Raw genomic sequence first — 111,403 nt, forward strand, 5'->3', positions numbered from 1 at the left:
TCCAACTTTGTCAAAAAACAATTAGGTTTCTTTGTATATTAACTGCGGTTTAAGAGTTGAATATTAGAATATTGATTTGCCACACGAAAGGATTCGTGCGGCAGCGGGGGATTCGTTCGGCAGCGGGGGGGATGAGTGCGCAGGAAAGTGATGGGTGGATTGTTAAAAACAATACTGCTGAAGCTTCATATGACGCTAAGTACGATGGAACGAATACTCCTGAAGGGCATTATTATGGGACAGCTTTTGAGTTAGAAGGGACTGTTTATAATGCTGATGGTACTACGGAATCAGCAGGTGGAGGAATGGGACTTTCTGATATTAGTGATATAAATGGATATTTTGGTTTTGGAGCTTTAGCGTTAGAAAATAGTCCAGGGTCATTTAGGGCGTCAACTACAAAACAAGGATTTAGCCCTAAATATTATGGTAATTCATGGGCTGGAAATCAGTATACAAAGACTTTTAATATTGGGAAAATAGGCAAGGGATTAGGACAAGTTGGATTTGGTGCTGGATTAGTTTTTGATGGAATTGGTATAGCAAATTATTATGACCCATCTATAGATCCTACTAGTCAAAATTCAGTTTCTCCAGTAAAAGCTGGAGTTAATGCAGGAATGGGGGCTTGGGGGCTTTTGGGAGGTCCATATGGGGTTGTAGTTAGTGGAGCTTATAGTGCAATAGAATTGATGTATCCAGGAGGATTGAAAGGTTATGTTGATGATGGCGTTAAGTTTCAAAATGAAATTAATAAGGTTAATGATGCAGGACCTAATAAAATATATTTAATACCAAGAGGACCTAAGTAAAATTTTTAAAATGATTTATTACTATATATATTATATTTTTTATCGAATTGCAAAAAACAATAATTCGGTGTTTCCAAATGAATTTGTTGCTGGGATTTGTGTTTTAGCTTTGAATCTGTGGTTGTTAATGTCTCTGGTAAATGAATTTTATTTTTTCACTAATATTAGATTGATGCCTAAAAGTTTAATTAGTCCTTTTTCAATTATAGTATTGGTATTATTAATTGTAATTAACTGGTTTCTGTTTGAAAATAAACAGCGTTGGAATCAGATTATAAAAAAAATTGAAAATAGTCCTAGTAAAGCAAGAAATGTTTTTATTGCCTGGTGTATAGTCATATTTGTAATTTTAAATTACTGGATAATTTCGTTATATTTATTATCTATAAAGAGCTAATAGTTAAGTAACTCTCCCCGCTACCGCACGAAATGCAATTCGACGAAGTCAATCCCTTCGTGTGGTACGAATAAACAAAGAATCCCCGCTACCGCACGAATCCCTTGGTGTGGTACGAATAATACAAAAATCCCAACCTTAAAAGTTGGGATTTTTGTATTTATACCTATTTAGAATATGCTTTTCGGGTTTTGGCATCTCTGACTAATCCGTCTATAGCATAGAGTATATGTGCTTTATCTTCTTCAGGTAAATCGTCAATTTCATTGAGTCGATGTAGCATCTCGGGATTTTTGAGGATGTTAATTTGAGCGGTTTCTCCAAGTAAGTATCCTACGGTAGTACCTAATTCATCGACCAATCTTTTAACTACATCAATGGATGGTTTTGCTCTCCCGATAACTATCGTTTTCACTGCGTACACTACTTTTGAATTTCGCACAATCTTTTCGACCTTATAAAAAATCCGTTAAGAAATCGCTGCAACGCAGCCGAAAAAAGATTTTGTGTTTGACCGCAGGGAGTTAAAATCTTTTAGGCGGAGTCAAGTGATTTTAGGAATTTTTTATAGCGTCTTGACTTTTTGCTTCGTTTTGTGTCAAGACAAAATGAAGAGAATAATCTTTCTTCGTATATTACGGACAATTTCGGAAAACCGACTCATTATTACGAATACCTGCCTTTTGGAGAGCTTATGGTAGAGCAAAACCAAAGTACGTACTATAACAACGGTTATAAGTTTAATGCCAAGGAATTGGATGCCGCTACCGGTATGTATTATTATGGTGCGCGTTATTACGACCCGAGTACCAGTATATTTTGAGCGTAGACCCGTTAGCGGAACAGTTCCCAGGATGGACTCCATACCACTATGTACACAACAATCCAATCAATTTGATTGACCCGACGGGGATGGCTGCACAGGAAAATGATGACCATTGGCAGTTAAATCAAGCAGGGAAATTAGAAATGATAAAGAAAACTGATGATGATTTCAATGTCTTTTTTAATAAGGATGGAGAGAAATTATTTCAGACAAACAAAACTGCTGAAGTTGAATATAAACAGGCATCTAGGGATAATAAAGCAGGTGAGTATGAGAATGATATGAAAAGTGTTTTTATCCAAGTAGCGCAAGATAGAGAAGCTTATAATACTATGGATTTAAGGAGTAAAGAAACTGGGTTCGATAGTAGTTTAATGTCTTTATCGGATATGAAAAAAGCAGGAGAATCTTATCTTAAAAAAGCGCCATTTGAAGCCGTTTTAAACTTTATACCGACTGCTATAGAATGGGGTTCTGGTGCAGGATATCTTAGAGCAGTACCAGATGGTATTCAAGATTTATATGATGTGGGAAGTAGTGTTTATAGAGGTAAATATGGTACGGATTTAAAAATGGATGCGGGTACGCTATGGCATAACTTTAAACAAAATACAAAGGAAACTTATAATAGTATGAAATATGAATTCAATAGGGGGGTTAATCAGTTACGTAATATGCCCGTTAATGTGCGTTAGCCTTTTCACTAAGTGCGGAACGAATAATCCTAATCGAGATTGTAAAATCGAATATAATGGAAATAATATCGATAAAATATCAAATATAGGTTGTGGTAAGTATGAAATAAATTTTCATAATAATAAGGAAAATAAAATTTATTCTTTTGGATATTATAAAAATGATAGTATTCCCGATGGGATAATAGTTCTTTTTTATGAGAATGGAAACTTAAATAATTTGTTCCATACTGAGGATGGAAAAAGGAAAGGGAGTTCAATTTTTTGTGATAAAGAAGGAGAGGTCTTGTCGCTAGATAATTTTAAGAATGACCTAAAAGATGGACTTCAATATACAAAGCTTGATAGTATTACTTATGTAATTAGTTTTTTTGACAAAGGAGTTTTAGTTAGTAAGGATACTTTACGGGCTAAAAAGTAATTTTGTAAAATTCTGCACTTGCGCCAGTATCTTGCTGGTGACAATTAATAAAAAATCCCAACCGTAAGTTGGGATTTTGTTATTTAAGAATAGCTTGTAATTTATTTTTGGCAAGAAACGCATCTAGCATAGCGAAAACGTGTTCTTTGTCTGTGGGGTCTAGTTTTTCTATATCGAGTAAACGGGTTACGGTTTTCTTATCGAATTTGCTGTTTACGCCTTCTCCCACAAGATAATCCAAGCCTACACCAAAAGCCCCGCTACCGCACGAATCCTTTCGTGTGGTAGGGATTATTAAAAGTATTCGTCTACGCTACCGCGCGAGTCCTCCCCGCTAGTGCACGAAGGATAAAATCTTCGCTATCGCGCGAGCACGTCATTAAGTTAATATATTAAACATTTGATTTACATGTGTTTATGCTTGTTTTTTTAATAGTGATTTCGTGTGTTTACTTGACAACCAAGTAGTCTCCCCCGCTGTTACGCGTGTATTAAAAATGTCCGGCTACGCTACCGCGCGAGTCCTCTCGCGTGGTCTATGTCAAATAAAAAACGCTCAATTATATTGGGCGTTTTGTGTTTACTAAGGTAGTTTAGATAAAAGGATGTCTTCCAACTTTGTCAAAAAACAATTAGGTTTCTTTGTATATTAACTGCGGTTTAAGAGTTGAATATTAGAATATTTATTTGCCACACGAAAGGATTCGTTCGGCAGCGGGGGATTCGTTCGGCAGCGGGGGTTTAAGAGTTGAATATTAGAATATTGATTTGCCACACGAAAGGATTCGTGCGGCAGCGGGGTTATCAAGAAAAGTATTTTAATTTAAATGAAGTTAAAGGTAAAATACCAAGAATTATCTAAGTATGTCTTCTGCTGCTAATCCCGCCCCCGCTGGTGCGCGAGTATTAAAAATATCCGGCTAGGCTACCTCGCGAGTCCTCTCGCGTAGTCTATAGAAAAGACAAAAACTCTCAATTATGTTGGGAGTTTTGTGTTTAAAAAGGCAGTTTATCTATAAAAGTATATGGTTTAACTTTGTCAAAATAGAATAAGACTTCTTCGTATATTACTCCTATTTTGATGAAAATAGATTAATATAGTTAGTTTTGCCACATGAAGGGATTGATTTCGTCGAATTTCATTTCGTGCGGTAGCGGTGGGTAGCGGTGATATGATTACATACGAACTTTAGATAGTTTTAATTCAAACTTTAGTAAAATATTTAAAAGTATAATAACATGAAATTCGTTGTTTTAATATTGTACTTAGCAGTGCTTACATCATGTTCTGATAAAAAATGTGATTGTGAAGTTGATAAAATAAGTTTAATTCAAGAGTACAAAACAACAAATAAAACTATAACGCTCAATAAAATAGAACAAGGAGCTTTTGGAGAAACTATTAACCTTAGAATATGTGACGGGAATAATAGTTTAATTGAAGAAATACATATAAGAGGAGAGGATTCTAAACCTAAATTAGACAGTGTGTTTGGAAAAAATCTGTATATAAGCTATATATACCCTAGCTCAATACATGAAGAGGGAGAAATTTTTGAAATTCCTTTTAATAATGTCGTATTAGGGGATGGCTTATTTAATAAAGATGTTCTGAAATTTAAATATTTTTTTTCTGGCAGATATATTAAAGAAATGTAATCTTAGTTATGTTTTTGTTCAAAAAGAAACCCTGCTGTCGTCAGCATCTTACTGTTGACAACAACAAAAAACCCAACTTTTAAAGTTGGGATTTTTGTATTTGTAACTATTTAGAATATGATTTTCGGGTTTTGGCATCTCTGACTAATCCGTCTATAGCATAGAGTATATGTGCGTTAACTTCTTCTGGTAAGTCGTCAATTTCATTGAGTCGATGTAGCATCTCGGGATTTTTGAGGATGTTAATTTGAGCGCTTTCTCCAAGTAAGTATCCTACGGTAGTACCTAATTCATCGACCAATCTTTTAACTACATCAATGGATGGTTTTACTCTCCCGATAACTATCGTTTTCACTGCGTACACTAATTTTGAATTTTGCAGAATCCTTTCGACCTTATAAAAAATCCGTTAAGAAATCGCTGCAACGCAGCCGAAAAAAGATTTTGTGTCTGACCGCAGGGAGTTAAAATCTTTTAGGCGGAGTCAAGTGATTTTAGGAATTTTTTATAGCGTCTTGACTTTTTGCTTCGTTTTGTGTCAAGACAAAATGAAGAGAATTTTAGTACACTCAATCTTTGAAAACAAAATTTTGCTCGAACGTACCCCGCTACCGCACGAAATGAAATTCGACGAACTCAATCCCTTCGTGTGGTATGAATAAATAAAAAATCCTAACCTTAAAAGTTGGGATTTTTGTGTTTATATAGACAGTTGTTTTTTGCTCTCTGTAGTTGCACGAATTTTTAAATAATTACAGCGATAGACATAACCATAGTTTTAACGTTGTACTATACTTTTGAATTTTACAGAATCTTTTCGACCTTGTAAAAAATCCGTTAGGAAATCACTGCAATGCAGCCGAAAAAAGATCTTGTTTTTGACCGTAGGGAGTTAAAATCTTTTAGGGGAGTCAAGTGATTTTAGGAATTTTTTATTTTAACGTCTTGACTTTTTGCTTTGTTAGTTGGATGCCCGCATCGGGCTCAAGACAAAATGAAGAGAATTCCTCCCTAGAAACGTCGATTTTGGAGAAATTTGGATATGTGGTCAGGTGTTTTATTTATGTAGAACTCATAATTTTTATTTTCCATGGTTTAACAGCTTAGCTATTTTAGGTTTTTTTAGCAGCCTTTTGCATCGTTTTTTATCAAATATCTCGGGTTTAAAAAAATGAAAACCAACTGTAGAAAAGGTTAAAAAAAAACTGATTTACATGATAAAAATCATAATAAAGGACATTAACGTCTTTTATTTTTGTATGTATAAAATGTACTAACAGCAAAATTAAATCGCATGAGAAAGAAATCGGTAAATCGGAAATTAAGTCAATGGTGTTTGGTAATAGTGGGCGTTTTCCTTATCGCTAATTTATCTTCCTGTAAAGATACCGCTACAAGCCGTGTCTCTGAAAACGGAGAACACATAATAACAAAAGGTCAGATGGTCGCTGAATTGACTGCGCCGCCGTTTGTTCCAGCTCCCGTTGGCAATCGAAAAGCCATGAAATTAGTAGTTAATATGGAAATTATTGAAAAGGAGAGTGAAATGGTAGACGGTGTAAACTATGTATATTGGACTTTTGGAGGGAGTGTACCTGGTAGTTTTATCAGAACTCGAGTGGGAGACGAGGTGGAGTTTCACTTAAAAAATCATCCGGATAATAAACTTCCTCATAACATTGATTTACATGCTGTAACGGGACCTGGAGGAGGAGCTGAATCTTCTTTAGTGGCTCCTGGCCATGAAAAAACCTTTTCGTTTAAAACGTTAAATCCGGGACTTTATGTTTATCACTGTGCTACAGCACCAGTGGGTATGCATATCGCCAATGGGATGTATGGCTTAATCTTAGTAGAACCAGAAGGTGGATTGCCGCCTGTTGATAAGGAGTATTATGTGATGCAAGGAGATTTTTATACGGTAGGTGGTTATGGCGAGCGCGGTACCCAGCCTTTTGATATGACCAAAGCTATAAGTGAAAGCCCAGATTACGTGGTTTTTAACGGTAAGGTAGGCGCCTTAATTGGCGACAATGCACTAACGGCAAAAGTTGGAGAAACCGTGCGCTTGTTTGTTGGAAATGGAGGGCCAAATTTGGTGTCTTCGTTCCATGTTATCGGGGAGATTTTCGACAAGGTACACTTCGAAGGTGGGAGTCAGATTAATGAAAATGTTCAGACGACTTTAATCCCTGCGGGAGGAGCAGCTATAGTCGATTTTAAAGTAGATGTACCGGGTAGTTTTGTCCTGGTTGATCACTCCATTTTTAGAGCGTTTAACAAGGGAGCATTGGGGATTTTAAAAGTGACCGGTGAAAATAATGATAAGATTTATTCTGGAACGATTCAAGAGGGAATTTATCTGCCTGAAGGAGGTACGGTTCAAAGTATGCCTGCAGTAGCTGAGAGTAAAAAACCTGCTGTCGCGAAGACTTTAAGCGAACAATTGGTTCAGGGTAAAAACGTATATATGAGAACGTGTTTTGCTTGTCATCAAGCTGAGGGACAAGGGATACCAAGTGCTTTTCCACCATTGGCAAAGTCAGACTATCTAAACAAAGATGTTAACAGAGCTATTCGTACCGTTATTCATGGGCTAAGTGGAGAGCTTGTTGTTAATGGAGAGAAATACAATAGTGTGATGACCAGTCAGAATCTATCGGATGAAGAGATTTCCAATGTATTGACTTATATCTATGATAATTGGGGGAACAACAAAACCCGAGTTACTGTAGATATGGTTAAAGCCATGAGAAATAAATAAAGCTTTTGTTATGATAGTTCGCGATAATTTAAAATTTTTATTGGGTTTGTTTTGCACGGTTGTTTTTACAACGGCCTGGGGACAACAATCCAAGATGGCAGCTGTAAAGGAAGGGAGTTATATACCGCTTTACGGTGCTGATGTCGATGGGTCTCGAGTGGCAGTAGCTGCTTTTCTTATGGACGTGTATCCAGTGACCAACGAACAGTATTTAAGCTTTTTAAAGGACCATCCAGAATGGCGGCGCTCCAGTATAAAAAAACTATTTGCTGATGGAAATTATCTTGTCGATTGGGAAGGTGATTTGAATTATGGGAAATCGCATTTACCCAATGCTGCCGTTACTAATGTATCTTGGTTTGCGGCTAAAAAATATTGTGAATGCCAAGGAAAGCGCTTGCCTAGTCTCGATGAATGGGAATATGCCGCCATGGCCGATGAAAAATTGGCCGATGCACGTTCTAAGGAAGCATACAACAATTATATACTCTCCTGGTATGAACGGGCAAAGACTCAAAACAATCCAGTTGGAAGTACTTTTAAAAACTACTGGGGCATTTATGACCTGCACGGCTTAGTTTGGGAATGGACTTCCGATTTTAACTCCGTCTTCGTTTCAGGTGAATCGAGAAAAGCGATGCAAGGCGATTCCAATTTGTTTTGTGGAAGCAGTTCTGTAGGTGCGTCAGATTTGATGAATTATGCCGCTTTTATGCGGTATGCGTTTCGCGGTAGTGTTAAAGCGAATTACAATATTAAAAATTTGGGTTTTCGATGTGTGAAAAATGAACGATAACTGCTTAAATGTTATTTAAAAAAACAGAAAAAATTGATCGTAAACACTTAAAAAAATAAAAATGAAAAAATATCTAATGCTCATGGGTTTATTACTTGTAATGTCGGGTTGTAATACCAAAACAAAACAAAAAGAAATGGAATTAAAACCGAGCGATACGAGCATTACGGAATTGTCTATTTACAATCTTCCGTCAAAATGGACCAATCAAAATGGACGGGATTTAGAACTCAAAGAATTTCGTGGCGATGTATTGGTCATGGTCATGATTTACACTTCTTGTCAAGCAGCTTGTCCACGATTGGTTGCGGATATGAGGCATATCGAACAGAATTTATCAGATAAAACGAAACCACATGTGAAATTTTTACTGGTGAGTATTGATCCAGAAGTAGATACACCAGAGCGTTTAAAAGTGTTTTCCATTGAAAATAAAATGGATGGAAATCAATGGGTATTCCTGCGGTCTACGGAGGATAATACCCGTGAATTTGCTGCTGTTTTAGCGGTGAATTACAAAAAAATATCACCTATTGATTTTTCGCATTCCAACATTATTAGTGTGTTTAATTCCGAGGGCGAACTGTATTTCCAGCAAGAGGGGCTTGGCGTTAGTTATGATAAAACGATAGAAAAAATCACCGAAGCGGTCAATGATAATTAAAGAGAACAAAGGATGAGCTAGACAAAAGTTATGGGACGGTGGTTTTGACTATGACATATGTTGCGGTATGCGCTCAGCAGCTCGATGTTGATTTGCAATTAAGAACTCTTTTTTTTGGCACCAATCACGCCTTTAACTATCGTTAGTATTCACTGTATGAAAGCCCGATTTCCGTTGCGTTGAAAGTATGTTTATTGAATTCTGACAAATAGAGCATTTGAAATTAAATACCTCCAAACCGCATGCTGGAGCCTACGACTAACATGCTGAGGCCAATCAAGGTAATCAACACGATGTGAATAGCCATTTCATTCAGGTTTTTAGAACTGAGTTTGGGTATAATAAATAATCGCGCATGTACCGCTAAAACAACTGTTAGCAGTAATAAAGTCAGTTTTATCGAGACTACGCGTTCAATGGGGTTCGAAAAAGAAAACCACGAATGCATAGTGACTCCGTATTTGTAAGCCATGAAAACACCGGTTAAAAGCAGTATTAACAACGCAGGTAAGCCTATGGGTTCAAATTTTTTTTCGTACTTGGAAATGATGCTACTATCCCTGTCTCGTAAAGCCTGTGGCAAATAACGACACAATAACAGTAGATGACCGCCTACCCATATAGCGGCGGCAACGAGATGCAGTATTAGTAGTAAGTGATGACTCATGATGTTTTTTTTTAAGATTTAATCAGAGATAAAATTAGCAGAGCTAATGCCAGTGGTAGTCCAATACTCGCAAGTAGAAGTAAGAGGTGGTAGTGAGAAAAAATACCCCGTTCAAAATAAGTCAATGCCCCTTGTGTAAACAGTAGGATTTCTGTTGTTGCAAAACAAATCAAGAAAAGCAGTAAGGCAGCTTTTGATAAATTAGTTTGAAATGCGAGAGTATCGCTGACAAAGGCTAGTAAGAATCCCGTTATCACGCCCAAAGAAGTGAGGTGTGTAAACCCAATCACAAAATTTCGAATTTCATGAGAAACGGCACTTATATCTGGAAATAACGTAAGGGATTGAATAGTTATTTTTAGAGCAAGAGAAATTAAAGCAAAGGCATATAGATAAGTAGTTGTTTTAGAAAATAAAGTAATTAAGCTAGAATAGTGAGGTCGGATTAGTCTGTAAAAGGCATAGATGCTAAAACCTTGTAAGACAAGTCCCAAACCATTAATCCACGGTAATATGGTGAAGGGAAAATACCAACTTAATGGCAGTGAAAAGGTCAATAAAGTAGCAAAAATAAGCAGATATAGAAACCATTTAAATGCGATAGGGTTCAGGTTACAATTGTTAACTCGCAGTTTTTTTATCAAAATAGCCAATACGCCAAATATAAACCAACCATTGAACTGAAAGTGTATAAAGAACTGGATAACAGATTGATAAAAGGCACTTCCTTTCGCTCCACTAGCGGCAACAGGCCCTAAGCACCAAACTCCCAAAGTGGAAAATAACATAAAGAAAAGCGCTGTACATAACAGCTTTTTTTCAGGAGTATAAATCGATTTATCGCCTTGCCACACTAGATATAAAAAGAAATAACTGCAGAAAATATGTAGGGTAGAAAAGCCTATGGAAACCAAGGCGTATCCCTGTAGCGGAAAACTGAATATCATACCTATAATGGAAAACTGAGTAATCCAAAACAGGCGGTTGTAACGCTTTATACTAGCAGGTGTTTTAGGAATAAATTCGTAAAATATCAAAGAATACAACATCAGGTAAACCCAACCCAACATCGCTGTATGCGAGTGACCATGTAGTAGAAATGTATAGTTGATTTCTATGGGAAGCACATAGGCATATCGCAATAAAACCCCCATCATTGCGGCAAGGAAAAAATTGATTAGACAACATATTAGCCAACTTTTTTTCATATTCAATTACGATTTATTCTTCAATAGGACAGCTGCTTTTATCGTGAATTTCTTGGTGATAGTCCGCAGTCAATACCAGGTCAATATCGACCTCAAGCTTAAAGCGCGAACATTAGAATCCGGGATATGGTTCGCGCTATTTTTACTTAAAGTTAAGCCATCCGCTTTTCCAATTCGATGGATTGAGGAAATAAAATATTATTTTCTAAGTGGATATGCTTGTGTAAATCGGATTCAAACTCTTCCAACATGGCATACGTAATCTTGTAGGTATTACAGGCATCTGAAGGAGGTGTGTAATTATTGGTGATATCTGCAATTTTTCTAAAACGTTCTCCTTCGTGATCGTGATCTTCCATCATCATGGCAACTGGATTTTCGACGCTGCCAAAATGTGCGGCTTGTACCTTTTCATTTACGAGTTGTGCACCGACCATCTTCCGAACAAAGGGAAACAGTATCAGTTCCTCTTTTTTTAGGTGTACCGCGAGTTCCTGAGCAGATTCTTTAAATAATTGTTCGACTTCTAAAAGTTCTGGGTGATTTTTTCCATGTACACGGCTTAATTTATTGAGAAATTGTAATAATACGGGTGTTTTTTCCTCGATATAGCGATGGTGTGTTTTTTCGACATAGTCGGTCAACAAGTCCAAAGGCCATGTTTTATAATCGATGGATGAACTTGTTTGATGTGTCAATACTTCATCCAGCACTTCGAGTAGGCGATTGCTGTCAAGCGATTTACTTTCACAAACTTCTTTAATAGTGCGGTGACCCTTGCAGCAAAAGTCGATGCCGTGTTTGGAAAAAATAGCAGCAGTTCTATAATCCTGAGCTACAATTTCTCCGATAGTCATATTTACGGTTGTTTTCATAATATAATTGCTAATTGTGTTTAAAATATTTTTAATGTGTTAAGCGAAATTCGATTTGGCATTCATCCTGTTTTGGATAACAGGTGATTTTTATTATTACTAAATTACAACTCCTTTCGCAATAAAGGACTTTTTCATCCTTTATTATTTTAAAAAAAAGCCATAAGAAATAGCATTGTGCTGTAGGTTTACGTTGAAGTGATTTGACCTTTTGTCAACACAGCAGTGGCTATCCAATAGATTAAAAATCATCTGATTGACGGGCTTATTAATTTTTTTATTTTTTCTATCATAGAGTTTACTGAATTTTTAAATAAGTGGAACCGCTTTTTATTCCTAATGCTAATTCCTCCAAGGTAGTAGTGCAAAGCATCAGTTTTAATTCTTCGCGTATATTTTTAAATTTGTTGTGAACCGGACAGGGATGCAATTCGGAACATTGCTTCAATCCAATAGCGCAACCGTTATATATGGCATCTCCGTCGATAGCCGAAACTATTTGTGCAAGCTTGATTTGCGCGATTAAATCTTTGGGAATATCAAAACCCCCAGTAGGTCCTTTGGTTGAATTAATTACATTATGTTTAACTAATGTTTGTAATATCTTAGCGGTAAAAGCTTCAGGCGAGTCAATTTTTATAGCGATGTCTTTCAGTCCAACTCGTTGGTCTTTATAAGATTCAGCGGCTATAAATATCGCTGCTCGGATAGCGTATTCACAAGTTTTTGAAAACATAATTTGTAGCGTTTAAAAGACAAAGATACGAATATTTACAATATAGGATAATTTTGTCCGAATTTATTTTATAGACTAAGTATTTGGTTTAGAGTAGGGCTATGGCATTATGTTAAGCGTTTTTTTTTTACTATACAGGTCCCTGCTTTCGGAAGGGAGAGGTGGAAAACGGAACCCATTGTGTAGAAGTACTAAGGAGGTATGGTAGTGCTCGTGTAAAACGAAAAACAGCCACTTCAATAAATTGAGGCAGCTGTTTTTATCAAATTAGATAGGGACAATTACAATTATTTTTTAAGGCTAAATCCGTAGGCAATCCGTAGGCCAAATTGATCGGTATGATAGTCGTTATATCGTTCGTAATGAAGGTTGATATCAATATATTTATTGGCAAAACCAATGGCGGGAGACCAAATAAAGGTATTGCCCATTTCGCGATGGGTACCGAATCCGGCACCTACTTCCCCTTGTAGGTAAAAGTTTTTATCTAAAAAGGATTTAAACCCTAATTTCGCTGGTACCAATCCCAAATCTCCATCCGAATTAAATAGGTGTGTATAGCCCGAAGTTGCAGTCAAGGATGTTTTTTGAGTTAAATCGTATTGCAAACGCGCATCCACGCCAACGGCAGCATCATAATCAGCATCTGTTGGTAAGCCAGTGCTGATTCCAAATCCTGCTCGAAATCCTTTGGGATAGGTGTTTTTAGTTTGTGCATTAACGGTAGGAGCAACGAACAAGCCTGATACAAATAGGCAAAAAAGAATCTTTTTCATAAATGAGATTGTTTTAGATTAAGGTCTATAGTATAACTTTCCTTTAAAGTGGTTATGACAAACTCTTTTTCGGATAGCATTTTATAGGATAAGCCTTTTATTGTTTTTGGATATTTCTTATTTTACGAACAATTACAGTGTTGTACTGTGGCTTGTAGCGCAATTTTAAAGAGATATCTACAGGAGAGTAAAGGCAAAAAATAAGCCATTTACGAGCCTTTATAAAAGCCAAGTGTTAATATTTTTACAGCAATCAGCTAATCAATTACTTAAAGCTGGATAAAAAAAGCGTAAAAAGGGATACTTTTCGATGAAGTCTGTATCTTTGTAAAAGGAAAAAAAGTCACTTAAGGATTTATTTCTTTCCAAATATAATGTAATTGCTTAGTTATAAGTGGTTTAATGCTGTAAATAGAGGCTGGAATTGCATAATTTGGACGGGTTTATTTTCCCCGATTTGTGGATTGTTGAGCCAAGTATTTCTCGATAGAATTGAATGGCCTTGTAGATATATAACAGTTAAGTAGTTAAGATTTTTAAAGTAGTATAAACTAAAACCTGGTGTTTTAAAAAACGTATAAACATGGAATTACCAAAATTTGTCTTAGCAGACAACACGGATTATGCCGAAGATATCTTTATAGTGCATTTAGATTTTCCTAGATTCATTATTAATCTAAATACGGATGATGTAGAATTTTTAGAATCTATTGAAGAGTCTGAGGAATCTGAAATTGAGGCAGAAATGGAAATATTAATCGAAGAAGCTGGAGCTTTTTACGATCGTGAAATGCTTCGTTATGGCGAAGGAGAACTGGAATAGTTTAGGATTTAAAATACAAATCCAAAATGGACTGAGCAGCTGCAAAAGGTGAAATTTCATTGTTTTGCACTGCTTTTTTGTTTTGTATAATCAAGTCAGCAATAGCGGGATGGTTGTAAAAGTGTAGTAAAACATTTTCATTGATGGTTTCCATCATCCAATATTGACTTTGTTCGCGACGTTGTTTGTCAAAATAACCGTTGGATTGGGTAAGTTCTAGATAATTTAAAATCATTTGCCAAATATCCTGAATACCAGAGTGTTCAATCGCACTACAAGTACTGACTTTCGGATTCCAATCGGAAGCTTTTTTTGGAAAGAGATGTAAGGCTCTGTTGTATTCCACTTTGGCCATTTGTGCTTTGCGAATATTTTCACCATCGGCTTTATTGATGACTACAGCGTCTGCCATTTCCATAATACCTCGTTTTATTCCTTGTAGTTCGTCACCAGCACCGGCTAAATTAAGTAATAAGAAAAAATCGACCATACTGTGAACCGCCGTTTCGCTTTGTCCAACACCTACGGTCTCTACCAGTATGGTGTCAAAACCACAAGCCTCGCATAAAATAATGGTTTCACGTGTTTTACGAGCAACTCCGCCTAAGCTCTCTCCAGAAGCAGAGGGGCGAATATAGGCGTTTTCGTCTTTGACCAATTCTTCCATCCGTGTTTTATCGCCTAATATACTCCCTCGAGTTAAAGTACTGCTTGGGTCTATCGCCAAAACAGCTACTTTTTTGCCCAAACTCGTTAACAATTTGCCGAAAGATTCTATAAAAGTACTTTTTCCAACACCGGGTACTCCGGTAATTCCTATACGAATCGATTGGTTGGCATAAGGCAAACAGCCTTGGATAACGGTGTTGGCCCTTTCGTGATGTGCTGGATTGATACTTTCAACCAAGGTAATAGCCCGGCTCAATGCGACCTTATCGCCGATGATAATTTTCTTTATCAGCGTTTCAGGGGTGTCTTGTTGGGAGCGCCTCTGTTGAAAGGCAGCAATTCTAGAGCTGTTGATTATTTCAGGAGCTTGAATTCCAGCGTTTTCCTTTAAAGCAGAATTATGAGGTAAATTTTTACTCACGAGAATAAGGGTTTAATCGTAAAAGTACTAAAAATCTTTAGACAAATCAATGCATAATTGCTGTTAAGGACAAACAGCCGAACCCTGACACTAGTCTATAAATAAACCGCTTTGCAAATAAACCTCTCGACTTACTTTCATATCTTTGTCGCAGCAATAAATGCATACTTCTATGTTTCGATTTTCTAAAAAAACACCTACTTCTTTCGATACGGTTATAGCGACGAAAAACACTTCAAAAACCGTTTACCCAATCTTATTTGCGATCAGTTTAGCCCATTTGCTTAACGATTTATTACAAGCGGTGATTCCGGCAGTATATCCATTGCTAAAAACCAACTACGACTTGAATTTCGCACAAATAGGTATGATTACTTTTTGTTTTCAAGTATCATCATCCCTATTACAACCTTTAGTTGGTGCTTATACAGACAAACACCCCAAACCCTTCTCTCAAATAGCGGGTATGGTATTTACCTTTTTAGGTATTATTACCTTGGCCTATGCATCGAGTTATTATTGGGTGCTTTTGGCTGTGGTTTTAGTTGGGGTAGGTTCGTCCATTTTTCATCCCGAATCGTCTCGTGTATCTTTTATGGCATCAGGAGGGAAACGCAGTTTGGCACAATCCATTTTTCAAATTGGAGGAAATACAGGAAGTGCTTTAGCACCTTTATTGGTGGCTTGGATTGTTATTCCAAACGGGCAAAGACATATATTGTGGTTTGTTGCTTTTGCTCTCTTGGCTAAAGTGGTTTTGTTTTACATAGGTTCTTGGTATCAAAATATTCTTCAGGTATCCAAAAACATTAAGAAAAAACAATTGATGTTGCCCGATTTATCTCCAACGCGTATCGTTTTTTCGGTTTCGATATTATTACTATTGATTTTTTCGAAGTTTTTTTATGTAGCGAGTATCACGAGTTATTTTCAGTTTTATACAATGGATAAATTTGGAATTAGCGAAGTTCAAGCACAGGTATATCTGTTTTATTTCCTAATATCTGTGGCACTCGGAACCTTAGTAGGTGGTTTCTTTGGTGATCGGGTAGGGCGCAAATACATCATTTGGTTTTCGGTTTTGGGAGTTACTCCTTTTACTTTAGCATTGCCCTATGTATCGTTGGAATGGACTGGGTTCTTAGTGGTAATTATTGGCTTTATATTGTCTTCCGCATTTCCATCTATTTTGGTCTATGCACAAGAGCTGCTGCCTAAGAAATTAGGAATGGTATCAGGACTTTTTTACGGTTTTGCTTTTGGTATGGGAGGATTAGGATCTGCAGTACTTGGATGGTGGGCAGATAAAACTTCAATCGAACATATTTATACCATCTGTTCTTATCTACCGTTAATTGGAATTATTGCGTGTTTTTTGCCCAATATGAAAAATGTAAAATTTAAAGAAGATACCGATGCAATCAAATAAATATAAATCCGTAGATCGGAGTATCATTCAACAGTTAGAAATGCAATTTGGTACAGCTAGGGTAATCGTTGAAAAAGCAGCCTTAGAGGAATACGGTCGCGATCATACTGAAGATTTGGTTTTTCCACCAGCTGTGGTTTTAAAACCAGTTTCTACAGTAGAGGTATCGTGGATACTGAAATTTGCATTCGATAACAACATTCCCGTAGTTCCTGTCGGAGCAAGAACGGGATTGAGTGGAGGAATTTTAAATATATATAGTGGTATTGCATTGTCATTGGAGAAGATGAATCAAATTGTTTCCATCGACGAGCAAAATTTACAAGTTATCGTAGAACCGGGAGTAATTACTCAGACTTTGCAAGAAGCCGTAGCTGCTAAAGGCCTGTTTTATCCGGTGGACCCCTCGAGTAGAGGAAGTTGTTTCATAGGGGGAAATATAGCTGAAAATGCCGGTGGCGCCCGTGCGGTAAAATATGGTGTAACCAAGGATTACGTTTTAAATTTAGAAGTGGTTTTAGCCAATGGTGATATCATTTGGACCGCTGCCAATACCCTAAAAAATGCCACAGGTTATAATCTTACTCAAGTGATTGTAGGTAGTGAGGGGACTTTAGGGGTGGTGACTAAAATTGTATTGCGTTTATTACCAGCTCATACAAATGAAATACTGATGTTGGTGCCTTTTTATAGAATGGAAGAAGCGGCTGAAGCGGTTTCTGCTATTTTTAGAGCCGGTGTTATACCCAGTGCTTTAGAGTTTATGGAGCGGGATGCTATTGATTGGTCGTTGCGCTATATCGATGACCATAGTCTCCAAATCAATAAGGATATACAAGCCCATCTTCTGATTGAGGTCGATGGAAATTATCCTGATGTGTTGTTTGCTGAGGCAGAAAAAATAGCTGAGGTGTTAACCGCATTTAAAACAGATGAAATCCTGTTTGCCGATACAGTAGATCAAAAGAATGCGCTTTGGAAGTTAAGGCGAAATGTTGCAGAAGCTGTGAAATCCCAATCGGTTTATAAAGAAGAAGATACGGTAGTGCCTCGATTTGAATTGCCAACTTTATTAAAAGGTATTAAGGCAATTGGAGATAAATACGGATTTCGAAGCATTTGTTATGGACATGCTGGCGATGGAAATCTACATGTTAATATTATCAAGGAACAGCTTAGCGATTTGCATTGGCAGTCAGAAATTCCCAAAGGCATACGCGAAATTTTTGAATTGACAGTCGCTTTAAAAGGAACCATTTCCGGAGAGCACGGCATCGGTTATGTGCAGAAAAACTATATGGATATACCGTTTAGTAATATCGAATTGGAATTAATGAAAGGCATTAAGAAGGTTTTTGACCCGAGCGGCATTTTAAATCCAGGAAAAATATTCCCGGATTCTTAGAGTCTTCTCCTATTTTCGCAATTCAAATGAAAGGCCGACTTTTTAAGTCGGCCTTTCATTTGAATTATAATAGTTTTCCAGAAAGGAAAAAGGCGGCAATGGTAAAGTAAATGATTAATCCAGATACGTCCACCAGTGTGGCTACAAAAGGAGCCGAAGCGGTCGCGGGGTCCATTTTAAACTTGCGCAATACAAAGGGAATAATTGATCCCGATATAGTTCCCCATAACACGATTAGTAATAAAGAACAAGAAACGCTAAGGGCTACATAAAGCCAAAATTCACCATAATCGTAAATACCAGCTTCCTGCCAAATCATGATTCTAATAAATCCAATAGCACCTAAAATTCCACCCAACATCAAGCCCGAGGCAATTTCTTTTTTCATTACATACCACCAATCGCTGAGTTTTAAATCGCCCAATGCCATAGCTCTAATAATTAATGAAGCTGCTTGCGAACCGGAGTTTCCACCGCTAGAAATAATCAACGGAACAAATAGAGCTAAGACTACGGCTTTTTCAATCTCCCCGTCATAATGACTCATCGCAGATGCGGTTAACATTTCTCCTAGAAATAAAACAACCAGCCAACCGGCTCGTTTTTTAACCAATTCCAAGAGGGGGGTTTTGGTGTAAGACATATTTAATTCTTCCAGTCCTCCGAATTTTTGTATGTCTTCAGTATCGCGATCCTTGATTCGATCTAAAATATCGTCAAAAGTTACGATGCCTACCAATACGCCGTTTTCAGTGATGATAGGTAAGGCAGAACGGTCGTATTTTTCAAAGATGTCAAAGGCTTCCTCCATTGGAGTGGTGGTGATAATCGCTGCAAAACTACGGTCAATTAATTCTGAAATCTTCGTTTCGGGTTCAGCCATTAATAATTCTCCAATTTTTAAATCGTCGATCAACACATTGTTGTCGTTAATCACATAAATATAATTGAGCGTTTCTGCTTTTTTACCGTATTTTTTGATGTGTTGTAATACTTCGGCAACGGTTTTGTTTTCCTTGGTTTGTATATATAACGGTGTCATCAATCGAGCAATACTGTCTTCTTTATAACCAATCAGGTCCAAGGCAATTTGCTTTTCCTTATCGTTAAGTAAATTGATGGAATACTTAATCAGTTCATCGGGAATATTTTCAAACAATTCCGTTCGATCATCCGGCTCTAAATTGTTTAATACTTCTGCGTAATCCTCTTGCGCCAAACTCTTGACGATCTGTGTTTGTATATCGAAATCCAAAAGCGAAAAAACGCTCGCTTTTTGTTCGCTATTAAGTTTTAAAAAGGCTAAATCCCGATCTCTTTTTTTTAAGTGAGAAAGCTTTTCGGCAATATCTGCAGGGTGTACATCGATAGAGTAGTTCATTGTAGCCGTTTTAAGAGATGAGTTTAAAAAAAAAGGATTCACTAAAAACCTCCTATTTGTAAGGAAGAATTAGAATTCCTTTTAAACTGCCGTAGAAGTTAAATGCTAGGCTTTTGAGTGCAAAGATATAAAATGCTTTCTTACTTTAACTCAATCGACGGAATCAATAGTGTTTTCCGATTGTCGTAAGAAGTTTTCAGGCAGTGATTTTTTGGTTTTGGCACCCATTTTTTTAAGCTTTTCGACAGAAGAAATCAGGTTTCCTCTTCCATCGACCAATTTGTTCATGGCAAGTTGGTAATCGATTTTAGCATCTTCCATTTTTTTACCAATTCGATTTAAATCACTTAGAAGTCCTTCAAATTTATCGTACAAAAGTCCCGCTTGTCGCGCAATTTCATAAGCATTTTCCTGTTGCTTTTGATGCTTCCACATACTGTCTATGGTTCGTAAAGTAGCTAAAAGGGTAGAGGGGGTTACGATGACGATGTTTTTGTCGTATGCCATGGTATAAAGCTGCGGTTCATAATTAAGTGCTTGTGAAAAAGCCGTTTCAATAGGGATAAACATCAGTACGAAATCCGGACTTTCTAGTTGATACAAATCCGAATAATTTTTGGATGATAATTGATCAATGTGTTTCTTAATGGAAAGCAGGTGTTCGTTTAAATAGCGCTTGCGCTCCATTTCTGTATCCTCATTGATAAAGCGCTCATAAGCCGTAAGGGAAACCTTGGAGTCGACAATCATCTTTTTATTGTCTGGCAAGTGGATAATAACGTCGGGATAAACCAAATTACCATCGCCGTTATAATGGCTTTTTTGCACTTCATATTCTCGGCCTTTCTCCAAACCCGATTTCTCCAAGACGCGTTCCAAAATCATTTCACCCCAATTTCCTTGCATTTTACTATCGCCTTTTAAAGCCTTGGTTAAATTTAGGGTTTCTTGACTCATTTGTAGGTGTAATTGTTGCAGACCTATAATTTGCTGGCGCAGGCTTGCATGGTGATCGATACTTTCTTTATGAGTGTTTTCTACCTTCTTTTCAAAATTTTGAATACGCTCTTGAAGTGGTGTCAATATGTTTTGAATGTTTTCCTTGTTTTGAGCGGTAAATTTCTGACTTTTCTCTTCGAGAATTTTAGTGGCTAAGTGCTCAAATTCCAAAGTAAATTGTTGACGCAATTGCTCGGTCTCTACTTTTTGGTTCTTTAGGCGTTCTAATGCATTGTGGTATTCGGTATCGCGTATGGCTACTCGTGCAATTAATTCTTGATTGTCTTGACTAATCAATTGTCGTTGTTCTTCCATAGCGATTTTCTCGAGTGCGTTATCTTGTTTGAGCTGTTGCGCATTTTGAGACGCTTGTTCGAGTTGTTGCGCTAAGAAACGGTTTTTTTCTTCCTCTCGAATTTGATTGTTTTTAGAGCTTTGTTTTTCTAAGTACCGCCCAAATATGAAGGTGGAAATTGGTAAGACAACTAGAAGTATATATAAATATAGGTTTGGATTCATCATGGATAATTTAGTAAATTGCGGTGAAGATACCTGCAAAAATACTAAATATTCACTTTATAAATAGATGCTCGGAACCGGATTAGGCTATAAATTTCCCTATCTTTGAAAACTTAATTTTAAATTCAAAAACTCATGAGTACTGCCCCTCTTGCAGCGCATAATGAATTAGAAAAGGCGCATCGTCATTTTCTGCTTTATAAACCTCATGGATATATAAGCCAATTTATTTACGAAAAAAAAAGAGCCAAAAAAAAACTCGGTGAATTATTTGATTTTCCGCAAGGTACTATGGCAATCGGACGTTTAGATGAAGACTCAGAAGGCTTGTTGATGTTGACGACGGATGGATTAGTCAGTGAGCAAGTTCGCAGCGCCCATTTTGAAAAGGAATATTATGTTCAAGTAGATGGATTGATTACGGAGGAAGCTATTTTAAAATTGCAAAAGGGTGTTGAGATAGGATTTAAGGGAATACGTTACTGGACAAAACCTTGTGAAGCATTTTTAATTGCGGATTTACCAGAATGGATTGGTGAGGGAAGAAGAGTTCGAGACGAACGGCACGGTCCCACGAGTTGGGTGGGGTTGGTGTTGACGGAAGGTAAGTTTCGCCAAGTTCGAAAAATGACCGCTGCTGCAGGTTTTCCAACTCTTAGATTGGTGCGTGTTCGCATAGGAAAAACCACTTTAAAAGGATTAAAAGTTGGTGAAGTAGAAGAATTAGAATGTATAACAATATGACGACGAATACTACCGCTAGAGAAAATTATCAGTTTCAAAAAATTGTTGCTTTTGTAGGAGTTACGTTATTTCTTATAAAAGTATTGGCTTGGTATTTGACCAATTCCGTAGCTATTTTAACGGATGCTTTGGAAAGTGTTATTAACGTTATCAGCGGTTTTGTAGGTTTGTACAGTTTGTATTTATCGGCCTTACCACGAGATAAAAATCACCCATACGGACACGGTAAAGTCGAATTTCTATCTGCTTCAGTGGAAGGGGCATTGATTATGTTGGCTGGGTTTATCATAATATATGAAGCGATTCGAAATTTAAAAGCACCCCAGCCCATTTCGCAGTTGGATTATGGTATTTTATTGGTAGGAATCACTGCAGTGGTCAACTATATATTAGGATGGTATGCCGTTAAAAAAGGTCAGAAAAATAAATCCTTAGCTTTGGTGGCTAGTGGGCGCCATCTTCAGTCTGATACTTATTCGACTATCGGGATTATCATCGGATTGGTGTTGATCTACTTTACCAATTACCTTTGGTTAGATAGCGTTGTCGCTTTTGTGTTTGCCTTAATCATCATCATTACTGGTTATAAGATTGTACGTGGAGCTATTTCTGGTATTATGGATGAAACCGACGAGGAATTATTAAAATCGGTTGTTGAAAATTTACAAGACATTCGACGGGAAAATTGGATTGACTTACACAATATGAGAATCATCAAATACGGTAGTGTACTGCATTTTGATTGCCACATGACTATTCCTTGGTATTTTAATATAGTTGAAGGGCATCGTGAAGTAGAAATGCTACAAGAAGAGGTGTGTAAAAATTTTGGCGATGAAGTAGAGTTATTTGTGCATATGGATGATTGCAAACCCTTTTCGTGTAAAATTTGTACCAAAACCGATTGTGCTGTGCGTCAACATCCGTTTGAAAAACAAATTGAATGGACCCGTGAAAACATTTCGTCAAACAAAAGGCATACGGTAGATACGGTTGCTAATGAGCATCCAGAATAAAACGTTTTTGTTCACGATTAAAGCGAATCGAAGGGTCGTTGAAAAAATGGTCCAAAGCACTACTTTCAACGATTTTATCTGTACTATCATGTAGAAGTCCTTCAGGGCGCATCAAGATTAATTCGTCACTTAATTGCAATGCTAAATCCATATCGTGGGTTGAAAAAAGGATGCATTTATTTTGGGTTTGACAAAGTTTTTTTAAGAGTCTAAACAAGGCTATTTTATTGTACAAATCCAAATGAGTTGAGGGTTCATCTAGAATGATAATAGGAGTGTCCTGAGCAATTGCGCGTGCTATGAGAGCCTTTTGTAGTTGACCGTCACTGATTTGATTGACTCTTTTATGACGTATTTCTAGAGTTTCTGTAGCGAGTAATGCTTGCTCAATCAGGGCTTTGTCGTGTTCGCTTAAACTTCCTATCCAATTGGTATAGGGAATTCTTCCTAAAGTAACCAGTTCATAAACTGTCAATTGATTGACGGGGATTTTATCGGTTAAAACGACACTTAATTGTGTTGCCAAGTCCGTTTTAGAATAACTATTAAGCGGTTTATTAGCTACTGAAATATGGCCTGCTAAAGGCGATTGAACGCCGCTTAAGGTTCGTAAAAGCGTGGATTTTCCAACTCCGTTTAAGCCTAATAAAGAAATCAACTTGTTGGGATAAAGCTGAAAATTAATTCCAGAGGCAACCGAGTGCATTGGATTCTTATCAGAATAACCGACGCTTAGATTTTGGACTTCTATTAGGGGTGTTGTGTCAGGCATAGTATGGAGTTCTCCACAAATATAGAAACAAAAAGTCAATGTTGCATTTAAGAAACGATACTTACATTTTTTTCATCACCCAATAGAAACCTATAGAAGCAATTACAATTAAAGCTGCAGTTGCTATCCAAAGGACATCAAATCCATATTTTTCAGCTATGGTAGTTCCAAATAAAGGCGAAAATACATGAGCTGCAGAAAAGGCTAATGCATTAATGGCCATGTAGGAACCCCGATTGGCGGCAGTAGAACGATTAACACCTACTGTTGACGAAAAGGGTAAAACCATAATTTCAGATACGCACAATAAAAACATAGCAAAATATAATATCGGTAAACCGCCTGGTAATAATAATGCTAAAAATGAAACCCCACAAATAGCTGTTCCAATGATAATGTTTTGACTAAGCGAGAATTTCTTTTCCGCTAGGTGTACGATAATCATCTCAAAACCGAAAACAATAATACCGCTAAAGGCAATTAGGAACCCAATATTGGTTTCATTGAGCAAATGACTTACCTTATAGAAAAGAGGTAGGGAGCTAAATAATTGATAGAAACAGGTGGCATAAATGGTGAGGAATATACTAAATAGCACGTATTTTTTATCGAAATATGCGGATTTTACCGTTGGGTTGGATGCTTCAAGCGCCTTGGATTGTAGGGCTAAATCGTTTCCTTTACGACCTCTAAAAAAGAAGAAAAAAACAATTCCTGCAAAGAAAACCATAACGGCATTGGTGTAGAACAAAATATTGTACGAATAGGCTGCTAAAAAGCCTCCCATAGCTGGACCAATGGAAAAACCTAAATTGAGGGCCATCCGATTTAAAGAAAAGGCACGGGTTAAGTTTTGAGGTTTTGCGTAATAAGAAACTGAAGCGCTATTGGCAGGTCTAAATACCTCTGTTATAAAACTCAATCCAATTACTGCAAAACAGAGTGATTCAAAGTCTCTAAAGTATGGTAATAGGATAAAAACGGGAACGGATAGAAATAAACTGATATTTTGAGTGGTGTAATGTCCGAGTTTGTCGGTCATCCATCCGCCAACCAAAGAACCCAGTATAGCACCTATTCCAAAACAGCTTAAGGCAAAGCCGACCTGTCTTAAGTCAAAACCCAATTCGGTACTCATATATACCCCAAGAAAGGGAATAACCATAGCGCCACTTCTATTGATTAACATCACTAAAGCTAAAATCCATGTAGCTTTAGATAGGCCTCTATACGAGTCGAGATACGATTGCCAAATGCGGTTCATAGGAAAGAATTTAAGGGGAGTAAGCTGTGTTTTTTGAGCCTGCAAAATTACTGTATTAAATAAGGATAGTTTAGTTAGATTCTTTAATGTTTTCTTAAAGTAGTGCTAAATTTTTAAACTACTGTTTTTAACCTAAAATTTTATGTCTTTACGATGATTATCAATTATAAGTGATGCAACTAAAATTGCTGTTTTGATGTTAATACCTAGGATAATCTGATTATATTTGCTTACTGAATCATTCTATAAAAAATATAAATGAAACCAAACACACAACAATTAATTGATTTAACTACACAAGTTAGAAGAGATATTCTTCGCATGGTGCATGCCGTGAATTCTGGACATCCTGGAGGGTCTTTGGGTTGCGCAGAGTTTTTAGTAGCCCTTTACCAGGAGGTTATGGAGCGCAAGGAGGCTTTTGATATGAACGGATTAAACGAAGACATTTTCTTCCTTTCAAACGGGCATATTTCACCGGTTTTTTATAGTGTTTTAGCGCGTAGCGGTTATTTTCCAGTAAGTGAATTAGCTTCTTTTAGAAAAATAAACACCCGTCTTCAAGGACATCCAACAACACATGATCATTTGCCGGGTATTCGAATGGCTTCAGGATCATTGGGACAGGGATTGTCCGTAGCATTAGGTGCTGCGCAAGCAAAAAAGTTAAATGGTGATAAGCATTTAGTATATGTTCTTTTGGGTGATGGTGAATTGCAGGAAGGACAAAATTGGGAAGCATTAATGTATGCTGCTGCTAAAAAGGTCGACAATGTTATTGCAACAGTTGATCTTAACGGTAAGCAAATTGATGGTTCTACAGATGAGGTTTTAAACATGGGATCAATCCGAGCGAAATTTGAAGCTTTTGGATGGGATGTTTTGGAAATCGAAAAGGGTAACGATATGGAACAAGTGGTAGAAGGAATGAAACAGGCCAAACTGCGTACAGGAAATGGAAAGCCGGTTGGAATTTTGTTGCATACGGAAATGGGGAATGGTGTAGATTTTATGATGAATACTCATGCATGGCATGGAAAAGCGCCTAATGATGCACAATTGGAGCAAGCCTTGACTCAAAACCCGGAAACCTTAGGAGATTATTAATCCCATTTAAATCGAAGAAACAACATGAAAAAATATACAAATACAGGAAGTAAAGACACGCGTTCAGGTTTTGGAGCGGGTTTGACGGAACTGGGACAAAAAAATGAGAATGTAGTAGCGTTATGTGCTGATTTAATTGGGTCGTTAAAAATGGATGATTTTAAGAAAAATCACCCAGAGCGTTTTTTTCAAATCGGAATTGCAGAGGCTAATATGATTGGAATCGCTGCGGGTTTAACTATCGGTGGTAAGATTCCCTTTACAGGAACTTTTGCGAATTTTTCTACAGGACGTGTTTATGATCAAATTAGACAATCTGTAGCCTATTCGGAAAAAAATGTAAAAATTTGTGCTTCTCACGCCGGATTAACTTTAGGTGAAGACGGTGCTACGCATCAAATTTTGGAAGATATTGGATTGATGAAGATGTTGCCGGGAATGACGGTAATCAATACTTGCGATTACAATCAAACCAAAGCAGCTACTTTGGCTATAGCGGAATATGAAGGTCCGGTTTATTTGAGATTTGGACGTCCAGTAGTGCCAAATTTTACAGCGGAAGATCAAAAATTCGAAATAGGTAAGGCTGTATTGTTATCCGAAGGTACCGATGTGACTATTATTGCAACTGGACATTTGGTTTGGGAAGCTTTAGAAGCGGCAAACATCTTAGAGCAAAAAGGAATTTCCGCAGAGGTCATAAATATACATACCATCAAACCGTTGGATGAAGAGGCTATTTTGAAATCGGTTCGCAAAACCGGTTGCGTAGTAACGGCTGAAGAACATAATTTCCTAGGCGGTTTAGGTGAAAGTGTGGCTCGAGTGTTGAGTTTGAATCATCCACTAGCACAAGAATTTGTTGCAGTTAGCGATACCTTTGGCGAGTCAGGAACTCCTGAACAATTGATGGATAAATACGGTTTAAATTCAAGTGTTATCGTTGAAAAAGCCGAAAAGGTAATTAAACGTAAATAGCATTTAATAATAAAAGTCTTTAAATACTTTTTTTATATTAAAAACAGGTTGTCTTATATGGCAGCCTGTTTTTTTAAGTCTATCATTGGAAGAATACCGCTGTTTTTGCTAGGGAATTTTCCGTAAATAAAATAGGGTTTTTGATTATAAAAACCCTTCGTAATAATGGAGTAACGTCTGTTGTTGATTCGGTTACTAACGTTTGTAGTTGGTGTGAATAGGGCAGTAGTAAGTAAGGAATTGACGTAAAGCAAAAATCCCATCTAGCGCACTAGATGGGATTTTTACTAACATATTATACGGTGTCTTAGTGACATCTATTGTCTAAGTGTTTTTTAACACTTCCTCCTGGACAAGAGGGGATAGCGCTAAACTCATAAAGTTTTTTGACAGTAACGCCGTTTTCTATAACTTCATAAGTAATCTCATCACGAGTTAAAAATCCATCTGCGTCATCATCGACATCCATAAAGTTTGGAATACCATCTCCATCGGTATCGTCGTCAAAATAGTCGCCGTTTCCGTTGAGGTCTTCATATATAGAAGGAATACCGTCTCTGTCGTGGTCTCTGCTCAATTTGCTAATTAAGGTGATGTCAAAAATAAGATTAGCATAAGCTTCTCCTGTTGTTGGAGAATTAAAATACATTAATCCAGAAGGGATGAAAGCAATGATTCGACCTGCGTTTTCGAAATTAAAGGTTCCGTCAGGATTTTGGGTGATGCTCGTCGCTTCTTTCATCAAGGCTGTGGCTAATCTATAACCAGATTTTGTTTGTCCCGCAACTGCTGGCATTAATCCAGGAATTGGTGCTGGATAAGTAGTCCACATACCTGTTTTATTTACGTCGAATACCCTGTTTTTTAAAGTATATCCTTTGTAGCTAGTGTAGGTAGAGTCAATCGTAATTGCTTGTTCACCACCACCTTCATTTAGTACCAAGTAATACAAAGTGTATTCTACCGCGTCGGCTGTTTTGGCATATTTTACAATATTGGAACCAGTTGTGTAAAGTGCGTATTCATCGTTTTTGATTTTCACAGACTTTAGTTCAAACTGTTTTTGATCCCAAATAGAAATCTGTGTATTCTTATCTGTAATAGAATCTAAAGTAATATCCTCACCATCTATTTTGAGATAGTTGTTCTTTAAGTAATTTTCTATTTTTACGATATCTTCGCTATATACTTCCGCACGGTCTCTAATCGGCACTGTTTTAATGTCGTCGTCACTTTTTTTACAGTTTGCAGCAGCTATGGCTAAGCCTATAAGTGCAAAAAGTTTGAAAAATCTATTCATTTGAAATAATTTAGTGCCGCAAGATACAATTTTCCTTTATTTTTGTAAGGTTAATAAATGAATTTTATTTGAGAACATGAGAATTGATAAGTATTTGTGGAGTGTGCGTTACTATAAAACCAGAAGCATTGCAACAGAGGCATGTAAGAAAGGACATATTACCGTTAATGGGCAGGCAGCTAAGGCATCTAGAGATGTTTTTCCGGGTGACCAGATTACTTTAAGGAAGGATCAGATTGTTTATAAAATGAATGTTTTAGACGTGCCTTTAAATCGGCTAGGAGCTAAACTTGTAGATATGTACCGAAAAGATACGACACCTCCAGAGGCTTTTGAGCATTTGGAATTGTTAAAGTTGTCGAAAGAGCATTATCGTGCGCACGGTACGGGTAGACCAACTAAAAAAGACCGTAGAGATATTGATGGATATGTAAGTGGTGATAGCGATGGAGAAGAAAGTGTTGAATAACAGTTATTGGTCTGAACAATATCAGGCTAATAATACCTATTGGAATGCGGGTTCAATTACCGCCCCTTTAAAGGAATACTTTGACGGTATTGAGGATAAAAATATTAAAATATTAATCCCAGGCGTTGGACACGGGCACGAACTGCTGTATCTTTATCGCAATGGTTTTACTAATGTAACGGCTATTGATATCGCTGCCGAGGCGTTGGAACACATTAGAATCGAGGCGGCAGATTTTCCTCTTGACCATTTGATTCTAGGAGATTTTTTTGAGCATCAAGGAGCTTATGATTTGATAGTTGAACAGACTTTCTTTTGTTCGTTACAGCCCGAATTAAGAGTGAATTACGTAGAGAAGATGAGTCAGTTGCTCGCGGATAAAGGCAGGCTAGTCGGTTTGTTGTTTGATGATTGTTTCAAAACCGAGGGGCCTCCATTTGGTGGTTCACTTGTGGAGTATCAGCAACTCTTTGAGCCGCGAATGCATATTCAAAAGTTAGAAACGGCATACAATTCGATTAAACCTAGAGCAGGACGTGAATTATTTATTATAATAGAAAGAAAAAATGACTAAAAATATTATTTTAACCAAAGAAGAGATTTATCACAAATCGAAGAGAATTGCTTACCAAATATATGAAACCTTTGTAGAAGAGGAGGAGATTGTATTGGCTGGAATAGCGAGTAACGGCTATGTATTTGCACAGAAAATCGCCGAGCAATTAGCGCAGATTGCCGACTTTAAAGTGATTTTATGTGAAGTCAAAATAGACAAACAGAATGCCTTATTACCCATTACCACTTCCATCAGCTCAGATCAATATCAAAATAAAAGCGTAGTGTTAATCGACGATGTGCTCAATTCGGGTACCACCTTGATATATGGTGTTAAGCACTTTTTGGAAGTGCCTTTAAAGAAATTTAAAACGGCTGTTTTAGTCGACCGAAACCATAAAAAATATCCCGTAAAAGCCGATTTTAAAGGCTTGTCTTTATCTACGTCACTTTTAGAGCATATCCAAGTGGTTTTTGAAGGGGATGATGAATATGCTTATTTATGCTAATAGTGAAATAATTTCCTCTGTAATTGTTGCGACATCTTTTTGATCAACTTTGATGGTGTGTTGCGCATGATGATAAAAATAACTGCGTTCGAAGAGCTGTTTGGCAATAAATGATTCCAGCGGCTCTTCGGTGTTTTGAGCCAGTATAGGACGATTATTACTGTCGTTTGCAAGTCGGCTTAATAAAGTCGGTATACTTGCCTTTAAATAGACGGAAACGAGTTGTTCTTGATTTAGTAATAAGTGGTTGTTCGCATAACAAGGAGTTCCGCCGCCGAGACTCAACACAAAGGACTCGGGAGCTTGTAGTAGTTTTTGAAATATCTCCTGTTCTTTTTTTCTAAAAAAGATTTCACCACGTTCTAAAAAGATATTAGAAATGGAAGATTGGCATTCGGCTTCGATTAATTGGTCCAAATCATAAGTCGGAAGCAGTAGGGCTTTTCCCAGTGTTTTGGCGGTTGTTGATTTTCCAGACCCCATGTATCCTAATAGAATGATTTTTTTCATAAAAATAAATAGTTGTTAGATAAGACGTTAGGAAAAAAGACTTGTGAAAAAGCAAATTTAAGATAAATATCCCTTGGATTTTAAAATAATCATTCTATATTTGCACCCGCATTCAGGGAATGAATTTGCAGACTCGATAGCTCAGTTGGTAGAGCACAACACTTTTAATGTTGGGGTCCTGGGTTCGAGCCCCAGTCGGGTCACTAAGACCTATTATTCATTCCTTGTTTACGACTCGATAGCTCAGTTGGTAGAGCACAACACTTTTAATGTTGGGGTCCTGGGTTCGAGCCCCAGTCGGGTCACTAGCCAATAAGAAACTCGTTTTTTTATTTCGGCCACGTGGAGAAATTGGTAGACTCGCCATCTTGAGGGGGTGGTGTCGCAAGACGTGTCAGTTCGAATCTGATCGTGGTCACTTTTAAGTTTAAAAGTGCTTGAAATTAGAGATATAAGAGTTTCTTCTCTTTTTTTCCAATAGAATTGATTTACTAGATTATATAATGACTCGATAGCTCAGTTGGTAGAGCACAACACTTTTAATGTTGGGGTCCTGGGTTCGAGCCCCAGTCGGGTCACAAACGCAGATGCAGCACTGCGTATTTTTAAATCTTCAGATTTTAAATAAAAAAAAGCTGTAATATAATGGATAATGACTCGATAGCTCAGTTGGTAGAGCACAACACTTTTAATGTTGGGGTCCTGGGTTCGAGCCCCAGTCGGGTCACAAACAAAAAAGCAACTTCAAAAGAGTTGCTTTTTTTTGTTTGCGCTGTATTGAACAAAAGGCTAAGGATGGGGCTATCCTAAAAGTAGTGTTTATGCAAAAATAGTGGCTAATCTATGCTAGAAAAATTCTATATTCGTTTAATCATACCTAAAAAATTAATGCTGTAGTTGAAGATTGTAATATATTTGACTTCAAAAAGGGGGCTGTTAGTTGCATTTAAAGCTATGAGTAATGTTTATCTGTAGATTTGTCAATTTCTATAATAGGTTTTTTGTTGCACATATAATGCAATAAATGTATTTTTGCACTATATATGCAACATTGTGGTTTATGCATGTATAGTGCAACGAAAATACTTAGTTATATAAAATTATGAAATACCCAATACTAATGGCTGATATTGTCGACAGCAGGAAGGCAGATCAGATTTTACTGATTAACGAGTTTAAAAGGATAGTGAATTACATCAATAATAGATGGGAAATGTCGATTTTGTCTCCATTAACTATAACCTTAGGTGATGAATTTCAAGGTGTAATAAAGGATATGGAGTCCTGCTACAAATTGGTGTTCGATATGGAGGAGTTTATCATAGAGCACTCTTTAAGTATTAAATTAAGATATGTGATGAACTATGGCATCATCGAGACTCCAATTAATAGAGATATTGCGTATGAAATGTTAGGTGATGGACTAACTCAAGCACGAGAGCAACTTAATAAATTGAAAGCAAGTTCTAATAGATTTATGATTCTTTCCGATAAAAATGAAATGAATTCTGCTGTAATAAGCGATTTGTTTTTGTTGTATGGAAGTTACATCGACTCTTGGAAGTTGAATGAATATCAAATGGTATCTGAATTCTTAAAAGATAAAGACTACAAGGTGGTAGCTAAGAATTTAGGTATGAATAAATCGAGTACTTGGAGACGATATAAAAGTTTACACATAGAAGAATACAAAACAACTAAAGATCTTATTTTAACGTTAAACAGAATTTTATGATATGTAAATATGTGGTATTTATGTTAATCTTTTTAATAGGTGAGATATTGATTAATGTTACCTGGTTCAAGTATCTAAAGGCGAAGTTTACTGAAGAGAATCTAAAGGCGAAGATTTCTGATACGGAAACAAAAGATTCTAGTAAAACTCTATTGAGGTTGAACATTTCAACTTTCAAGGGGGTTATGGAAAGACTTATTATTGCAATATGTCTAGCAATCGGGGTAGCTCCTATCCTTATTGTATTCGGAGCACTGAAAATCGGAACAAGATTAAAGTCTCCAGATGATAAGATCCAGAACGACTATTTTTTGATAGGTAATCTAAGTTCCATATTTATATCGGTAATGTATGTGTATATTTTTCAAAAAACAATGCACCTTTTCTGAAAACACTCTAAAAAACCTTCAAAATAAAAACTGTAAATATTGATGTCAAGCATAATCTAGTATTTTTTAAATGCTCATAATTGAAAGTGATTCGTACAATAGCAGTGGAATCAAAAGACGTTATGTGTAAAAGGATTAATCCTAAATGTTGTGTTTATGCAAAAATAGTGGCTAATCTATGCTAGAAAAATTAGTTATCGTTCAAACTCTAAATGGAGTTATAATAAGTGTACTATTTGCAAAAAAAAAGTGCTAAAGAACCATTTTGGAAAAACCAATGAAGTTCTTTAGCACGAATCTATATATTTAAAAAATACACTTATACTTTTTTCGGAGGTAGATCAAAGGCGATGGCTTCATGCTCAAAATGACCGTTGTGAGCCCCATCGCAAAAAGGCTTGTTTTTAGAAAGCCCACATCGACAAATAGAAAGTACAGTTCTACCCTGTAATCCATAAGTGTCTCCATTTCTATCTACGATTTCAAAATCACCCTCGATTTTTACCGAACCGTTGTTGTTTATAGTAAGTTTTGTTTTTGACATATTGTTTGAGTTTACTTTGTTTGCAACAAAAATAGACTAATAAAGTCAGTACTGCTTCATGTTATTTCTATTTAGAAACGTTCCTTTTAACGGCAACAAAAAACGATGGTTTGGGAATTCTAACTCAGTGCTGTTGCTATTAGCGCAGTTAAAAACAATTAGTCTCGTGTATCTTATGGATAGTACTTTGTGTTAAGCTTGCTTTTTGGTGCTTGTATAGCAGCGTGGAACTACCGTAAAAAGACTATTTGTAAGTTCCAAAAAGTCGATCCCAAATCGAGGTGTAAAAACCAAAATTGCGGCTTTCGTACTGATGATGTTGGTTGTGGAATTTGGTGGTTCCCAAAAAACTATAGTCAGCCCATTTGGGAAAGAACTCCCGATTCAAATGACCTAGGGTTCCCCAAATGAGATTGATGATGATGTATAGAGACAGCGCGTAAACAGAGAAGCTATAGCTGGAAAAAACCACAATCATCATAAGACCAAAACCGACCGTTTCAAACGGATGTAGTACAAACAGACTTAAATAGTTAGTACTGTTGTGTTCGTGGTGTTTTCGATGCAATAGTTTGTAGATTATAGGCGTATGCGCAACATAATGGAAAACATACATCAAAAAATCCATGATAAAGATTATAGCCAGCGTTTCTAAGCTAGTTGTAATAACGGAATGATGGGTTTTCCAGTTTAAAAAACCTTGTTTCCAGAGGTAAACAGCTAGCAACATCAGCAGACAATTGAGAGATACGGTTAATATGCTCAGGTAGATGTCGGAGCGGTTGATAGGGTGGTCCAGTGGCTGCAATTTGTTTTTGCGACAGCTTTTGTCGATAAATACATATAAGGAGATAGATAGTAAAAAAAGAAATACATTGGAAATCAGACTAAAAATGATCCATGTTTTAGTGGAAAAATTTTCGATGATAGCAATCAAATTCATCTTCTGGGCATTTGGCATTAATGCACAAAAATACGAAATTCACAACCCCGCCCAACACAAAGATTTTACAATGGATGTCCAACATTTCCCGATTAAAGGTTTACTAATTTATTTTTTTAATAGTTAATCGCTTGTAATAATTTTTGTTTTTTATAACAACTTAGTTAGTTTTAGAAGTATTTAACTAAAAGTGTGGTTTCCATTTGTAACTCACCGTTAATTATAGGTATATTTACTATTATAATAACAAAACACATTCCTTATGAAAAAATTATCACTTTTGTCGCTGTTTTTGTGCTTTATAGTTGCTGGATTTTGGTCCGCTGCTGAAGCTTGTACCCGTGTTGTCTATAAAGGACCTAACGGAACGGTAATTACTGCGCGTTCGATGGATTGGAAAGACGATATACAAGCCAATTTGTGGGTGTTTCCGAAAGGTATGCAACGCAGTGGGGAAGTTGGACCCAATTCTGTTAACTGGCAATCTAAATACGGCAGTGTTATTAGTACAGCTTGGGATATTGCTACAGCAGACGGTATGAATGAAAAGGGTTTGGTGGCCAATATTTTGTGGTTGGTTGAATCGGAATATCCTAAATTCGATGGAAAAGGCAATAAAAAGGGGATTTCGATTGCTACATGGGCACAATATGTCTTAGATAATTTTGCAACGGTGGATGAAGCTGTAAAGCATTTGGAAAAAGAACCTTTTGTAGTGGTTAGTGATTATATACCCGGAACTCAAAAATTTACGACATTGCATTTATCTATTTCTGATGCGAAAGGCGATAATGCCATTTTCGAATACATCAATGGAAAATTGATGATACATCACGATCCATCTTATACGGTAATGACCAATTCTCCTGTATTTAACGAGCAATTGGCTTTGAATAGTTATTGGAAGGGAATTCCGGGCACCATTATGTTACCGGGCACCAATCGTGCAGCAGACCGTTTTGTAAGAGCTTCTTATTACATCAACGCCATTCCTCAAACAGATCATGTGCGCAATGCGATAGCCAGTGTGTTTAGTGTGATTCGAAATTGTTCGGTGCCGTTTGGAATTTCGTCTGAACAAGAGCCTAATATTTCTTCAACGCGTTGGCGTTCGGTTTCCGATCAAAAGAATTTGGTGTACTATTTTGAAACTGTACAAACGCCAAATACTTTTTGGGTAGATCTTAAAGATTTTGATTTAAGTACAAAAGGGAAGGTAATGAAATTGAGTTTAGATGATTATAAAACCTATAATGGAAAAACCAATAAGGACTTTAAAGTAGCGGAAGCATTTAAGTTTTTGGGAATTTAAAGTACTTTTTTACTAAATGGTTAGACAAAGAAAACAGCAAGGGATTCTGATATTTGGAATCCCTTGCTGTTTTTTTATATAATACATAAGGAAGTTACGGTTGTTAAAGGAAAAAAAGTAAACCATGTGAAACCGCTAAAAATAAACACAAAGGACTAAAGTACTTACTGTCCATCTGGGCAAAGTAAGATTCTTTAAATCGTTTGCTAAATCCAACATACCGAAAATCTCCACAGCAGCGTAAAGCAAATATTACAGCGATAAAAAAGATGGCATATTTTAAGTATGCTACGTCTAGTTCCATAGAAACCCACCCTGTATATGTTAGGTTAATCCACCCGAATAACCACAAGCCTACAGCGACGACTAAAGTTCCCAACTTACTCGGTTGAAATGTTTTTATACCCTTTTCATTAGTGGGTACTGCAGCATTCATTCCCCATATACCTCCAAGTACCCAATAGATATGGATACCGCCCAATAGAGCGAATACCAAAGCATTAAAAAGTGCTAAAATCGACATCGTTTTTTGTTTTGCTATCAAAGTTAACGAATATAGGACGTTTTAAAAGTTTTTTCAGTCAATATTTAAAAGTTAAATAAGCTTGTAAAAACCGAAGTTTAAGATAGGTCTAGGGCAAATTCGATATAGGCTTTTGCGCTTTTTTGTACAACTTCTGGAGTGGGGTGGTATTCTACGTCGTACCAAGTAAAAATATCGATTAATTCGGCTTCTATGTATTGAGCGGTAACCTTAAAAGGCAAGCAAAGTTGTTCGATGGTTACGCCATACAAACCGTCTTCGCGATAATCTTCTTCTTTGATTCCAGCAGAAATAGCTAAAGCCAATTTTTTACCCCTCATTTTGTCTCCAGTAGAACCGTAGGCCCAACCGTGTAGCAATACTTCATCGAGCCATTGCTTTAGTAAAGGAGGACAGTTAAACCAATACAAGGGAAATTGAAATATAATAATATCATGTGCTTCAACGAGTTTTTGCTCGTATTTGATGTCTATTACGCCATCGGGATACTTCTCATATAAGGGGTGAACCGTAAACTGTTTGGGGTGTTTTTTCAACTCCCTCATCCAGAGGTTGTTTACTAAGGATTTCTCCATATTAGGATGAGTAATAATAACCAGTTTTTTCATAAGCATTTTATTTAGACTACAAAGTTAAGAGCATTTGATAGGATAGGCAATAAGAGGTAAAATTCTATCTAAGTGATAAAATTAGCACCGTGAATATTTTATATATGCTAGGCATAAGTACGTAGGACCTTGTTTTATTATTTGTATTTTTAACAAAATTAGAGTTATATGTATCAAAGGAAAATACCCTTGGATTTCGACTGTGGAACAGGTATCGCTATCGAAGTAATTATTTCTAAATGGAAGTTTTGTATTTTACAAGAAATCAATAAGGGAATCAGTAGACCAAAAGACTTGATGGAAGCTATTCCGGATATTACTAAACGGGTGTTACACGAGCAATTAAAACAATTGGAATTTCACGGTATCGTTTCTAAACATATTTATCCGGAAGTACCGCCAAAAGTAGAATATTCGATTACCGAAATAGGTATGCAGGCATTACCCATTGTTCAGGCAGTTAATCAATGGGGGTTAGATTTTGCACCTCGTTTAAAAACGATTTTAAACAGCGAGAACGAGGCGTAAAAAAAAACTCCCTAAGTGGGAGTTCGTTTTTTATTGGTTTGAAGCCTTTTTCAAAGCAGAGCCGCCGGGAAGATTCATTTTATCTGTAATAGCCGATATTTCATTAAGGCTAAAATTACCAGTTAACATTAATATAATAGTCTCTGCTTGTCCAGTTCCATCAGAAAACATCAATAATTGCTTGATGCTATTGGCTGTTGCTCCTGGATTGACATATATTTTAACCTTAGCACCTTGATCGGTTATGGTCATCAAGTTATCAAAGGTTTTTGATTGCACAAAATTATCGGTAGCCAACTTCATGTCGGCGCTTAAGGCACTGTTTTTTGTAGAGTAAACCTTCAGCGTTTCCAGTTTTTTAATCAGGCTTAAATAGGCTTGATTTTCTTTGTTTGACGTATCCATCTTTACGTTAGCCATCATGTCAAACATCTTTTTGTTGACATTGATGGTACTCACTTTATCGTTGTCGTCAAATTTATTAAATTCCGCTTGAGCAAAAGCGGTTAAGCTCATTAAAGAGAAACTCACAACGCTTATGATATTTTTGTAATTATTTTTCATGATTGTTTTTTTTAATAGAATCCAGACCTTTGTTTACTTGTGTCGATAGTAAATGTAATGCTTTTTCGGTTTCAACAATAGATTGAGAATCCGGCATAAGGGTCGTGTTTTCTAGTGTTTGTTCTTTTTTCTTCTTTATATTGATATAAGTCAATCCTATTGGTACTAGAAATAGCAAACCTAAGCCAATTATCAATAAGCTTTTTTTAGAAGGTGATGATGTTGTTTTTTGGGTATTCAAAATATTCGTTTTTTTTAAAAATTAAAGTTCTTAGCTACTCCTATAGTAATATAAGCAAATTCTTTGCCATAAAAAAATGCTTTTCACTACTGAAAAGCATTTTTTATGGTTTTTTCTAAAACGTTTAGTTTTTGTAGAAGTTATTGGTGTTAATTCCGCCATCAAAAGAGTTGATTTTTTTACCTTGTAAATCATATACCACTACAGCACTTTTTGATTTAAAGTCTAACGCATCGGCAGTGAATACACGTCCGTTAATCACGTCAAAAGCATAAAGGAAACCGTATCCTGATCCTTTAACGGTAAATAAAGGTTTGTAATCTACGGTAGTAGCTAAAGGTTTCCATGAAAATACGGTACCGTTAGATACATAATAAAGCATGTTTTGATCCACTCTTAATTTTTGACCGTTGGGAACTTTTGTAGAAGTAAAAGAAGTAATTACTTTATCGTTTTCAGTATTGATTTTATAATAATTAGTACGAGTATCAATACTGCTTATCGCATATACGAAACCGGTATTGGCAACGATATCTTGTAAGGCATCGGCTACTTTTATAGTAGAGGAGATTTCATCGGTAGCTGCATTGATAACAACGATTTCATTTCCAAAACCGAAAGCTGCCTTTTGAACGTAGATTTTATTGTTTTCGGAAACAACACGTTCTACAGGACCGTTTAATTTTATTTCTTTAATAAACTGATAATTTTCACTGTTGTAAATCGTAACGGATTTACTGCCTGCATTGGTTACATAAATTTTACCAGCTGCAAATGCAACAGAACGCGGTTGGTCGATATTTTCTTGTAGGGTAACAACTTTTTCAAAACTATAGCGATTAACAACTTCTACCTTGTTGGAGTTATTGACTACAATAAAAGCTTTATCGTTTAAGAACCCCATACTTTGAGCTACATCACCCAATACCGATTCGTCGTTGGTGTAGATATTGCGTTTTATGTCGGTAAGGCTATTACTAACAGCGTCAACGCTAGAGTTGGATGCACCAAAACCTCCTTCATTTAACATTAAAATGGTATTGCTGTAATTGTCCTTTATTGGATCGATTACGAAGGCATCATCCGATTTGCTACATGAAATAAAAAAGGAGACAGACAGTGCTAAAAGAATTATTTTTTTCATTTTAAAAATTGGTTTTGTGTTGAATCAATATTGGTATGCTAAATGCTAAATTTCGTTTTAACAAAATATAAACATTATTTTGCTTTTTCAAAATTATACTGAATTATTAAAATAACAAGTTTTCTGTGGTTTTTTTTACCGATAATCGTCAATTTTGTTTTTTTAACTTCAAAAACTAACCTTTTAAAGGGGTTTTTCGATTCTAAAGTTAAAATAAAGACCGATTTTACCTGCTATCAAGCTTGAATTCCAATATATTTTTTCGCAAAATAAGCCTACATTTGTAAAAATCATAGCCGATGAAAAAGTTTTTCCCTAGTATTTTTGTTTTATTTTTATTAGTTGCCGTTGGTTGTAAGCAGAAAGAAGCAACCGAAAAGACCATAACGGCGACCAACTCCATTCGTTATGCCGATGGATTTGAATTGTATGAATACAAAAATTTCTCGGTGCTTAAGGTCACACGACCTTGGCCTGGAGCAACTGAAAATCTGACTTATATATTAAAAAAGAATGCTGTTGCTATACCGGATTCCCTTTCTAAGTTTCCAACGATCTCGGTTCCAATAAAATCGGTTTTAGTAACTTCTACGACTCATTTACCGGCTTTGGAAATCTTAGATGAATTAACTGCTTTAAAGGGATTCCCTGGATTGGATTATATTTCTTCCGATTTGGTTCGCGCTAAGATAGAAGCGGGTAGTATTCGTGAAATCGGTAAAAACGAAACCTTAAATACGGAAATAGTACTAGATGTGGATCCGGATGTGCTAGTAGCCTTTGGAATGGACGGAAATAATCAGGTGCTAAACACTTTGGAAAAGTCTGGAATTCAAGTGGTTTATAATGGCGACTGGGCCGAGCAAACACCACTGGGTAAAGCGGAATGGATAAAGTTTTTTGGTGCCCTTTTTAATAAAGGTGATGTAGCAGAGCGAACTTTTACAACCATTGAGAACAACTATAAGGAAACCTTAGAAAAAATCAGTACAGCTAAAACCAAACCTACAGTGGTAAGTGGTGCTATGTATCAAGACGTTTGGTATTTGCCACAAGGTCAAAGTTGGGCTGCAGTTTTTTTTAACGATGCTCAAGCCGATTACCTGTGGAAATCAAGTGAGGGTACAGGGAGTTTGTCACTGTCTTTTGAAGCGGTTTACGACCGGGCAAAAAATGCAGATTTTTGGATTAATCCAGCTCAATTCGAAACCTTAGCGCAATTGAAAAAAGCCAATCCACATTATGCTAATTTTGAAGCTTTTAAAAACAAAGAAGTCTATTCTTTCGTTGGAAAAAAGGGAAAAACAGGAGGTGTGTTGTTTTATGAATTGGGACCGACCAGACCCGATTTAGTTTTAAAAGATTTAATCTCTATTATTCATCCCGAAATATTCCCCGATTATCAACGAACTTTTTATGAAAGACTCCAGTAAAAATAACGGCTCGTCTACATCTTTTTGGATTATAGTATTACTAATCGTTTTGTGTTTTTGCTTTATAGCCAATATTTGTATGGGAGCTATCTATATACCGTTTAAACAAGTTCTACTTTTGTTGATGGGGCAGGGCATAGAGCGCGAAAGTTGGGAATACATTATTTTAAATTATCGCTTTCCCAAAGCCATAATTGCGGTATTGGTCGGAATAGCCTTATCGGTCAGTGGGCTGATGATGCAAACTTTATTTCGAAATCCAATGGCCGACTCTTATGTGTTGGGACTGAGCTCAGGTGCTAGTTTAGGTGTGGCTATCGTTATTTTAGGTGCATCCTTTCTACCGGTTTATCTTCAAGGTTTTTTTATTTCTTCTGGAGGAATAGTAGCTGCTTCCATCTTGGGTAGTTTCTGTATTCTATTATTGATTTTATTAGTAGCTCGAAAAGTACAAGATTCGGTGACTTTATTGATTATTGGTTTGATGTTTGGTAGTTTTGCTAGCGCCGTAGTAGGTGTGTTAACCTATTTTAGTACAGCAGAACAACTTAAGCGATATACGTTTTGGGCCATGGGTAGTTTAGGGAATTTAGACTGGAATATTGTTTTCTTTTTTACTGTAGCCGTTTTAGTAGGACTAGCTTTTACTTTTATGTCTTTTAAAGCATTAGATTCTTTGTTGCTTGGAGAGCGGTATGCTGCCAGTTTGGGAATACACGTCAAACGTGCACGTATTTTAATTATTTTGGCAACGAGTATTTTATCTGGTGTTTCTACTGCTTTTGTCGGACCTATAGCTTTTGTCGGATTGGCTGTACCTCATATAGCAAGAATATTGTTTAAAACCAGTAGTCATAAAGTGTTGTGCCTGGCTTCTATGCTTTTGGGCGCTATACTTATGTTGATTTGTGATATGATTACTCAATATCCTGGGCAAGCTTTTGTATTGCCTATTAATGCCATAACTTCGATTCTTGGAGCTCCTGTTGTTATTTGGTTGATTTTGAAAAAAAATTAATTTATAAGTCGTAACTATAAATAAAGCGAGCTGCAATTAGCAATGGGCACCGCTTTGAAATAAATAACAATTAGAACATCTTATGCGCTGGAAAGTGAAGCTGTAACTAGACGAATGGAACACGAGAAGAATCTGCTTAAAAAAAACAGTAGATTGTGTAGATTTCAATTATCTTTGCGAATTGTAAAAAGGCATTATGACATTCGATTTATTACATACCGATCCGCAATCCAGAGCTAGGGCTGGAAAAATAACTACTGATCACGGGGTTATTGAAACGCCAATTTTTATGCCAGTGGGAACTGTTGCTACTGTAAAAGGAGTACACCAACGCGAGCTAAAAAACGACATCAAGCCGGATATTATTCTAGGAAATACATATCATTTATACTTACGACCGCAAACAGCTATTTTAGAAAAAGCAGGTGGTTTGCATAAATTCATGAACTGGGATAGTAATATCCTAACAGATAGTGGAGGGTTTCAAGTGTATTCTTTGTCTGCTAATAGAAAGATAAAAGAAGAAGGCGTGAAGTTTAAATCGCATATCGATGGGTCTTATCATTTCTTTTCTCCTGAAAATGTAATGGAAATTCAGCGTACTATCGGAGCCGATATTATTATGGCTTTTGACGAGTGTACACCTTATCCATGTGACTACCGTTATGCAAAACGCTCGATGCATATGACCCACCGTTGGTTGGATCGTTGTATATCACATTTGGAGAAAGTACCTGTGAAATATGGTTACGACCAAACCTTCTTTCCTATAGTTCAGGGTAGTACCTATAAAGATTTAAGAGCACAATCAGCAGAATACATTGCCAATGCAGGTGCTGCGGGTAATGCTATTGGTGGTTTGTCTGTTGGAGAGCCGGCAGAGGAAATGTATGCCATGACTGAAATTGTTACCGATATATTGCCTAAAGATAAACCTCGCTATTTGATGGGAGTAGGAACTCCAATTAATATCTTGGAAAATATCGCTTTGGGTATTGATATGTTTGACTGTGTGATGCCTACGCGTAATGCTAGAAATGGGATGTTATTTACGGCAAACGGAATCATAAATATCAAAAATAAAAAGTGGGAAGATGATTTTTCTCCTATAGATGAAATGGGACATACGTATGTGGATTTAGAGTATTCTAAGGCCTATTTGCGTCATTTGTTTGCTGCCAATGAGTATTTGGGTAAGCAAATTGCTACCATTCACAATTTGGGCTTTTATATGTGGTTGGTGCGTGAAGCACGTCGACAAATTTTAGCGGGTACCTTTGTACCATGGAAAGAAAAAATGGTAAAACAATTAGGCTATAGACTATAGTTTAAGAATTTTCAATTTTATATATTTAATACTTGCTGCAAGGTCAATTTCTGTCAATAGTTTTTTGGGTATTGACGGTGAAAAGTAAGCGGTATTTAACTTATAAAGTTTATAAGCTAAAAAATTGTTAGGTAGCGGTTTGCTGTAAGAACGAGTTAAAAGCAGAGCTGTCGTTTTTTTAATAAATAACTTTCTGTGAATTGGGCTAGATGCTTCGGTTTTTCTAATTAATAACCAGGGTGATAACCAATACCGCAGAATTGTAATATAAAAATATAATCTATCTATGAAAATAATCGATTGGTACATTCTAAAACGTTATTTAGGAACGTTTACCGTAATGTTACTGCTTTTTATTCCTATTGGAATAGTGGTGGATGTATCGGAAAAAATCAATCGAATATTAGAGAATAAAGTACCGTTGTCTAGTGTTTTGGCTTATTATTTAGATTTCACCATCTATTTTGCCAATATGTTGTTTCCGATATTGCTGTTTCTCTCTGTTATTTGGTTTACTTCTAAGTTGGCAAATAACACTGAAGTTATTGCTATTTTGAGTTCGGGTATTTCGTTTAATCGTTTTTTACGGCCTTATATAGTAGGAGCAACGTTGATTTCCTTATTTGCTTTATTAATGGGATTGATTTTGGTTCCTAAAGCTAGTGTGGGTTACAATGATTTTAAGTACAAATATCTTAAGCGAAATTCTGAGGTTCGAGAAACGCAAAATGTATATAAACAAATCAGTCCTGATGAGTTTATATATGTGAGTAATTTTAATTTCCAAAGCAAAACCGGTTTTAACTTTACGATGGAGAAGTTCAAGGACAATAAGTTGCTTTACAAAATCAGAGCCAGCAGAATTACTTGGAATCCTGAGCAAAAAAACTACACCCTTTCATCTTATTTTAAGCGATCTATTGGCCCGATGGGAGATCAATTGGAAAAAGCAGAAACAAAAGATTTGAAGTTGGATTTTGATATTGAAGATTTAACACCGGCTGTTTATGCGGCCGAAACAATGACCTTAGGTGAACTAAATAAATTTATTGAACGTGAAACCATGCGTGGATCGGCAAATATCAACGCTTATCTGGTGGTTAAATACAAAAAGTACAGTGTGCCCATCTCTACTTTTATCCTAACAATTATTGCTGTATCCGTATCTTCAATGAAGCGAAGAGGAGGTATGGGAGTTAATCTTGCCGTGGGAATATCGTTGGCTTTTACCTATATTTTCTTTGATAAAATTTTCGGGACCTTGGCGGAAGCTTCAACTATTCCACCGTTATTTGCAGTTTGGTTTTCCAATATTTCCTTCGGAATATTAGCTATAATTTTATTGAGAAATGCTAGGAGATAATTTCAAGAGCTACCTAAATTTACATTTCATTGTTTTTATTTGGGGTTTTACAGCCGTTTTAGGACAATTGATTTCTTTAGAAGCTTTGCCATTAGTATGGTATCGTATAGCCATTGCGGTTAGCTGTTTATTTGTTTATTTTTTGATTATGCGTCAGAAAATGACGGCGAGCAAAAAAAATATAAGCCTCTTTCTTTTGGCCGGAATTGTGATTGCCGTTCATTGGTTAACCTTTTTTGGCGCTATAAAAGCCTCTAATGTTTCCGTTACTTTGGCCTGTATATCTACAGGTGCCTTTTTTGCTTCTATTTTAGAACCTATTTTTTATAAGAGAAAAATAGTTTGGTATGAAGTGTTATTTGGATTAATGGTGGTTTTTGGATTGAGTATTATTTTTAGTGTAGAAACACAATATGTTACAGGTATCGTATTGGGATTGATTTCGGCCTTTTTATCGGCGGTTTTTTCTATTATAAATGGAAAATTTGCACAGAAACACGAGCCGAGTATCATCACTTTTTATGAGTTGGTTGGTGGATTGTTAATACTGTCGATTTATTTGGGAATTTCAGGAGGATTTAATCAGGAATTTTTTACGGTTAAATCGTCGGATTGGTTGTGGTTGATATTGTTAGGGTCTTTTTGCACGGCCTATGCTTTCTTGGCATCGGTAAAGGTTATGAAGTTTTTATCGCCATATACGGTGATGTTGACCATTAATTTAGAACCGGTTTACGGAATCTTATTAGCGGTTTTGATTTTTAAAGATAGCGAGAAAATGACCCCCGCTTTTTATATAGGTGCTTTGTTGATTTTGTCAACGGTAATTCTAAACGGAATCGTTAAGAATGTAAAAAAAAGCAAAGTAATTAAAAATTAGTCTTTGCAATGAGGAGGAAAACTTTATCTTTGTCGCTTAAACTGAACTAAAAATTTTTCTCTAAGAATGGAATATTTAGATTTTGAACTGCCAATAAAAGAACTTGAAGAGCAATTGGATAAATGCAATTTAATTGGTGAAGAGTCTGACGTTGACGTATCAACTACTTGCAAGCAGATTGAGAAAAAACTAGAAGAAACCAAAAAGAATATATATAAAAACTTAACCGCTTGGCAAAGAGTACAATTGTCAAGACATCCAAGTCGTCCTTATACGCTCGATTATATTCGCGCTTTATGTGGTTCTACTTTTTTAGAACTTTTCGGAGACAGAAATGTTAAAGACGACAAGGCTATGATTGGTGGTTTAGGTAAGATTGGAGATCAATCGTATATGTTTATTGGACAACAAAAAGGTTTTAATACCAAAACGCGTCAATTCCGTAATTTCGGTATGGCTAATCCAGAAGGATATCGTAAAGCTTTACGTTTAATGCGAATGGCTGAGAAATTTGGTATTCCTGTAGTTACCTTGATCGATACACCGGGTGCATACCCAGGACTTGAAGCAGAAGAACGCGGACAAGGAGAAGCTATTGCCAGAAACATCTTTGAGATGTTTAGACTTCAAGTGCCAATCATTACTGTTATTGTAGGAGAAGGTGCTTCGGGAGGTGCATTGGGAATAGGTGTTGGAGACCGTGTTTTTATGTTAGAAAACACTTGGTATTCTGTAATCTCACCAGAGTCTTGTTCTTCAATTTTGTGGAGAAGCTGGGAGTATAAGGAACAAGCTGCTGAAGCTTTGAAATTGACTTCTTTCGACATGAAGAAAAACAGAATGATTGATGATATCATTCCAGAACCTTTAGGTGGTGCTCATTACGACCGCGAAAAAACTTTTAAAACCGTTCAGGAATATATTGTGGAAACTTATGATGAACTGAAAAAGTTATCAACAGAAAAATTAATTAGTCAACGTATGGATAAATACGCCAATATGGGGGAATTTAAAGAGTAATTGATTAAAAATTATATTTAAAATCCGAAGCTTGCTTCGGATTTTTTTGTTGTGAACAATTGCAACAGAGTTTTCAACGTCCTTTTGTGAATATTTTCCATGGGATTAATAATGAAAAAAGCCTTACTTTCGTAATATGGAACAAGTCAAAAATTTTACGCAGTCTAAACCTGTCAATAAAAATGTTATTTCTCTGGAAAAGGGAAAAATACCTCCTCAAGCCGTCGAGTTAGAAGAAGCGGTTTTGGGAGCCATGATGATTGATAAAAAAGGTATCGATGAAGTAATTGACATTCTTCAACCGGAAGCTTTTTATAAAGAAGCACATCGTTATATCTTTGAAGCTATTGATCAATTGTTTGTCGGAAATCAACCGATAGATTTATTGACCGTGTCTACCCAATTGAGAAAAAATGCCCGATTAGAATTAGTTGGTGGCGATTATTATTTAATTGGATTAACTCAGAAAATCACCTCTTCTGCACATATTGAATTTCACTCCCGTATTATTTTACAGAAGTTTATTCAACGCAGTTTAATTAAGATTTCCAATGAAATCATTGAAGATTCCTATGATGAAACTACCGATGTTTTTGATCTTTTAGATAAGGCCGAATCTCGTTTGTATGAAGTGACGCAAGGGAATATTAAGAAAAGTTCCGAAACCGCACAGTCATTGGTTGCTCAGGCAAAGAAAAGGATTGAAGAAATCGGAAACAAAGAGGGTTTAAGTGGAATTGCCACTGGTTTTCACAAGTTGGATGAATTGACCTCAGGATGGCAACCCAGTGATTTAATTATTATTGCTGCACGTCCGGGTATGGGTAAAACTGCCTTCGTATTATCGATGGCTAGAAATATCGCTATCCAGTCGAACCACCCCGTAGCCTTGTTCTCTTTAGAGATGTCGTCGGTACAGTTAATTACCCGTTTGATTTCATCGGAGACTGGATTGTCCTCAGAGAAATTGAGGACCGGAAAATTGGAAAAACACGAATGGGAGCAATTAAATGTTAAAGTAAAAGATTTAGAGCGGGCCCCTTTGTTTATAGATGATTCCCCTTCGTTATCCATTTTTGATTTACGTGCCAAAGCACGACGTCTAACGTCGCAATACGGAATCAAATTAATTGTAATTGACTATTTGCAGTTGATGACTGCAGGAGGAAATGGAAAAGGAGGAGGAAACCGTGAGCAGGAGATTTCAACCATCTCACGTAACTTAAAAGCCTTGGCAAAAGAGTTGAGCGTGCCGGTGATTGCACTTTCGCAGTTGTCGCGTGCGGTGGAAACCCGTGGGACCTCTAAAAGACCGTTATTATCGGATTTAAGGGAGTCTGGAGCGATTGAGCAGGATGCGGATATTGTGTCGTTTATCTATCGACCAGAATACTATAAAATCGAAGAATGGGATGATGAAGAGCGCAGTCCTACAGATGGTCAAGCGGAATTTATCATTGCCAAACACAGAAATGGTGGATTGGAGAACATCCGACTTAAATTTATTGGAAAATTGGGTAAATTCGACAACTTGGAGGATAACTTTATGTCGTTTGACGAATTGCCATCACGAATGAATGCAGAAGACTCCAACAGTTTTACACAAGGATTACCTTCGAGTCAAGACGTTTTTGGTTCTGCACCTGATGACGACGATGTGCCTTTTTAATCGAATTCGCAATGACTAACAATTTTTAAACCCCGTAGGGGTGAAACGATTATTGATTTGGTTTTAAAACCTAGTAAACAATAGAGGCTGTCCAAAAGGACAGCCTCTATTGTTTACTAGGTTGCCGTTGTGGCATCCGGATTGGGCACTGCTGTTGCCGGTTTTGGTCGTGCAGCAGGCTTTTTGGGTACAGTTGTTTCTATGGTTTCCGTTGTCGGTACAACTTCTGCGGCTGGAGCAATTAATCGGCTCATTTCTGCCCAATTAATGTGTTCAACAAAGCGGTCGATATATTCCTTTTTATTGTTTTTATGTGTAGGGTAGTAGGCGTGCTCCCAAAGGTCTATCGCCAAAATTGGAATTCCAGCAACCTTGTACATGGGCATTAAGGGGTTGTCTTCGTTAGGAGTACTTAACAAAATGAGTTTGTCGTTGCTAAACATAACCCAAGCCCAACCGGACCCGATTTGTTGATTGGCCAATTGTTTAAACTTTTCTTTAAAGCCGTCTAATGATCCAAAATCTCGGTTAATCAATGTTAGTAGTTCTGCACTTGGTTTGCTGTCTGTTTCTTTACAGATGCTTTTCCAATAGATGTTGTGGTTGTAGTAACCACCGCTATAGCTCTTTAAAAGGGGGTGTTCGATATCTGTGCTGCCAAGAACAATCTCTATAGATCTCTTTTCTAAAGGCGTTCCGATAAGGGTTCTGTTTAAATTATGAGCATATCCCAAATGGTGTTTGGCATAATGCAAATAGATGTTTTCGGGATCTAAAAAATCTTTAAAATCTTCATACTGGTATTTTAGTCCTTCCATTTGAAAGGGACCTGTAGTGGTTTTAATTGTTTTTGGATTGGGAAATACGGACTTGGCCTCTTTTTGAAAGATGATAGCATCGGGAATTTGAACTTCCTGCAATTCTTTTTTTTCTTGACATGAAGTTGATAAAATCACAAAGGATGTTAATACGAAAACCGGAATTGCTTTTAGTTTCATTTTGATAAAATTGAATGGGCTAAATCGATATAGGCTTGTTTGGCTTCCTCTTTTGTCAAATGACTAATCTGAGACCAAGCATTGAATTTAAAAGCATTTCTTAAATCATTAGGTAAGGAATCAAATTGCACGTGATTTTTTCCTTCTGTAGCTTGTTTATAGTAAGCATAAATACTCAACATGGTGTCTGGAGGCAAGTCGGTAGCCTGTTCCGAAATTTTCTGATAAGCCAGTTGAAACTCTCTGTCTAAACTATTCATAAATTTATGGTGTTGAATTAAGAAGGCTTTTTTAAAAAACGTCCTTTACGATATATCGTAAAGGACGTGTAATCAGTTTTATTTTTGAGCGATTAATGTTTTAGCACCAATGGCTTTTTGATTTAATACGACTTGAATGTCAGTTCCCAACGGTAAATATAAGTCAACACGAGATCCGAATTTTATAAATCCAGCATCATCACCTTGTATAGCTTGAGAATCGACTTTGGCATAATTAACGATACGTTTGGCCAAAGCTCCTGCAATTTGACGGTACATTACTTCACCAAAAATGGGATTGTCAACTACCACCGTTGTACGCTCATTTTCTAAACTAGCTTTTGGGTGCCAAGCTACCAGATATTTACCTGGATGGTACTTGCTGTATTTGATAATTCCACTTAAGGCATAACGGGTTACGTGTACGTTGATAGGAGACATAAATATAGAAACCATCAATCGTTTGTCTTTAAAATATTCCGGTTCGTAAACTTCTTCAATTACAACAACTTTACCATCAACTGGTGCTAAGATGCTATGGTCAGTAACCGCAACTGGGCGGGATGGATTTCTGAAAAATTGTAAAACCAGAAGTAATAAAATTAAAATAATAACTTGTACAGTTGTTCTTAACCACGCTAAAGTGACTAAGTAATCTGATAAAAAGATTAACGCTACTGCGATGACTAACGCTACTAAAATTATTTTTGATCCTTCTTTGTGAAACATATTAGTTTAAAATTTGAAATATTAAATATAAAAATGGCGATACAAAGATAATACTATCTAAGCGATCGAGTATTCCTCCATGTCCAGGCATTATGGCTCCGCTGTCTTTAACACCGGCTTGTCTTTTAAATTTGGATTCTACCAAGTCGCCAATTGTACCAAAAATGCTGACAAAAATAGCACTACTTATCCAAAGTACAGCATTAAATTCTGTGAAATATTTGCTGAGTATAGTAGCGGCTATTACGGTGAAAATCAAGCCACCTGCAAAACCTTCAATCGTTTTCTTGGGAGAAATACGCTCAAATAATTTATGACGCCCCCATTTTTTTCCCACTATATAGGCAAAAGTATCGTTGGTCCATATTAAGATAAATATTCCAATTATGATATTGGGATGATAAATCTGATTTAGAAATGGTAAGTATAAAATGGCGTTAAAAGGCAGGATTATATAGCCCAGTAGCAAGAGGTATTTTTCTAAGTTTGTTTTGTCTTGTTTGCTTTTTTTAGAAAACAAGTCGACAAATAAATAAATCAGTAGCGCAACTCCAATAAAATTAAGGTAAAAAAACGCAGCGCTGTCTTTTAAGGCATAAATAGCAGCAGTGATTGTAATTCCTAATGCGAAACTCCAGACGAGCGAAATACGCGTCAATTTAGAGAATTCGTAAATACCTATAAGTAAGAATAAACCAAATAAGATTTGAAAACTAACTTGTGAATAAAGTGTTGCAGCCAGTAGTAGGATGATGTAAACAGAACCTGATATCGCACGAACGAAACTTTCAGACATATTATAAATCTTCTAATAAAAGTAAATATAAGTTTTTAGGGGTACTTCCGTAGTTTAAGAAGTGGTCGTCTTTACTGGGTTCAAAGCACTTAAAAGTGGTTATATTCGTTGGGAATACCGTTTGGTACTTCTTTTTAATTTCTCTTAGACCATCACTCTTACTTCGAGTTATTTGACTTGTAGTCGCAATAACTACGATGTTATTCGGGAGCTCTAACGGTTTTAAATGACTCACTTGTTTCGAAGAGAATAGAATTGATCCTTCATCTGCAATTAGGCTTTCGCAAGTGGTTAGAAGAAATAATGGGTTTTTAGGATGATTGTAATTGATTCGATTGTCCTTTAGCATCGGAATCAAATTAGATTCAAAAGTAATGGCTTCGGTTTCAAACCAATCGTTTTCCATAAGGATACTGACAAAAGTATCTTGTACTTCGGTTTCGGTTTCGCAATAAAGAAATTTACCTCCATTATTTTTAAAGTTAAAAGTAAACTCTTCATCAATCGGTAATTCTTTTTCTGGAAGATATTGGCTTTCCTTCGGACCTAATAGTTCCGACGAATTTGCAAATAATCCCCCTAATATCTTTTTAAAAAAACTCATATTGTCAAATCAACCTAGTTAGTACGCTAGAAACATCCAAAGATAAAAAAAATCTTAACTTAAAATGGCTTTAAGTTAAGATTTTTCAAGTGTTGTAAGAAAAAACGCTTAGTTTGTTTCTTCTAATATTATTTCTTCTTTATCAAAAGGTCTTTTGCCAAAGACATCTTCTAGATCTTGTTTGAAAATCACCTCTTTTTCACAAAGCAAATCAGCTAGTTGGATTAACTTAGCACGGTTTACTTCAAGTAAAGCTATGGCTCGTTGATACTGCTCTTCAATTAAATTGGAAATTTCTTTATCAATAATTTTAGCGGTTTCTTCTGAATAAGGTTTAGAAAAATTATAGTCATTTTGACCTGAGGAGTCGTAATAAGTTACGTTCCCAATTTTTTCATTCAAACCATAGATGGTAATCATCGCTTTCGCTTGTTTGGTCACTTTTTCTAAGTCGCTTAATGCACCAGTCGAAATTTGATCAAAAACAATGCGTTCAGCAGCACGACCTCCCATAGTAGCACACATTTCATCCAACATTTGATTGGTTCTAACAATCGAACGTTCTGCCGGCAAATACCAAGCAGCACCTAGACTTTGTCCTCTAGGAACTATGGTTACTTTGATAAGTGGTGAAGCGTGTTCTAACATCCAGCTTACCGTTGCATGTCCAGCCTCGTGTATGGCAATGGCATATTTCTCTTCTGGTGTGATGATTTTGTTTTTCTTTTCCAATCCGCCGATGATTCTGTCAACCGCATCGAGGAAATCTTGCATATCAACTTGTTTTTTGTCCTTTCTAGCTGCTGTAAGTGCAGCCTCATTACAAACATTCGCAATATCTGCTCCAGAAAACCCAGGAGTTTGTTTTGCTAAAAAGTCAATATCCAAATCGTCAACCTTTTTAATCTTTCTTAAGTGAACTTCGAAAATAGCTTGACGTTCTCTAACATCGGGAAGATCAACATAAATTTGTCTGTCAAAACGTCCTGCTCTTAAAAGAGCTTTATCTAGAATTTCAGCACGGTTGGTTGCGGCAATAACAATTACATTGGTATTGGATCCAAAACCGTCCATTTCAGTCAATAATTGATTTAAGGTGTTTTCTCTTTCGTCGTTAGATCCAGACATATTGCTTTTTCCACGAGCTCTACCCACAGCATCGATTTCATCAATAAAAATAATAGCAGGCGATTTCTCCTTAGCTTGTTTAAAAAGATCACGTACACGAGATGCTCCAACTCCTACAAACATTTCCACAAAATCCGATCCAGATAAAGAAAAGAAAGGTACTTTGGCCTCTCCAGCTACGGCTTTAGCCAATAGGGTTTTTCCAGTTCCTGGAGGTCCTACTAACAAGGCTCCTTTTGGGATTTTCCCTCCAATAGAGGTGTATTTTTCAGGGTTTTTTAGAAACTCAACGATTTCTACAATCTCGTCTTTAGCACCTTCTAATCCAGCGACATCCTTGAAAGTGATTTTGACGTCGTTTTTCTCGTCAAATAATTTGGCTTTGGATTTTCCAATAGAGAAAATTTGTCCACCGCCACCGCCAGCTCCGCCTCCCGTCATACGACGCATCATAAAGAACCAAAATCCAATGATGATGATGATAGGTAAAAAATTAAAGAAAATATCCCCCCAGTTACTTTCGGGTTCCGATTTGTAATCTTTAAGTTTACCTAGACTCGCTGCTTCTCCAATGCGTTTTTGAAATAGCTCCGAATTTCCGATGTCCGTAACAAATTGCGGACCGGTGTTTTCTTTACCTAAAATGGTTTTCTTTTGTAAACCTTCAAACTCTTTGCTCTCTAAGGCTTCTTTGGTAAGGTAAACCTTTGCCGACGTTTTATTGAACTCAACCTTCTCAACATAAGTTGAATCTAAATACTGATAGAATTTAGATAAACTCAATTGTTTGGAATCGCTAAATCCACTTCCGTTGGAAAGAAAATTTATTGCCAGTATAATTACTAAAGCGCCTCCGTATAGAATCCACGAATTGAATTTAGGTTTGTTTGAATTCGGTTTAATATCTTTAGACATATAATATGTTTAAAAAATTAATATTTAGTATTTAGAAATCAGTTTACAGAGAAGTTATTTTAGCATCTCCCCAAAGACTTTCTATTCGGTAGTAATCTCTGATTTGTTTTTGAAAAACGTGAACTACGATATTGACGTAATCCATCAATACCCATTCTCCATTTTCTTGTCCTTCAACATGCCAAGGTTTATCATGTAGTTCTCTAGATACAAATCGTTGTACCGAGTTGGAAATGGCATTTACTTGGGTATTTGAATTTCCGTCGCAAATTATAAAATAATCACAGGCGGTATTGTCGAGGGCTCTTAGGTCCAAGATATCAATGTTTTCTCCTTTTACTTCTTCAATTCCTTTTATGATGCTAGCTAATAGCTCATCATTGTTGATTTTTTTATCTGTCATTTATTTTTTTATAATTTGTGCAAAGTTATAATTTTTGTAAGTAATTTTGACTTCAAATATAATGAAACACTTGCAACATTCCCATAATTATTTCTAATGAATATTATCAAACTCGATGCCATTCCTTCCACCAATATCTATTTAAAGGAATTAGTTTCTCAATTGCCATTGGAAAACTATACGGTTGTTGTAGCCGAAAATCAGACTCAGGGAAGGGGACAACGCGGTTCTAAATGGGTCTCTGAAGTGGGTAGTAATCTAACCTTTAGCGTATTAATTAAGGATTTGTTGTTAAAAGTAGAAGATATTTTTAGTTTAAATATAATGATTTCGGTTAGTATATTTAAGGCTTTAGAAAGTCTAAAAATTAATTCATTAGCCATAAAATGGCCCAATGACATTTTGGCGGGAAATAAGAAGATTGGCGGTATTTTGATTGAAAATACTTTTAAATCTAACGGAGATGTACTTTCTATTGTCGGAATCGGACTAAATGTCAATCAAAAAAATTTTATTGATTATCCGCAAGCCAGTTCACTTGCTGTGGTGGCAGGTCGTGAATTTGACAAGGAACAACTTTTAGTTGCTGTTGTTGAAAAAATTATTTTCTATAGTAATAAATTGCGGAACGATGGTGCAGTAGAAATTTGGAACGACTACCACGCTGCTTTATTTAAAAGAGAAGTTCCCATCATGTTTGAATTGCCCTCCAAAAAGAAGTTTCTCGGAATGATTCAGTCCGTAACCCCAATCGGAGAGCTACAATTAATTAAGGAAGATCAAAGTGTTCATCGATTTCGACTAAAGGAAATAAAAATGTTGTATTAATTATTTTTTAATCTCTTTCTGCGGTATAAACTTCATGGATACGGAATTCATACAATAACGATTACCGGTAGTGTCCTTTGGACCGTCTTCAAATACATGTCCTAAATGTCCTTTGCAGTTAGCGCAAATAACTTCGGTTCGTTGCATCCCGTGAGAAATATCTTTTACATATAGTACCGATTCTTTGACGGCTTGGTCAAAGGAGGGCCAACCGCAATGACCATCAAATTTATTGTCCGATTCGAAAATCTTGTTGCCACAAGCAGCGCATACATAAATGCCTTTTTCATAAAAATCGTTATAAACTCCTGAAAATGGACGTTCGGTTCCCTTCTGGCGTAATACGTAATATTCTTCAGGAGTCAATTGCTCCTTCCATTGTTGGTCTGTGGTTTGGTCTGTTTTCATAGGCTGTTGTATTTGAGTGTAAGATTTTTGTTGGCACGAGAAACATAGTAATAATAGCAATAGGGAGTAGGTTTTCATAATTGCGAAGGGTTTATAAATGTTTTAATTCTTTCGATGACCGTTTTATCTCCTAAAATCTTTCGATGTCCTAGGTTTTTAGTAATCATAATCTCTCCGTTTTTTAGATTTTCATAAATGCGTTGTGCGGCAGTAACCGGTACGTCCAAGTCGTTTTCGTCGTGAATAACTAAAACGGGTATGTCGATATGTGCGGCTGCCTGATGTACACAAAAGCTTTCCATGGTTTGATTAAAGTGCTTTTCAAAACGGCTTTGCATCATCGGGGCAATTTGCGGACTTAATTCGAGCTGTTTTACAAAATCGCTAATGATGTCTTGTACCACATCACCGCTACCGATGATAATCGCTTTTTTGACATTTAGGCCTTGCTTGATAGCGTTGATGGTTGCCATGCCGCCAAGGGAATGACCAATAATCAAATCAAAGGGGCCGTGTTTTTCTTGTAAAACAAAACAGGCCTCGATAAATTCGGTCATATTGCTTTTATTTTTAGGCGATCTTCCGTGTCCTGTAGCGTCAAAACTAATGGTTTTATAATCTTTTTTTAGCAACATATTAGCGATGGTCACCAATTGAGTTCCCCTACCGTTCCAGCCGTGGACCAAAAGGGCTTTCTTAGTTTTGGGTGCACCATAATGGTACGCAATGATATCTTTTTTACATTTGGGTAACCATATTCGAGTTTTTTCACTCTTTTGATCCATTTCTAGTTCGCGCTTCGGAGCTTTAAACTTTAAAGGAGTAGTAAATAAATTCATCGCAAAACGCGTAGCCCATTGTAAAGAGAAAAACTGTAAAGTCTTGCCCGCTAGTCTGATGGGTTTTGGAATTTCTAAATTTTGACGATGTTTAGCAGTAGCGTTTGAAGCCATAACTTTTTTTTATAAAATTAAGCAATATTTCAATGCCTCAATTTATCAGAATGCTAAAAAAAATATAAGAATTTATTTGAAGAATATGGGAATTCGCACTATTTTTGATATCAAATTAAATAAAATGATGAAAAAGATTTTTTTGACAGCTACAGTGCTTTTAGCGGTGTCATGTGCTACAAATCCATTTACTGGAGCAAAAACGATGGCTTTGGTTAACGATAGCTCTTTATTTCCATCCTCTTTTCAACAATACGACAGCTTTTTAAAAGAACATAAAGTAATCAAAGGAACAAAAGATGCTCAACGCGTAGAGAACGTGGGTAAAAAAATAAAAGCAGCAGCTGAAAAATGGCTGGATGCTAATGGGTATAAGGGCTATTTGTCTCAATACCAATGGGATTATAATTTAGTTGACGACAAAGAAGTTAATGCTTGGTGTATGCCGGGTGGTAAAATCGTTTTTTATACTGGAATTTTACCGATATGTCGAGATGATGCCGGTATGGCGACGGTAATGGGACACGAAGTGGCGCATGCCTTGGCCAATCACGGGCAACAGCGAATGAGTGCGGGTATGTTGCAGCAGGCAGGTGCGGAAGTGCTTACCGCGGCAACTACAAAAACGAAAGCTTCAACGAAAGATTTATTGATGTCGGCTTATGGCGGTGGCTCCAACGTGTTGGGAATGTTGCCTTTTAGTAGAAATCACGAAACAGAAGCAGATAAAATCGGGCTAACATTAATGGCCATTGCGGGTTATAATCCGGATGCAGCAGTTGATTTTTGGGCGCGTATGGCTGCGAATTCTTCAGGGAGTGAGCCTGCTGAATTTATGAGTACACACCCTAGTAATCAATCGAGAATTGATAATTTAAAACGTTTAATACCTGAAGCAAAGGCTGAAGCAGCTAAATTTGGAGTTAAGTTTTAACTCCGAATGCTGTGTGAAAAATATTAATCTTTCCATTTTAAAGCTATGGCTAACTTTGTAAAAGGTAGTAAAAAAGTGCTAAACGCTTGGGCGTTTTACGATTGGGCTAATTCCGTTTATGCCTTAGTGATTTCTTCTTCGATTTTTCCCTTGTACTACGGTGCATTATTTCGCCTCAAAGACATAGAAGCATATCCTATATTTGGTATTGAAATTCGTAGCGAATCCATCATAAGCTATGTAACGGCTTTAGGTTTTTTTATCATTGCACTGATGTCTCCGTTTTTGTCGGGTATAGCAGATTATTTGGGCAATAAAAAATTCTTTCTTAAACTGTTTTGTTATGTAGGTTCGATTTCTTGTATGTTGTTGTACTTCTTTTCATTGGATTATTTGATATGGAGCTTATTGTTCTATTTATTTGCTTTAATTGGCTTTTGGGGAAGTTTGGTTTTTTACAATTCGTATTTACCTGATATCGCTTTTGTCGAACAACAAGATAAAATCAGTGCCAAAGGTTATGGATTAGGTTATATAGGAAGTGTGGTGCTTTTACTTATTAATTTGGCCATGTTAATGAATTACAAAAGCTTTGGATTTGAATCGGAAATGACGGCAATGCGTTTTTCTTTTCTTCTCGTAGGTCTATGGTGGATGGGATTTAGTCAATATACCTACAGGCATTTACCCGATTTTAAAAATGGAAGAAAATTCACATCATCGGTCTTCTTTTCTGGATATAAGGAGTTAAAGAAAGTATGGTCTGAACTCGGAAATTACGGGCCTCTAAAAAGTTATCTCATTGCGTTTTTCGTTTACAGTATGGCTGTGCAAACAGTGATGATCATCGCGGCTTATTTCGGTGAAAAGGAAGTGGCTTGGGGCGGTGACCAAGAGAGAACAATGGGCTTAATTGTAAGTATTTTGTTGATTCAAATCATTGCGGTTTTTGGAGCTTTTTTGACTTCACGACTTTCAGCTTTATTTGGAAATATCAATACCTTAATAGTGATAAATGTACTTTGGATATTTATTTGCGTCTATGCGTATTTTGTGGTGACACCGGTAGAGTTTTATATCGCAGCGGGATCGGTTGGTTTGGTAATGGGTGGAATACAATCTTTATCGCGATCAACTTATTCAAAATTGTTGCCAGAAACCAAAGACACGACCTCCTTTTTTAGTTTTTATGATGTTACGGAAAAGATAGGTATTGTAATTGGGATGTTTCTATATGGCTTAATCTCCGATATTACCGGTAAAATGCAAAATGCTATCTTGTTTTTAATCGTATTTTTTATTCTTGGCGTTTTCTTATTGGTGCGTATGCCTAAAGAGACCCGCATATGAGTTGTAGTGTGTAAAGAGTGGGGGATTTTGTGTTGTCTATATATATAGGTCGATGTTCTTTTTAAAATCTCTAACTTAAATTTTTTTAACAATAAAGAAATATGGACTTCTTTCACTCCAAACTTGGAACGATTATTTGTTAAAAATGATTTAAAATTTACGAGAAGTATATTTTTTTTATTTTTATTGCGATGATAAAATAAAAATTCTATATTTGAGCCTTTATGATAATTTAACCAAATATGAAAAATACCAATCTATTTCGCATTTTATTCGTTGCAATGATTTCAATTGTTGGATTTAGTTCCTGTGATGAAGAGAGTATAGAACCAACTTTATTGAACCAAGAATTAGTAGGCGAATCAATAGTTAGATTGATTTATCAAGATACTTTAATTATAAAAAGAGATATCGTTGCGCAAATAGATGAAAAAGGCGTTTTTTCATTCCATATTAAAGCGAAAAAAGAAGATATTTTACATTTGACTACCATGAGATTTGAAGAGGGACTTTTTCCTTCAAACATCAATATGGCTTCTTACTATTTTAGTAGTATTAATCAATTGGGAACTTCGGTAGATACTAAAAATCCTTTAACCAATACGGGATGGGTACGAATTACGAGTATAAATACCATTGCAAATGTGGTAAGTGGTGAGTTTAAAGTAAAAATTTACCCACCTGTAGATCCTGGAACTACTTCTGCAGTACTTATCAAACCTTTTGAAGTCGAAGGGGAGTTTAGAAATTTGCGATTTGTAAAAGCTGCTGGAGATATATTTGAAACAAAGATTGAAGGAAATAATTGGGTATATAAAAACCGTTCGGTTCGCGTTGAAAACGGACGTGTTGTCATTACTACTACCAATACAGTAACCGAAGAATTGATGGAACTTGCTTTTGATCAAAATTTAGAAGAGGGTAGTTATAACCTCAATAATTTTTCCGCTAGATATGTTTCTGCTGCTGGAGTTGCCTATGCTACTAATGTAGAGTTGGGAGGAAGTAGTTTGAAAATAGATCAAAATAGCAATAATAAGGTTAAAGGAAGTTTTTATTTAAAAATGAAAAATGCTTCTGGTAGCCAAACCGTAAATTTAACAGACGGCTCTTTTAACGTAGCATATTAATTACCCACCAAATACTTATGACGTTTTAAAAATCCTGTATTTTACAGGATTTTTTTATGGCATAATGATTGACTTAACTATACTATAATTAATCTATAATAATTTTGTAACATTGGTATTCAGTAAGTTAGTGATTTTTTGTTTGCTAGCTTTAATTTATATGAGAATATTTAATGACAAAATGACTTAAAAATAATATGGCAAACCAAAAAATTATTACAATAGACAATTTGTCACTTCACGATATGGATACGGATGCAGAATTTATTCCTCTTTTATCTTCAGAGGATGAAGAAGAGATGAATAATGAAGAACTTCCTTTGGAGCTGCCTATATTGCCATTGCGCAATATGGTGTTGTTTCCTGGAGTAGTTATTCCAATTACGGCAGGTAGGGATAAATCGATAAAATTGTTAGACGACGCTTACAATAACGACAAAACAATTGGTGTGGTTTCACAATTGGATGAAGAAGTTGAGGAGCCGGGCTTCGATGATATTTATACCGTGGGTACGGTTGCTAAGATTCTACGGGTATTAAAATTGCCTGATGGAAATATTACAGTTATTTTACAGGGTAAAAAGCGTTTTGAAATTGAAAAACGCCTAACCGAGGAACCGTATTTGAAAGCAAGTGTCCGTGAAGTATCAGAGTCGCGACCAGAAAAAGACGATACCGAATTTATAGCGATCATAGAATCAATTAAGGAATCGGCTATTGAAATCATTAAGGAGAGTCCTAATATTCCTTCAGAGGCTACTTTTGCAGTAAGAAATATTGAGAGTAATTCATTCTTAGTCAATTTTGTTTCTTCGAATATGAATTTGACTGTTGAGGAGAAGCAAAGTCTTTTAAAAATCAACGATTTAAAAGAGCGCGCTTTAGAAACCTTGAAAATAATGAATGTGGAACTTCAGAAATTGGAGTTAAAAAACAACATTCAGTCGAGGGTGCGTTTTGATTTGGATCAGCAACAAAAAGAATATTTTCTTCAACAACAGATGAAAACCATCCAAGAGGAATTGGGAGGTGTTTCTAATGAAGAAGAGTTTGAGGAAATGCGTCAAAGAGCTTTGACAAAAAAATGGACTGCTAAGGTTAAAGAACACTTCGAAAAGGAAATGAATAAATTTCAACGAATGAATCCTCAGGTTGCTGAGTTTTCAATACAGCGAAATTATATCGAATTCATGCTCGATTTGCCTTGGAGTGAGTATTCTAAAGACGTTTTTGACTTAAAAAATGCCCAAAAGATTTTAGATAAAGATCATTATGGCATCGAAGAGGTTAAGAAAAGGGTATTGGAACACATGGCAGTACTCAAATTAAGAAATGATTTAAGATCGCCTATTTTATGTTTATATGGTCCTCCTGGTGTTGGTAAAACCTCCATAGGGAAGTCCATAGCACAAGCATTGGGAAGAGAGTATGTTAGAATATCTTTAGGAGGTTTACGCGACGAAGCTGAAATTAGAGGACATAGAAAAACCTATATCGGTGCTATGCCCGGTAGAATTATGCAAAGTATTAAAAAGGCAAAAACATCCAATCCCGTATTTTTATTGGATGAGATTGATAAATTATCGACCAGTTATAACGGTGATCCTTCGTCTGCTTTATTGGAGGTTTTGGATCCGGAACAAAATTCGGATTTCTATGATAACTTCCTAGAAATGGGGTACGATTTATCTAAAGTGATGTTTGTAGCTACTTCAAACAGTCTGAGTACGATACAACCGGCACTTTTAGATCGTATGGAAATTATTGAAATGAACGGATATACCGTTGAGGAAAAGGTCGAAATTGCCAAACAACATTTGTTGCCAAAACAGATCAAGGAACACGGGCTAACGTCTAAAAACTTGAGTGTTGGCAAAAAACAAATGGAGTTTATCGTCTCTAAATATACTCGAGAATCTGGTGTTCGTGGTTTAGATAAAAAGTTGGCAGACTTGGCCAGAGGTGTAGCGAAAGCTATAGTAATGGAAGAGGAGTACCAGGTGAAAATGAACGAAGAAGATATTATTAAAATCTTAGGTACACCGCGTTTTGATGCGGATATGTACGAAAATAACGATACAGCAGGAGTAGTAACCGGTTTGGCTTGGACTCGTGTTGGCGGGGATATATTGTATATTGAATCCATTATTTCTAAGGGAAAGGGCAATTTGACCATGACTGGGAATTTGGGAACGGTAATGAAAGAGTCGGCTACAATTGCTTTGGAATATATTCGAGCTAATGCTGAAATACTGGGAATTGATCCGAAAATCTTAGAGACCTATAAAATACACGTACATGTACCTGAAGGAGCTACGCCAAAAGATGGTCCTAGTGCAGGTATTACCATGTTGACTTCCATGGTGTCTTCATTTACTCAAAAAAGAGTAAAAAAGAACTTAGCGATGACGGGTGAAATTACTTTAAGAGGAAAAGTTTTACCGGTAGGAGGTATTAAAGAAAAAATACTGGCGGCAAAACGTGCCAATATAAAAGAAATCATACTTTGTAAGCAAAACAAACGCGACATTGATGAAATTAAGGCCGAATACTTAACGGGTTTGACCTTCCATTTTGTGGATCGTATGAGTGAAGTTTTGGATATTGCTATTATAGACCAAAAAGTAAAGCAGGCTAAAGTTCTTTAGTGATGTTTTTACCGTAAGTAGTAAAAGAATATGAGCGTAAAGATTTATTTCTTTGCGCTTCTTTTTTTGTTCTGCTTTAATAAAAAATAATATCTTAGCGTTTTGATTATCAATTTACGAATTCCCTTTAAAAGATGAGAAAGCATATTTTTCTATTCCTTTTTGTTGCCATATCGTTTCAGGTCTTTGGACAGGTGGGAGGGGATTATACCTATCAATTTTTAAATATGACTCCGTCACCTCGACAAGCGGCATTAGGCGGAAAAGTAATTACCAATTGGGACAGTGACGTCAATCAACCTTTTTTTAATCCAGCCTCGTTAAATTCAAAGATGGACAATCAGTTGTCTCTTAATTTTGGAAAGTATTTTGGGGAAGTAACCTACGGTACTGCGGCTTATGCCAAAACATTCGACAACCGAAAAAACGTTCATATAGGAGTCAATTATGTCAATTATGGCGATTTTGAAGGTTATGACGAAAATGGAATTGAAACGGGACGTTTTACAGGGACTGAGGTTGCATTGTCTGTAGGGTATTCTTATCAAATCGTGTCGTCGGATTGGTATGTTGGTGCCAATGTAAAATTGATATCGTCAAGCTTGGAATCCTATAACTCATTTGGAGCTGCTATGGATTTGGGTGTTTTATATGTCGAAGAAGACAGCAAATGGAATTTTGCCTTTACCGTTCGCAATTTAGGAGCTCAATTATCAACCTATGCTGATCATAGAGAGAAATTACCTTTGGATGTATTGATAGGCGTTTCCAAAGAGTTGGAAAACGTACCTATTCGTTGGCATGTTACTTTAGATAACTTGCAAAAATGGGACTTGTCGTATTCGAACCCATCGCGTTCAGAAACCAATTTAGAAGGTGAAATTACCGAAGAGAAAGTAGGCTTTTTTAATAACGCTTTACGCCATGTAATCATAGGAGCAGAGCTTTTTCCCGATAAAAAATTTAATTTGAGGTTGGGATATAATTTTAGAAAAGGTGAAGAGCTACGCATCGTCGATCAAAGGCATTTCTCAGGTATTACTGCCGGGTTTGGATTTCGTTTCAACAGAATCCGTTTAGATTATTCTTATTCAAGGCATACAGTCGCTGCTAACACCAGTCTATTTGGTTTGGCTGTCGATTTACAATAATTAATTCTATTTTTTTGAAAAAAATCACTATTGCAATTGATGGGTATTCATCAACAGGAAAAAGTACTTTAGCAAAACAATTGGCTAAAGAATTAGGGTATGTTTATATAGATACGGGAGCAATGTATCGCGCAGTGACTTTTTTTGCTATGCAAAAGGGACTGATAAAAGCGAATTATTTTAATCAGCAAGGACTGATAGATGCTCTGGATCAAATTCAATTAGAATTTCAATACAATCCCGTTCGTGGTTTTGCAGAAATTCATTTAAACCAAAAAAATGTTGAGGAAGCTATTAGAACTTTAGAGGTTTCTAGTTTTGTAAGTCAGATTGCGCAAGTTTCAGAAGTACGTAAAAAACTAGTTGAGCAACAACAGAGTTTTGGTCGTAGTAAAGGCGTAGTCATGGACGGTAGAGATATTGGTACAGTGGTATTTCCAGATGCAGAGCTTAAGATTTTTATGACAGCATCTCCAGAAATACGCGCAAAAAGACGTTTCGAAGAACTCTTGGAAAAGGGTCAGAAAGTTCGTTTTGAGGATGTTTATAACAATGTGGTGGAACGCGATAGAATTGATACCACTAGAGAAGATTCTCCGTTGGTAAAAGCCTTTGATGCCGTGGAATTTGATAACACTAATGTAGATAAAGAAGCACAATTTTTACAAATAGCCGCTTTAGCTCAAGAAGTTTTAGACCAACAATAAACAGAACAAAACCGCTAATTGTTTTGTGAGAAACCGATAAATTGGTACTTTTGTCGGATTACAACAAAAAAAATATGGTCCTGTTTGCGTTATGCTAACGCGGACAGTAAAATTTATAGCCCTTATACATGATGTCTTCTAAGATAAAACTGACTATCATGAACTTTATGCAATTTTTTGTATGGGGAGCATGGTTGATTACAATTGCCAATTATTGGTTTGGAACAAAACACTGGGATGGCACTCAGTTTGGATTAATCTTTGGTACCATGGGAATCGCTTCGGTTTTTATGCCTACGCTTTCTGGGATTATTGCTGATCGCTGGGTAAATGCCGAAAAATTGTATGGAGTTTTACACCTACTTTATGCTGCCACTCTTTTTTACCTTCCGCAGATTGATGATCCCACTATGTTTTTTAATGTTATGCTGTTGGCGATGTGTTTTTATATGCCTACGATCTCATTAAATAATTCCATTTCTTATTCCGTTCTAAAATCGAGTAATTTGGATGTTGTTAAAGATTTTCCTCCTATTCGAGTTTGGGGTACAATCGGTTTTATAGCAGCCATGTGGGTTACGAATTTAACGGGAAATAAAGCCACTGAATACCAGTTTTATATAGCAGGTATTGGCGCAGTACTTTTGGGACTGTATGGCTTTACAATGCCTAAATGCCCACCTAAAAAGACAGTAGATAGCAATGCTTCGTTTTTTAAGCTAATGGGATTGGATGCTTTTAAGTTATTTGCTAACTATAAAATTACAATCTTTTTTGTTTTCTCCATGTTTTTGGGTGGAGCACTGCAGCTTACCAATGCTTATGGAGATGTTTTCTTAAGTGAATTTGAAAAATTCCCCAAATATGCAGATTCCTTTGTTGTAAAACACTCGACTATAGTGATGTCGATTTCGCAAATTTCAGAAACCTTGTTTATCTTGGCTATTCCGTTTTTCTTAAAGCGATTTGGTATCAAAAAAGTGATGTTGATTTCGATGTTTGCATGGGTATTGCGATTTGCTCTTTTTGCTTACGGAGACCCGGTTAATGGACTTTGGATGATTATCATGTCTTGTGTAGTATACGGTATGGCTTTTGACTTTTTTAATATATCGGGATCCCTTTTTGTAGAGACCTCTACAGATTCTAAAATGCGCTCATCTGCTCAAGGTTTATTTATGATGATGACCAACGGTTTTGGTGCCATATTAGGTAGTGTTACCTCGGGATGGATGATCGATAAGTTTTTTACAATACCTTTTAAAGATATCCAATCCTTGGCAACTTATTTAGAAACGGATACGGCAAATGCTACATTGAATTCGCTTTTAGCGAATAATAAAATTGTGGTTTCGGCTCAAGGTATGTTTAGTCAAGATTTAATGTTGCGTGATTGGCAATCAATCTGGTTGTCTTTTGCCTTGTATTCTTTGATAATTGCAGTGTTTTTTGCGCTTTTGTTTAAGCATAAACATGTGGTCGAAGAAGCAATACCAGAAATTAAACACTAAGGTTGTGCATCAGCCTATTTAGATAAAACTCTACAAAAACCCGCAAGTTCTAAATGGAATTTGCGGGTTTTTGTGTTAAAAGGTATTATTTTTTTGGCTCAAATCGGTTTTCAATTCCGTTGATTATTAAAGTAGCACCTTGCTTTGTTTCAATCCATTGCACACTGTCATTACTATAAAGAGAGGCGTTGGCCGTTTTGTCATTTTGTTTGAGTTTGATGTTTGGAGCATCCTTACGTTCCACTAATACATAGTTTTGTTCGTTTTCTAAGGTCGTAGTAATTTTAATTTGTTGTTGCTCGTTTTCATAGGTTTTGACTAGCGGACTAACCTGATATAACTTTTCGGTTTTCCCTGCTGTTTTAAAGATAATTTGATCGGCTTGTGCTTCCCATGAAATCGATTCATTTTTATATAATGCCCCTTTTGCCCAAGCTTCTTTTTGCGGTAAAATAAGTAGTTTTTCTGGTGTTTGTATTAGTACGTTTTGGTCTGTTTGATAGTAGGCACGGTATAAAACGCCCTTATTCGATTGGTAAACATAGGCAGCTTCACTTTCTAATTTAGCCATTAAAGCGCTGTTTGATTCAGTTGAAGAAAGGGAACTTGTGAGGTTTGTATTGTTTTTTTGTTGACACGCGTACATCAATAGCGTTAACGGAATCAGTAGGTAAAGAAATTTGTAATTCATGATAGAACCATTTGCATAGTTAAAATCAAAAATGACGCCAATCTCTGCTTTTTGAGATTTAATTGGTTTTTTTAGAAGGCTTTAGCTTAGTTAATTATCCAGTGAGTTATCATATAAATTATTAATCCTACCAGTCCACCAACGAGGGTACCGTTAATTCGAATAAATTGCAAGTCTTTGCCTACTTCAAGTTCGAGTTTTTCACTGAGTTCTTTTCCGTCCCAATTTCCTACTGTTTTTCGAATAAGGTTGCCCACCTCTTGGGTATTGTTTAAAATCATCTTGTACAGACTGTGTTGCACCCAAGTATTGATCTTAACCTTAGTGTTTTCGTCGTTTTTAAGTTGCGAAGTCAGTTGTTTGATGTTGTTGTGTATATAGGTTGACACGGGAGAATTGGGGTCGTTTAATTGATCTAATAACTCCTCTTTTAAGGTGTCGACTAACTCGGATAAATAACTACTGATTTTTTCTGGGGTTATAAATTGCTCGAGTATATCGTCGAACTTTTGTTTCCAGCTTTCTGAACTGTTGATCTCTTGAGTCAGGTCTAGCAATCGGGATGTGAGTTCTATACGGATTTTATGGTCTGGATTTTTTTCTATTTCATCAAAGAAAGCCAGTATACCGCTAATCAATTGATTGGTAACTGCTTTGCCGCCAATCAATCCGAGTATGGGTTTTTTCTCTGTAACTTTATGGTAAATTTCTTCGCGATTTTGCTCAACATAGTTTTTGGCTTCGGGTAAAATTAAGTCGATTAAGCGGTTGTGTTCATTGTTTTCTATGGCATAGATAAGGCCTTGTGATACCAAATTTTGGATGGGAATAGCACGTATGCCTTCGTGTGCTTTTATGGTCAAAAAATGGACTACAGTTGTGTCGTCTAGGTTTGTAATTATTTTCTGTAATATATGGTTGATTTCACGTTCTAAGATTTGTTGGTTTTTGGGGTTTTCCATCCAGGTTGATGCAAATAGTGCCAAATCTATTTTTTCGATATAAGGTCGGATGTTTTCAGAGGTTAAAAAGTTGTCGGTAACAAAATTACCCAGATTGTCTCCTATTGAATTTTTGCTGTTTTCAATCAAATTGGTATGCGGGATTCTGATTCCCATAGGATAGCGGAATAAAGCTGTAACTGCAAACCAATCGGCTAAGGCACCAACCATAGCTGCTTCGGAAAAGGCTTGTACATAATTCATCCAGGTTTGTGGTTGGTGTTTTAACAAAAAGACCATCAAAAAATAAATCAGCATCATGGCGATAAAGAGGCCTGTTGCAATACGTTTGTGTTTTCTGAGTTGTTTCTTCTTGTCAGTCATAAAGCTCCTTGTTTGTTATAAAGATAGCTTTTTTTTGCTTATAGGCCTATAGGTTGATGCGCCTATACGCCCATGAGCGTATCCGCGTATCCGCGTATGTGCGTATTTGCATAAAAAAAAGCACCTATAAAAGGTGCTTTTTTGAAAAAAAATTATTTAGATTGGTTGTCAATCCAATTTTTAGCATTGGTAAACGCTTCCATCCAAGGCGATACTTCATCTTGACGGGCATCTGGATAATTTGCCCAATGCCATTGAAACAACGAACGTTCGATATGCGGCATCATCACTAAATGGCGACCGCTTGTGTCACAAATCATTGCGGTGTTATAGTCCGATCCGTTTGGATTTGCAGGATAACTGTCGTAAGCGTATTTTGCAACGATGTCATAACGGTTTTCTGATTCTGGTAAATTGAATTTACCTTCGCCATGAGAAACCCAAACACCTAAAGTACTTCCGGCTAGGGAAGACAACATGATGGATTTGTTTTCTTGGATTTTAACCGATGTAAAAATACTTTCGTGTTTTTGCGATTGATTGTGCAGCATTTTTCCGTGAACGGAGTGTTCTGGATTAATGAGTTCCAATTCCATAAACAATTGGCAACCGTTACAGATACCAACGGATAAAGTATCTTCTCTCTTAAAGAAGTTTTTAAGTGCGGTATTGGCTTTTTCATTATATAGAAAAGCGCCAGCCCATCCTTTGGCAGAACCCAATACATCTGAATTTGAAAAACCTCCAACAGCACCAATAAATTGAATGTCTTCTAAGGTTTCTCTACCCGATATTAAATCTGTCATGTGAACATCTTTAACGTCAAATCCAGCCAAATACATGGCATTAGCCATCTCTCTTTCAGAATTACTTCCCTTTTCTCGAATAATAGCCGCTTTAGGTCTCACTTTAGTAGCGTCTAAAACCGGTTTTTTTCCAGTGAATTGTGCAGGGAAATTAAATTGTAATGGAGTATTTTTATAATTGTCAAAACGCGCTTGCGCCATTCCGTTTTTAGATTGTTTTTGATCTAAAAGGAATGAGGTTTTAAACCAAGTATCTCTTAATTCACTAACGTTAAATTCCCATTGTTCACTATAGTTTTTAAAAAGTACTGTTGTACCGTCATTTACCGTACCAATTTGGATTGCTTCGATACCTTGAGCTTTAAGAGCTTCTTCAAAGGCAAGGTCTTCTTGTGCTTGAATAACCAAAGCGATGTTTTCATTGAAAAGCGCTTTGATTGCATCGGTTTCACCCAACACTGTCAAGTCGTAGTCGGCAGCTAGATTCACATCGGCGAAACACATTTCCAAAAGCGTTGTGATTAATCCACCGCTTCCAATGTCATGACCTGCTGCAATATGTCCATTTTTAACTAAATCTTGAACGGCATTAAATGCCTTTTTAAAGTAGGCACTATCTTGAATAGTTGGAGCTTCTGTTCCAATCTTATTTAAGATCTGTGCAAAAGAGGAACCTCCCAATTTAAAACGGTCTTGAGATAGGTTGATATAATAGATAGAACCCGCATTTTTCTTTAAAACCGGCTCTACGATTTTTGTGATATTATCGCAGTTTCCAGCTGCTGAAATAATTACGGTACCCGGAGCGATAACTTGATCGTTAGGGTATTTTTGTTTCATCGAAAGGGAGTCCTTTCCAGTAGGAATGTTGATTCCCAGATCAATAGCAAACGCAGAACAAGCTTCGACAGCACTGTATAATCGAGCATCTTCACCCGGATTATTACAAGCCCACATCCAGTTTGCGGAAAGGGAAACACTGGCAAGTCCATCTTTTAACGGAGCCCATACCAAATTGGATAAAGCTTCTCCGATCGCATTTCTACTTCCTGCTTTTGGATCGATTAAGGCAACTATAGGAGCGTGGCCTACAGTTGTTGCAATTCCCTCTTTTCCTTTGTAATCTAGAGCCATAGCTCCTAAATTGTTTAAAGGTAATTGTAACGGACCGGTACACTGTTGTTTAGCTACACGACCGCCAACACAACGGTCAACTTTATTGGTTAACCAATCTTTACAAGCAACAGCTTCTAATTGTAAAAGGTCGTTTAAATATTGTGGTACTAGAGAAGTAGAGTAGTCTAGTTCTTGGTAAACCCTTTGGATGGTTTGGTCTGCCATGATGGTTTTTGGAGAACTTCCAAACATGTCTTCCAGAGCAAAGTCCATTGGTTTAGCACCGGTTTTTTTAGATTCAAAGGTAAAGCGATGGTTGTTGGTTACTTCACCGACTTCATACATAGGAGCGCGTTCGCGTTCTGCTACACGTTTCAATATAGCGATGTCTTCAGGTGCAATAACTAAGCCCATACGCTCTTGAGATTCATTTCCGATAATTTCTTTAGCGGATAAGGTTGGGTCCCCAACAGGTAATTTATCTAAATCGATCAATCCTCCGGTATCTTCAACCAATTCAGAAAGACAGTTTAAATGTCCGCCTGCACCATGATCGTGAATGGATACTATAGGATTGATGTCACTTTCAACCATAGCTCTTACGGCATTGGCTGCGCGTTTTTGCATTTCTGGATTGGAACGTTGAATGGCATTCAACTCAATCCCCGATCCAAAAGCTCCCGTGTCTGCAGAAGATACTGCAGCGCCACCCATTCCAATTCTATAGTTTTCACCTCCTAAAATAACAATTTTATCGCCTTCTTTAGGGTGGTGTTTTTGTGCTTGTTCCAATTTTCCATAACCGATCCCACCGGCTTGCATGATTACTTTGTCGTAACCCAATTTACGTGATTCCTCTTCGTGTTCGAAGGTTAATACGGAACCCGTGATTAGGGGTTGCCCAAATTTATTTCCAAAATCAGAAGCTCCGTTAGAAGCTTTGATTAAAATATCAATAGGTGTTTGGTAGAGCCAAGGGCGTTCTGTCATGCCTTCTTCCCACTGACGATCTGCAGTCAATCGCGAATACGCAGTCATATATACTGCAGTACCCGCTAGGGGAAGGGAGCCTTGTCCGCCCGCTAAGCGATCGCGGATTTCTCCTCCTGAACCCGTTGCAGCACCATTAAACGGTTCCACTGTGGTTGGGAAATTATGTGTTTCTGCTTTTAATGAAATCACAGAATCAAACTCTTTTTCTTCGTAAAAGTCGGGTTTATCTGCCGACTTTGGAGCAAACTGGGTTACTCTCGGGCCTTTTACAAAAGCCACATTGTCTTTATAAGCCGAAACAATTTCGTTAGGATGCGTTTCGGAAGTTTTACGTATTAATTTAAATAATGAAGTTGGTTTTTCCTCTCCGTCGATAACAAAGGTTCCGTTGAAAATTTTATGACGACAGTGTTCGGAATTCGCTTGAGAAAAACCAAAAACCTCAGAATCGGTAAGTTTACGACCGATTTTTAAAGCTAGATTTTCTAAATAAACGACTTCTTCGTCGTTTAATGCCAAACCTTCTTGTTTGTTGTAGGCTGCAATATCCTCAATTTCTAAGATTGCTTCAGGTTGCAAGTCAATGGAAAAAATCGACTGATTCAGTTCTGTAAATACTTGCGAAAGCATCGGGTCAAAGGTTACAGAACCTTCTTTTTTTTCAAATTCTTCAATTCTAAGAATTCCTTGAATGCCCATGTTTTGAGTAATTTCAACGGCATTGGTACTCCAAGGTGTAATCATGGTGGCGCGTGGACCAACAAACTCAGCAATAAGTGTAGTTTCCTTTAAAACTTGAGCTTGGCCAAATAACCAATTGAGCTTAGTAATATCCTCAGAGGTCAATTCGTTTTGTACCTGTACGGCAAAGAATTTTTTCGAAGGGTTTTCAAAGAAATGAATCATTTTTTTTGTAGGTGTTAGTTGTTGTTGTATAGTGCAAAAATAATTTAAAAAAAGTCAATTAAAAAATTATTCTTTAGGGGATGTGACATTCTGATAAGCACCTAAATCCGGACTGATATTTCGCGCTTTCCCACTGAGGTCAAAAGGTACTTTTTGAGCGGTTTCTAAGTTTCCTTTGCCTATAATATCGACCGATTGATCGGTTATCATCAGTTCGTTTTTAGAGATGTTATAAAAGTAAGGTCTGTATAAGTCGGTTCCCGTACTTAATAAAATTGCTGAAAAACGACTGGGATTATTAAAATCATAGGGGAAGTTCGTAGAACCGTTACCACTTGAAAAATATTTAATCAAGCTGTTTTTAAAGTGGATTTTAAAATTTTCAGGAGAACTTTTGGCACGCATCAACAAACTCTCCGTAGCACTACTGTATAGAATACAATTTTCAAATAAAGCTTTCACGATCTGAAATTCAGCAGATCCATCATAATCATCTATGGAAACAGCCGTATGATTGGGTTTATTCCAGTAATTGACAAAAGAGGAATGCAAGAACTCGTATTCGCCTCCAAACGTACAGGCCAAAGAAGCGCTTCCAGCATTACCTACTACCACATTAGTCCCATATATTTTTGCTGCTCTACCCAAAATTCCATTTTGACTAGCGTTGTATATTTGTACATTATGCAATTGCACGGTCTCCGTATTTTTATTAATCAACAAACCTACGGTTGGGTTTTTGATAATTGTATTTTCAAAAGTTCCCGTACTTCCTACGGTCAACCAAATCGCTCCCCATTGACCAGGGATATTGGCAAACTCGGGTTCCAAGCGATCGCCTTGAATCTGTATAGGCTTTTCAATAGTTCCACGCGCTAATACAGTTGCTTTATTGGCTACTAATAATCCAGAATTGCTGTGAAAGTGAATTTTTGCTCCTTCGTCTATTTGTAAGGTTTTAGTAGAAGGTACTGCTGCATATCCGTAGATAACATAGGGTTTGTCATTTTTCCAATGCAGGGTGTTTTCTTTGTTGTGATTGGCCTCACTTAGGTAGAAGCCGTAAATTTCTTCATCGTCAAAAGGTAGGGTTTCTGTTATACCTTCAGCGTTGCGTTGCGGATATAAAAAATGGGCATCCTTAACTAAAGTTACTAATTCAACCTGTTGTAATCCCGACCCATTGCCAAATTTGATTTGATCGGTATAGAGGTATTCCGAGGATTGATTTTTGAATTGGTTGTAATCTATAGTTGTTTCTATAAAGATAAACATACTGTCTTTGGCTAGGAGTTCCACGTTTTGGAATACTTTTCCCGCTTGACCATCGACCAGGAGTCTATAGTGCGATTTTTCTCCTTGAGCGAGTTGTAGCTGTGGAATTTTAATGTTTTTATTGGAGCGATTATATACCTTGAGCATATAAGTGCTCGATCCAATATTGGTAAAAACGGTATCGAGATAAACGGTATCCTTAGAAAAGCTTAATTGACCAGATTGATGTGGCTCAAAATCAAAATCTTTTCTACAGGAAACCAAGAGTATTATTAAAAGCGAAAGAAAGGAAAGAGAATAGAAACGCATATACTTCTTTTTTGGTAAAAATAGGCAAAAGTTTGCAATTATCGAGCTTTTAAAATTCGATTTTACGATATTTCATCCATAAAAACAGATACTTTTTATAGGTTGCAAAGGCTTGTAAATACGCGAGTATAAAGCCTTCTTTGGCATCGAGAAATCCTATTTGCACAAAATAACGGTAGACAAATTCATTAAGGGGACGAAGGGTAAAATGCAAGAAATTCGGACGTATGTTTCTACTGTACATCGCTTCGGATAAACGAAGGCTGTGTTGATCGAGTTTTTTATTGTACTGGTCAAAAGTGGTATAACTGTAATCTAAAGTGGTGTTTTTTAAAAAGGCAATACCCAAATCGGACTTAGCGTATTGAGGATGACGTTGTAAAAGCAAGCTTTTTCGTGAAGTATATCCGCCAAAACGCACAATTTTTCCCATAAAAAAAAGTCCTTTTTTACGGGTGTAAAATTCACCAAAACCGCGGGAGTCCGCCAAGATAGAAAACAATTCTTTATGCAGTTCAGGAGTAATTACTTCATTGTGGTTTAAAAATAAAATCCATTCATTAGAAGCTTGTTGCGTGGCCTTTAATTTGGTTTGCTCTTCTTGTTCGGGGGTACATTTTAGAACCCAGTCAACAGACGGTACGAGGTTTTCTTTAGAGTCTTCAGAATTAAAAGTATCTATGAGTATCACTTCATCGGCTATAGAAATACTTTTTTGAAACAAATCTGATTGTTTTTCTATAGTGTGGCGGGTGATAATGACCGTTATTTTTGACATTCAAATTATTTGTAAGACTTGGTTGTAATTAGTACAAATGTAATAATTTTGTTGGAATTAATTTTTAGAAATAATTAGATGAGCCACTTACCGATCTTGATGTATCACAACATATGCAAACAGGAAAAAAACAGTAATGATTTGACGATTTCAACAGAAAAGTTGGAGACTCAATTAAGGTTTTTAAAATTAAAAGGCTACCAAACCTATCATTTAAGTGAATTGGAACTGTTAGATAAATTAGCTGCTAAAGCTGTGGTTTTAACCTTTGATGATGTCACGGTAAATCAACTGAACTATGCCTTACCGTTATTGGAGAAATATCAGATGAAAGCCACTTTTTTTATCCCCTTTAAATACTTGGGCAAAGTAGATTCTTGGAATGCTGGAGGGGAAGAGTCTATAATGAGCTTAGAACAAATTCAGGGATTGCCCGCGAATATCGAATTGGGATTTCACTCCTACGAGCACCGCCGTTTTGCAGACCTGTCGGAAGCCGAAATTAAAGTTGATTTTGAGCGTTGTATGGAAGTTGTCAAAAATAATCAATTAGCCGTGTATCCGGCGATTGCTTATCCTTATGGGAATTTTCCTAAGAAGGAGCCCAAACGCTCGGTCTTTTTTAAGCTGATGCATCAAAATGGAATGAAAATGGGTTTTAGAATCGGAAATAAAATTAATAGCTTTCCATTTAAAGAGTCTTATGAAATTAATCGATTGGATGTAAAAGGGGGGGAATCGCTTTTTAAATTTAAATTAAAACTGCGTTTTGGAAAGTTATTTTAAACCGCGTTCCAATAACATGGCTTTGGCATAACGGGCAAAAACACCATATGCATCAGTTGCTGAACCAGCAAAACCAGCTACGCCATCCATAAAACCGCGTTTAAGTATATAGGTAGAGAAAAACCGATAAAAAGGTTTAAAGGCCAAGTGAAAATAGGTGATTTTCTTTTTCTTCTTATAAAACTCACCTGCTTGAAACCAAGCATAGGATTCTTTTTTACTTAAAAAGTGAAAAATGCCCTTGTAGGTGTAGTGCAACACATAGTTGTTTAAAATACCAATCTTACCTTCTGGTATATGGAGTTTCTCATGCACATCTCCCGTAAAATAAATACCATTATTACGCACTAAACGCGTAACACGATCAGCCTTGTGGTAGAGAAAACGATTGAGGAAAAAGTGTGGGAAACGCAATTTATACCCTCCGTAGTTGGATTGATTTATTTTTGACAGTATTTCTGCCTGTAAGGCTAATGTAATGCGTTCATCGGCATCTAAAAACAAAATCCAATCGCCTTTAGCCAAAGGAATCGCGTGGTTTTTTTGAGCTGAAAAATTATCGAATTTTCGTTCTACTACTTTACATCCCAAAGCAACGGCTAAGGCAGCCGTGCCATCTGTACTAAAAGAGTCAATCACGATAATTTCATCTGCGAAAGATACAGAATGCACAGCATCCTCCAAATAGGGATACTCATTATAGGTCGGAATGATGACACTTAATTTCATGCGCTGTAAAAAAAGCAAAAATACCCAAAATAACATAACATATTCAGAAAGCTGTGAGAATTTTTTTTTCGCGTTTTCGATTTTTTTATTTGTTTTTAAGTAACTTGAGATGAGATTTTTTGGATTAGGGAACTTGTAATGGCGGTTTCAAAGGAGCTAGAAAGTAGTTGCCGCTATTTTAACTGAAATCCATTTTTTTATATCAGGGTATAAATGGGAGTGTACACTGAGAAAATAGATTATATTTGCTCTTGTATGCAAAGAAACGTCTCTATAATAATCAGTGATTACCTGTCAACGGCTTGCCTTCAAAAAGTTTTTTTGGGCTATTGTACGCAAACTTACCGCAACTTTGAGTTAATTGTTGTGGTGCCGAGCCGCGATGAAAGTAAAGTAAGTCAATTATTGGCTGCTATGGAAAAACAAGTTTTTTTTCCTGTTCATATCTTGATTTCCGAAAAGCAACTAGCGATGAAGGAAATAATCGAAAATGTGACAACAGATTTTTTGATTATTTCTGAAGGAAATTGTATCCCAAGACAAGATTTTATTGCACAACATTTTCAAAACAGAGAGGAAGGCTACTGGTTGCAGGGGAGTGTGGATAAAGTTTCTCAGGCTGTATTTAATCGGATTGATGAACAAAGTATATACACAGGTGTCGCCTTTCAAAATAAGTGGCTAAAAAAACAAGGTGGTAGCCTGTCTTTTTTTAATGGACCGCTTTATCAATGGGGATGGAAAGCCGCTCTTTATACTGCTTTTTCCTTTTCCGACCCCAAGCTTAATCTCAAAAATGCTTCGTTTTGGAAATCGGATTTACGCTTTTTAGAAGCGGAAAATCAATTCGAATTGCAAAGACATCTCAATAGCCTTAAAAAGTTAAAGGTTAAAAGAATGGCTTATCGTACTACTGTTTTAACACTAGAGGATTCGGTTTAGTCGAATCGATCATATATATAATAAATTATTGGTAGTGGTTGTTGTTATAAGAGTCAGCTTGTTATGGATTGATGTTCTTATTACAATTTAATACAGGAATAATTTCTCCTTTACACCCTTTTATAAAGGGTGCTTTTTTTTGGATTAAAAGCCTACATTTTCTATTTCAATAGCTATAATAAATAGAGAATTCGATTAAAATTAATTATGGGGGATTTCTCTTTTTTAACCGATTTTTATAAGGTGAATGGACTATTTATTCCGTTTAAAAATAGTTGTATTCTGTATCATTTTCACTAATTCAACATGCTTTTTATAAAAAAACTTAATTTGGGAATAGTTATTTTTTAATTAGGTGTTTTATTAGGGATTTACTAATAATTTTTATTAAAATAGTGATTTATTGAGTTTTTAAAGCTTTTTTAAAAATTAAATTGTTTAGTTTATAGATTATTAGTAAATCTTAATTTGATTTATTAATGAACAATTTGGTGGTAAAAGCTGTTATTTTGTGCCAAATTATTAGGTCAACAAATTGTTGTTTATCTGGGAGTATCAGGTTGTTTATTGTTGTTATTTTTAGATTTTTAAATTGTAAAAATAATGCAGAATTTTATTACAGAAAGACAAAAGGTTTTTCATTTTTTGGTTCTTTTCATACTCTCGTTGTGTTTCTCCACAGAGATTGAGGCGCAAGAGGCGCAAGCTAAAAGAACTACAAGTATAGTTTATCGATTAGCTACTCGATCCAGTGCTTTTATACCTTTAAATGACGGTGTAGTCGTAAATTCACTGGCGACGGACGAGGCGGTGAGTGCTGCCTTACCTATAGGTTTTACTTTTACTATAGGTTGTGCGAATTTTACTTCATTTTATGCGAGTTCCAACGGTACCATTTCTTTTAATAATGCCGTACTGTCTAATATTCCTGCTATACACCATGACACACCTATATTGGCACCTTTATGGACCGATTTAAGTGGGGTTGATGGTGTATTTTCTTATAGTACAACTGGTGTAGCACCGAATCGTGTTTTAACGGCAGAGTGGAAAAATTGGGGATGGAATAGTCAAACACGGAATGTCATCAGTTTTCAAGTTAAAATATACGAGCGGACCAATGTGGTAGAATACCTATATGATAGGGAGTTAAATCCAATTGGTGGAGGACCGGCTTATAATGCGGCAATTGGTTTGTACAATAACGACGGTGCGGAGATGATTGCGCAATTGTGGCTTTCTTCTGATGCTGTCGCAAATCCAACTACTTCGACTACATTAAGTAGGCCTGTTGCTTCCAAGCCGCAGAGTGGGCAATTGTATCGATTCACTGCTGTTGGTGAGTGTCCGTATTATGGACAGACGCTAATGAACCCAACTGGAGGAAGAACTGAAACTGGACTGCGAATTAGTTTGTCCGGGACGGGAACCATGCAGATTTTTAGAAGAAACACGGGGCAGATTTATCCTACAAATAAAGATATTATCTACGGTACCACGAATCCAACTTTACCACCAGGAACAGTAAATGGATTTGTACTTACTGTTGGAAATACTGCCTTTATCGGTGGGAGTGTGTTTCCTGCAACAGGATCGGTACAGAGACCCAAATTGGAGATGATTAGTAGTACTCCACAACACCTTATTGAATCGCCTCAGGGGTCTGGGAATTTTATAAACATCATTAAATTGTATGCGAGAAAAGGGAGTTTGACTTATTATTTAGACGTTAAATATACCTACCGGAATCCTGACAATAGCTTCTTAATTGATTATACCGTCACCATACCTGCTGGTAATACAGAGCCAGTGAATTTTGCACATGGTTTTGATACCTATTTGGAAAGAGGGGATACAGGGCCTGGATTTGTATTGGGAACAGCTCCTGATTTTGTGATGGGAGTTAAGAAATTGCCTTCCTACGAAGCTTTCCATTTTAAAGGAGGTGTACCATGGTCAGGATATTTTTCTGGATTTTTCCATATAATGAATAACAGATTAGGCGCCGCAGTACCTCCTTATATGGTTTTTGATAATTACATAGATACCCATGTGGATACGGATAATGCTATTGCTATTTCTATAGCTTTTGGCTCTACACCAGGAGCTTATGTTAGTAGTAACGCTATTGTTTTTTCCTGTGAAGCAGGAGACAATGCACCGTCCTTAACGGGAACTTTGGTCAAGCCTTGTAAAGGAGCAGCTTTTAATTTAAATGATTATTTGGTTAATTTACCTCCTTTTGGTGTTAAGGCGGTTTGGGAGCGAAATGGCGTTGAAGTCGCAGATCCGACTAATGTTACGATTGAAGGAACTTATACCGTATATTTCTATTCGTCTCTTTATGATTGTGAGTCGCCTAAAGCCACCTTAGAAGTACAGTATGATCCAACTTGTGAAATATGTTATAAACCTGCCGTTACCACAGGATCATCAGAACCGGCACTTACCATTATTTCCACTTTAGACAGACATGCTGTGCCTCGCGATTTATCTGATTACAGAACGGGAAATCTAATATTAGAATCCAAAACACAGGGATTAGTACTTACTAGAATGGCTTCACCAGAAACGACTATTACTGATCCTGTTGAGGGAATGCTAGTCTATGATACCGTAAACAATGTGATAAAATTGTACAACGGTACTATTTGGAAAGAATTAGTACAGAGTTGTCCAAATGATTAAATTTTAAAATCTACATAAGATTTTTAAAAATAAAATTGATAGTAAACCATTAAGTGAAAGAATAATGATGAAAAAAATTCTAATTGTAATCGGCATTTTGTTTATAGGTCTGGCTGTAAATGCGCAGTCCAGTATAGGGAAAAAGGAGTCTCCAGATGGATCAGGTATATTGGATTTTGAAGCGGATGGAAAGTCGGGTATTGTTTTGCCTTGGGTAACTACTTTACCAACAGAATCTGCCTTGACCGGAGGCGTAATGATATTTGATGCGAACTTGAGAAAAGTACTCTATTACGACAATACCAATTGGGTTGATCTGTCCAAAAGAGTTGGTCAAGTCGATTTGACTATACAAGAATTAGTGCCAGAATCTATAAAAAGGGGAACCGTTATCGGTGCTCTTATGAGTAGCGTGGCAGGTGTGCTCGTATTGGAATCTTCGGACAAAGCTTTAATTCTTCCAAAAGTAGTTTCACCGCATCTTAATATTGTGAACCCCATGCCGGGAACTATCTGTTATGATAAGGTAAAGAAGTTGGTTTGTATCTACAACGGAAACGAATGGACGTTCTGGAAATAACCGATACGGATAGTAAAAATTAAAAAAATGTACTGCAAATAAAAACGGCTAATACGATGTAATTAGCCGTTTTTAAAATTATTTATTTAGGGTTAATTGATTGTCTCTAACCCGTTTGTTAAAAGATTGGATATAAGCTTTGATAAAGGTTTCCATCTCCTGGAGCAGTTGCGGTTGCGATTTCATCAAGTTGTTTTGTAATAAAGGGTCCTTTTTCCAATTAAATAAACCCAGACTTTTCTTTCCGTCAAAAGCCAAATAATAATCGCCCTTTTCGTAATTGTAAACATTATCTAGGTAATTGACTACAAAGTCTTTTTCCGAACGATACGATTTTCCATAAGTAATCAGTTTGGTGTTTAATTGTAAATAATCCATCAAACTGGGTAAGATATCAATTTGCTGAAAGTTCTTTTCCGATACACCTACCATACTATCATCTCCCGGTACATAAAACATAATTGGAATTCGAAATTTACCAATATTGTTTTTGTATTGAGGTTCTTCACCAAAGGAAGAGGTATGATCGGATGTGATTACAAAAATAGTTTCGTTGTACCACGGCATGGTAGCGGCAGTCTTGAAAAACTGTTTTAAAGCATAATCCGTATAAGCAACTGATTCGTGTATAGGAGTAGTTCCCTTTGGAAACTTGCCTTTATATTTTTCGGGTATGGTATAGGGTGAATGGGACGATATAGTAAATAAAGTTGTAAAAAAAGGTGCTTTAAATTGATTGAGTTCTTTGGCGAAAAACTGTAAAAAGTCTTCGTCAAAAACACCCCATTTCCCATCAAAAGATTCCGGTCCTACGTATTCGTCCTTACCGTAATATTTTTCAAATCCTGCTACTGTTGCATATTGGTCAAATTTTTGGCTACCGTTAAATGCACCGTGGAAAAAAGAAGTTTGATATCCGTGGTCCTTTAGAATTGCAGGTAAGGCATAAACCTTGTTTAGTGAATAGCTCGATGAAATATAACTGTTGTTCATCAGGTTTGGAATACTTGAAATTGTGGATGGAACAGCGTCGATAGACAGCTTTCCATTGGCAAAGGCATTTTCGAAAAAATAACTCTTTTGAATCAAAGAGTCTAGAAAGGGGGTTTGTCCACGTTGTATGTTTTCGCGTCCATAGCTCTCTAAAATCAATAATACTACGTTTTTCTTGTTGGTGGTTTCGTACTGAAATTCCTGTACCGGATCGAATATAGCACGACTCTCTTCCTCAGAGAAGAATTGAACATTTTCTAAGGTTTCTTTTTTTCCAATGGTTTTAAATACGGTAAAAGGCGTGTTTAATATAAGGGCAGTATTTCCAATCTGACTATATTTAGAAGCATCGACTATACTCAAGGGTTTTTGTTGAAATCCACCACGACCACATAAAAATAAAACTCCGACAGTCAACAAGCAAATTCCCATTGCGCCCCATGTAAATTGAGAAGTTACTTTACGGTAATTGATTTGGCGTAACGAAAGCCCAATTAATAAAGCAAAAACAACCATCAACATGGGAACCTGCCAATATTCGACTACAAAGGACTGTAGCAAACCCCATATTTCATTTTCCATACCACTGGCGGTAATCATGGCAAATGAACTGCGTCGTCCGATAAATTTAAAATATTCGAAGTCAACGAAGTTTAAACAAATTACAAAGGTATTGACCGCGTAAAAACTGTATAATAGAAAATTTTGATAACGCTTGTTTTGCTGAAATTTCCCGGGTATTAAATGCAAAAAGGCAAACAACAGATTGACGTATCCAATAACGGCTAAATCAAAACGCATACCCCCTAAAAACACTTTGAAATTCAGTAAATCTGTAAAAAATGAATAGTTGTATATATAAAAAGCAAAGCGACTAAGTTGGTAGAAAAACAAAAGGACCAACAAACGTTTTACAAATAATTTCAAACTATATAGAGAAGTTGCATTCATAAGCAAAGTGACATATAAAATAGAACAGCACTGCGGTAGTGCTGTTCTGTAGGATTATAAAATATTAAACGGCAACGTTATATTCGCGTAAGGCATCGTTTAAGGAAGTCTTTAAATCTGTAGAAGCTTTACGAGTTCCGATGATTAAGGCACAAGGCACTTGATATGCTCCAGCAGGAAATTGTTTGGTATACGAACCCGGTATCACTACGGCACGTTCAGGTATATATCCTTTGGTTTCTATGGGCTCGCTACCCGTAACATCAATAATTTTGGTAGAAGCAGTCAGTACTACATTGGCTCCTAAAACAGCTTCTTTACCTACGCGAACACCTTCAACTACTATACATCGAGAACCTATAAAAGCATGGTCTTCAATAATAACCGGAGCTGCTTGCAACGGTTCTAATACACCACCGATTCCAACACCGCCACTTAAGTGTACGTTTTTACCGATTTGTGCACAACTACCTACTGTAGCCCAAGTATCAACCATGGTTCCTTCATCTACATAAGCACCAATGTTAACATAAGAGGGCATTAAAATAACTCCGGATGCGATATAGGCACCATGACGGGCTACCGCATTAGGCACTACGCGGATTCCCTTTGAGGCATAATCGCGTTTTAACGGCATTTTATCGTGATATTCAAAAATCCCTGCCTCCCAAGTTTCCATTTTTTGAATTGGAAAATAGAGCACTACTGCTTTTTTAACCCATTCATTGATTTGCCAATCGTTTCCAACAGGCTCTGCGACGCGCAAAGTTCCCGCATCAACCAAATCAATGACCTGTCTAATGGCATTTTGAGTAGCTTCTTCTTGAAGTAATTGTCTGTTATTCCAAGCATTCTCTATGATATTCCTTAAGTTTTCCATCTAAATATGTTTTTGCAAATATAAGAATTATAGCTGCATGGTGACTTTTTTTTAAGCGATGTATTCTTGGTTGTTTTATAAGTTTTATTACTGTTTTAGACATACAGCTAGGAGCCGAAATTTTAATACAATTATTTTTATACCGAAAGGTATTTTTTTTATATTTGTTTTTATAATTTAGTGAAGATGACGAAAGCTGAAAAGACGAAACGGTTTATAGTTGAAAAGACGGCATTATTGTTTAATGTCAAAGGATATGCGGGTACTTCTTTATCTGACATGACTTCAGCAACGGGCTTAACCAAAGGAAGTATATATGGCAACTTTTCCAATAAAGAATCGGTAGCCTTAGCGGCATTTGATTTTAGTGTTCAACGCGTATTTGATGGCTTAAAAAAAACGCAGCGCATGGAGGCGTCGGCTTTTGAGAATTTGTCGGCTTTGTTTAATTTTCATAAAGAAAATTGGCAAGATATTGCTTTAAATGGCGGATGTCCGCTGCTCAATGCCGCAGTGGAAGCCGACGATAATTTACCCTTTATGAAAGCCGCAGTACAACACAGTTTTATTTTATGGAGCAAGAGAATCGTGTATTTGATCGAAAAGGGGGTCAAGGAGAAAGAATTTAAAGCCACCGTCAATTCAGAAGAATTGGCCAATACATTTATTATGTTAATTCAGGGCGGGGTCTTGTTAAGTAAAATGAGTAGCGATTCCAAACATATAGTTACGGCAGTTCAACGCATACATCTAATTATAAAGGAAGAATTATTGTAGTAAAAAAATTTGAACAAAAATATACCGATTGGTATATAATTAATAAACCGGATTAAAAAAGCATCGTTTAGAAAACAACGGCAGAAAATTATAGAGTTGCATTCAAATCAAAAATTAATATGATGAAAGAAGTATTTATTGTAGCGGCAAAGCGCACACCTATAGGAGGTTTACTTGGAAATTTAGCAACTTTTACAGCTCCTGAGTTAGGCGCTATAGCGATTCGAGGATGTTTAGACACCTTAGCGCTCGATCCTAGTGCCTTGTCTAGTGTCTATTTAGGCAACGGATTAAGTGCGGGTTTAGGACAAGCACCGGCACGGCAAGCAGCAATTTTGGCAGGCATACCTTATGACAAGGATGCAACCACGATTAATAAAGTATGTGCATCGGGCTTAAAAGCTACGGTATTGGGCGCGCAACAAATTCAGCTCGGCATGGATGAATTGGTTCTTACGGGAGGTATGGAGAGCATGAGCAATGTTCCTTATTATGCGGCTATTCGCAAGGGAAATAAATTGGGGCATTTACCTTTGACTGATGGCTTGATTAAAGACGGGTTATGGGATGTTTATAATGATTTTCATATGGGTAATGCCGCAGAATTGGGTGCGCGTCATTTTGGCTTATCGAGGCAGCAATTGGACAACTATGCTTTGGAGTCGTATCAAAAGGCACAAAAGGCCACTATAGCAAAACGCTTTGAAGAGGAGATTGTTCCGATAACAATTCTTAAGGGGAAAGCGGAATTGTTACTGACTACCGATGAGGATATTGATAAAATGATTCCTGAAAAAATGCCGTTGTTAAAGCCGGCATTCGAAATCGAGGGCTTGTTGACTGCTGCAAATTCCAGCAACATCAACGACGGTGCTGCGGCAATTGTTTTAGCATCTGCAGCCGCGGTTCAAAGACAGGGAGTTACTCCCTTAGCTAGAATTGTTGCATATGCCGACGGAGCACAACAGCCAGAATGGTTTACAACAGCACCTGCTATTTCCATAAAAAAAGCCTTACAACAAGCAAAACTGACTATAGACGACATTGATTTTTTTGAAATTAATGAAGCTTATGCATCGGTTATTCTATCCCTACAGCAATTGTTGTCATTGGATTTGAATCGCGTAAATGTAAATGGTGGAGCGGTAGCATTAGGGCATCCAATAGGAGCTTCTGGAGCTCGAATACTCGTCACTTTAATTCAGGTTTTAAAACAAAACAAAGCCCGTTATGGTTTGGCATCTATTTGTAATGGAGGAGGTGCCTCTACAACTGTTATTATTGAAAACTTATAAATAGTGCTGTGAAAGTTACCTACTAACAGCAAAAAAAATATAAAAAATGGAGCTATTTTAAAAAAAAGGATTGATTATTGTATGTAATATAAAATATAACTAAACAAACTATAACCATGAATTCAAAAGCCATTTTTAGAACTTTAGGTCTAATGACTATAGCATTAGTACTGTTTTCATGTAAGAAAACAGTAAAAGAGCAAGACAGCGACTTAATCGAAATAACGGATGCGGTAATAGTACCGCAAGAATTTTCGTATAAATACAGTAAAAACAAGGACGAAATTAGTTTGTTTTTTACGCGTTCCGGAGATAGCTTGATAGGGAAATTAGAGTATCATTTAAATGAAAAAGATCAAAATATTGGTACCATTAAAGGAATTATTAAAAATGATGTTCTAATTGCTGATTACGACTTTATGTCTGAGGGTATTAAATCGACCAGACAAGTTGTATTTAAAATGGAAGACGATTCGCTTTTAGAAGGATATGGTGATGTAATTGAGAAAGATGGAAAAGTAGTTTTTGCAGACCCGAATCAGTTAAAATATAATGAGGATTTTAAATTAAATTTAGTCAAATAAAACGATCTTCGTAAAAAAACAGGAAGGTCTAATTTTCTGATTTTATCAGATGTCCCAGTGTATAAAATAACTTTTTAAAATTTAATTGATGCAAAATTATTTTCGTTCTGTCGTATTGTTTTCTGTTGTGCTATCGGCAACGGCATGGCAATCTTGTAGTACAGCTAAACCGCTTAGTGAAACGGAAGTTTCTACTAAGACTACAAATCCTAAAAAAGTGAAGCTAAACAAACCCATAACCACTATAGATTTACGGATTTTAAATTCCGATGAAGTAACCGTTTTGCCCAACGATTTTTCTACGATAATCGATTTATTGGAAAAGGCAAACTACGATAAAAAATGGAATAAGACCGGTATGATGGTTAAAATGAAAACACCAGACTACAGTTTGAATCTCATATCGGACAAGTCCGTTTCTACGACGGTATTTATTTGGACAGAAGGAAATAGAGTAAAAATGGATGATGCTTGGTATTTACTAAATGCTAACAATACAGCCCAACTCAGTGCCTTTTTAGAAAAATATAAAAACGCATTTAATAATTAAATTGAGCGTTTTAAACACGATCAACTCCCGCCGCTGTGAAATATTTCATGGCGGCATTTTTGTTTGAATTTTTTAAAATCTGAAAATTCCAAACAGGCATTAAAAAGGTGGAACTGTTGCACAAAAGGCTATTTATTAAAATATTTATGTGGTGTTTGCCGCTGATATTTTTTAAAAAACTCTATAAATGCGCTGTCGCTGGAAAATTCCAGATCATAAGCTGTTTCCCGAACATTTTTACCTTCAGCTAGCCATTCAATCGCTTTTTGAAGCCGCCATTGCTGTCGCCATTCTTGATACGACATACCGGTTTCTTTTAAAAAGATTCGGGTGATCGTTTTTTCACTAGCACCTACGTCTTTCGCAAATTCTTTGAGAAAGGACGGTAGTGTTTTTCCCTGATTCCAATGTTCAACATGCTGTTTAATTCTAGTATCTTTGGGTATAAAGAGCGTTAGGTTTTGTTTTGGAGCACTGTGGAATTCTTCCCAAAAAAGATTTAAGGTATTTTGCTGTAAATCAATGGGCATATCCCAAGGCCAAAAAGACATGCGTTCGATCAACTCCTTCAGTAGTCCATTTACATTTAAGATAGTGAATTCGAAGGAATTATCGGGCAGTAGAGAGGGGGCAAAATAGATCGACCGATAGGCTACGACATTTCGCATACTGACTCTATGTGCGAAATGTGGCGGAATCCAAGCTGCCATGGTCGGAGGTAGTATGCTCTGTTGGTCATCACTTTCAATAGTCATGCATCCGATAGGAGCAAACAAAAGTTGCGCTCTTTGGTGTTGATGCAACCCAGAATCATGACTTGTGAAATCGGACGCAATGCCAATTACTGCTGCGTCAATCTGATCAGGGTTAAAAATACGCTCTTGAGATAGAAATGCCATGTGTCTGTATTTCGATGTTTTATGTCTTAACATCATTACTAAGGACGTAAATGTAAGTTTTACTTTTGTCAAAAAAAATTAAAACAGAAATAAATCGTCATGAAAACCCAACCCAAGTTGCTGTTACTAATTGTTCTAATCATGTTTCCTCAGTTTGTCGAAACCATATATAGCCCAGCTTTGACAAGTATTGCTACGGAATTTACAGTATCCGATGAAGAAGCGTCGCAAACCATCTCAGTTTATTTTTTCGCTTTTGCAATCGGCGTGATTTTTTGGGGCATTGCAGCGGATCGAATGGGGAGAAGAAAGGCCATGATATACGGTTTAATAACCTATGGTATCGGATCTAGCCTTGCTTTAGGAGCTTTGCATTTTAGCGTAATCATACTGGCCCGAATGATAGCCGCTTTTGGAATAGCGGTGGGCTCTGTGGTTACTCAAACTGTATTTAGAGATTTGTATGATAAAAAGGAACTTGGAAAAAAGTTCTCAGTTATAGGTATAGCATTGTCTATAAGTCCGGTAATTGGATTACTAATAGGTGGTTTAATGGTGAAGAAATATGGCGTATTAGGTGTTTTTTCAACCCTGGTTTTTTTGTCGATAGTTTTGCTACTTGCTACCGTTAAATTTCTACCAGAAACAAAAAAGGACTTAGGAACTGCACCCGCTATAAAAGAGGTAATTGTTGTATTGCTCGGCGATAAATTAATTTGGTTAAGTGCGATTTTGGTGGCAGCTTTTAATATTATGCTATTTAGTTACTACTCGTTAGCACCGTTTATTTTTGACAAACTTGGTTATAGCTCCACAGAATTTGGATATAGTGGTGTCTTATTAGCAACGAGCTCATTGATGGGTGGGCTGATCAATAAAAAAATGGTTGACCAGAATATATCGTCAACTGTATTGATTGTTTTTGCTGCTGCAATTGCGGGTGTCGGAGGAATCGGGACATTGTTATTGCAGGAAAGCCTGTTTTTTTTGATTCCCATGATCTTTGTGGTTGTTGGATTTAGCATAGCTATTCCTAATATTTTAAGTCAAGCTTTGGTTAAGTATACGGCGGTTGCGGGCACGGCGGGAGCTTTATTTGGTCTGATGTACTATACCATGATAGCAGTGGGGCTCGTCGTGTCGGGATTGACTCAGAATCTCGGTCTTATACTTACCTTTTTGTCTGCTTTTTCTTTGATTGTAGCCCTAACATATAAAAAAGTACACCGATAGCCATATTGATATTCACTAAGTAAATAAGGGGTTTAAACACTATTCTAATTCGTGCTATTTTGATGATGTAACTCTTAGAGGTTCTTCAAATAGTTTCTGCATGACCCCTTGTTATTACAACGAATTTTGGCACTTTGATTTAGGTTTACCACAGCGTTTAAGCGCTGTTTTTTTTTTGGATTATTCATAAAAAAACTGAAGGGCTTCCTCGACTTATTTACTAAGTTTGTAGTGTGGATAGATCAGCTAAAAAAACGACGGAGTTACTGTACTAATCATAACGTAGTCTTTATCTATTAAGTCTTCCGATTTTGTAAAAAGAAGGTTTGTTAGTGGCTTGTTGGATAGCGATCTTGTTCTTGATAAAAAAGGGGCATTGGTAATAGGTATTAAGGGAAGAAAATAGAAGCGTACAGTAAATATGAATACGATGAAACCTAATGAAGATCGAGCTCGCGCTGCTGTAGTGATGGTTTGGGCTGTTATTGTCCTAGAACTGATTGGTATAATTTCGAATTATATGCAATACGACCTGTTGCAGTGTTTTTCCAATGGAGTAGAATACACCACAGAACAGTTGGAAAACAATGATCTGCGGGTAAAGTTCGTGACCATTATTTATGGTGTTTTTTTTGCTATGTCGGGTATCACTTTTATTATGTGGTTTCGTCGGGCTTATTACAACCTACATCAATGTCATAAGGACGTAAGGTTTTTGGAGGGCTGGGCTGCTGGAGCTTGGTTTGTTCCCATTTTAAATTTGTTTCGTCCTTTCCAAATTATGAAAGAACTCTTTAATTTGAATGGCTATTTACTAGCAAAAAACGGAATAAAAAATATAAAGACTTTTCCCGCTCTATATTTAAGTGCTTGGTGGGCATTTTGGCTTATCAATAATGCGATGATTCAAATCTTGAACAAGGTATCTCCAGAAGCAGATGAAGTAGAGAGTTTGTCTAATGAAAGTCTTTTTTATATCGGTCAAAGTATAATTTCTATTATTGCAGGCTTACTGATTATAAAAATTATTAAGGCATATAATTCTAGAGAAAAACTCCTGTTTGAATTAAAACCGGTAGAAGTCGATCAATAAATATACAATTGCTTTAGCACAATAAAAATTCCCACTATGCAAACCAGCTCGGAAAAACCACCTTTAAACCTTGTTGATATTATTATAGAAATAGCGGGTCTATTGGTCATTATAATCATGTGGATTGGAATATTGATAAACTACAACAGTTTACCGGAGTTAATTCCGAACAAGTACAGTTGGTCAAAAGGCGCGATGGGAATGGAAAATCGCTTGTTTATTATTTTTATGGGGGCTTTGGCAACAATAGTATTTTGGGGACTTAGCGTTTTAACAACGAAACCCGAGCTTTTCCATGCTAATAAATCACTGTCGAAACCTAAATTGGCGGTACAATTAAAGATTGTAATGCGTATGTTTCGCTGTCTAAAATTGGCATTAAGTACCGTTATTACCATGGTCATCTTTCAAAGCATGTTTTTAGCTCAGGGAAAGCCGGAGTTTTTAGGCAGCTCGTTTAATTGGATAGCACAAGCCTTAATTGGTTTGCCCATATTGTTTTTTATAGGTCAATCATTTAAAAATATGTGGAAAACCGAATGAGGAAAACCACATTTTAACAATTGGTATTTAAACGTATGTTTGCATTTAATTTAAAAAATCAGCCATGCGGCAAATATTTATAACTACAGCAAAGATATGGCCTGTAAACAACAGCTTACTAATCCTTTTTTTCTATTGTTTTATTTGGAACACAACTTTTGCTCAAGCTGTCTATGTAACAGCTACCGATAAAAGGGATCCTGTGCAACACGACAATGCCGTACAGCATTCCTCTAAAACTACCGATAGTAAAAGAACTCAAAAAAAATCCTATAATGTCGGTGAAAGCAGCATATTGCAAACACCAGCTGTAGTAAAAACAAAAAGGGAAATAAAATTAGAAAGCGATAAGATATTTTGTACCGCTCGAACTTCAAATGGTACCAAATGCCTCAATACCATTCACGCTAGTCTAAAGTTCTGCGACGAGCATATAACCGTAGAATTGTATCGGAAATCTTAGACAAGAATAGCAGTACGAGTTCAGAAAAAGCAAATATTATTTAAAAAACCTGACTTTCTTAAGGCTATTTAGAGTATTTTTGAAGGATTATTTCGACCTATATTCTTATTTTTTATGAAGTTAATTTACACGGGTAAAACCAAAGATGTTTACAGTTTAGAGAACCATCAAGTATTATTAAAGTTTAAAGACGACGTGACCGGAGAAAACGGTGTGTTTGATCCAGGAGCCAATACCATTGGCTTGACCATTGATGGTGCTGGAAAATCGGGACTTAAAATGACCAAATTCTTTTTTGAGCGTTTGGCTGAAAAAGGTATAGCTACACATTATGTAAGTGCTGATCTGGATGAGGTAAGTATGGTGGTTAAAGAAGCAACTACTTTTGGAAAGGGATTGGAAGTTATCTGCAGATACCGTGCTGTTGGTAGTTTTTACAGACGTTACGGGGCATATTGTCAAGAAGGTGATGCTTTGGATGCTTTAGTTGAAATTACGATTAAAGACGATGAAAGAGGGGATCCAACGATTTCTGACGACACTTTGGAAATGCTCGGAATCCTATCCAAAGAAGCTTATCAAGAATTAAAAGTATTGACAAAGGAAATTTGCCATATCATCAAAGCGGAATTGGCTAAAAAAGAGTTGGAATTATACGATATTAAATTGGAATTCGGAAGGGATAAAGCTACAGGAGCCCTGTTGTTAATCGATGAGATTTCTGGAGGAAATATGAGAGTATATAAAAACGGTACCTATATAGCTCCATTGGATTTGGAAAAAGATTTTTTAGGAGCTTAGTCTTTTAAAAATATACGGTAAAAATACTATTTAAAAACCGCCAGTTTGTATCATACAACTTGGCGGTTTTTTTTGATTTAAGGGCCGTTTGGAAATTCTTAATTCCAACCGCCACCTAAAGCGCGATACAGTTGAACAACGGCCGATAATTTTTGACGCTGATCGTCAATGTTTTTTAATTCAGCGCGTAACAAATTTTGCTCGGCGGTTAAGACATCGGTAAAATTGGTGTTTTGATGATGTAAAAACAGTTCTTTGTTAAAGTCAACCGCTTTAGTAAGTGCTTCGAGTTGCTTTTTCCGTGTTAACTCTTTTCGTTGGGCTGTGTCGTATTCAAACAAGGCATTCGACACTTCTAAACTCGCCATTAGCAAGGTTTTTTCAAAGTGCAACAGCGCTTGTTGCTGTCTGGATAAAGCTGCGGTTAGACGGGCTTTATTGATACCTTTGTTAAATATAGATTGCGTTAAGCCACCGGCTATGGATCCGAAAAGACTTTGGCTAGAAAACCATTGACTCCAACCCAAATTGGAGAAACCTCCACCAGCTGTAATGGTCAAGGCGGGATAGAAATACGTTCGAGCTACATTGGTTTCCTCAAAAGCTGCTCTAAAGTTTAATTCGGCCATTTGTACATCCGGGCGATTTGCGAGTAATTGAGCGGGAATACCCGATTTTAAATCGGAAGTTACATCTTGCTGTGCCAAATCTTGTCTTGCAATGGATTCGGGGTTACGCCCGAGTAAAAAGCACAGTTGGTGCTCTGTTGCTTTAATTCTCTGTTCGATATCGGGTATCTCCAATTCGGCTTCGTAGTAGTTGGCCTGACTTTGAACTACCGACACCCCATTGAGCAAAGCATTTTCAAAAAGCATTTCAATTGCCGCCGCATCATCTGCACGGTTTTTTGCGGTTTTTTGGGTTGTGAGCAACTCTTGGTCCAAAGCCAGTAATTGAAAATATCCGGAGGCTATATCTGCAATTAATTGTGTTTGTACTGCTTTTTTAGCAGCATCTGTAGCCAATAGTTGTGCTAAGGCCGCGCGTTTAGAACTGCCTAGTTTTCCCCAAATATCGATTTCCCAATTGCTTTGGAGTCCCAAATCGTATTGAGTGTTGTTGCGCGAATTTCCAAAACTTTGCGAATGGGGTAATTGAAACTCCTTAACGCTTATTCCACTGCTTAAAGAGGGCAAGTAAGCCGACTTTTGCAAGCGCAAATGCGCTTTGGATTCCGTAAGCCGTTCAACGGCTATTTTTAAATCAATATTAGCGGCTAATCCCTCGTGAATGAGAGATTGTAATAAGGTATCCGTAAAGATGGTTGTCCAAGGTAAAGAAGCTATAGTAATCGTGTCTAAGCTTGTTTCTGGGCCTCTAAATGAAAGGTCTAAATGATTTTCTGGCGTGGAATAGGGATGCGTTATTTGGCAAGAACTCCAGGTAGTTATAGCAAGAACAAACAACGAGCCCCATAGAAGTATTTTAATTTTTCTCATGTTTTTAATTTTTATACTGTGCGATACAGCGGTGTTTTTATATACTGCCCAACTCGAAGTTCGGCAGTTGTTTTTTTATGCGTTTTCATCTAGAGTTCTAGGAGCTCGAGTCGGTGTTTTTATTCCAGAAATACTTTCGTGTAAGGCTTGAAACACTATAAATAAAACGGGAATCACAAACACGCCAAACAGCGTTCCTATCAACATACCTCCAACCGCTGCAGTACCTATGGATCGATTGCTTAAAGCACCAGCTCCTGTGGCTAACATCAACGGTATTAGACCAAAAACAAAGGCAAATGAAGTCATTAAAATAGGACGTAAACGCGATTTTGCGCCATTGATGGCCGACTGTACGAGTGTTCTACCTTGTAAGCGATGCAGTAACGCAAACTCAACGATCAAAATGGCATTTTTTGCCAATAACCCAATGAGCATGATAAGGCTTATCTGTAAAAAAATATTATTGTCAAGTCCAAATAATTTAGCAAAAATAAAGGCTCCTGCTAAACCGATAGGCAAGGACAACAATACTGAAAAAGGGAGGATATAACTCTTGTATTGAGCACTGAGCAGAAAATAAATAAAAATTAAACAAAGGGAAAAGATCAGTACAGTTTGACTACCACTGGATAGCTCTTCTCGAGTTAATCCAGAATACTCATAAGTATAGCCTCGATTCAGCGTTTGCGCTGCTACTTCTTCTATGGCTTTAATCGCGTCACCAGAACTATAACCTTCGTTGGGTATGCCGGTAATGGTACTCGATGTAAACAAATTAAAACGCTTGATAAATTCTGGTCCATAAGTCTTCTTTAATGTTACAAATTCGGAAATAGGAGCCATTTCACCGTTTGAGGTTCGCACATAAATTTTATTGATATCGTTTTCTTTAGCTCTATAGTCGGCATGAGATTGTATCATTACTCTATATTGCTTTCCAAATCGATTGATATCCGAAGCGTAAATTCCTCCAAAATAGCCTTGTAAAGTAGTCAATACACTATTAACACTTACACCAGCAGCTTTGCATTGTGCGACATTAATATTAATTTCCAATTCGGGAAATCCATTCTGGAATGAACTTGCAGCATAATTAATTTCGGGACGCTGGTTTAAAGCGGTTATAAAAGCCTCAATGTTATCGTTGAATTTCGAATAATTACCCCCCGTTTTATCTAATAATTGAACTTCAAAGCCGTTGCTATCTCCGAAACCTTGTAAAGTAGGTGCAGCGAAAAAGATAATTTGAGCGCCTTTGATATGAGCGGTTTTTTGAAATAATTGCTGTACTATAGCCGCAGCGCTTTGATCTTTTGCGCTCCGTTCTTTCCACGGTTTTAAACGAATAAAAAGTGCTCCATACGAGCCTCCTGAACCGTGAAGTAAATCCATACCGGATAAAGTAGAAGCGAGTTCTACCTCGGGAATACTTCGAGCAATACTATCAATTTCGTGAGCAATTTGCTCCGTGCGTTCCAAGGTTGATGCAGGAGGTAAAACCACATTACCAAAAATTGCACCGCCATCTTCATTAGGCACAAATCCCGTTGGTGTAGTTTTTACTAAGGCATAAAACAATAAAGAAAATCCAGCAATAGCAGCAAAAGAGATCCATTTCCTCCGTATTAAAAAACGTACTACGCCTACATATCTTTGGGTTATCACTTCGAAGGCTACATTAAATCCACTAAAAAATTTAGGTAAAAAACCCTGTGGTTTTTCCGAATTTTTTAAGTGTGGCTTTAACAACAAGGCACAAAGGGCGGGACTTAGCGTTAACGCATTTATAGCAGAAATAATGATGGCAACTGCCAAGGTTAAACCAAATTGTTTGTAAAATACACCTGCCGATCCCGTAATAAAAGTAACGGGAATAAATACTGCCGACATGATTAAAGTAATGGATACGATGGCTCCGCTTATTTCACTCATCGCGTGTATAGTCGCCTTTTTAGCTGATTTGGCTCCTTGATCGAGTTTGGCATGTACTGCTTCGACCACCACAATGGCATCGTCGACCACTATACCTATAGCCAGAACTAAGGCAAAGAGAGTAAGCAGGTTAATGGTAAATCCAAAGAGTTTTAAAAAGAAAAAGGTTCCAATAATGGCTACGGGTACGGCAATTGCTGGAATTAAAGTGGAACGCAGATCTTGCAAAAAGATAAATACCACTATAAAAACCAGTATAAAGGCTTCAAGTATAGTATAAATTACTTTCTCAATAGAGGCATCTAAAAAATCATTGGCATTTAGAAAAGTATGGTATGCTACACCGGGTGGGAAATCCACAGAAGCTTCTTTTAAAATGTTTTCGCAAGCAATGATTAACTCTCGAGCATTGGATCCCGAAATTTGACTGATGGCACCACCTGAAGATTGATGACCTTGCGTAATTAAAGTTGAGGTATAGTCTAAGGCACCAAATTCGATTTCGGCTACCTCCTTTAGCAATAAATAATCGCCGGGTACGCCGCTTTTTAAAATGATGTTTTCAAATTGTACTGGATTTTCTAATCGACCGGTAAATTTTAAAGCATATTGTAAAGAATGCCGACTATTTTCTCCAATTTTTCCTGGTGCCGCTTCGATATTTTGTTCTTCTAAAGCCGCAATGATGTCTTCGGGAATCAACCTGTGAGTTGCCATCACTTCGGGTTTTAACCAAATGCGCATGGAATATTCCTGATTGCCATAGATTTCTGTACCTCCAACACCTTCAACGCGTTTCATTTGTGGCATGATGTTTATTCTCAAATAGTTGTCTAGGAATTTTTGATCATATTTTCCATCGGTACTATACAAAAGAAAACTAAAAGCGGTACTGCTCAATTGTTTACTGGTGGTAATTCCGGCTTTAATAACTTCGGCAGGAAGTAAACTGGTGGCTTTGCTCACTCGGTTTTGTACATTGACCGCTGCCATATCTGAGTCTGTTCCTTGTTTAAAAAAAACGGTTATAGTGGCACTACCATCATTGGTAGCGGTAGAAGTCATATAGGTCATGTTTTCAACGCCATTGATTTGCTCTTCTAAGGGTACAACAACACTTTTCATAACCACATCGGAATTGGCACCTTGATAGGAAGCAGTGACCACTACGGTGGGTGGGGCAATTTCTGGATATTGGGAAATGGGTAGGGAGAACAGTCCCAATATTCCAAGCAATACTATAATTATCGATATAACGGTTGATAATACGGGGTTTTCTATAAATTTTCTTAACATAATCGTCTGTAATTATTTATGGGAAATAGGGGATGGTTGGATTTTTATACCATTTCTCAAGCTTTCGATACCGTCAATCACGATGGCATCACCAGCTTTAAGCCCCTTTCGTACAACGAATTCGAGCTCTAATGCAGTAGGTAATAAGTCGATTTCGGTAGCGTGAACGGTATTTTGAGAATCGACCATATAGGCGAAAAACTTACCCTGAATTTCAAAAACCGCTTTCTTAGGTATGCGAATAGCTTGATTGATAATCGTTGGAATGTGCAAGGTTGCACTCGCGCCACTCCACAAAATACCATCCGGATTTGGAAATAAAGCTTTGAAATTCGCCGAACCGGTTTGCTCATTTAATATTCCACTAAGATTTTGTATTTTACCGAGTAGGGGATAGTTTTCTCCGTTGGCTTGTGTTAAACTTAGTTGGGGCATGTTTTTTATTTTTTCGTCCCGGCTATTACCTGGATATTGATCGATAAAAAGATTGAGTTGTTTCTGACTTAGCGAAAAATGGGCAAACATCTCCTGTGTATTAGCAATGGTAGTAAGCGCTTGCTCGGAAGTACTGTTTACTAAACTGCCCTTTTTAAACGGTAAACGTCCAACTATACCTGTAATCGGACTGGTAATCTGTGTAAAAGCCAACTGAGATTGTGCGTCAGTAAGGGCTGCCTGAGCTTGTTGAAGCTCTGCGCGCTTCACGCGTTCCAGGTTTTTGGCTGTGGTTAATTCAAACGTATTGACTATTTTTTTATCGACTAGAGCCGCTGTGCGATTCACTTGAATACTCGCGGTTTCCAATGCTGCTTCAACTGCCTTCACTGCTGCTTTACGTTGGTTAACTTCTTGTATAAACCGATCAGCATCAATCTTAAATAGTTTTTGACCAGTTTTAACCATACTGCCTTCTTCTATGTAAACCGCTTCGATATAGCCGTCTATTTTAGAGCGAATTTCAACGGTTTCTATACCTTCTAAAGTAGTGGGATATTCCAATTGTAAAACCGTTTTTTGACTACTCAAAACGAGGATAGGGTATTCGACTATAGCAACGGTAGCGGTTTCTTTTTTGGTGTCGCAAGCAGTGGTGATTACCGCTAAGGCAATTAATAAATAAAGCGTGTTTTTTCTCATGATGATAACTATATAAGGTTGTGATTTGGTGGATTGAGTTTGTTTTAGCGGACAGCTTATAACATCAAAATTTCATTGACTAAAAGACATAAGGAGTCCGTTCCCCGCTCAAACCTTGTTCTGGGTTGGGGCTATGAATTAAAATAATTTGAGAATGAAAAGCGTTTTTTATCCGCCCTTGTAGTGGACTACTTCGTCAGCACATTCCAGAAGGGAACAGTACGATGGTAAGGCAAAGAGGCGTTAAAACAAGTTTGCCTTAAACGGTATATTTTGGTTTTTTTGGTAAACATAAAATATAATTATTACGATGCTCAATGAAACGAATATCAATTGGGATAACAGCAAACGCAGCATTGGAAATCACCATTTTGATAAGTGGTACAAAAGTAGTACTTTTACATAATAAAACAATCAAATACTTGTTTTATTATTTTATGACAACAAACCGAATTTTAATGTTACTTAAAATGCGAGGACCGTTAACGGCTCTCGACATTGCTAATGAATTAAAAATCACCAAAGAAGGGGTTCGTTTACAGCTGGTAAAGTTTATGGACGAGGGACTGATTGAAGTGGATAAGGAATCGAAAGGAGTGGGGCGTCCTCAAAAGTTTTTTCGAATTTCGGATTACGGCAATAGCAAATTTCCAGATACGCATGCGGAATTAACCGTTAAGTTGATTTCGATTATCAAAGAATCCATGGGAGAAGAGGCGATGCAAGCGGTGATTAATATTAATGAAGCCACAGCTAAGAAAAAATACCACGAAGAGATGGATTCCTTAACAGATTTGGAAGCAAAATTAGCTTGTTTGGTAGCGATTAGAACTAGAGAGGGATATATGGCAGTATACACCAAGGACGAAAAGGGGTATTTATTGATTGAAAATCATTGTCCCATCTGCGCTGCTGCTACGATATGTCAGGGGTTTTGTGCGTCGGAATTACAAATTTTTAAATCGGTTTTAGGCAGTGAGGTAGCTATATCTCGTGTTGATCATATCATATCAGGCGCTCGACGTTGTGCTTATCGAATTGCTGTATTATAAAAGACAAACTGCTTGTTATTTAATGAAATTGATGACGTTTTGAAGTTTTAGGTTAAAAATAGGTACCGAAAATAGAATTTTATTAAAATTAATGTAGCCGTTACAAAAAAGACGGTATCTTTAAAAAATAAAAAGATGATTTATACTTATAAAACCACCCAACAATTGGCATGTTCGCTTGCGGAGGCTTGGACCTTTTTCTCATCTGCCAATAATCTTTCAGATATTACGCCTCCCGATATGAATTTTACGGTATTATCTCAGTTTGAAGATGATAAAATTTATGAGGGGATGAAAATTGATTATACCGTATCGCCCTTATTTCATATTCCTTTAAAGTGGCAAACCGAGATTATACAGGTTGATTTTGAAAAGAGTTTTACCGATTTTCAAAATAAAGGCCCTTACAAACTGTGGTCACATCATCATATTTTTGAACCTAACGCTGCAGGTGTTTTAATGACCGATCAAATCGACTATGAACTTCCGTTTGGTGTTTTAGGGACTTTCGCACATCGGGTGTTAGTAAAAAAGAAAATTGAAAATATTTTTGATTATAGAAGGATAAAATTAAATCAATTGTTTGCAGCGACTCGTTAATAGCATCTTATTTTGGATTTCCAGCCCAATAAAAATAAAAAAAAAGGACTGACCAACTAAGGACAGTCCTGCACTACACTTTTAAATTAGGTCATTATTTTGCATTTTTTACCGCTTCGAGTTCAGCCTTGGCTTCTTCGAGTTTTCTTTTGCGTTTCGCTATTTTTTCAGCATGCTGATTTTCTCGGATTGCTTCGTTGAGTTCAAATGTTCGTTCGCTTACTTTTTTCTCCTTCTCTAAAATCTTTTGATCAACATCTTGAGCATAAGCCACAGATCCCGCACCACACTTAGTTTGAACTCTTTGTATAGCCTTTTCTAAACCGCGTATTTTATCCGTTCTACCATATTGCTTAGCATATTCTAATTGGGTTTGTAATTCGCATAATTTGCGTTCGCAACCCCGAAGTTCACGACAGTTTCCTTGTTGAGCAAAGGCAGCTGTACTAACGGCAAAAAATAATAGTAATAAAGTTCTCATCTGTAAAATCATAATATTTTTTTTAGTTAAATAATGGTTTTAAATAAAAATATGTTTGTTAATTATGATGTTTGTTTTAATAATTAACGCTATTTTAATTTATGATGATTTGTTAATTGCACAAAGTATGCCAGCATTGTTTGCAATCCAAATCTAGTATTATTGGCTAGTTTTAAATAGGCAATTTAACTGTGGTCGATTGGGGCTTATTGACTCCTTTGTTTTGATAAAAATCAATATTTGGTAAGTCAATAGTCTTTAAGCGATTGGTTTCGGAAAAAAACGGAAGTAGCTATTGCAATGTCTTTTTCACTAAAAAAAGTATTTAAACGAAAAAAGAAGCTGTCAAAATACTTGAGACAGCTTCTTCTATTTTAGAGTGGATTCTTTTATTTTAAAATCAATACAAGTTAGGCTATTTTTTTTGTGGTAAGCCTCTCGTTAACCAACCTCTTCTATTGGCGGTTGCGATAGCATATGGTGTAATCCAAAACAGCGTAAAGGTGTAGAATATGCTATAGGGATATACCCAAAACGATTCGATGATTGTATAGCGTTTCGAGTAGAAAAACACTTGAATGCTCGAGAATATAAAAATACTTAATAAAGCAGAACTCAAAAACAAGATCGGATGTGTAAAAACAAAAAACAGCATCAAAAGAATCATCGGGTAAGCCATAATCACTTTAATCCATTGGTTGATAAGTAAAATTCTCGAACCTGTTTTTGGACCTTTTCTAAAGTTTTTAAAAGCAAACTTACTCATCATAATATTTTCACGAACATTGCTTCGTTCCCAACGAATAAACATTTTGTATAGACTGGTATAATTTTCGGGTATATTGGTCAATACATAAGCATCGCGTTGAAATAATACGTGAAAACCTTGTTTTAAAATCATATTAGTCATGGCGCGATCTTCTCCAATGTCGGTTGGTTGTCCCATAAAAGTTTGGTTCATCCAATCTTCCAAACAGTTCATTACCGCTTCTTTACGATAGGCAGCTAAGGCTCCAGGAGTACACAAAACGGTACCCAAAACACTTTGTGCCGAACGGATAAACTCGAAGCTAAATACAAAACTCACATTTAACATTCTTGGAATTAAAGCTTTTTTATTGTTTAAAACACGAACGTTTCCACCAACGGCACCACATTTTTCATTAGTAACAAAAGGACTAACCAAATTTCTTAAGGTATCTTCCTTTACAATGGAGTCACTGTCAACCGTTATAAAAACGTCGCCTTGGCCCAGTTTAAACCCACGGTATAAAGCATGTCTTTTCCCCAAATTTTTTGGTTGTTGGTAAATCGCTACACGATCGCCCAACTCTCTTTTGGCTCTTTGCATCCACTCCCAAGTATCGTCTTTACTTCCATCATCAATGGAAATCAGTTGTATTTTGTCTTGTGGATAATTACTAGCCGCTAAGCTTCTAAGGGTTTCCAAAACCAATTTCCCCTCGTTATATGCCGGTACGATAATCGTACAGGTAGGTAAGAGGTCGTCCGAAACAGACGGAACCGCTTTATAACGAAGATATAGATAAAAGATATATAGTAAAAAAGCAATCTGTGAAGCGAGTAAGGTAGCGGTTAAAGTCATCAAAACGGGTCCCCACGCTGTTCGCATGCGTTCTAAATGGATTTGCTGAAAACTGGGTTGCAATTCAAATACTAAAAAGGTAGCACCAAATAAAAGTATAAAAGTACCAATTAGTATGAGATAATCTCGGCTCTTTAACTTTGGAGCGACTACCTTTTTTAAGATCTTAGTTTGATTTCGAGTTACTGGTGGCAACTCGGAAAAGATGACAGCTGTATCTGTCCCGGAGTTATTTGGATTGTTTTTATTCATTGTTTTAAGGCCTAGAGTTTGTACTTTGTTTCCAATACCTTGGTGTGATAAAAACGAATCTATTGCCTTATTCAACAGTTAATTATTTGATATGATTAAATCAATGTCTAAAATTAAGGTAGTTAAAATAGAAAACTTTTTGTCACGGTATTACAATATGAGATTCAATTACTGTGCCGTGCCATTTTGTGATCTCAAAAGGGGGTTTGAAGAGGTGCAGAACTACATAATGTAGAATTGAACTACATATTGCGGTTGGGGAATTAGTTAATTATAAGCAAAATGGGCAATATTCAATCCAAGTTAATAGTGAAGCTCGAAACCCAAGCTTGTACACAAATTGTAGTTTTCATCAAATAAAAACTCAACTAATTCGGATAAATCATCTATATCCTGATACAGTCCAAAGAATCTAGAATCCAATACAGCACTCGAAATAGGAGCTTTCTTTGTATAGCCAGATAGGGCTTTTGCTCCCGTTACACTTAAAAAATACTGGGCTGTTTCGGTGTCTATATCCAAAGTTTTAGTATTGGCAAAATGGATGATTTTATCGGTCAATTTGCCTTCGAAAAGCTCGGCGATTTCTTCAAGTGAATAGTTATAGCGGTCTATTTCAATGTTGTTCCTACTACCTTCAAATACAAAATACAGAATTTCATAATCTTTAAAATTGCGATCTTCGTACAGTAAAATATTTAAACTCTCCTCAAATCCCTCAATGCTATCACAAGATTTATAAACATTGGTAATACCGTAGCGCAAGGCCAGGTGCTCCAAAAATGGAAATACAGCACTGTCTCTTTCGTTTTCAACATCAGACACAGCTTCGAGACAGAATAAATGGGAATTATCGTTGGGTAAATACATGTTTACTTTTATCGTTCTACACACAAAAGTACTGTAAAATTATGGAATTGCGCTGCATGGTTGATCGTTGAAAAGAGGCAATCGCTCGAGGTTCTGGAAGAAGTAACTCCTAAATTATAACCGTATTCAGATAGGGTATGGGAGTAAAAACACGGATATTAATCGCTTTTTTTGAATTCTATTCGACTGCAATATTTATAATAAAGTAGTCGTATTCCTGATTTGTAAGGAGCAATAAGCTTTTCTAGTTAGCGATAAGCAATATAAAACGTCAATTCGCTAAAAAAAGAATAAGAGATATGCGGTTTGTAAGTTGTAGTGTGCTGATAATCTTAGGTATATACTGAGTTATATTGATTAAATTTGTAATCAAATAGATGGGTTTTTATAAAGTATTTTAAAATAAATATTAAAACAATCAGGATGAAAAAATTTAATATAATGTTTGTACTGCTACTTGTAGTTATAGCGAGCAGTTGCAAGGATAAGCCAAAAAACAACCTTAGCCACGTTAGCTCTACAGAACAAACAAATCGAGAGATGCATAGCGGGGAGCAATGGAAAAATGGAGATGTCATCTTTCAAACTTCGCGCTCTTCACAGAGTAAAGCCATACAAATAGCTACCAATTCGAAGTATTCTCATTGCGGTATTATCTTTTTAGATGGTGAGGATTATTTTGTTTTTGAAGCTGGTGATCAGGTGCAGCGCACCCCATTGAAGGAGTGGATTGCTAGGGGAGAAGAGCAGCATTTTGTAGTCAAGCGCCTTAAAAATGCAGATGAAGTTTTGACATCTGCCGTTTTAAAAAAGATAAAAAACATTGGGGAAGCTTGGCAGGGAAAGGACTACGATTGGGCTTTTGAATGGTCGGATGATAAAATTTATTGTTCGGAATTGGTTTGGAAAATGTATCAAAAAACCACTCAGGTCGAATTGGGACAACTTAAAACATTAAGGGATTTTGACTTGACTCATCCCGAAGTTCAAAAAAAACTAAAAGAGCGCTACGGAAACGACATCCCTTTTGAGGAACCGGTAATAGCACCACAAGATGTATTTGAAAGCGAAAACTTACAAACCGTTTGGTCTAGTTAATTAATCATATTTCAAGGTATATCTTGTATTAGTAATCTATGTAGTCAAGCGATGGCGAGCTTTTTTATAGCAATCTCGTTTTTAAGGATTGTTGTACGCCGTCTGTAGGGTATAAACGGACACTTAGTGTGCGTATTCGAACAACAGCAATTGAATTCAAAACATAAGAGTTTAAAAAAGAGCTGATTAGTCATTTATATTTTATTGGCATGAAATTCCTTTACAGTGATAGGTAGCAATACCTATTAAACTTATAAAGGAAAATATGAGTAAAGAGTTTTATTATTTTTTAGTTTTACTAGTAGCGGTCGTTTTACCGATTCAGGCTCAGCAATTTACCATTTCGGGCAGTTTAATTGATCAGAATAAGCAAGCGATTGAGTGGGCAGAGCTCTATTTGAAAACGGCTGATTCTACGGTGGTCAAACAGACTAATACGCAGCTCAATGGGCAATTTGTATTTGAGGATGTACGGTCGGAAAGCTATATTTTGGAGGTCTTATATTTCGGTAAAATAGCTTATCAAAAACAATTGAAAATCGATACTGATTTTGACTTGGGGCTTATTGAGATCATAGGCGATACCCAATTGGGAGAGATTGTATTGGAAGCGCAGAAAAAGCGAATCGAGCGCAAGGTTGATCGTATGGTATTTCATGTCGAAAATGCCATAATGGCAACGGGTGGAGATGCCTTAGATGCGCTAAGAGCCACGCCGGGCATCCGAGTTCAAAATGAAAAAATTACTATGGTTGGTAAAAGCGGTATGGCAGTGCTGATCGACGATCGTTTGATTCAACTTTCTGGTGATGATTTAGTCAATTTTCTAAAAACCATTCCTTCGGATCAAATCAAAAGTATTGAGCTGATCACTACACCTCCTGCAAAATATGATGCAGAGGGCAATAGCGGATTGATCAACATAAAACTAAAAACAGCAAAAAAGGACAGTTGGAATGCATTGATAGGAACGGCATACCTACAGCGTTTTTATCCGAGTACTTCGTTACAGGGTAGTTTTAATTACAACAAGAACAACTTTACAATTCAGGCGGCGATCAATGGAGGTAGTGCTACCAGAAGAAATGTCGATCAGGGCAAAACCTACTTTGAAGAAGAACTTTGGTCAACCAATAATCCCAGAAAAATAGAACAAGATTATATTAGTGCCAGATTGGGAATAGACTATCAGTTATCGCCTAAGTGGAATACCGGCTTGCTTTATTTGGGGAATTTTTACAAAATGAATATTGACGAGGATTCGCAAACAACGCGTTCGGACTATGAGTTTGATAAGGTCAATTCCTATATCAAATCGCTATCGGAGTCTCGGACTACTCCCGATCTAAATTCCTTTAATTGGCATAATACCTACAAAATAGATACGATTGGTAGGGAGATAACTATGGATTTGGATTATTTTACATATCAAAGTCGTGATCAAAGAGACTATATGGGAAACCAATGGAGGGCTGACCAAATAATCATTCCCAACACCTATTTTGCGGGATTAAATACCAATCTCAAAAAACTTAATAACATCTCGGCTAAGACAGACATCGCGTTGCCGACCCACTGGGTCAATTGGACTTTCGGTGGGAAGTTTTCGAAAACCACCACTCAAAATGAATTGGCATTTTACGACAAACAAAGCGGTATGCCCATTTTAGATTTATCGCAAACCAACACTTTTGATTATACCGAAATCAATGAAGCCATTTATCTCGGAATAAACAAAGAAATCAATCCCAAATGGGAGGCGCAATTGGGATTGCGACTGGAAGCGACCCAGACCAAAGGTGTTTCTTTCAATTACAATCAAACCACTAAAAAGGATTATATAAAATGGTTCCCCACTTTTTATCTCGTTTATAATTCCAATGAAGACAACAGCTGGGCATTAGATTACAGCAAAAGAGTACGCAGACCAAATTATGAACAACTGAATCCATTTAGAATCAATGAAAATCCCTTTGTTTATATTGAGGGAAATCCGATACTGCAACCGGCTTTAAGAGACAATTTAAGCTTTTCATATACCTATAAAGACAAATGGATTAATTCCCTATACCTATCCAAGCAAACCGATGGTTTTGAGCAGGTGTCCATCATTGATTTAAATACGAATATCACACAGATTATTCCATTAAACTACCTTAAGGAATATGCCGTTGGATTGACGGAGACCTTTACATTCAATACTTGGTCGTGGTGGAATAGTATGAATACCGTGGATGTATCGTATGTCTATGCCAAATCATCGATTCCGCAGACAGCCGAAACGAATGAAGGAACAAAAACCGCCTTCAGTTCCAATAATGACTTGATACTTAACCAAAATAAAACGTTATTGATGTCTGTAAACTATTGGATTGATTTCCCGGGTGTCAGTTCTTTTTATACCGAATCGGGAAGTTCGAGTTTAGATTTGGCGTTTAAGATGATTTTTTTAGACAAAAAATTAACTCTAAATCTCAGTGCAAATGATGTATTGGGCAGTCAACGTGGTTTGTCAACAAGTAAGACAAACGGGGTGAAAATCAGTTACCGAAATTATTATGATTCTCAGAGCATTCGGCTAGCTGTAAATTATACATTTGGCAATAGTAAATTAAAGGTGGCCAAACGAAATTTCGGAAATCAAGAAGAGAATAATAGAGTTAATTAATTTCCCCTCCCCAGCGCTTTTAAGAGCGCTGAAAAGAGGAGTGTAAAGCATGGAGATTAGTGCTTAGATTTACCAATCAATAAGACGGAAAGGGATTAAACTCCAGAAGCGTAAACCTGCTTGAGATAAGCCTTATACAAGCCAGTAGGTATAGTACGGAGTACTTTTTTTCGCTCCATATAATTATAGGAAAAGAGGATGTTGTCCAGTGAAAAAACAAACACATTTTCAATCGCATTTTTGACTGTTGCATCGCCTTGGCTATAACAGCGTCCTACTAATTTCAAACAGGTATCTACCATTTCACCGCGCCTTTGTTCCACCATCTTCTGCGTATATTTGGTGATCACACGAATCAAGGCATAAGAGTTTTTAAAGCGAATGGCTCTTGATATTTCTTTTTTTAATTCCGGAATATTGCTGGTGATTTCATCACCGACTTCGAGTTGATTCATTTAAACATTTATTGGTTCATAGGACAACAGACCAATTTCGTTCCATATTAAAACGAAGGTGCTTAAGTAGTTGTTTATTAGGTATATGTGGTTTTTTATTTTTTTTGTTAACCGATAAAAAAGCTATCAAAACGCTAGACTTATTATCGAAATGCTAGGCCAATGGTCAAAATTAATGGAGTCAAACAAGAGCTTTTTTTCAACTTCTCAAAATATACCATATTTATGGTATATTTTCAAAAAAGCGAAACCCTACATTTGTACAGTTCTTAAAGGCGAAATAAAAGCCGGAGCCAATAATTTAAAGTACAGAAATTATGAGTACAATTGATTTGAGTGTAGCAGTCCTTTCTTCAAAGTTTGATGGAAAAACACCATCTGTAAAATCAATGCGTCAAAATCTTATGATGGCTTGTCCATACCTGTGTTGCCAATAGCACAACCCGCTATACTCCGAAAGTAATTCTACGGGAGTTTTATCACTATTTATTTTTATCGATGCCTGATTGGGCTTTTTAACCTTAGCAAAGATAAAGCTTACGGCTATGTCTATTGTTATAAACTGTTTTTTATGAACAAACTTTATATCTTATTATTGTTGAGCGTGCTGTTTTCAAATGGTTTACGCGCTCAAGAATTAGTTGTTAGCGGAACCGTTAGCGACAATCAAGGGCCGCTTCCCGGAGTAACCATTACCGTACCCGGTTCGCCTGATACGGCAACCATGACAGATTTAGACGGACATTATCAAATTCGGGTAGATGCCCAAGGGCTTTTAACTTATTCTTATTTAGGATATGAAATGGTAAACGAGTCTGTGAAAAACCGACAACAGATTAATATTATTTTAAAAACAACCTCAGAAGAACTGGGGGAAGTTTTAATTACCGTTCCTTATGGAACTGCTAAAAAATCGACTTTCACGGGATCGGTTGGTATAGTAAGTGGTGCGAACATTGAAAAAGCACAGGTGAGTAACGTGACCAAAGCTTTGCAAGGAACCGTTGCTGGTTTGCAATCCTTTTCGGCTAGTGGTCAACCCGGATCCGAGGCTACAATTAGAATTCGAGGTATCGGTTCGGTCAATGCGTCGAGTTCGCCACTATATGTAGTAGATGGTGTGCCGTATGATGGAACCTTATCTTCGATTGCAGCATCGGATATTGAATCCATTAGTGTTTTAAAAGACGCGGCCTCAGCCACCTTATACGGGTCTAGAGCTGCCAATGGAGTTATTATGGTCACCACCAAACAAGGGCGTAAGAACAGTCCTACCAGTATCGAAATCAACTCTAAATACGGTTTTTCCAGTTTAGCGCGTCGCGATTACGACCAGCTCAACACCAATCAATATTTTGAATTGTATTGGGAAGCCTTGCGCAACAGCCGTTTAGACAATCAATTTACACCCGCTCAGGCCGCTCAATATGCCACGGACAATATCGTAGGTCGTATTGGAATAAACCCTTACGGAACCAATAATCCACAACCCGTAGGATTAGACGGTAAATTAACCCCTGGTTTAGAACCTTTATGGAACGACGATTGGCGCGATGCCTTATCGCAAAGTGCCCATTACAAAGAAATTAATCTACGTGTTAGTGGGGGGAGTGAAAATGCAAAATACTTTATTTCTGGAGGTTATCTAGACGACCAAGGAGCCGTTATAGAGTCGGGATTTAAACGTTATAATTTCCGTGCCAATATCACTTCAGATGTTAAAGATTGGCTGCAAGTAGGCTTAAATGTATCAGGAAGTCATTCGATACAAAACTACCCCAAACAAGACGATTCGGCCATTTCCAATGTCATTGGTTTTAGCCGTGGAGTGCCGTCTTTTTATCCGATATACGAGCGCAATCTCGAAAACGGAAATTACTTAATCAATCCCAATACTGGAGAGCGCATCTTTGACTATGGTAATTATAGAGCAACATCTTATGCCAAATACAACTTGGTGGGATCCATGCCACATGATAAAAATGAAATCAAAACCGATGCAGCTTCAATCAGAACCTTTGCTGAGGTGAAATTTTTGGATAACTTAAAATTTAAAACCTCTTTAAACGTCGATTACAACAGTCGTTTTGAACACAATTATATCAATCCAACTTACGGACCAGCTGCGTTAAACGGTGGAAGTGTTTCCAAATCTAATGTACGTACCTTAGGAATGACCTTTAACAACGTTTTAAACTACAATTTAGACATCAACGACCGCAACAGCATTAGTGCAATGGTGGGTCAGGAATTCTACCATTTTAATACATCCAACTTTGAGGGGACTCGTGAAAAATTGATTACCGATGGTTTTTACGAACCCGATGCGGCATCGGTATTGAGTGCTTTTCAGGGTAATAGTGACGAATACAAACTGTTGAGTTTTTTCGGAAATGTAGAATATGCCTTAGACAAAAAATACTTCCTTTCGGGATCGGTTCGTTCTGATGGTTCGTCTCGTTTTCATCCAGACAACCGTTGGGGAACCTTCTGGTCTGTAGGGGCTTCGTGGAGAGTAATTGAAGAAGACTTTCTTCAAAACCTTCGCAACCGCGGTTTGTCTAACTTATCCCTAAAAATGAGTTATGGAGCACAGGGCAACGACAACATCGGTTATTATGCTTACCAAGCCTTGTATGCCATTCAAAATAACTTGGGCGAATCCGGTTTAATCGCTTCGCGTTTGGCAACGCCAAACTTGAGTTGGGAAACCAATCTTAATCTAAACATCGGTTTGGATTACGGATTCTTTAATAACCGTTTAACGGGGAGCATAGAATATTTTGAACGCAAATCGAAAGACTTGTTATTTAATAAATCGTTGGTGCCATCAACCGGATTTTCGTCAACCAGTCAAAACATTGGGGCGATTAAAAACTACGGTTTTGAATTTACGATCGAAGGAACTCCTATTGCCACACCGGATTGGAACTGGAGACTTTCGTTAAATGCCACCACCTACAAAAACAAAATTGTATCCTTGCCGTCTGCAGAAATGTGGAGTGGTGCTAAGAAATGGGTTGAGGGCGGTTCCTTGTACGATTTCTATCTAGTGGAATGGGCGGGAGTCAATCCACAAAACGGAAATGCACAATGGTATCGTTATGAGGCAGATGGGACTAAGGTTATTACGGAAGACTATGCTTCTACCAAAGAATCCGACAAGGTTAAAAGCGGTAACTCTTTACCCGATGTTTCGGGTGGGTTCCAATCGGATTTGTCGTACAAGGGATTTGAATTATCCGCTTTGTTTACTTATTCAATCGGTGGAAAAATATACAATGGTGACAAACAGAGTTTGCAGCATTTGGGTTCAGAGGGAACAACTTGGAGTACGGATATGTTAGATCGTTGGACACCGGAAAACACCATTACTGATGTGCCTCGTTTGACTACCGATCCGAAGAGTTCTTGGCTGAGTCAATCCGATCGTTTCTTGGTAGATCGATCGTTTTTAAAACTTAAAACGGTCACCTTATCTTATAACTTGCCTCAAAACTGGATGCAAAAAGTAAAACTAGAGCGTGTGAGTGTTTATCTGCAAGCGGAGAACCTATTGACATTTACCAAAGAACAAGGTTTGGATCCGGAGCAAAACCTCGATGGAACTACCTATTACAGATACCCATCGATGAAAACCATTTCCTTTGGAGTCAACGTAAAACTATAACAAACCATAAACCAACAATTCAGACCGGCCTTGTATGTAAGACATAAAACATCACAAGGCTGTACAGCGAATTACAAACATAAAATAGTCACTGATGAAAAAAATATATAAACACGGACTACTCGTATTGCTCACCTCTTTTTTGGTGGTGTCTTGTGAGTTAGACACGGATCCGACTACAGCGGTGGATGCTGCTGAAGTATTTAAAACCACTACAGATGCCGATAAAGTATTGACCGGCTCGTGGAGTTACTTGATGGAAACTTTTAACACCTTTGCTAATCCGGGTTATGGAGCCATGTTAAGAGCTAATGATGCTATGGGATCAGATGTGGTACTGAACACCCGTTACGGGTTCAGTTCGCACTATGCTTTTTCGGCCTTATATGCTAAGGGAAATACCAACAGTTTGAGTTGGGTATTGGCATATAAAACCATCAATAACATGAATGCCGTTATTAAAAACATCGACTACGCTATCGGATCGGAAACCGACAAAAGCAGAATCAAAGCACAGGCTTTTGCCTTACGTGGTTTTATGTATTTGCATTTGGCTTCGAGCTATTCCTTTGCCATAGACAAAGACCCCAATGCTTTGGCGGTACCTATTTACACCGAGCCATCAAATGAGAACACTATAGGCAGACCGGCTGCTACGGTTAGTCAGGTATATGTGCAATCGATTGGCGATTTGGAGCAGGCATTGCAATTAATTCCAGAAAACTACCAGCGTTCTTCCAAATATAAAATCAATAAACAAGTGGTGTTGGGATTATTATCTAGAGCTACTTTATATGCTAGAGATTGGCAGAAGGCCAAAACCTATTCCGATCAATTATTGGCAACAGAGCACTATTTGATGAGCGAAACCGAGTACAAAGCGGGCTTTAACGACATACAAAATAGAGAATGGATTTGGGGCCATCCTCAAACCACGGCGCAGAGTGATGCGAGTTACCAATTTCACTTTTTGGACACGACTACAGAAGAGAGTTATTACTATAGTTTTAATGCCGATCCATATTTCAGAACCTTATTTGACGATTCCGACTACCGTAAAAAAATTATCAACTGGGCAACGGATCCTGGAAAAGACCCGAAGAAAGAAGCCTTTGTATGGATGCGTGTAGCCAAATTCAAGTTTAAACCGGGTGGTATAGCCGATATTGTTTTGATGCGTACGGCAGAAATGTATTTGATCAATGCGGAAGCTAAGGCTCGATTGGGTGAGGGAGATGCTTTGGATGTATTAAACCAACTAAAAACCGCACGTGGAGCGGTTACTGCACAGGGATTAAGCGGTCAAGATTTAATTGATGCCATTTGGTTGGAGCGTCGTAAAGAACTTTTTGGAGAAGGCTTTAGTTTAACGGATATCGTTAGAAACCAACAAACGGTAGTTCGTAAAGAATATCCTCAAAATCCAAAAATCGACTATACTTATACCGATGCAGAAGGAAAACCGCAAACCGTTGCTTTAACCCCACAAGGGCATCGCATATTTGTATTCCCTGATCAAAGTAATTTTGTACCTAATAGTAAATATTACCTATACAGAATTCCGAACTCGGAGGAATTGGAAAACACCGACTTATATAGTGAAATAGCAAAAAGATAAAGTTGATTAGTTAGTATGAAAGAGGCCGCTTAGTTAAGCGGCCTTTTTTTGTAAAAGCAAATGGGGTATTTGATGTTTGCTTCTGCCAACATGTATTGTATTGATTTCGAATGATTGTTCGTACCAGTATCAGGCTACGAGCTATGTTACTACAAATTGTACAAAAACAGCTTATTTTAAAACCATATATTGTTCTAAAAGCGGCGTAAGATTGGTTTCTGGGTTTATTACTGCATTATTCCAAAAACTCAAAACACAACTGATGTTTTTAGAATTCACCACTTCAGCGACATAATAAATGGTCAAATTTTTACCTCCGGTCATACCTACTATAGCAGCCGATATACCTGTGAAATCATACATCACTTTTTTCGCTTTTGTTGGAACACCTTCAAACTCAATATCTACTAATTCTTCTGATATCACTTTTCCATTTTTTCTCGTTTTCGTAAGGGACAGCTGGTTCTCAACGGATTCTTTAGCGTCTGCGAGGGTTCTGTGAATGCTCCAATTCATCTCTCCTAAATACGGGCATTGCACTGTATTTATATAAGTCCAATAACAACGCGAGTCAAGATTGATTTCTCGTCCGGTAAAATTAAGTGTTGTCGCAGGCATCGAAACAAAATTTTGTTCGGGTACTTCTGCTTTAATAATTGCATTTAGCAATTCTAATTCCGTTTCGCGGTCGGTAGTTCCGTTTTTTATAAACCAGATTACAGTAATGGTTTTGTTGAGGTTTTCGACAAAATAGTAATTATCTGTTTGAACGCTTTTATCGGTTACCTTCTGTTTTTTGGATATACAAAAGTTGTTAAACGGTATATCGCCGTCTTTAACTTTGAGATCACTTTTTGCAATTCGGTATTTTTTAAACACTTTTTTCAGGCCTTTCTCATCAAAAGGATAGGTGAAATACTCGCTGGTAACGGTATATCCATCAATGTTATACCATTTTGTACCGTCGTTATTGAGGGCAGTTAACCGCTCAAAAATTTTATTTTCTTGCGACAGGCAGGCCGTGCTGCATAGTAGAAAAAACAAGTGGAGTAGTTTCATATTATATATTTTAGTTTTGGAAAACCATACAAAGGGGTTTTTTGTATAAAAAAACGATTTTACTCCTTTTTTAATGTAAAACTAGCAAAATATATGGAACATACAAACTGATACGCTGATGGGCTGATGGGCTGATGGGCAGATACGCAGATACGCAGATACGCAGATACGCAGATACGCAGATACGCAGATACGCAGATACGCAGATACGCAGATACGCAGATACGCAGATACGCAGAT

General features: G+C 36.9%; 102 protein-coding genes and 5 tRNA genes. 60 read left to right on the forward strand and 47 right to left on the reverse strand.

Going from position 1 to position 111,403, the window contains the following annotated elements:
* The first annotated feature begins 131 nt into the window (after positions 1–131).
* Complete coding sequence (locus tag KO524_RS10375; protein ID WP_219293732.1) at positions 132–812, forward strand: hypothetical protein; 681 nt, start codon at positions 132–134, stop codon at positions 810–812.
* Between the two features lie 563 nt (positions 813–1,375).
* Here the strand turns inward: KO524_RS10375 and KO524_RS10380 are convergent.
* Positions 1,376–1,624, reverse strand: coding sequence for a hypothetical protein (locus KO524_RS10380; protein ID WP_219293734.1), 249 nt, complete (start codon positions 1,622–1,624; stop codon positions 1,376–1,378).
* A gap of 180 nt (positions 1,625–1,804) precedes the next feature.
* Here KO524_RS10380 and KO524_RS15575 point away from each other — a divergent pair, with 180 nt between their 5' ends.
* The 4 genes from KO524_RS15575 (at position 1,805) to KO524_RS10395 (ending at position 4,810) form a co-directional block, all read left to right on the forward strand.
* Positions 1,805–2,032, forward strand: a complete 228-nt coding sequence (locus KO524_RS15575) for an RHS repeat-associated core domain-containing protein (RefSeq protein ID WP_370629730.1) — start codon at positions 1,805–1,807, stop codon at positions 2,030–2,032.
* Positions 2,029–2,730, forward strand: coding sequence for a hypothetical protein (locus KO524_RS15450; RefSeq protein WP_255555233.1), 702 nt, complete (start codon positions 2,029–2,031; stop codon positions 2,728–2,730). Before KO524_RS15575 ends, KO524_RS15450 begins: the two co-directional genes overlap by 4 nt.
* Positions 2,720–3,151, forward strand: a complete 432-nt coding sequence (locus tag KO524_RS10390; protein WP_219293736.1) for a hypothetical protein — start codon at positions 2,720–2,722, stop codon at positions 3,149–3,151. The genes KO524_RS15450 and KO524_RS10390 overlap by 11 nt, the downstream gene beginning before the upstream one ends.
* A gap of 1,239 nt (positions 3,152–4,390) precedes the next feature.
* The gene (locus tag KO524_RS10395; protein WP_219293738.1) at positions 4,391–4,810 is read left to right on the forward strand and encodes a hypothetical protein; all 420 of its coding nucleotides are present in this window, start codon (positions 4,391–4,393) and stop codon (positions 4,808–4,810) included.
* Between the two features lie 106 nt (positions 4,811–4,916).
* Here KO524_RS10395 and KO524_RS10400 read toward each other — a convergent pair whose 3' ends face one another.
* Complete coding sequence (locus KO524_RS10400) at positions 4,917–5,165, reverse strand: hypothetical protein (protein WP_219293740.1); 249 nt, start codon at positions 5,163–5,165, stop codon at positions 4,917–4,919.
* A gap of 939 nt (positions 5,166–6,104) precedes the next feature.
* Between KO524_RS10400 and nirK the strand changes: the two genes are divergently transcribed.
* The 3 genes from nirK (at position 6,105) to KO524_RS10415 (ending at position 9,034) form a co-directional block, all read left to right on the forward strand.
* On the forward strand, positions 6,105–7,574 hold the full coding sequence (gene nirK, locus KO524_RS10405) for a copper-containing nitrite reductase (protein WP_219293742.1): 1,470 nt from the start codon (positions 6,105–6,107) through the stop codon (positions 7,572–7,574).
* A 10-nt stretch (positions 7,575–7,584) separates the two neighbouring features.
* Positions 7,585–8,370, forward strand: coding sequence for a formylglycine-generating enzyme family protein (locus KO524_RS10410; RefSeq protein ID WP_370629731.1), 786 nt, complete (start codon positions 7,585–7,587; stop codon positions 8,368–8,370).
* A gap of 61 nt (positions 8,371–8,431) precedes the next feature.
* Positions 8,432–9,034, forward strand: coding sequence for an SCO family protein (locus KO524_RS10415; protein WP_219293744.1), 603 nt, complete (start codon positions 8,432–8,434; stop codon positions 9,032–9,034).
* Between the two features lie 223 nt (positions 9,035–9,257).
* Here KO524_RS10415 and KO524_RS10420 read toward each other — a convergent pair whose 3' ends face one another.
* From KO524_RS10420 to KO524_RS10440, 5 genes are all read right to left on the reverse strand, one after another.
* Positions 9,258–9,704 (reverse strand): CopD family protein, encoded by a 447-nt coding sequence (locus KO524_RS10420; RefSeq protein ID WP_219293944.1) that lies wholly within the window; start codon positions 9,702–9,704, stop codon positions 9,258–9,260.
* 8 nt (positions 9,705–9,712) lie between these two features.
* The gene (locus tag KO524_RS10425; RefSeq protein WP_219293746.1) at positions 9,713–10,909 is read right to left on the reverse strand and encodes a hypothetical protein; all 1,197 of its coding nucleotides are present in this window, start codon (positions 10,907–10,909) and stop codon (positions 9,713–9,715) included.
* A 152-nt stretch (positions 10,910–11,061) separates the two neighbouring features.
* Positions 11,062–11,784: an iron-sulfur cluster repair di-iron protein gene (ric, locus tag KO524_RS10430; protein ID WP_219293748.1), complete on the reverse strand. Its 723-nt coding sequence runs from the start codon at positions 11,782–11,784 to the stop codon at positions 11,062–11,064.
* A 298-nt stretch (positions 11,785–12,082) separates the two neighbouring features.
* On the reverse strand, positions 12,083–12,520 hold the full coding sequence (locus KO524_RS10435; protein WP_219293750.1) for an Rrf2 family transcriptional regulator: 438 nt from the start codon (positions 12,518–12,520) through the stop codon (positions 12,083–12,085).
* 287 nt (positions 12,521–12,807) lie between these two features.
* A complete protein-coding gene (locus KO524_RS10440; RefSeq protein ID WP_219293752.1) occupies positions 12,808–13,296 on the reverse strand; it encodes a hypothetical protein in 489 nt (162 codons plus the stop codon).
* A 583-nt stretch (positions 13,297–13,879) separates the two neighbouring features.
* On the opposite strand from KO524_RS10440, the gene KO524_RS10445 reads away from it, so the two are divergent.
* Positions 13,880–14,119: a hypothetical protein gene (locus tag KO524_RS10445; protein WP_219293754.1), complete on the forward strand. Its 240-nt coding sequence runs from the start codon at positions 13,880–13,882 to the stop codon at positions 14,117–14,119.
* A 1-nt stretch (position 14,120) separates the two neighbouring features.
* Here the strand turns inward: KO524_RS10445 and meaB are convergent, their stop codons facing one another.
* Positions 14,121–15,209: a methylmalonyl Co-A mutase-associated GTPase MeaB gene (gene meaB / locus KO524_RS10450; protein ID WP_219293756.1), complete on the reverse strand. Its 1,089-nt coding sequence runs from the start codon at positions 15,207–15,209 to the stop codon at positions 14,121–14,123.
* 172 nt (positions 15,210–15,381) lie between these two features.
* Here meaB and KO524_RS10455 point away from each other — a divergent pair, with 172 nt between their 5' ends.
* Together KO524_RS10455 and KO524_RS10460 are read left to right on the forward strand one after the other, a co-directional pair.
* Positions 15,382–16,638, forward strand: coding sequence for an MFS transporter (locus KO524_RS10455; protein ID WP_219293758.1), 1,257 nt, complete (start codon positions 15,382–15,384; stop codon positions 16,636–16,638).
* A complete protein-coding gene (locus KO524_RS10460; protein ID WP_370629732.1) occupies positions 16,625–18,043 on the forward strand; it encodes an FAD-binding oxidoreductase in 1,419 nt (472 codons plus the stop codon). The genes KO524_RS10455 and KO524_RS10460 overlap by 14 nt, the downstream gene beginning before the upstream one ends.
* Before the next feature lie 64 nt (positions 18,044–18,107).
* Here KO524_RS10460 and mgtE read toward each other — a convergent pair whose 3' ends face one another.
* Together mgtE and rmuC are read right to left on the reverse strand one after the other, a co-directional pair.
* Entirely contained in the window at positions 18,108–19,424 is a 1,317-nt protein-coding gene (gene mgtE / locus KO524_RS10465; RefSeq protein ID WP_219293760.1) for a magnesium transporter, read from the reverse strand.
* 150 nt (positions 19,425–19,574) lie between these two features.
* Positions 19,575–20,945 carry a DNA recombination protein RmuC gene (rmuC, locus tag KO524_RS10470; RefSeq protein WP_370629733.1) on the reverse strand — a complete coding sequence of 457 codons (1,371 nt, stop codon included), beginning with the start codon at positions 20,943–20,945 and terminating at the stop codon, positions 19,575–19,577.
* A gap of 132 nt (positions 20,946–21,077) precedes the next feature.
* Here rmuC and KO524_RS10475 point away from each other — a divergent pair, with 132 nt between their 5' ends.
* The gene (locus KO524_RS10475; protein ID WP_219293763.1) at positions 21,078–21,686 is read left to right on the forward strand and encodes a pseudouridine synthase; all 609 of its coding nucleotides are present in this window, start codon (positions 21,078–21,080) and stop codon (positions 21,684–21,686) included.
* Entirely contained in the window at positions 21,683–22,702 is a 1,020-nt protein-coding gene (locus tag KO524_RS10480) for a cation diffusion facilitator family transporter (RefSeq protein WP_219293765.1), read from the forward strand. Before KO524_RS10475 ends, KO524_RS10480 begins: the two co-directional genes overlap by 4 nt.
* Here KO524_RS10480 and KO524_RS10485 read toward each other — a convergent pair.
* Both KO524_RS10485 and KO524_RS10490 read right to left on the reverse strand, forming a co-directional pair.
* Positions 22,683–23,474, reverse strand: coding sequence for an ABC transporter ATP-binding protein (locus KO524_RS10485; protein WP_219293768.1), 792 nt, complete (start codon positions 23,472–23,474; stop codon positions 22,683–22,685). The genes KO524_RS10480 and KO524_RS10485 overlap by 20 nt on opposite strands.
* Before the next feature lie 61 nt (positions 23,475–23,535).
* Positions 23,536–24,738 (reverse strand): MFS transporter, encoded by a 1,203-nt coding sequence (locus KO524_RS10490; protein WP_219293770.1) that lies wholly within the window; start codon positions 24,736–24,738, stop codon positions 23,536–23,538.
* Positions 24,739–24,996: 258 nt separating this feature from the next.
* On the opposite strand from KO524_RS10490, the gene KO524_RS10495 reads away from it, so the two are divergent.
* On the forward strand, positions 24,997–25,845 hold the full coding sequence (locus KO524_RS10495) for a transketolase (RefSeq protein WP_219293772.1): 849 nt from the start codon (positions 24,997–24,999) through the stop codon (positions 25,843–25,845).
* Between the two features lie 24 nt (positions 25,846–25,869).
* Complete coding sequence (locus KO524_RS10500) at positions 25,870–26,823, forward strand: transketolase family protein (RefSeq protein ID WP_219293774.1); 954 nt, start codon at positions 25,870–25,872, stop codon at positions 26,821–26,823.
* A gap of 307 nt (positions 26,824–27,130) precedes the next feature.
* Here the strand turns inward: KO524_RS10500 and KO524_RS10505 are convergent, their stop codons facing one another.
* Entirely contained in the window at positions 27,131–28,123 is a 993-nt protein-coding gene (locus KO524_RS10505; protein WP_219293776.1) for an FKBP-type peptidyl-prolyl cis-trans isomerase, read from the reverse strand.
* A gap of 76 nt (positions 28,124–28,199) precedes the next feature.
* Here KO524_RS10505 and KO524_RS10510 point away from each other — a divergent pair, with 76 nt between their 5' ends.
* From KO524_RS10510 to KO524_RS10520, 3 genes are read left to right on the forward strand one after another with little or no spacing between them, the layout of a single operon-like run.
* Entirely contained in the window at positions 28,200–28,592 is a 393-nt protein-coding gene (locus KO524_RS10510; RefSeq protein WP_219293778.1) for an RNA-binding S4 domain-containing protein, read from the forward strand.
* Positions 28,570–29,166, forward strand: a complete 597-nt coding sequence (locus KO524_RS10515) for a methyltransferase domain-containing protein (protein ID WP_255555235.1) — start codon at positions 28,570–28,572, stop codon at positions 29,164–29,166. The genes KO524_RS10510 and KO524_RS10515 overlap by 23 nt, the downstream gene beginning before the upstream one ends.
* Positions 29,159–29,656, forward strand: coding sequence for a phosphoribosyltransferase family protein (locus tag KO524_RS10520; protein ID WP_219293780.1), 498 nt, complete (start codon positions 29,159–29,161; stop codon positions 29,654–29,656). The genes KO524_RS10515 and KO524_RS10520 overlap by 8 nt, the downstream gene beginning before the upstream one ends.
* On the opposite strand, the gene KO524_RS10525 is transcribed toward KO524_RS10520, so the two are convergent.
* The gene (locus KO524_RS10525) at positions 29,648–30,166 is read right to left on the reverse strand and encodes a shikimate kinase (RefSeq protein ID WP_219293782.1); all 519 of its coding nucleotides are present in this window, start codon (positions 30,164–30,166) and stop codon (positions 29,648–29,650) included. The two genes, KO524_RS10520 and KO524_RS10525, sit on opposite strands and share 9 nt — an antisense overlap.
* A gap of 130 nt (positions 30,167–30,296) precedes the next feature.
* Between KO524_RS10525 and KO524_RS10530 the strand changes: the two genes are divergently transcribed.
* From KO524_RS10530 to KO524_RS10555, 6 genes are all read left to right on the forward strand, one after another.
* Positions 30,297–30,369, forward strand: a tRNA-Lys gene (locus KO524_RS10530).
* Positions 30,370–30,398: 29 nt separating this feature from the next.
* Positions 30,399–30,471, forward strand: a tRNA-Lys gene (locus KO524_RS10535).
* A 31-nt stretch (positions 30,472–30,502) separates the two neighbouring features.
* Positions 30,503–30,584: transfer RNA gene (locus tag KO524_RS10540), tRNA-Leu, on the forward strand.
* An 87-nt stretch (positions 30,585–30,671) separates the two neighbouring features.
* Positions 30,672–30,744 (forward strand) — tRNA-Lys (locus KO524_RS10545).
* Between the two features lie 76 nt (positions 30,745–30,820).
* Positions 30,821–30,893, forward strand: a tRNA-Lys gene (locus tag KO524_RS10550).
* Positions 30,894–31,268: 375 nt separating this feature from the next.
* The gene (locus KO524_RS10555; RefSeq protein ID WP_219293784.1) at positions 31,269–31,901 is read left to right on the forward strand and encodes a SatD family protein; all 633 of its coding nucleotides are present in this window, start codon (positions 31,269–31,271) and stop codon (positions 31,899–31,901) included.
* 708 nt (positions 31,902–32,609) lie between these two features.
* On the opposite strand, the gene KO524_RS10560 is transcribed toward KO524_RS10555, so the two are convergent.
* Positions 32,610–32,834, reverse strand: a complete 225-nt coding sequence (locus KO524_RS10560) for a CDGSH iron-sulfur domain-containing protein (RefSeq protein ID WP_108157071.1) — start codon at positions 32,832–32,834, stop codon at positions 32,610–32,612.
* A 244-nt stretch (positions 32,835–33,078) separates the two neighbouring features.
* Positions 33,079–33,777 carry a sterol desaturase family protein gene (locus KO524_RS10565; RefSeq protein WP_255555237.1) on the reverse strand — a complete coding sequence of 233 codons (699 nt, stop codon included), beginning with the start codon at positions 33,775–33,777 and terminating at the stop codon, positions 33,079–33,081.
* Between the two features lie 262 nt (positions 33,778–34,039).
* Here KO524_RS10565 and KO524_RS10570 point away from each other — a divergent pair, with 262 nt between their 5' ends.
* On the forward strand, positions 34,040–35,089 hold the full coding sequence (locus KO524_RS10570) for a linear amide C-N hydrolase (RefSeq protein ID WP_219293787.1): 1,050 nt from the start codon (positions 34,040–34,042) through the stop codon (positions 35,087–35,089).
* A 103-nt stretch (positions 35,090–35,192) separates the two neighbouring features.
* Here the strand turns inward: KO524_RS10570 and KO524_RS10575 are convergent, their stop codons facing one another.
* Together KO524_RS10575 and KO524_RS10580 are read right to left on the reverse strand one after the other, a co-directional pair.
* Positions 35,193–35,612, reverse strand: a complete 420-nt coding sequence (locus tag KO524_RS10575; protein WP_219293788.1) for a DUF3995 domain-containing protein — start codon at positions 35,610–35,612, stop codon at positions 35,193–35,195.
* A gap of 98 nt (positions 35,613–35,710) precedes the next feature.
* Complete coding sequence (locus KO524_RS10580) at positions 35,711–36,241, reverse strand: NAD(P)H-dependent oxidoreductase (RefSeq protein WP_219293790.1); 531 nt, start codon at positions 36,239–36,241, stop codon at positions 35,711–35,713.
* Between the two features lie 168 nt (positions 36,242–36,409).
* On the opposite strand from KO524_RS10580, the gene KO524_RS10585 reads away from it, so the two are divergent.
* A complete protein-coding gene (locus KO524_RS10585) occupies positions 36,410–36,769 on the forward strand; it encodes a helix-turn-helix domain-containing protein (protein ID WP_219293792.1) in 360 nt (119 codons plus the stop codon).
* A gap of 30 nt (positions 36,770–36,799) precedes the next feature.
* On the opposite strand, the gene KO524_RS10590 is transcribed toward KO524_RS10585, so the two are convergent.
* The 3 genes from KO524_RS10590 to KO524_RS10600 form a co-directional block, all read right to left on the reverse strand.
* Complete coding sequence (locus tag KO524_RS10590; RefSeq protein WP_219293794.1) at positions 36,800–37,333, reverse strand: DUF4252 domain-containing protein; 534 nt, start codon at positions 37,331–37,333, stop codon at positions 36,800–36,802.
* Positions 37,323–37,574, reverse strand: a complete 252-nt coding sequence (locus KO524_RS10595; protein WP_219293796.1) for a hypothetical protein — start codon at positions 37,572–37,574, stop codon at positions 37,323–37,325. The genes KO524_RS10590 and KO524_RS10595 overlap by 11 nt, the downstream gene beginning before the upstream one ends.
* 124 nt (positions 37,575–37,698) lie before the next feature.
* Positions 37,699–38,718: a YncE family protein gene (locus tag KO524_RS10600; protein WP_219293798.1), complete on the reverse strand. Its 1,020-nt coding sequence runs from the start codon at positions 38,716–38,718 to the stop codon at positions 37,699–37,701.
* Between the two features lie 299 nt (positions 38,719–39,017).
* Between KO524_RS10600 and KO524_RS10605 the strand changes: the two genes are divergently transcribed.
* The 7 genes from KO524_RS10605 (at position 39,018) to dnaB (ending at position 47,428) form a co-directional block, all read left to right on the forward strand.
* Entirely contained in the window at positions 39,018–40,151 is a 1,134-nt protein-coding gene (locus tag KO524_RS10605; RefSeq protein WP_219293800.1) for an ABC transporter substrate-binding protein, read from the forward strand.
* Complete coding sequence (locus KO524_RS10610; RefSeq protein ID WP_219293802.1) at positions 40,135–41,169, forward strand: iron ABC transporter permease; 1,035 nt, start codon at positions 40,135–40,137, stop codon at positions 41,167–41,169. Before KO524_RS10605 ends, KO524_RS10610 begins: the two co-directional genes overlap by 17 nt.
* Positions 41,170–41,365: 196 nt before the next feature.
* On the forward strand, positions 41,366–42,496 hold the full coding sequence (tgt, locus tag KO524_RS10615) for a tRNA guanosine(34) transglycosylase Tgt (protein ID WP_219293812.1): 1,131 nt from the start codon (positions 41,366–41,368) through the stop codon (positions 42,494–42,496).
* 286 nt (positions 42,497–42,782) lie between these two features.
* Positions 42,783–43,859, forward strand: coding sequence for an LptF/LptG family permease (locus KO524_RS10620; RefSeq protein ID WP_219293814.1), 1,077 nt, complete (start codon positions 42,783–42,785; stop codon positions 43,857–43,859).
* Positions 43,846–44,739, forward strand: coding sequence for a DMT family transporter (locus tag KO524_RS10625; protein WP_219293816.1), 894 nt, complete (start codon positions 43,846–43,848; stop codon positions 44,737–44,739). The genes KO524_RS10620 and KO524_RS10625 overlap by 14 nt, the downstream gene beginning before the upstream one ends.
* A gap of 66 nt (positions 44,740–44,805) precedes the next feature.
* Positions 44,806–45,759, forward strand: a complete 954-nt coding sequence (locus KO524_RS10630; protein ID WP_219293818.1) for an acetyl-CoA carboxylase carboxyltransferase subunit alpha — start codon at positions 44,806–44,808, stop codon at positions 45,757–45,759.
* A 136-nt stretch (positions 45,760–45,895) separates the two neighbouring features.
* On the forward strand, positions 45,896–47,428 hold the full coding sequence (dnaB, locus tag KO524_RS10635; RefSeq protein WP_219293820.1) for a replicative DNA helicase: 1,533 nt from the start codon (positions 45,896–45,898) through the stop codon (positions 47,426–47,428).
* Between the two features lie 116 nt (positions 47,429–47,544).
* Here the strand turns inward: dnaB and KO524_RS10640 are convergent, their stop codons facing one another.
* The 7 genes from KO524_RS10640 to rsfS form a co-directional block, all read right to left on the reverse strand.
* Positions 47,545–48,426, reverse strand: a complete 882-nt coding sequence (locus KO524_RS10640) for a superoxide dismutase (protein ID WP_219293822.1) — start codon at positions 48,424–48,426, stop codon at positions 47,545–47,547.
* Complete coding sequence (locus KO524_RS10645) at positions 48,423–48,686, reverse strand: acyl-CoA-binding protein (protein ID WP_219293824.1); 264 nt, start codon at positions 48,684–48,686, stop codon at positions 48,423–48,425. Before KO524_RS10645 ends, KO524_RS10640 begins: the two co-directional genes overlap by 4 nt.
* 78 nt (positions 48,687–48,764) lie before the next feature.
* On the reverse strand, positions 48,765–49,415 hold the full coding sequence (locus KO524_RS10650; RefSeq protein WP_219293826.1) for a phosphatidylserine decarboxylase family protein: 651 nt from the start codon (positions 49,413–49,415) through the stop codon (positions 48,765–48,767).
* Position 49,416: 1 nt separating this feature from the next.
* Positions 49,417–50,211 (reverse strand): phosphatidate cytidylyltransferase, encoded by a 795-nt coding sequence (locus KO524_RS10655; protein ID WP_219293828.1) that lies wholly within the window; start codon positions 50,209–50,211, stop codon positions 49,417–49,419.
* A 1-nt stretch (position 50,212) separates the two neighbouring features.
* Positions 50,213–50,815, reverse strand: coding sequence for a lactate utilization protein B/C (locus KO524_RS10660; protein ID WP_219293830.1), 603 nt, complete (start codon positions 50,813–50,815; stop codon positions 50,213–50,215).
* A 108-nt stretch (positions 50,816–50,923) separates the two neighbouring features.
* Positions 50,924–52,858 (reverse strand): ATP-dependent zinc metalloprotease FtsH, encoded by a 1,935-nt coding sequence (gene ftsH / locus KO524_RS10665; protein ID WP_219293840.1) that lies wholly within the window; start codon positions 52,856–52,858, stop codon positions 50,924–50,926.
* Positions 52,859–52,901: 43 nt separating this feature from the next.
* Positions 52,902–53,261 carry a ribosome silencing factor gene (rsfS, locus tag KO524_RS10670; RefSeq protein WP_219293842.1) on the reverse strand — a complete coding sequence of 120 codons (360 nt, stop codon included), beginning with the start codon at positions 53,259–53,261 and terminating at the stop codon, positions 52,902–52,904.
* A 96-nt stretch (positions 53,262–53,357) separates the two neighbouring features.
* Here rsfS and KO524_RS10675 point away from each other — a divergent pair, with 96 nt between their 5' ends.
* The gene (locus tag KO524_RS10675; RefSeq protein ID WP_219293844.1) at positions 53,358–54,089 is read left to right on the forward strand and encodes a biotin--[acetyl-CoA-carboxylase] ligase; all 732 of its coding nucleotides are present in this window, start codon (positions 53,358–53,360) and stop codon (positions 54,087–54,089) included.
* Here the strand turns inward: KO524_RS10675 and msrB are convergent, their stop codons facing one another.
* Both msrB and KO524_RS10685 read right to left on the reverse strand, forming a co-directional pair.
* Positions 54,090–54,497, reverse strand: a complete 408-nt coding sequence (msrB, locus tag KO524_RS10680; RefSeq protein ID WP_370629734.1) for a peptide-methionine (R)-S-oxide reductase MsrB — start codon at positions 54,495–54,497, stop codon at positions 54,090–54,092.
* A gap of 74 nt (positions 54,498–54,571) precedes the next feature.
* Positions 54,572–55,450 (reverse strand): alpha/beta hydrolase, encoded by an 879-nt coding sequence (locus tag KO524_RS10685; protein WP_219293848.1) that lies wholly within the window; start codon positions 55,448–55,450, stop codon positions 54,572–54,574.
* A gap of 124 nt (positions 55,451–55,574) precedes the next feature.
* On the opposite strand from KO524_RS10685, the gene KO524_RS10690 reads away from it, so the two are divergent.
* From KO524_RS10690 to KO524_RS10720, 7 genes are all read left to right on the forward strand, one after another.
* Positions 55,575–56,384 (forward strand): M48 family metallopeptidase, encoded by an 810-nt coding sequence (locus KO524_RS10690; RefSeq protein WP_219293850.1) that lies wholly within the window; start codon positions 55,575–55,577, stop codon positions 56,382–56,384.
* Between the two features lie 45 nt (positions 56,385–56,429).
* The gene (locus KO524_RS10695; RefSeq protein WP_219293852.1) at positions 56,430–57,734 is read left to right on the forward strand and encodes an MFS transporter; all 1,305 of its coding nucleotides are present in this window, start codon (positions 56,430–56,432) and stop codon (positions 57,732–57,734) included.
* A 242-nt stretch (positions 57,735–57,976) separates the two neighbouring features.
* Entirely contained in the window at positions 57,977–58,864 is an 888-nt protein-coding gene (locus KO524_RS10700) for a DUF6252 family protein (RefSeq protein WP_219293854.1), read from the forward strand.
* Positions 58,865–59,061: 197 nt separating this feature from the next.
* Entirely contained in the window at positions 59,062–61,512 is a 2,451-nt protein-coding gene (lon, locus tag KO524_RS10705) for an endopeptidase La (protein ID WP_219293856.1), read from the forward strand.
* A gap of 134 nt (positions 61,513–61,646) precedes the next feature.
* A complete protein-coding gene (gene porQ / locus KO524_RS10710) occupies positions 61,647–62,663 on the forward strand; it encodes a type IX secretion system protein PorQ (protein ID WP_219293858.1) in 1,017 nt (338 codons plus the stop codon).
* Between the two features lie 14 nt (positions 62,664–62,677).
* Complete coding sequence (gene cmk / locus KO524_RS10715; protein ID WP_219293860.1) at positions 62,678–63,370, forward strand: (d)CMP kinase; 693 nt, start codon at positions 62,678–62,680, stop codon at positions 63,368–63,370.
* A 131-nt stretch (positions 63,371–63,501) separates the two neighbouring features.
* On the forward strand, positions 63,502–64,881 hold the full coding sequence (locus KO524_RS10720) for a nucleoside permease (protein WP_219293956.1): 1,380 nt from the start codon (positions 63,502–63,504) through the stop codon (positions 64,879–64,881).
* Positions 64,882–64,966: 85 nt separating this feature from the next.
* Here the strand turns inward: KO524_RS10720 and KO524_RS10725 are convergent, their stop codons facing one another.
* From KO524_RS10725 to KO524_RS10745, 5 genes are all read right to left on the reverse strand, one after another.
* The gene (locus KO524_RS10725; protein ID WP_219293862.1) at positions 64,967–65,452 is read right to left on the reverse strand and encodes a hypothetical protein; all 486 of its coding nucleotides are present in this window, start codon (positions 65,450–65,452) and stop codon (positions 64,967–64,969) included.
* A 206-nt stretch (positions 65,453–65,658) separates the two neighbouring features.
* Positions 65,659–66,897 (reverse strand): DUF445 domain-containing protein, encoded by a 1,239-nt coding sequence (locus tag KO524_RS10730; protein ID WP_219293864.1) that lies wholly within the window; start codon positions 66,895–66,897, stop codon positions 65,659–65,661.
* Positions 66,898–67,049: 152 nt separating this feature from the next.
* A complete protein-coding gene (gene purL / locus KO524_RS10735; protein ID WP_219293866.1) occupies positions 67,050–70,718 on the reverse strand; it encodes a phosphoribosylformylglycinamidine synthase in 3,669 nt (1,222 codons plus the stop codon).
* Positions 70,719–70,784: 66 nt separating this feature from the next.
* The gene (locus tag KO524_RS10740) at positions 70,785–72,302 is read right to left on the reverse strand and encodes a hypothetical protein (protein WP_219293868.1); all 1,518 of its coding nucleotides are present in this window, start codon (positions 72,300–72,302) and stop codon (positions 70,785–70,787) included.
* 49 nt (positions 72,303–72,351) lie between these two features.
* The gene (locus KO524_RS10745) at positions 72,352–73,080 is read right to left on the reverse strand and encodes a hypothetical protein (protein WP_219293870.1); all 729 of its coding nucleotides are present in this window, start codon (positions 73,078–73,080) and stop codon (positions 72,352–72,354) included.
* Between the two features lie 78 nt (positions 73,081–73,158).
* On the opposite strand from KO524_RS10745, the gene KO524_RS10750 reads away from it, so the two are divergent.
* Positions 73,159–73,866 carry a polysaccharide deacetylase family protein gene (locus KO524_RS10750; RefSeq protein ID WP_219293872.1) on the forward strand — a complete coding sequence of 236 codons (708 nt, stop codon included), beginning with the start codon at positions 73,159–73,161 and terminating at the stop codon, positions 73,864–73,866.
* On the opposite strand, the gene KO524_RS10755 is transcribed toward KO524_RS10750, so the two are convergent.
* Entirely contained in the window at positions 73,858–74,595 is a 738-nt protein-coding gene (locus KO524_RS10755) for a glycosyltransferase family 2 protein (protein WP_219293874.1), read from the reverse strand. The two genes, KO524_RS10750 and KO524_RS10755, sit on opposite strands and share 9 nt — an antisense overlap.
* Positions 74,596–74,850: 255 nt before the next feature.
* Between KO524_RS10755 and KO524_RS10760 the strand changes: the two genes are divergently transcribed.
* The 3 genes from KO524_RS10760 (at position 74,851) to KO524_RS10770 (ending at position 78,805) form a co-directional block, all read left to right on the forward strand.
* A complete protein-coding gene (locus tag KO524_RS10760; RefSeq protein WP_219293876.1) occupies positions 74,851–75,537 on the forward strand; it encodes a hypothetical protein in 687 nt (228 codons plus the stop codon).
* Between the two features lie 603 nt (positions 75,538–76,140).
* Positions 76,141–78,225 (forward strand): hypothetical protein, encoded by a 2,085-nt coding sequence (locus tag KO524_RS10765; protein ID WP_219293878.1) that lies wholly within the window; start codon positions 76,141–76,143, stop codon positions 78,223–78,225.
* 64 nt (positions 78,226–78,289) lie between these two features.
* A complete protein-coding gene (locus tag KO524_RS10770; protein WP_219293888.1) occupies positions 78,290–78,805 on the forward strand; it encodes a hypothetical protein in 516 nt (171 codons plus the stop codon).
* Positions 78,806–78,883: 78 nt separating this feature from the next.
* Here KO524_RS10770 and KO524_RS10775 read toward each other — a convergent pair whose 3' ends face one another.
* Both KO524_RS10775 and KO524_RS10780 read right to left on the reverse strand, forming a co-directional pair.
* Entirely contained in the window at positions 78,884–80,749 is a 1,866-nt protein-coding gene (locus tag KO524_RS10775) for an LTA synthase family protein (protein WP_219293898.1), read from the reverse strand.
* 64 nt (positions 80,750–80,813) lie between these two features.
* On the reverse strand, positions 80,814–81,629 hold the full coding sequence (locus KO524_RS10780; RefSeq protein ID WP_219293900.1) for a 2,3,4,5-tetrahydropyridine-2,6-dicarboxylate N-succinyltransferase: 816 nt from the start codon (positions 81,627–81,629) through the stop codon (positions 80,814–80,816).
* Between the two features lie 186 nt (positions 81,630–81,815).
* On the opposite strand from KO524_RS10780, the gene KO524_RS10785 reads away from it, so the two are divergent.
* The 4 genes from KO524_RS10785 to KO524_RS10800 all read left to right on the forward strand — a co-directional run bounded on the left by KO524_RS10785 (position 81,816) and on the right by KO524_RS10800 (position 84,835).
* Entirely contained in the window at positions 81,816–82,406 is a 591-nt protein-coding gene (locus KO524_RS10785) for a TetR/AcrR family transcriptional regulator (protein ID WP_219293902.1), read from the forward strand.
* 122 nt (positions 82,407–82,528) lie between these two features.
* Positions 82,529–83,701: an acetyl-CoA C-acyltransferase gene (locus KO524_RS10790; protein WP_219293958.1), complete on the forward strand. Its 1,173-nt coding sequence runs from the start codon at positions 82,529–82,531 to the stop codon at positions 83,699–83,701.
* A gap of 116 nt (positions 83,702–83,817) precedes the next feature.
* Positions 83,818–84,285, forward strand: a complete 468-nt coding sequence (locus KO524_RS10795; RefSeq protein WP_219293904.1) for a hypothetical protein — start codon at positions 83,818–83,820, stop codon at positions 84,283–84,285.
* An 88-nt stretch (positions 84,286–84,373) separates the two neighbouring features.
* A complete protein-coding gene (locus KO524_RS10800; protein WP_219293906.1) occupies positions 84,374–84,835 on the forward strand; it encodes a hypothetical protein in 462 nt (153 codons plus the stop codon).
* Positions 84,836–84,963: 128 nt separating this feature from the next.
* Here the strand turns inward: KO524_RS10800 and KO524_RS10805 are convergent, their stop codons facing one another.
* A complete protein-coding gene (locus KO524_RS10805; RefSeq protein ID WP_219293908.1) occupies positions 84,964–85,734 on the reverse strand; it encodes a helix-turn-helix domain-containing protein in 771 nt (256 codons plus the stop codon).
* A gap of 99 nt (positions 85,735–85,833) precedes the next feature.
* Between KO524_RS10805 and KO524_RS10810 the strand changes: the two genes are divergently transcribed.
* The 5 genes from KO524_RS10810 to KO524_RS10830 all read left to right on the forward strand — a co-directional run bounded on the left by KO524_RS10810 (position 85,834) and on the right by KO524_RS10830 (position 89,867).
* Positions 85,834–86,967 (forward strand): MFS transporter, encoded by a 1,134-nt coding sequence (locus tag KO524_RS10810; RefSeq protein ID WP_219293910.1) that lies wholly within the window; start codon positions 85,834–85,836, stop codon positions 86,965–86,967.
* 421 nt (positions 86,968–87,388) lie between these two features.
* Entirely contained in the window at positions 87,389–88,060 is a 672-nt protein-coding gene (locus tag KO524_RS10815; RefSeq protein WP_219293912.1) for a DUF4328 domain-containing protein, read from the forward strand.
* A gap of 36 nt (positions 88,061–88,096) precedes the next feature.
* Positions 88,097–88,603, forward strand: a complete 507-nt coding sequence (locus tag KO524_RS10820; RefSeq protein WP_219293914.1) for a hypothetical protein — start codon at positions 88,097–88,099, stop codon at positions 88,601–88,603.
* Between the two features lie 64 nt (positions 88,604–88,667).
* A complete protein-coding gene (locus KO524_RS10825) occupies positions 88,668–89,066 on the forward strand; it encodes a hypothetical protein (protein ID WP_219293916.1) in 399 nt (132 codons plus the stop codon).
* A gap of 114 nt (positions 89,067–89,180) precedes the next feature.
* Entirely contained in the window at positions 89,181–89,867 is a 687-nt protein-coding gene (locus KO524_RS10830; protein ID WP_219293918.1) for a phosphoribosylaminoimidazolesuccinocarboxamide synthase, read from the forward strand.
* Between the two features lie 98 nt (positions 89,868–89,965).
* On the opposite strand, the gene KO524_RS10835 is transcribed toward KO524_RS10830, so the two are convergent.
* The 3 genes from KO524_RS10835 to KO524_RS10845 all read right to left on the reverse strand — a co-directional run bounded on the left by KO524_RS10835 (position 89,966) and on the right by KO524_RS10845 (position 95,734).
* Positions 89,966–91,366 (reverse strand): TolC family protein, encoded by a 1,401-nt coding sequence (locus tag KO524_RS10835; RefSeq protein ID WP_219293920.1) that lies wholly within the window; start codon positions 91,364–91,366, stop codon positions 89,966–89,968.
* Positions 91,367–91,441: 75 nt separating this feature from the next.
* On the reverse strand, positions 91,442–94,597 hold the full coding sequence (locus tag KO524_RS10840; protein WP_219293922.1) for an efflux RND transporter permease subunit: 3,156 nt from the start codon (positions 94,595–94,597) through the stop codon (positions 91,442–91,444).
* A gap of 12 nt (positions 94,598–94,609) precedes the next feature.
* The gene (locus KO524_RS10845) at positions 94,610–95,734 is read right to left on the reverse strand and encodes an efflux RND transporter periplasmic adaptor subunit (protein WP_219293924.1); all 1,125 of its coding nucleotides are present in this window, start codon (positions 95,732–95,734) and stop codon (positions 94,610–94,612) included.
* Positions 95,735–96,051: 317 nt separating this feature from the next.
* On the opposite strand from KO524_RS10845, the gene KO524_RS10850 reads away from it, so the two are divergent.
* Both KO524_RS10850 and KO524_RS10855 read left to right on the forward strand, forming a co-directional pair.
* A complete protein-coding gene (locus KO524_RS10850) occupies positions 96,052–96,786 on the forward strand; it encodes a metalloregulator ArsR/SmtB family transcription factor (protein ID WP_255555239.1) in 735 nt (244 codons plus the stop codon).
* Positions 96,787–96,921: 135 nt separating this feature from the next.
* On the forward strand, positions 96,922–97,386 hold the full coding sequence (locus KO524_RS10855) for an SRPBCC family protein (protein ID WP_219293926.1): 465 nt from the start codon (positions 96,922–96,924) through the stop codon (positions 97,384–97,386).
* A gap of 94 nt (positions 97,387–97,480) precedes the next feature.
* Here the strand turns inward: KO524_RS10855 and KO524_RS10860 are convergent, their stop codons facing one another.
* The 3 genes from KO524_RS10860 to KO524_RS10870 all read right to left on the reverse strand — a co-directional run bounded on the left by KO524_RS10860 (position 97,481) and on the right by KO524_RS10870 (position 100,595).
* Positions 97,481–97,879, reverse strand: a complete 399-nt coding sequence (locus tag KO524_RS10860; protein WP_219293928.1) for a DUF1090 domain-containing protein — start codon at positions 97,877–97,879, stop codon at positions 97,481–97,483.
* 403 nt (positions 97,880–98,282) lie between these two features.
* The gene (locus tag KO524_RS10865; RefSeq protein ID WP_219293961.1) at positions 98,283–99,725 is read right to left on the reverse strand and encodes a glycosyltransferase; all 1,443 of its coding nucleotides are present in this window, start codon (positions 99,723–99,725) and stop codon (positions 98,283–98,285) included.
* A 303-nt stretch (positions 99,726–100,028) separates the two neighbouring features.
* Positions 100,029–100,595: a DUF6642 family protein gene (locus KO524_RS10870; RefSeq protein ID WP_219293930.1), complete on the reverse strand. Its 567-nt coding sequence runs from the start codon at positions 100,593–100,595 to the stop codon at positions 100,029–100,031.
* Positions 100,596–101,018: 423 nt separating this feature from the next.
* Between KO524_RS10870 and KO524_RS10875 the strand changes: the two genes are divergently transcribed.
* Both KO524_RS10875 and KO524_RS10880 read left to right on the forward strand, forming a co-directional pair.
* Positions 101,019–101,693 carry a YiiX family permuted papain-like enzyme gene (locus tag KO524_RS10875; protein WP_219293932.1) on the forward strand — a complete coding sequence of 225 codons (675 nt, stop codon included), beginning with the start codon at positions 101,019–101,021 and terminating at the stop codon, positions 101,691–101,693.
* Positions 101,694–101,958: 265 nt separating this feature from the next.
* Positions 101,959–104,361 (forward strand): TonB-dependent receptor, encoded by a 2,403-nt coding sequence (locus tag KO524_RS10880; RefSeq protein WP_219293934.1) that lies wholly within the window; start codon positions 101,959–101,961, stop codon positions 104,359–104,361.
* A gap of 95 nt (positions 104,362–104,456) precedes the next feature.
* Here the strand turns inward: KO524_RS10880 and KO524_RS10885 are convergent, their stop codons facing one another.
* Positions 104,457–104,816: a hypothetical protein gene (locus KO524_RS10885; protein WP_219293936.1), complete on the reverse strand. Its 360-nt coding sequence runs from the start codon at positions 104,814–104,816 to the stop codon at positions 104,457–104,459.
* A 571-nt stretch (positions 104,817–105,387) separates the two neighbouring features.
* Here KO524_RS10885 and KO524_RS10890 point away from each other — a divergent pair.
* Positions 105,388–108,486: a TonB-dependent receptor gene (locus tag KO524_RS10890; RefSeq protein WP_219293938.1), complete on the forward strand. Its 3,099-nt coding sequence runs from the start codon at positions 105,388–105,390 to the stop codon at positions 108,484–108,486.
* Between the two features lie 94 nt (positions 108,487–108,580).
* The gene (locus KO524_RS10895) at positions 108,581–110,104 is read left to right on the forward strand and encodes a RagB/SusD family nutrient uptake outer membrane protein (RefSeq protein WP_255555241.1); all 1,524 of its coding nucleotides are present in this window, start codon (positions 108,581–108,583) and stop codon (positions 110,102–110,104) included.
* A gap of 171 nt (positions 110,105–110,275) precedes the next feature.
* Here KO524_RS10895 and KO524_RS10900 read toward each other — a convergent pair whose 3' ends face one another.
* Positions 110,276–111,163, reverse strand: coding sequence for a hypothetical protein (locus KO524_RS10900; RefSeq protein WP_219293940.1), 888 nt, complete (start codon positions 111,161–111,163; stop codon positions 110,276–110,278).
* Positions 111,164–111,403: the final 240 nt, after the last annotated feature.

This window comes from Flavobacterium sp. NKUCC04_CG (assembly GCF_019345525.1).
Lineage (GTDB): Bacteria > Bacteroidota > Bacteroidia > Flavobacteriales > Flavobacteriaceae > Flavobacterium.

What these genes read in the sequence shown, in the direction of transcription:
- KO524_RS10745 (WP_219293870.1), bottom strand. Translation starts at nt 73,080, where the DNA reads ATGTCAAAAATAACGGTCATTATCACCCGCCACACTATAGAAAAACAA.
- KO524_RS10805 (WP_219293908.1), bottom strand. Translation starts at nt 85,734, where the DNA reads ATGGCATTTCTATCTCAAGAGCGTATTTTTAACCCTGATCAGATTGAC.
- ric (WP_219293748.1), bottom strand. Translation starts at nt 11,784, where the DNA reads ATGAAAACAACCGTAAATATGACTATCGGAGAAATTGTAGCTCAGGAT.
- KO524_RS10410 (WP_370629731.1), top strand. Translation starts at nt 7,585, where the DNA reads ATGATAGTTCGCGATAATTTAAAATTTTTATTGGGTTTGTTTTGCACG.
- KO524_RS10890 (WP_219293938.1), top strand. Translation starts at nt 105,388, where the DNA reads ATGAACAAACTTTATATCTTATTATTGTTGAGCGTGCTGTTTTCAAAT.
- KO524_RS10490 (WP_219293770.1), bottom strand. Translation starts at nt 24,738, where the DNA reads ATGAACCGCATTTGGCAATCGTATCTCGACTCGTATAGAGGCCTATCT.
- KO524_RS10795 (WP_219293904.1), top strand. Translation starts at nt 83,818, where the DNA reads ATGAATTCAAAAGCCATTTTTAGAACTTTAGGTCTAATGACTATAGCA.
- KO524_RS10875 (WP_219293932.1), top strand. Translation starts at nt 101,019, where the DNA reads ATGAAAAAATTTAATATAATGTTTGTACTGCTACTTGTAGTTATAGCG.
- rsfS (WP_219293842.1), bottom strand. Translation starts at nt 53,261, where the DNA reads ATGACAGATAAAAAAATCAACAATGATGAGCTATTAGCTAGCATCATA.
- KO524_RS10780 (WP_219293900.1), bottom strand. Translation starts at nt 81,629, where the DNA reads ATGGAAAACTTAAGGAATATCATAGAGAATGCTTGGAATAACAGACAA.
- lon (WP_219293856.1), top strand. Translation starts at nt 59,062, where the DNA reads ATGGCAAACCAAAAAATTATTACAATAGACAATTTGTCACTTCACGAT.
- KO524_RS10690 (WP_219293850.1), top strand. Translation starts at nt 55,575, where the DNA reads ATGATGAAAAAGATTTTTTTGACAGCTACAGTGCTTTTAGCGGTGTCA.
- KO524_RS10655 (WP_219293828.1), bottom strand. Translation starts at nt 50,211, where the DNA reads ATGTCTGAAAGTTTCGTTCGTGCGATATCAGGTTCTGTTTACATCATC.
- KO524_RS10425 (WP_219293746.1), bottom strand. Translation starts at nt 10,909, where the DNA reads ATGAAAAAAAGTTGGCTAATATGTTGTCTAATCAATTTTTTCCTTGCC.
- nirK (WP_219293742.1), top strand. Translation starts at nt 6,105, where the DNA reads ATGAGAAAGAAATCGGTAAATCGGAAATTAAGTCAATGGTGTTTGGTA.
- KO524_RS10435 (WP_219293750.1), bottom strand. Translation starts at nt 12,520, where the DNA reads ATGTTTTCAAAAACTTGTGAATACGCTATCCGAGCAGCGATATTTATA.
- KO524_RS10755 (WP_219293874.1), bottom strand. Translation starts at nt 74,595, where the DNA reads ATGAAATTAAGTGTCATCATTCCGACCTATAATGAGTATCCCTATTTG.
- KO524_RS10720 (WP_219293956.1), top strand. Translation starts at nt 63,502, where the DNA reads ATGTCTTCTAAGATAAAACTGACTATCATGAACTTTATGCAATTTTTT.
- KO524_RS10865 (WP_219293961.1), bottom strand. Translation starts at nt 99,725, where the DNA reads ATGAATAAAAACAATCCAAATAACTCCGGGACAGATACAGCTGTCATC.
- KO524_RS10620 (WP_219293814.1), top strand. Translation starts at nt 42,783, where the DNA reads ATGAAAATAATCGATTGGTACATTCTAAAACGTTATTTAGGAACGTTT.
- KO524_RS10650 (WP_219293826.1), bottom strand. Translation starts at nt 49,415, where the DNA reads ATGTTTCACAAAGAAGGATCAAAAATAATTTTAGTAGCGTTAGTCATC.
- KO524_RS10885 (WP_219293936.1), bottom strand. Translation starts at nt 104,816, where the DNA reads ATGAATCAACTCGAAGTCGGTGATGAAATCACCAGCAATATTCCGGAA.
- KO524_RS10855 (WP_219293926.1), top strand. Translation starts at nt 96,922, where the DNA reads ATGATTTATACTTATAAAACCACCCAACAATTGGCATGTTCGCTTGCG.
- porQ (WP_219293858.1), top strand. Translation starts at nt 61,647, where the DNA reads ATGAGAAAGCATATTTTTCTATTCCTTTTTGTTGCCATATCGTTTCAG.
- KO524_RS10790 (WP_219293958.1), top strand. Translation starts at nt 82,529, where the DNA reads ATGAAAGAAGTATTTATTGTAGCGGCAAAGCGCACACCTATAGGAGGT.
- KO524_RS10575 (WP_219293788.1), bottom strand. Translation starts at nt 35,612, where the DNA reads ATGTCGATTTTAGCACTTTTTAATGCTTTGGTATTCGCTCTATTGGGC.
- KO524_RS10725 (WP_219293862.1), bottom strand. Translation starts at nt 65,452, where the DNA reads ATGGCTAAATTAGAAAGTGAAGCTGCCTATGTTTACCAATCGAATAAG.
- ftsH (WP_219293840.1), bottom strand. Translation starts at nt 52,858, where the DNA reads ATGTCTAAAGATATTAAACCGAATTCAAACAAACCTAAATTCAATTCG.
- KO524_RS10740 (WP_219293868.1), bottom strand. Translation starts at nt 72,302, where the DNA reads ATGCGTTTCTATTCTCTTTCCTTTCTTTCGCTTTTAATAATACTCTTG.
- KO524_RS10610 (WP_219293802.1), top strand. Translation starts at nt 40,135, where the DNA reads ATGAAAGACTCCAGTAAAAATAACGGCTCGTCTACATCTTTTTGGATT.
- KO524_RS10555 (WP_219293784.1), top strand. Translation starts at nt 31,269, where the DNA reads ATGAAATACCCAATACTAATGGCTGATATTGTCGACAGCAGGAAGGCA.
- KO524_RS10900 (WP_219293940.1), bottom strand. Translation starts at nt 111,163, where the DNA reads ATGAAACTACTCCACTTGTTTTTTCTACTATGCAGCACGGCCTGCCTG.
- rmuC (WP_370629733.1), bottom strand. Translation starts at nt 20,945, where the DNA reads ATGATGAATCCAAACCTATATTTATATATACTTCTAGTTGTCTTACCA.
- KO524_RS10375 (WP_219293732.1), top strand. Translation starts at nt 132, where the DNA reads ATGAGTGCGCAGGAAAGTGATGGGTGGATTGTTAAAAACAATACTGCT.
- KO524_RS10645 (WP_219293824.1), bottom strand. Translation starts at nt 48,686, where the DNA reads ATGAATAGTTTAGACAGAGAGTTTCAACTGGCTTATCAGAAAATTTCG.
- KO524_RS10625 (WP_219293816.1), top strand. Translation starts at nt 43,846, where the DNA reads ATGCTAGGAGATAATTTCAAGAGCTACCTAAATTTACATTTCATTGTT.
- KO524_RS10525 (WP_219293782.1), bottom strand. Translation starts at nt 30,166, where the DNA reads ATGAAAAAAATCATTCTATTAGGATACATGGGGTCTGGAAAATCAACA.
- tgt (WP_219293812.1), top strand. Translation starts at nt 41,366, where the DNA reads ATGACATTCGATTTATTACATACCGATCCGCAATCCAGAGCTAGGGCT.
- KO524_RS10505 (WP_219293776.1), bottom strand. Translation starts at nt 28,123, where the DNA reads ATGAATAGATTTTTCAAACTTTTTGCACTTATAGGCTTAGCCATAGCT.
- KO524_RS10445 (WP_219293754.1), top strand. Translation starts at nt 13,880, where the DNA reads ATGGAATTACCAAAATTTGTCTTAGCAGACAACACGGATTATGCCGAA.
- KO524_RS10590 (WP_219293794.1), bottom strand. Translation starts at nt 37,333, where the DNA reads ATGAAAAATAATTACAAAAATATCATAAGCGTTGTGAGTTTCTCTTTA.
- KO524_RS10845 (WP_219293924.1), bottom strand. Translation starts at nt 95,734, where the DNA reads ATGAGAAAAAACACGCTTTATTTATTAATTGCCTTAGCGGTAATCACC.
- KO524_RS10850 (WP_255555239.1), top strand. Translation starts at nt 96,052, where the DNA reads ATGAAACGAATATCAATTGGGATAACAGCAAACGCAGCATTGGAAATC.
- KO524_RS10520 (WP_219293780.1), top strand. Translation starts at nt 29,159, where the DNA reads ATGACTAAAAATATTATTTTAACCAAAGAAGAGATTTATCACAAATCG.
- KO524_RS10515 (WP_255555235.1), top strand. Translation starts at nt 28,570, where the DNA reads ATGGAGAAGAAAGTGTTGAATAACAGTTATTGGTCTGAACAATATCAG.
- KO524_RS10700 (WP_219293854.1), top strand. Translation starts at nt 57,977, where the DNA reads ATGAAAAATACCAATCTATTTCGCATTTTATTCGTTGCAATGATTTCA.
- KO524_RS10675 (WP_219293844.1), top strand. Translation starts at nt 53,358, where the DNA reads ATGAATATTATCAAACTCGATGCCATTCCTTCCACCAATATCTATTTA.
- KO524_RS10765 (WP_219293878.1), top strand. Translation starts at nt 76,141, where the DNA reads ATGCAGAATTTTATTACAGAAAGACAAAAGGTTTTTCATTTTTTGGTT.
- purL (WP_219293866.1), bottom strand. Translation starts at nt 70,718, where the DNA reads ATGATTCATTTCTTTGAAAACCCTTCGAAAAAATTCTTTGCCGTACAG.
- KO524_RS10750 (WP_219293872.1), top strand. Translation starts at nt 73,159, where the DNA reads ATGAGCCACTTACCGATCTTGATGTATCACAACATATGCAAACAGGAA.
- KO524_RS10475 (WP_219293763.1), top strand. Translation starts at nt 21,078, where the DNA reads ATGAGTACTGCCCCTCTTGCAGCGCATAATGAATTAGAAAAGGCGCAT.
- msrB (WP_370629734.1), bottom strand. Translation starts at nt 54,497, where the DNA reads ATGAAAACAGACCAAACCACAGACCAACAATGGAAGGAGCAATTGACT.
- KO524_RS10660 (WP_219293830.1), bottom strand. Translation starts at nt 50,815, where the DNA reads ATGAGTTTTTTTAAAAAGATATTAGGGGGATTATTTGCAAATTCGTCG.
- KO524_RS10560 (WP_108157071.1), bottom strand. Translation starts at nt 32,834, where the DNA reads ATGTCAAAAACAAAACTTACTATAAACAACAACGGTTCGGTAAAAATC.
- KO524_RS10605 (WP_219293800.1), top strand. Translation starts at nt 39,018, where the DNA reads ATGAAAAAGTTTTTCCCTAGTATTTTTGTTTTATTTTTATTAGTTGCC.
- KO524_RS10785 (WP_219293902.1), top strand. Translation starts at nt 81,816, where the DNA reads ATGACGAAAGCTGAAAAGACGAAACGGTTTATAGTTGAAAAGACGGCA.
- KO524_RS10510 (WP_219293778.1), top strand. Translation starts at nt 28,200, where the DNA reads ATGAGAATTGATAAGTATTTGTGGAGTGTGCGTTACTATAAAACCAGA.
- KO524_RS10770 (WP_219293888.1), top strand. Translation starts at nt 78,290, where the DNA reads ATGATGAAAAAAATTCTAATTGTAATCGGCATTTTGTTTATAGGTCTG.
- KO524_RS10485 (WP_219293768.1), bottom strand. Translation starts at nt 23,474, where the DNA reads ATGCCTGACACAACACCCCTAATAGAAGTCCAAAATCTAAGCGTCGGT.
- KO524_RS10835 (WP_219293920.1), bottom strand. Translation starts at nt 91,366, where the DNA reads ATGAGAAAAATTAAAATACTTCTATGGGGCTCGTTGTTTGTTCTTGCT.
- KO524_RS10810 (WP_219293910.1), top strand. Translation starts at nt 85,834, where the DNA reads ATGAAAACCCAACCCAAGTTGCTGTTACTAATTGTTCTAATCATGTTT.
- KO524_RS10460 (WP_370629732.1), top strand. Translation starts at nt 16,625, where the DNA reads ATGCAATCAAATAAATATAAATCCGTAGATCGGAGTATCATTCAACAG.
- KO524_RS10415 (WP_219293744.1), top strand. Translation starts at nt 8,432, where the DNA reads ATGAAAAAATATCTAATGCTCATGGGTTTATTACTTGTAATGTCGGGT.
- KO524_RS10860 (WP_219293928.1), bottom strand. Translation starts at nt 97,879, where the DNA reads ATGATTTTACAGATGAGAACTTTATTACTATTATTTTTTGCCGTTAGT.
- KO524_RS10585 (WP_219293792.1), top strand. Translation starts at nt 36,410, where the DNA reads ATGTATCAAAGGAAAATACCCTTGGATTTCGACTGTGGAACAGGTATC.
- KO524_RS10495 (WP_219293772.1), top strand. Translation starts at nt 24,997, where the DNA reads ATGAAACCAAACACACAACAATTAATTGATTTAACTACACAAGTTAGA.
- KO524_RS10685 (WP_219293848.1), bottom strand. Translation starts at nt 55,450, where the DNA reads ATGGCTTCAAACGCTACTGCTAAACATCGTCAAAATTTAGAAATTCCA.
- KO524_RS10870 (WP_219293930.1), bottom strand. Translation starts at nt 100,595, where the DNA reads ATGTATTTACCCAACGATAATTCCCATTTATTCTGTCTCGAAGCTGTG.
- KO524_RS10830 (WP_219293918.1), top strand. Translation starts at nt 89,181, where the DNA reads ATGAAGTTAATTTACACGGGTAAAACCAAAGATGTTTACAGTTTAGAG.
- KO524_RS10570 (WP_219293787.1), top strand. Translation starts at nt 34,040, where the DNA reads ATGAAAAAATTATCACTTTTGTCGCTGTTTTTGTGCTTTATAGTTGCT.
- KO524_RS10390 (WP_219293736.1), top strand. Translation starts at nt 2,720, where the DNA reads ATGTGCGTTAGCCTTTTCACTAAGTGCGGAACGAATAATCCTAATCGA.
- KO524_RS10565 (WP_255555237.1), bottom strand. Translation starts at nt 33,777, where the DNA reads ATGAATTTGATTGCTATCATCGAAAATTTTTCCACTAAAACATGGATC.
- KO524_RS10775 (WP_219293898.1), bottom strand. Translation starts at nt 80,749, where the DNA reads ATGAATGCAACTTCTCTATATAGTTTGAAATTATTTGTAAAACGTTTG.
- KO524_RS10580 (WP_219293790.1), bottom strand. Translation starts at nt 36,241, where the DNA reads ATGAAAAAACTGGTTATTATTACTCATCCTAATATGGAGAAATCCTTA.
- mgtE (WP_219293760.1), bottom strand. Translation starts at nt 19,424, where the DNA reads ATGAACTACTCTATCGATGTACACCCTGCAGATATTGCCGAAAAGCTT.
- KO524_RS10695 (WP_219293852.1), top strand. Translation starts at nt 56,430, where the DNA reads ATGGCTAACTTTGTAAAAGGTAGTAAAAAAGTGCTAAACGCTTGGGCG.
- KO524_RS10895 (WP_255555241.1), top strand. Translation starts at nt 108,581, where the DNA reads ATGAAAAAAATATATAAACACGGACTACTCGTATTGCTCACCTCTTTT.
- KO524_RS10480 (WP_219293765.1), top strand. Translation starts at nt 21,683, where the DNA reads ATGACGACGAATACTACCGCTAGAGAAAATTATCAGTTTCAAAAAATT.
- KO524_RS10630 (WP_219293818.1), top strand. Translation starts at nt 44,806, where the DNA reads ATGGAATATTTAGATTTTGAACTGCCAATAAAAGAACTTGAAGAGCAA.
- KO524_RS10500 (WP_219293774.1), top strand. Translation starts at nt 25,870, where the DNA reads ATGAAAAAATATACAAATACAGGAAGTAAAGACACGCGTTCAGGTTTT.
- KO524_RS10815 (WP_219293912.1), top strand. Translation starts at nt 87,389, where the DNA reads ATGAATACGATGAAACCTAATGAAGATCGAGCTCGCGCTGCTGTAGTG.
- KO524_RS10600 (WP_219293798.1), bottom strand. Translation starts at nt 38,718, where the DNA reads ATGAAAAAAATAATTCTTTTAGCACTGTCTGTCTCCTTTTTTATTTCA.
- KO524_RS10760 (WP_219293876.1), top strand. Translation starts at nt 74,851, where the DNA reads ATGCAAAGAAACGTCTCTATAATAATCAGTGATTACCTGTCAACGGCT.
- KO524_RS10730 (WP_219293864.1), bottom strand. Translation starts at nt 66,897, where the DNA reads ATGACTGACAAGAAGAAACAACTCAGAAAACACAAACGTATTGCAACA.
- KO524_RS10825 (WP_219293916.1), top strand. Translation starts at nt 88,668, where the DNA reads ATGCGGCAAATATTTATAACTACAGCAAAGATATGGCCTGTAAACAAC.
- KO524_RS10455 (WP_219293758.1), top strand. Translation starts at nt 15,382, where the DNA reads ATGTTTCGATTTTCTAAAAAAACACCTACTTCTTTCGATACGGTTATA.
- KO524_RS10880 (WP_219293934.1), top strand. Translation starts at nt 101,959, where the DNA reads ATGAGTAAAGAGTTTTATTATTTTTTAGTTTTACTAGTAGCGGTCGTT.
- KO524_RS10800 (WP_219293906.1), top strand. Translation starts at nt 84,374, where the DNA reads ATGCAAAATTATTTTCGTTCTGTCGTATTGTTTTCTGTTGTGCTATCG.
- KO524_RS10640 (WP_219293822.1), bottom strand. Translation starts at nt 48,426, where the DNA reads ATGAAACTAAAAGCAATTCCGGTTTTCGTATTAACATCCTTTGTGATT.
- KO524_RS10440 (WP_219293752.1), bottom strand. Translation starts at nt 13,296, where the DNA reads ATGAAAAAGATTCTTTTTTGCCTATTTGTATCAGGCTTGTTCGTTGCT.
- KO524_RS10820 (WP_219293914.1), top strand. Translation starts at nt 88,097, where the DNA reads ATGCAAACCAGCTCGGAAAAACCACCTTTAAACCTTGTTGATATTATT.
- dnaB (WP_219293820.1), top strand. Translation starts at nt 45,896, where the DNA reads ATGGAACAAGTCAAAAATTTTACGCAGTCTAAACCTGTCAATAAAAAT.
- KO524_RS10840 (WP_219293922.1), bottom strand. Translation starts at nt 94,597, where the DNA reads ATGTTAAGAAAATTTATAGAAAACCCCGTATTATCAACCGTTATATCG.
- KO524_RS10395 (WP_219293738.1), top strand. Translation starts at nt 4,391, where the DNA reads ATGAAATTCGTTGTTTTAATATTGTACTTAGCAGTGCTTACATCATGT.